The following is a 111,276-nucleotide window of genomic DNA, read 5'->3' on the forward strand; positions in this document are numbered from 1 at the left end:
AGTTTGTGGGTGAGGCTTATGTCCTGACCAAAGACGAAGGCGGCCGTCATACGCCGTTCTTCAACAATTACCGTCCGCAGTTTTACTTCCGTACGACTGATGTGACCGGTGTTGTGACATTGAACGAAGGCACGGAAATGGTTATGCCGGGCGACAACGTCAATATTAATGTCGAACTGATCGTCCCGATCGCGATGGAAGAGAAGCTGCGCTTCGCTATCCGTGAAGGCGGACGCACCGTCGGCGCCGGCGTCGTGTCAAAAATTATTGAGTAATAAGCCGGGCCGCACAGGCTGATCTGTGCGGCTCTTTTAATGCCCGCGAAACATTCGGACTGAAGTTATGGAACGTCAAAATATCCGCATCCGGCTAAAAGCCTTTGATCACCGCATTCTGGATCACTCCACTGCGGAAATCGTCAATACGGCTAAGCGTACTGGTGCAAATGTGCGCGGGCCAATCCCGCTGCCGACACGCATCGAGAAGTTCACTGTGAACCGCTCGCCGCATGTGAACAAAAAATCGCGCGAGCAATTCGAGATTCGTACGCATAAGCGTATGCTCGATATCGTTGATCCAACACCCCAGACCGTGGACGCGCTGATGAAGCTCGACCTCGCTGCCGGTGTTGATGTTGAAATTAAGCTGGGAGCCTAAGATGCGCACCGGATTAATCGCTAAAAAACTCGGCATGACCCGCGTGTTTGATGACACCGGTTCCCATGTCCCGGTTACGGTTCTGTCACTCGAAGAGTGCCAGGTCGTGGCTCATAAAACACAAGAGCGTGACGGCTACAGCGCTGTCCAGCTCGGCGCGGGTAATGCCAAGCCCAAAAATGTGGCCAAGGCTGAGCGTGAGCGCTTTGCTAAAGCGTCAGTTGTGCCGAAGAAGAAAATCAAAGAGTTTCGCGTTGACGCAGACAATATGATTGAGGTCGGCGCGACAATGTCTGCGGAGCATTTTGTTCCCGGGCAAAAAATTGACGCGGCTGCGACATCTAACGGTAAAGGTTTTGCCGGTGCGATGAAGCGTTGGAACTTTGGCGGCCTACGCGCCACCCATGGTGTATCCATCTCTCATCGTAGCCACGGCTCTACCGGTCAGTGTCAGGATCCGGGCAAGGTTTTTAAAGGTAAGAAAATGGCCGGCCATATGGGCGCGCGCCGTATTACAACGCAAAATCTTGAAATTGTTCGCGTTGATGCGGATGGCGGTCTGGTTCTGGTCAAGGGCGCTGTTCCTGGATCAAAAGGATCTTGGGTAGAGCTTCGTGACGCCGTAAAGGGTACGAAAGCCACCGATTTGCCGACGCCGGGCGCGTTTAAAGCTGCCGGTTCTAAAGCCGAAGCGAAAGCCGCTCCTGCTAAATCAGGCGAGGAAGAATAGTCATGAAATGTGATATCACAAAACTTGATGGCAAAACGTCCGGGTCTGTTGACCTAGATGATGCTATCTTCGGCTTGGAGCCGCGCAAGGATATCCTGCACCGTATGGTCCGCTATCAATTGGCGAAACGTCAGCAGGGAACGCATCAAGTGCAAGAGCGCGGTGATGTATCCAAAACAACCAAGCGTATTGGTAAACAAAAAGGCGGCGGTACGGCCCGTCACGGTAACGGATCTGTGTCGCAGTTCCGCGGGGGGGGTAAAGCCCACGGACCGCGCGTTCGCGATCATTCTTTTGATCTGCCGAAAAAAGTCCGCGCCCTGGCTATGAAGCATGCTCTGTCTGCCAAAGCCGGCGCAGGCGAGCTGATCATTGTTGATGACGTAACGCTTAAAGCGGCCAAAACATCTGACCTTGTTAAAGTGCTTGAAAAAATGGGCGTCTCTAACGGTCTAATCGTTGGCGGCCGTGAGCTGGATAGTAACCTATCTAAAGCCGCGCAAAACGTGAAAAATCTTGACGTTCTGCCAAGCCAAGGCGCGAATGTTTATGACATTCTTCGCCGTCACACACTGGTTCTTTCCAAAGAGGCCGTTGCTGATCTGGAGGCTCGACTAAAATGAGTATTGCCGCCCGCCATTATGACACCATCGTAGCTCCGGTTATTACCGAGAAAAGCTCGATCCTGTCTGAAAATAATCAAGTCGTTTTCGAGGTTGCCCGCAGCGCCACGAAAGCAGAGATCAAGGACGCTGTTGAGCAGTTGTTCAAAGTTAAAGTCACAGCCGTCAATACGCTCGTGACCAAAGGAAAGACCAAGCGATTCCGCGGCATTGCCGGGCGTCGCCGTGATGTCAAAAAAGCTGTTGTCACGCTTAAAGACGGCGACAGCATTGATATTGCGACCGGTCTGTAAGGAATTTAGTTATGGCCTTAAAGACATTTAATCCGACCTCGCCAAGCCGGCGCAACCTTGTTCAGGTTGACCGTAGCGGCTTGCATAAAGGTCGTCCTGAAAAGAGCCTGACTGAAGGCATTAGTAAAAACGGTGGCCGTAATAATATGGGCCGCATCACGGCCCGTCGCCAAGGCGGCGGTCATAAGCGTCTGTACCGGATCATCGACTTTAAACGGAACAGATTTGATATGCCGGCAACGGTTGAGCGTTTGGAATATGATCCAAACCGCACAGCCTTTATCGCGCTGATCAAATATGAAGACGGTCAAAAAGCTTATATTCTTGCTCCTCAGCGTCTGGATGTTGGCGATACTGTTATCAGTTCTAAATCAGCAGATGTGAAGCCGGGCAATACTATGCCGCTTCGCGCTATGCCGGTCGGTACGATTATCCATAATGTGGAAATGAAGCCGGGCAAAGGCGGGCAAATTGCACGCTCCGCCGGTGGATATGCACAGCTTGTAGGACGGGATTCTGGATATGCTCAGGTTCGCCTGAAGTCCGGAGAGCTTCGCGCCATTAATCAAGAATGTCTTGCAACTGTAGGTGCGGTCTCAAACCCGGATCACATGAACATCAATCTTGGTAAAGCCGGCCGCAAACGCTGGCTTGGTGTTCGCCCGTCAGTTCGCGGCGTTGCCATGAACCCGGTTGATCACCCGCATGGTGGTGGTGAAGGCCGGACATCCGGTGGCCGTCACCCTGTGACGCCATGGGGTAAGCCAACAAAGGGTAAGAAAACCCGCTCAAACAAGGCAACGGATAAATTTATCATCCGCTCACGCCACAAGAAGAAGAAACGGTAGGATTTAGTATGCCACGCAGTGTCTGGAAAGGTCCGTTTGTTGACGGGTACCTCCTTAAAAAAGCCGCCGCTTCGCGCGATTCAGGTCGCAAGCAGGCGATTAAAACTTGGTCTCGCCGTAGCACGATCATGCCGAATTTTGTCGGTTTGACGTTTCAGGTTCATAATGGACAAAAATTCATACCCGTTCTCGTGACCGAGGACATGGTGGGGCATAAATTCGGTGAGTTTTCACCGACCCGCACCTATTACGGTCACACTTCGGATAGAAAAACGAAGCGGAAGTAGACGATGTCAAAGACTAAAAATCCACGCCGCGTCGGTGAAAACGAAGCCATGGCAAAAACGCGCATGATTCGGATTAGCCCTCAAAAGCTGAATCTTGTTGCCCAAATGATCCGTGGCAAGAAAGCCGAGACTGCACTGAACGATCTGGCCTTTTCGCGTAAGCGGATTGCTGGCGACGTGCGCAATACTTTGCAAAGCGCGATCGCTAATGCTGAGAATAATCACGGCCTTGATATCGACAGCCTGATTGTTTCAGAAGCTTTTGTCGGCAAGAATTTGGTTATGAAGCGTTTCCGGGCACGTGCCCGTGGCCGCGGCGCCAAAATTCTTAAACCGTTTTCCGAGCTGACGATTATCGTCCGCGAAGTCGAGGAGGCCGCATAATGGGTCAGAAGATTAATCCAATCGGCCTGCGCCTTGGTATTAACCGCACTTGGGAATCCAAGTGGTATGCCAATACGTCAGAATATGGCGAACTGCTGCACCAAGACCTGAAAATCCGGGACTTTCTGCAAACAGAGCTGAAGCAAGCCAGCGTCTCATCTATCATTATTGAGCGCCCACATAAAAAATGCCGCGTCACAATTTACACGGCGCGTCCGGGTGTTGTGATCGGTAAAAAAGGCGGAGACATTGAAAAGCTTCGTAAAAAGCTGATGACGATGGTTGATGGTGAAGTATTCCTCAATCTTGTTGAAGTGCGTAAGCCTGAGGTTGACGCCACTTTGGTCGCTGACGGAATAGCGCAGCAGCTTGAGCGCCGCGTCTCTTTCCGCCGCGCCATGAAGCGCGCGCTGCAAAGCGCGATGCGCATGGGTGCCAAAGGCTGTAAAATTAAACTGGGCGGCCGTCTCGGCGGCGCTGAAATTGCCCGCGTAGAACAGTATCAGGAAGGCTCCGTGCCTCTACATACACTGCGCGCTAACATTGATTATGGCGTTGCACGCGCTATGACCACCATGGGAATTATCGGTATTAAAGTCTGGATCAATAAAGGCGAGATCATGGAACATGATCCGTCTGCACGCGAACGTCTGATGAATAGTCAAAATGACGAGCGCGGCGGACGGGGCGACCGTGACCGTCGTCCGGCCCGCGCGAGCTAGAAGGTATTTAAGTCATGATGCAACCGAAACGGACGAAGTTCCGCAAAGCACATAAAGGCCGGATCAAAGGCGTCGCTAAAGGCGGCACTGATCTGAACTTTGGATCTTTTGGCCTCAAGGCTTTGGAGCCTGAGCGTGTGACTGCGCGTCAAATCGAGGCCACGCGCCGTGCGATTACGCGTCACATGAAAAGGGCCGGTCGTGTCTGGATCCGCATCTTCCCTGATGTGCCCGTCACAAAAAAGCCAACCGAAGTCCGGATGGGTAAAGGTAAGGGTTCTGTCGAGTTTTGGGCCTGTAAGGTCAAGCCCGGCCGGATCATGTTTGAAATTGACGGCGTAACTGAAGCAGTTGCCCGCGAGGCGCTTCGCCTCGGCGCAGCTAAACTGCCCGTTAAATGTAAAGTCGTCACCCGTCCGGGTGAATAGGAGAGGCGGTCATGAGTAAAGAAATGAAAGCCGTTGATGTACGCGCTATGAGCGAAGATCAGTTGAATGACGAGCTGTTAAAGCTGAAAAAAGAGCAGTTTAATCTGCGTTTTCAGCAAGCAACCGGTCAGCTGGAAAAAACATCACGCGTGAAAACTGTTCGCCGCGATATTGCGCGGGTCAAAACAATTATGCGCGAGAGCGCTAAAGCCAAAGCGTAAGAGGGCGATATGCCAAGACGAATTCTACAGGGCACCGTGGTGTCAGACAAAGGCGACAAGACAGTTGTCGTGCGCGTGGAGCGGACTTATCTGCATCCACTGCTCAAGAAAACTGTGCGCCGGTCAAAGAAATACCATGCCCATGACGAGGGCAATGTTGTGAAAATGGGTGAGCAGGTTTCCATTCAGGAATGCCCGCCTCGCTCTAAGTTGAAACGCTGGGAAGTTGTTGCCGGGTAATCCGCAGCTGACTTTTCCGCCTATTTTTTAAGAGGTCTGATATGATTCAGATGCAATCCAATCTTGATGTCGCCGATAATTCCGGCGCGCGCCGCGTGCAGTGCATTAAAGTGCTGGGCGGCGCCAAGCGTCGCTACGCCCATGTCGGTGATTTGATCGTGGTTTCGATCAAAGAAGCGATCCCGCGCGGCCGTGTCAAAAAAGGCGAAGTGCGTAAAGCTGTTGTCGTTCGCGTCCGTAAGGACATTCAGCGTCGCGACGGTTCCGTCATTCGCTTTGACAGCAATGCAGCCGTTATCGTGAATGATAAAGGCGAGCCGCTTGGAACGCGTATCTTTGGCCCCGTGCCGCGCGAGCTTCGCGCGAAATCAACGCCGAAGAAAAATCTGATGAAAATCGTTTCTCTGGCTCCGGAGGTTCTGTAGTCATGGCTGCTAAGATTAAAAAAGGCGACCACGTCATCGTGATTGCCGGTAAAGACAAGGGTAAAAAAGGCGAAGTTTCTCGCGTTATCCCGTCTGCCGATAAAATTATTGTTTCCGGCGTTAATGTCGTCACACGTCATGTGAAGCCGACACAAGCAGATCCGGATGGCGGCATTCGCCGCTTCGAAGGCGCGATCCACGTTTCTAACGTGGCCGCCATCGACCCGAAAGACAGCACACCGACTCGCGTGGGTTTCAAAACCCTCAAAGACGGCAAAAAAGTCCGTGTTGCTAAGAAATCAGGAGAGGTCCTCGATGTCTAAGCCTTATGAGCCCCGCCTAGCGGCCAAATATCGTGAGTCCATCCGTAAAACGATGCAGGATAAATTTGGCTACACGAACGAGATGCAAATTCCGGCGATTGAGAAAGTCGTATTGAATATGGGTGTCGGCGAAGCTGTTGGTGACAGTAAAAAGATCAAATCTGCTATCGCGGATATGGAAGCAATCGCCGGTCAGAAACCTATTCCGACAATTGCCAAGAAATCCATTGCGGGCTTTAAGCTGCGCGAAGGCATGACGGTTGGCTGTAAAGTTACGCTTCGCGGCGACCGCATGTACGAATTCCTGGACCGTTTGGTCAATATCGCGCTGCCGCGCGTACGTGACTTTCGCGGATTGAATGTTAAGAGCTTTGACGGCAATGGTAATTATGCCATGGGTATCAAAGACCAAACTATCTTCCCGGAAATTAATTACGATCAGATCGAAGCGATCTGGGGTATGGATGTTGTAGTTGCGACTACAGCGAAAACTGATGACGAAGCAAAGGCACTGTTGGCCGAGTTTGACTTCCCCTTCCCGAAGTAACGGAAAGCGAAGCAAATTTACGCAGCAGGTCAAGCAGACCCCGCAATGATGCGCGGTCTCGCAATTGGAGAAAGAAATGGCAAAAGTCAGTGCAGTTGAGCGCAATAAGAAGCGCCAACGTCTTGTTAAAAAATATGCAGCCAAGCGCGCAGAGCTGAAAGCAACAGCGCGCAATACTGAGCTGCCGGTCGAGGAGCGCTTTGCAGCCCAGCTTAAGCTGGCCGAGCTTCCCCGCAACAGCGCGCCGATCCGCGTTCGCAATCGCTGCGAAGTGTCAGGACGTCCGCGCGGTTATTACCGTAAAATGAAAATGTCCCGGATCGCTCTTCGTGAGCTTGGCTCTTCTGGCCTGATTCCGGGTCTTGTGAAATCTAGCTGGTAAGGAGGCTCTAATGTCATTTTCAGATCCCCTTGGTGATATGCTAACACGCATCCGGAACTCCTTGTTGCGCGGCAAATCCAAATGTATCACGCCGGCGTCTAAATTGCGCGGCCGTGTATTGAATGTTCTAGCCGACGAAGGCTATATTCGCGGCTATAGCGAAGTTGAGAAAGATGGTTTTGCCTCTTTTGAGATTGACCTTAAATATTTCGAAGGCAGCCCCGTCATTCGCGAAATTACGCGCGTCTCGAAACCGGGCCGCCGTGTCTATTCATCCGTAAAAAGCCTTCCGCAGATCCGCAACGGTCTCGGCATCGCGATCCTCTCTACGCCATCCGGCGTAATGAGCGACCACGCGGCGCGCGAGAACAATGTGGGCGGCGAAGTCCTTTGCAAAGTTTCATAGGGAGGTTTTATGTCACGTATTGGTAAAAAGCCTGTCGAAATTCCATCCGGCGTTACGTTGACCCAAAAGGGTCAACTTGTATCCGTTAAAGGCACAAAGGGCGAGCTGTCCTTTAAATTGCCTGATTCGGTTTCCGGTAAATTGGACGGCAATGAGTTCACTGTTACGCCGATTGTTGCCGATAATACCGGCCGGTCAATGTGGGGCATGTGTCGCACAATGATCGCTAACATGATCCAAGGTGTTACGAACGGTTATAAGAAAGAACTTGAGCTGCAGGGCGTGGGTTACCGCGCGCAAATGAAGGGCAATACGCTCTCCATGCAATTAGGTTTTTCGCATGATATTAATTTCGATGCGCCTGAAGGCATCACAATCGAGGCTCCAAAGCCTACTCAAGTGATTGTTTCAGGCATCGATAAACAGGCCGTAGGTCAAACTGCTGCGAAAATTCGCGAGTTCCGCAAACCCGAGCCCTATAAAGGCAAAGGCGTGCGTTATCTCGGTGAATATGTTCGCCGCAAAGAAGGTAAGAAGAAGTAGAGCGATGAGTACTGCAAGCACAAAACGCCGCGCCCAGCGCGTCCGCCGCCGTTTGAAAAAGAACGCGCAGGGACGCCCGCGCCTATCTGTTTACCGTAGCCACAAAAACATCTCCGCACAGATTATTGACGATCTGAACGGCGTGACTTTGGCCTCGGCTTCCACACTGGAAGGCAAGGACAAAGGGTCCGACAAAGATGCCGCAATCAAAATCGGCAAGTTAATTGCCGAGCGTGCTCTTAAAGCTGATGTCAAAGACGTTATCTTTGACCGCGGCGGTTATTTGTTCCACGGCCGGGTGAAAGCTCTGGCAGATGCGGCTCGCGAAGCCGGTCTTAAGTTCTAGGAGAGCTGTTATGGCAAGAGACGATAATAGAGGCCGTGGTCGCAAACGCGAAGACGAAACTCCTGAATTTATTGACCGTTTGGTTCACATTAACCGCGTCGCTAAAACCGTAAAAGGTGGACGCCGTATGGGTTTTGCCGCTTTGGTCGTTGTCGGTGATGAAAAAGGCCGCGTCGGCTTCGGTAAGGGTAAAGCCCGCGAAGTTCCCGAGGCGATCCGCAAGGCGACTGAAGAAGCTAAGAAGACCATGATTCGCGTCCCATTGCGTGAAGGCCGTACATTGCATCATGATACACGGGGCCGTCACGGCGCCGGTAAAGTGATCATGCGCGCTGCGCCTCCCGGTACCGGTGTTATCTCCGGTGGCCCAATGCGCGCTGTCATGGAATGCCTCGGCGTTCAGGACGTCGTTGCCAAATCATTGGGGACATCCAACCCGTATAACATGATCCGCGCGACCTTTGACGGTCTAAAGCGCATGGAAAGCCCCCGCACGATTGCCGCCAAACGCGGCAAGAAAGTCGGCGAGCTTGTTACACGCCGCGACGACGGAGCCTCTGCTCCTGAAGCGCTCGAAGCCTAGAAAGAATTATCATGGCCGCGAAAAAGAAAACATTGAAAGTCAAGCAGACCGGTTCGCCGATCCGCCGCCCTGCCGATCAACTGGCAACCCTTAAAGGTCTTGGTCTGAATAAAGTCGGCCGGGTCCGCGAGCTTGAGGACACGCCGTCAGTGCGCGGCATGGTCTCCAAGGTCAGCCATATGGTGCAGATCGTTAGTGAATAACGGTCGCCCCTTTTATTTATACTGCGCCGTCCCATATCAAGGTGACGCGGCGCTACGGAGATAAAGATGCGTTTGAATGAATTAGCCGATAATGCCGGCGCGACACAAAAGCCTACCCGCGTTGGACGCGGTATCGGTTCAGGTAAGGGCAAAACAGGCGGCCGTGGTGTCAAAGGTCAAAAGTCACGTTCCGGCGTGGCCATTAAAGGCTTTGAAGGCGGACAAATGCCGATCCATATGCGCCTTCCAAAGCGCGGCTTTAACAAGCCAAACCGTTTGAAGCTCACTGAGCTGACGATCCGTCGTCTGCAGCAAGCTATCGATGCAGGCGTATTGCCTAAGGGTGAGCTTGACGCGGCTGCATTGGTTTCCGCTGGCGTTATCCGCCGCGGTCTTCACGGCGTACGCGTTATTGGTGGCGGCGAACTGTCTTCAGCGTTAAAACTGAAAGTGCGCGGCATTACTAAGGGCGCGCAAGCGATCATCGAAAAAGCCGGTGGTAGCGTACAGGTTATCGAAGAAGTTCCTGCGAAGCCTGAGAAAACTGCGAAGCCAGCGAAAAAAGCGGCTAAGGCAGAGCCTGCCGCCAAAAAGCCTGCCGCCAAAAAAGCACCGGCTAAGAAAGCTGAAGCTAAGCCTGCTGCTGATAAGAAAACACCTGCCAAAAAAGCACCGGCCAAAAAAGCCGCTGCTAAAGATGGTAAAGGCGACGATCTGACGAAAATCAGTGGCGTTGGCCCCGTCTTTGCTAAGCGCCTTAACGGCGAAGGCGTTATGACATATGCAGATATTGCCGGATTGACTAAAGCCCGCATTGCCGAGCTGGACGAAAAACTCGATCTCAAGAATAATATCGAAAATGATGATTGGCCCGCTCAAGCGAAAGCTTTGATGGGCAAGTAAAATAATCGCCCCGTAGGCCACCTACGGGGCAATTTATTAAGGTATACTTATGGCATCGGCATCAGAACAGCTGGCATCGAATATGAATCTGGGGGCCTTTGGTAAAGCCAAAGACCTGCAGCAGCGTATCTTGTTCACTCTGTTCGTGTTGATCATTTACCGCCTCGGTACATTTGTTCCTGTTCCCGGTATCAACCTTGCCGCTTACGCCGATACTTTTGCCTCCGCATCGGGTGGTCTTTTAGACCGTGCTAATATGTTCTCCGGCGGCGCAGTTGAGCGTATGGCGGTTTTTGCGCTCAATGTTATGCCGTATATTACGGCATCGATTGTGATGCAGATGATGAAAAAGACTGTACCGTCACTGGTCGCGCTTGATAAAGATGGCGGGCAGCAAGGCCGTCAGCAAATCAATCAATATACACGCTATCTAACCGTTTTCCTGGCGCTTTTTCAGGCTTACGGCATTGCCCGCTTGCTTGAAGCGCAAGACGTTGTCATCAATCCCGGCCTGTTCTTCCAAGTCACCTGTGTCGTGACGCTTGTTGGCGGGACCATGTTCCTGATGTGGCTGGGCGAGCAGATCACGGCGCGCGGCGTTGGTAACGGCGTCTCGCTAATCATTTTCGCCGGTATTGTGGCCGAGCTTCCTCGTGCGATTTACCAGACGATTGGTCTGGGCAGTAGCGGACAAATCCCGACCTCTTTGGTTGTTGTTGTGCTGGGCATGGCCATTGCCCTGACATTGCTGATTGTATTTGTCGAGCGCGCACAGCGCCGCCTCCTTGTGCAGTACCCCAAGCGACAAATGGCGGGTGGTAAACAGTTTGGCGGTCAAAACAGCTTCCTGCCGCTCAAGATCAATACCGCCGGTGTTATCCCGCCCATTTTCGCAAGTTCGCTCTTGCTCCTCCCTGCGACGGCCGGGCAGATGTTGTCGGGCGGCGGAGCCGATGGCGGGGATCCCGGCATGCTTCAAACCGCTATGGCCTTTATCGGTTACGGTTCGCCGCTCTATTTGACACTTTACGGCGTTCTCGTGATTTTCTTCTGCTTCTTCTATACAAGCTTCGTCTTTGACAGTGAGCAGGTTGCCGACAATCTTCGCAAACAGGGCGGCTTTCTGCCCGGCATCCGTCCCGGCGTACGGACGCAGCAATATCTGGATTATGTGTTAAACCGCCTGACGCTGATTGGCGCGCTCTATGTGGCTTTCGTTTGTGTCCTTCCCGAATATCTCATTTCCCAGAATCAAGAAATTCCCCCGAGTGTCGGCATGTTGATTGGCGGGATGAGTCTGTTGATTATCGTGTCCGTGACAATTGATACGGTCACGCAAATACAAAGCCATCTGATCGCCCATCAATATGAAGGCCTGATCAAGAAAAGCAAAATGCGCCGGAGACAGCGCTAAGATGGTCTTTAATCTTATTCTTTTTGGCCCGCCTGCTGCAGGAAAGGGCACGCAGGCCAAACGGCTTGTTACGGATTGCGGCTTTGTGCAGCTCTCCACCGGAGATATGCTACGCGCGGCCCGCAAATCCGGATCAGAACTTGGCAAGCGCGTCGCTGGCATTATGGATAGCGGCGCATTGGTCAGTGACGAGGTTGTCATTGCCCTGATTGAAGAGCAGCTGGCTGAGCATAAAAGTGCTGCGGGCTTTATCTTTGACGGATTTCCACGCACAGTGGCTCAGGCCGTTGCGCTCGATTCCATGCTCGCTAAACGCGGGCAAGCTGTAGACAGTGTCATTCGACTGGTCGTCGAAGATGAAGCCATATTGACACGTATCGGAAAGCGTTTCGAGCAAGAAGGGCGCAAGGATGATAATCCGGCGACTTTCGCCAAGCGCCTCGCCGCTTATAATGAACAAACTGCGCCGCTGCTGCCCTTCTATACGGCGCAGGGCAAATTAAACGAAGTCAATGGCATGGTCTCTATCGAAACCGTGTCGAAGCAGATTGACCGGGTCCTCGGGGCCCACAAAACCGGACGGGCTTAGGCTCGTCTTAAATGTGCGTTTGATAACGTGAAGGACAGCTTATCTGCCTTCACGCTGTTGACGTTAGTGAAGTTGAGTATATAAGACGCGTTCGCGAAAATGGTCATTTTCGCCCTTTTTATTTGGGCGGACCCCAAATGGGATAGGCCAAGAATTGCGTCATTGTGCAAGGAGATTATTGTGGCACGCATTGCGGGTGTTAACATACCAACCAATAAACGCGTATTGATTGCGCTGACTTATATCCACGGCATCGGTTCGGCCAAAGCGCGCGAGATCGTTGACGCTGTGAACATTTCGGACGACCGCCGGGTTCAAGATCTGTCGGATGCAGAGATTCTGCAAATCCGTGAGCAGATCGACGGCAACCATATGGTTGAGGGTGATTTGCGCCGCGAAGTTGGCGGCAATATCAAACGCCTGATGGATATGGGTAATTACCGGGGTTTGCGTCACCGCCGCGGCCTGCCTGTGCGCGGTCAGCGTACGCATACCAATGCGCGTACGCGTAAAGGTCCGGCCAAAGCAATCGCCGGCAAGAAGAAATAGGATAGTCCGTTATGGCTAAAGAACCAGGTCGCGTCCGCCGCGCCAATCGCAAGAACATCAGCTCCGGTATTGCGCATATCAATGCCACTTTTAACAATACCATTATTACGGTTACTGATGCACAGGGTAACACTATTGCTTGGTGTTCAGCCGGCGCGATGGGTTTCAAAGGTAGCCGTAAGTCTACACCATATGCGGCGCAGGTTGCGGCCGAAGAAGCGGCGCGTAAAGCGGCGGAACACGGCATGCAAACCATAGAAGTGAATGTGACCGGTCCCGGTTCAGGCCGTGAGAGCGCCGTGCGCGCCCTTGGCGCTGCGGGTTTTACTGTCACAACAATTCGCGACGTTACGCCTATTCCGCATAATGGCTGCCGTCCACCCAAACGCCGCCGCGTATAATTTACGCATGGCGTAATCGGCGCGTTTATCGCGGCGATATTTAAGATTATTTTCGCGCCCGCATGACGGGCGCATCGCTATAAGAGGCACAACCGTGATTGAAAAAAACTGGCAAGAACTTATTCGCCCCATGAATCCGGAAATTACGCCCGGTCGTGATCCGATCCGCTTGGCGACTGTAACAGCTGAGCCGCTGGAACGCGGTTTTGGTATGACGCTTGGTAATGCGCTTCGTCGTGTTCTACTGTCATCTCTCCAAGGCGCTGCAGTCACCGCCGTCCAAATCGACGGTATTGTTCACGAATTTACGTCCATTCCTGGCGTTCTTGAAGATGTCACAAACATCATCCTGAACTTCAAAGGTCTGGCTGTGCGTTTGCATACTGAAGGTCCGGTCAAGCTGCTGTTGAAAAAAGACACAGCGGGCCCCGTCACAGGCGCCGATATTGAAGAAACGGCTGATGTCGAGGTTCTAAACCCCGAGCACGTCCTATGTACTTTGGACGAGGGCGCGAACGTCCGTATGGAACTGACCGTTTCAACCGGGAAAGGTTATGTCTCCGCGGCGGATAACCGTCCTGAAGACGCGCCGATCGGCCTGATTTCTATTGATGCGCTATACAGCCCGGTTAAACGGGTCGCGTATCGAGTCGAAAACACACGTGAAGGCCAGGTTCTGGACTATGACAAATTGATCATGGACATCGAAACCAATGGCGCGGTTACGCCTGAAGATGCGATCGCAGTTGCGGCGCGTATTTTGCAAGACCAGTTCCAGGTTTTCGTCAACTTCGACGATCCACAGGACAGCAAACGCGAAGATGACAAGCCCGAGCTTGATTTCAACCCTGCACTTCTGCGTAAGGTCGACGAGCTTGAACTGTCCGTCCGTTCAGCGAACTGCCTGAAAAACGACAATATCGTTTATATTGGCGACCTGATCCAAAAATCAGAAGCCGAAATGCTGCGCACGCCGAACTTTGGCCGCAAATCATTGAACGAGATTAAAGAAGTGCTCGCCGCTATGGGTCTGCATCTGGGCATGGACGCCCCGAACTGGCCACCGGAAAATATCGAAGAGCTTGCCAAGAAATATGACGACCGCATTTAGGTTGCCCGAATAATTTAAGAGGATACAGCTATGCGCCATCGCATTGCCCACCGCAAACTTAACAAAACAGCCAGCCACCGTAAGGCTATGTTTGCTAATATGAGCTCCAGCCTGATTGAGCACGAACAAATCGTGACGACCCTGCCTAAAGCTAAAGAACTGCGCCCCTTCGTTGAGAAGCTGGTAACGCTTGCTAAAAAAGGCGATCTGAACAGCCGCCGCATCGCGATTGCCCGCACCCGCAATGTCGAGATGAGTAAGAAATTATTCGACGTTATCGGCCCGCGTTACAAAGAACGTAATGGCGGTTACATTCGCGTGCTTAAAGCCGGCTACCGCTTTGGTGATAACGCGCCAATGGCTGTTATCGAATTTGTTGACCGTGATGTTGACGCCAAAGGCGCCATTGATCACGCCCGTACAGCAGAAAATGAAACTGCTGAAGCGTAGTCTTTTTCAAAATATTGAATAAAAAGCCCCGGCCGGATATTCTCTGGCCGGGTTTTTTATGTGTCGTATGACGTGTCCAGAGGATATGGACTATTGGGCCTATGGCAACCGGCTCCCGACCCATAAGCAAGAACGTAAGGCGCTATCTCGTTTCAGCAAACAGCTCCCGGCCAATAAGCCAGCGGCGGATCTCGGATGTCCCCGCGCCGATTTCCATCAGTTTGGCATCCCGCCATAACCGTCCAGTCGGATAATCATTGATATAGCCATTACCGCCTAACATTTGGATCGCATCGCTGGCCATTTGGGTGGCTTTTTCGGCGGCATAGAGTATGCATCCCGCGGCGTCTTTACGCGTCGTCTCGCCGCGATCACAAGCCGCCGCGACGGCGTATGTGTAGGACCGCGCCGTCGATAGTGACACATACATATCGGCCAGCTTGCCCTGCATAAGCTGGAACTCACCAATGGCTTTGCCAAATTGTTTGCGCTCGTGAATATAGGGCAGCACAACGTCAAGGCAGGCCTGCATTATCCCGAGCGAAACACCGGAGAGCACAACGCGCTCATAGTCCAAACCGCTCATCAATATTTCGACGCCTTGGCCGGGCTTGCCGACCATGTTCTCTTCGGGGACTTCGCAGTCCTCAAACACCAATTCGCAAGTGTCAGAACCGCGCATGCCTAATTTATCGAGCTTTTGCGCAGTCGAATAACCTTTCATATCCGGCGTGATCAAAAACGCACTTATGCCGCGGCTACCCGCTTCCATATCGGTTTTGGCATAGACCAGCAGCACATCCGCCGTCGGGGCATTAGTGATCCACATCTTATTGCCATTGAGGACATAACCGCCCTGAACGCCTTCGGCGCGCAGCCGCATCGAGACGACGTCAGATCCTGCGCCCGGCTCGCTCATAGCAAGACTGCCTAAATGCTCGCCGCTCACGAGGCCCGGGAGATGTTTTGCTTTTTGCTCGGCAGTGCCCCAACGGCGGAGCTGATTGATGCATAGATTGCTGTGTGCGCCGTAAGACAGGCCCAGGGAGGCACTGGCCCGGCTCACTTCTTCAATGGCAATCGTATGCGCCAAATAGCCGAGGCCCGATCCTCCGTCTTCCTCGTCAACGGTAAGGCCATGCAAGCCCAGCTCGCCCATCATCGGCCATAAATAGCGCGGAAATTCATTGTCTTTATCCATCTGCGCGGCGATAGGCGCAATGTGATCGCGCGCAAAGGCGGCCACGGTTTCGCGGATCATACCGATCTCTTCGCTATGGCCGTATTTCAGTGTGGGATAAGTGGTCGTCATGGGATGTCCTGATAAAATGTAACTGTGTATTTCATAGATTAGCACGCAGGGCAAAATCTTGTTTTCTTTCGCTCGCTCGCACGCCGCGGTAGCGTTAGACTTAAATTTACTTGGGTCACAAGACTGTTTAGGCGCAGTATTAATAAAACATATTCTGGCAATAAATGCATTTGCGGCGTAATAATATGGCGGATTGCGATTTTAAAATTTTTAGAAATGTCTTGTTAATAAGTTTTTGACTCTATAGTTTTGCTAAATCACAATAATTTTTGGGGCCTTCATGAAAAAACTTATTTTAATCGTCATTGTCATAGCATTAGCTGTCGGCGCATATTTTTTCTTAACCGGAGATGATATGCCTAGCCTATCTAATGAAAATGGCCGGGTCGCGAAGATAGTGCCCGAGCCGGAGCCAATGCAAGAACCGTTACCGGAGCCTGCTGTGCTGCATTCTGCGGATCAAATTGTATCGTCGAAAAACCCTAAAGTTAATGATATCAAAGGACGATTCTGGAAAATGACCGGTGTGTCCACTGAAGGCTATCAGGAAAATATGACATTCCAGGATGCGGGCAATACCTTTTTTGTCGTTTACGTGAGTAGGAATGGAGAAAATTCATACATTTTAAACAGCCCGGCGAACGTGCAGGCTCGCGGTGTAATAAATACTGTAACGTCTTGCGCTGATAAAGAAGAGAATGAAAATGGTAACGCAATTGCTGATACGGTTGGCCCCTGCATTCAAATTCAATCTGTTGCCAATGACACTCTTGTTTTAGAATTTACTGACCAAAGTGGTCTTGTCGGGCAATATAAACGTGTTACGGGCGAAGAGGCCAAAGGATATCAGGCCGTTGTTGACGCATATGAAGCGAAGCAAAGTGTACCGAATTAAAACGCACAGACGATAACGCATAGGATCACCTTGTTTTTATAAGACTGCGCCTTTAAATGCGCAGTCTAAATAAGGACAGTTTAATGCCGACAAAAGCCAAAGGGCCATCGCAGCGTCAACTTCGCGCCGGAGAACTCGTGCGCCGCGTGCTGGTTGAAATTCTCGCCGGAGCTTCATTACGCGATCCTGCGCTGCAGGGCGTGTCTATCACAATTACCGAAGTGCGCACCTCTCCGGATTTAAAACACGCCACCGTATATTGCGCACCTCTTATGGGCACGTCGGGTGTGGATATGGAGGACGTTATTGCAGGGCTCAAACGCAGTTCCTCATTTTTGCGTGGACGTCTGGGCCGTGAAATGGAAACCAAATTTACCCCGCGCCTGCATTTTCTCGCTGATACGACATTTGACACGGCTAGCGAAATGAACGCTCTGCTGTCACAACCTGCTGTGAAGCGGGATTTAAGGCGAGGTGAAGAAGAGTGAGACTTTTCCGTCTAACAGCTCTCACGCTCATGATTTCAGCCTGCGCGAGCGCTCAAACGGTTGATAAAACGGATATGTTTTCGGGCGCGTGGAAAAATGATCGGGGCTCGCATGTTGTTATTAAGAATAATGACGGGCTGCTCAGCGGATATTATCAGACCAATTTGGGAGAGCCGGATAAGTCCGCGATGTTTCCGCTTACCGGATTTGCGCAAGGTGACCAGATTGCCTTTACAGTCAATTTCAAAGGCTATGGCTCTATGACGAGCTGGACCGGACAGCTAACCGAAGACGAAAACGGGCCTTATATCCGCACGCTTTGGAATTTGACGCGCGACATTGCCGACGAAGAAGAGCCGGATGACATGTGGAACTCCATAACCGCCGGGGCGAGTGATTTTCGGCCCTCTGGCGAGTAGCTGCGAGTTACTCCGTCAATTCATCCCAAAAGCGTTTGGCTTTATCGAGGAAGCTGGAATGCTCGGGGCTGATACTGTCGCCACCTTCACGGGCAAATTCTTCTAAGATTTCGCGCTGTTTGGTCGACATATTAGACGGAGTCTCCACGCCCAATTCGACATACATATCACCGCGGCTCTGACTGCGCAGAACGCTCATGCCTTTACCGCGCAGACGCATACGGCGGCCTGATTGACTGCCCGCCGGGATTTTAACCTTGGTGCGGCCGCCATCGATAAGCGGGATTTCAACATCCCCGCCCAGCGCGGCTGATGTCATGGGAACCGGCGCGTGGCAGAACAGGTTCGGCCCTTCGCGCTCGAATATTTCATGGGGCTGCACAGAGACAAAGAGGTAAAGATCGCCGCGTGCGCCCTCGCCTTTAGCGGGGGCATCGCCTTCACCGGTCAGACGGATGCGTGTGCCGTCTTCGACGCCGGCGGGAACGGATACTGTCAGATCGCGATTAATGCGTTCCTGCCCTGTGCCGTCACATGTGCGGCAGGGATCAGTAACATATTCGCCTTGGCCACCACATTTAGGGCAGGGGCGCTCCATCTGGAAAAACCCCTGCTGCATCCGCACGCGTCCAATACCTCCGCATGTGCCGCAGCTCTCGACTTGCGCGCCTTCGGCAGCGCCGGTGCCTTCGCAGCTATGGCAGGCCTCTTTAACAGGAACAGATATTTCCAGTTCTTTGCCGGAAAAGGCCTCGGAGAGCGAGATTTCAACTTCGTAGCGTAGATCTGCGCCACGGGCTTGGCGCTGACCGCCGCGTCCGCCGCCAAACATATCGGAAAATCCGCCACTACCACCGCCTGCGCCGCCGAAAATCTGGCTGAAAATGTCGCCGAAGTCTTGGAAACCGCCTGCGCCGCCGCCCCGCCCGCCTTCAAATGCGGCATGGCCCATACGGTCATAGGCCGCGCGCTTTTGGTCATCTGAGAGGATGCCGTAAGCTTCATTGAGGTCTTTGAATCGCGTTTCCGCGCCGGGATCATCGGGGTGCCGGTCCGGGTGGCATTCCATCGCCTTGCGGCGGAATGCACTTTTTAATGTCTTGGAATCGGCGTCTTTGGATACGCCCAGAATTTCATAATAATCGCGCTTGGCCATAGTCGCCTCTTAAAAAACACCCGGCACAAGGCCGGGTGTTTGAATTTTAAAATAGACGGGCGTTTACGACTTTTTGTCGTCAACATCCTCGAATTCGGCATCGACAACATCTTCGTCGTCATCATCTTCGGATTCGGTGGCCGGACGCTCTTCGTCGCCGCCGCCCGCATAGATCGCTTCGCCCATTTTCATGACCGCAGCTGTCAGAGCCTGTATTTTGCCTGTTATCTCTTCCGTGTCCTCGCCTGTGGCGGCTTCGCGGACTTCAGCGATTAAGGTTTTAATGTCCTCGCGATCCTCTTCGGAGATTTTGTCACCATGCTCTTCAAGGTCTTTTTCAGCCTTATGAGACAGACCCTCAGCCTGGTTCTTAGCTTCGACCAGATCACGGCGCTTTTTATCATCCTCAGCATTCGCTTCAGCGTCTTTAATCATTGCGTCGATATCGTTATCAGACAGACCGCCGGACGCTTGAATGCGAATGGCTTGCTCTTTGCCTGTCGCCTTATCTTTGGCGGAGACGTTCACAATACCATTGGCATCAATGTCGAAGGTCACTTCGATTTGCGGCAGGCCGCGCGGCGCCGGAGGAATACCGACCAGATCAAATTGACCCAGCAGCTTATTATCCGCTGCCATTTCACGTTCACCCTGAGACACACGAATGGTCACAGCCGCCTGATTATCAGCAGCCGTCGAATAGACCTGTGACTTCTTGGTCGGGATGGTCGTATTGCGGTCAATCATGCGGGTAAAGATGCCGCCCTCGGTCTCGATACCCAGAGACAATGGCGTTACGTCCAGCAAAAGAACGTCTTTGACGTCGCCTTGCAACACGCCGGCCTGAATAGCCGCGCCCATCGCAACAACTTCGTCCGGATTAACGCCCTTATGGGGCTCTTTACCGAAGAATTTCGTCACCGCTTCCTGAACCTTTGGCATACGGGTCATACCGCCGACCAAAACAACTTCGTCAATGTCGGAGGCTTTAAGTCCCGCATCGGCCAGCGCTTTTTTACAGGGCGCGATAGTGCGTTTGATCAAATCTTCTACCAATGTTTCCATCTTGGCGCGGGTCAACTTCATGTTCAAATGCTTCGGTCCCGAGGCATCCATGGAGATAAACGGCAGATTGATTTCATATGAGTTGGCAGAGGACAACTCTTTTTTGGCTTTCTCGGCTTCTTCACGCAGGCGCTGCAAGGCCAGCTTGTCAGCTTTCAGATCAATACCGGTGTCTTTTTTAAACTCGGCTGCCAAATATTCGACAATGTGCATATCAAAATCTTCACCGCCGAGGAAGGTGTCACCATTTGTGGCCTTCACTTCAAACACGCCGTCGCCGATCTCAAGGATGGACACATCAAATGTCCCGCCGCCAAGGTCGTAAACCGCAATAGTCTTACCGTCATTTTTATCCATGCCGTAAGCCAGAGCCGCAGCGGTTGGCTCATTGATGATCCGCAGAACTTCAAGTCCGGCAATCTTGCCGGCATCTTTTGTGGCCTGACGCTGGGCGTCATTAAAGTAAGCCGGAACCGTAATCACGGCTTGGGTCACTGTTTCTCCCAAATAGGCTTCGGCCGTTTCTTTCATTTTCTGCAATGTAATCGCAGAAATTTCAGCCGGGCTCATGATTTTGTCACGGCCTTGGACATAGGCGTCGCCGCCTTTGCCTTTGACAATTTTATAAGGCACTAATTTGGCGTCTTTCTTCACGGCCGGGTCTGTGAACGGACGACCGATAAGGCGCTTAACGGCGAAATATGTATGCTCGGGGTTGGTGACGGCCTGGCGGCGGGCGGGTTGCCCGACCAGACGCTCGCCATCATCCGTGATTGCGATAACGGACGGCGTGGTGCGCTGCCCTTCTGAGTTTTCGATTACGCGGGGTTTGTCACCATCCATGACGGCAACACAGGAATTGGTCGTTCCTAAATCAATACCAATGACTTTAGCCATTTGACTGCTCCTTTTACGGGCCTTGTGCTCAAGCGCCCGAACTGTTCAAATTCTATAAATGTGTAGGGTTTTCGCCCTGTCTGAACCGGATATGGGGGCGTAAACCGCCCCTTCAAGGCTGCAGGCCAAGAATCTTCACATTTATGTGTAGGTGATACGGGTATGTGTAGGTGATAAGGGCATAATAATGCGCAGGACTCATCATCCGCATCCTGAAAGAGAGTTAGTCACCCCAAAAAGCGCTCAATTTATCCACAAAATACATTAAGGTGTGGATAGCTTGTTAAGATACCTTGTTATAGTCGGGCCCATCATTGAACAGGGTCATAAAATTGTCACAAATGGGAATGGGCAGATGAAAGACCGCATAATCAATTTCGGACTAAAAGACGTGGCGCGACTTTCCGGCGCGATCGTTTTTCTCGTGATAATTTATGTGTTTGTACGCGGTCAAATTTCGGGTGGAGCCGGAGATCCAACATTCCTAATCCTTGCGGCGGTTATTGGCGGCTATATGGCCATGAATATCGGCGCTAATGATGTGGCGAATAATGTTGGGCCCGCTGTGGGGTCCAAAGCGCTGACCATGACAGGCGCGATTTTGATTGCCGTTGTGATGGAGGCGTCCGGCGCGCTCATCGCCGGTGGAGATGTCGTGTCCACCATAAAAAAAGGCATTATTGACCCCGCCTATTTCGGTGATGACGTGCAAAGCTTTATCTGGGCGATGACAGCCGCCTTGCTTGCTGCGGCTATTTGGCTGAATGTGGCCACCGCGATTGGCGCGCCTGTTTCGACGACGCATTCGATTGTCGGCGGCGTTTTGGGCGCGGGCATCGCGGCCGGCGGCTGGGGCATTGCCAATTGGGACACAGTTCAGCAAATCGTAGCCAGCTGGGTCATATCGCCTGTCATGGGCGGCGTTATCGCGGCCACGTTCCTGTATATTATTAAACGCACCGTGCTGGATCAACGCGATTTGCTGACGGCGGCGCGCAAAACCGTTCCGTTTCTGGTCGCTATTATGGGCTGGGCGTTCACGACCTATCTGATTTTGAAAGGCGTTAAGAAGCTTGTCAAAGTTGATTTTTTGACCGCGCTGGGACTGGGTTTTGTGATGGCCGTCGCAGTCTTTTTCATTGTCCGTATTTTGGTTAAAAACGCCGCAGTGAAAATGCAGCAAAGTCACGCCTCTGTTGACCGACTGTTTCTTATTCCCCTTATTGTCTCTGCGGCCCTGCTCTCATTTGCGCACGGGGCGAATGATGTGGCAAATGCCATCGGGCCGCTTGCCGCGATTAATGAGGCCGTGTTCTCCGGCGCAATTGCTTCCGAAGCTTCCATTCCGCTATGGGTCATGCTGGTCGGCGCGCTGGGTATTGCGGTCGGGCTGGCGCTATACGGGCCGAAGCTGATTAAGACGGTCGGCTCTGAAATTACAGAACTGGATATGTCGCGCGCCTTTTGCGTAGCGCTCGCCGCAGCGATAACTGTTATCATCGCCAGTCAGTTGGGTCTGCCGGTCTCGTCCACACATATTGCGGTCGGCGGCATCTTCGGAGTTGGTTTCCTGCGCGAAGTCTTAAACTCCAGCTATAATGAAGCGGTGGCCAAAATTAAGCGCCGGCTGGCTGATGCCGAAGATCCTCATGTCGACGAAGCATTCGTCGAACGTTTCGACGCGGCTCCGATGACGGAGAAACGCAATATGCTGCGTGAGCTAAAACGCAAGGCGGTGGCTGAGCAGCTTACATGGAGCGAACGCCGCGATTTCAAAAAGGCCTATAAAGCCAAACTTGTTGAGCGCTCTATGCTCTATAAAATCGTTGCCGCGTGGATCATCACAGTGCCGTTAACAGGACTGTTCGCGGCAGGACTATACTTCATGCTGCGCGGCATCATGGTGGTTTAACCGATAAAATATCGTGCATATAGCGTCGTGACTTTGTAATAGCTCAATGTGTCTCGACTAAACTTAAATAATCCATCCGAATATCCCGAGGGTTTTGCCCATTACCCCCTCTACTTCACCCCTGCGCAGCAAGCGGCTCTGATTGGCGCCGTTAAAGCTGGGGTTGACACCGCGCCGTTTTATCAACCGACTATGCCGCGCACCGGTAATCCGCTTTCTGTGGTGATGAGTAATTTCGGGCCGCTGGGCTGGGTCACGGATAAAGAGGGCGGCTACCGCTATGTATCCCTGCATCCGAAAACCGGTGCGCCGTGGCCGGCTCTGCCTGATATGCTGCAAAGTCTCTGGGATGATGTGTCTGGCTGCGCCGCGCCGCCGGAAGCCTGCCTGATCAACTGGTACCGCGAGGGATCTAAAATGGGGCTGCATGTTGATAATGACGAACGCGATACGCGCGCGCCTGTTGTCTCAGTCAGTCTCGGTGATCCGGCGATATTTCGTTTAGGCGGAACGAAGCGCGGCGGGCCGACACAGTGTATTAAATTATTTTCAGGCGATGTCGTTGTGCTCGGCGGGGAGGCGCGCAGCTGCTATCACGGGGTGAGCAAAGTTGATTATGGACAAAGCGCGCTCGTGCCTAAAGGCGGGCGCATTAACCTGACCATGCGCCGCGTTAATCCGGCGGCACACTAACCGCCGGGAATATCCAGCTCTCCGGCAGGATCATATGGAGTCAGGCCCTCTTCATAGGTAATTTCGATCTCGGGAAAAAGCAGGCGGGAGTCAATTTCGAACGGCGAATAATTTAGCTCACCGCGCGGCTCCGTACGCAGATTTAGATTAAAATACCCGAATAATTGCTCGGTAATCACAAATGGTGCAGAGGGCGGCGCTTCGCGATTGGTAATCAGCGTCGCCGATCCGCTTTCGGTCAGGGTCACCGTTTCGCCAGCCGAGGTAACTTCCAGACGTCCCAGACGGTCGTTTGTATTGGCGTCGCCGCCGGGCCCGCGCAATACAATCAATGTCGAGTTATTGTGGTCGATGGCATAGCTCTTATTGATCGCGCCTACCTTTTCCGCACAGAGCAGGGCTTCGGGCCCGACAATGGCTTCGAACATTGTTCCGCGTATACCCAGCGACGCTGTCGGCGTATTCAGGGTTATATTATCGGGACTGCGTTTGGACGTGCGGCCCGAGACAAAGCGGAAAACGCCGCGATTAACGCGCGCCGTAAGCCGGTTATTATCTTTTTTGGGATCATAAACAAATTCGTCGATTTGCATTTGGCATTTTGCCCCCACTGTAAATGTCGTCTCGTCTTTGAGCAGGATCTGAAGTGTGCTGTGTTCGGCTGTTTCAATTTGGTCGCGTAGAAAGATCGGTTTGTTGACCAAAGCCTGCTCTGCGGCGCGCTCCTCGCTGGAAATCAGGACATTGCCTTTGACCGCGGCGTTAATGCCGATTTGCTCCTGCGCGCTGGCAGGCAGAGATAAAGACGCAATGCATAATAGGAAGATGAATAGGGGGCTGAAGATTTTAAAATTATTCATAGCTAAAATTCCCACTTTAATCTGACGTCGGCCCCGACATTATTGAAATCGGTCCTCGCGTCACTGTAAACTCTACGGTCGTAATTTAGGCCGGCTTCCACATAGAGATTTGAATTTATGTCTCGATTTGGCAAAAACCGTGACAGGGGCGCAGCGATAGCAAAGCGCGAATTTAACCGGTCTTCGTTATCGCGGTTAAATATAGGCGTTGCTGCAGCGGCGTCATAATCCAGAGAGCGGATAGTTATGCGCCCGTCGGTCGTCCATCCATTATCGAATGCCTTATCAAAGCCGGCATTGTAACGCAGGCCGCGATATTGGAGTTCTGCAATTTTGGCGTCCTTAAACTCAATGCCGACGCCGCCATGGAGCTTAAGTCCGCTTGATAATTTTTTGGATAAGCTGGCCGTAAAGATTTGTTTCTTGCCTGTGCGCAGGGTTTCCAGCGGCGCAAAACTTAAACCGTTAAAGCGCTGGTCGTAAAATTCTGCCGTTCCGGTTAAGTCAACAGATGGGCTTAAAGGCGCGATCACCGAAACATTAGGGCCCGTCTGTGTGAAATACTTTTCACCGGATATATAAACGCGGTCCGCAGTATAAGATGCGGCCAAGCGGTGCTCGTTAATGAGCGTGTATAGTCCGGTTTGAAACCCTATCGTCGAAAAATCAGCACGGGGTGTATCGGAATATCTGCGTAATTGTCCATTTGCGCTGGCAAAACCATAAATGCTTTTATCCTTTGATAGTGTTCCGGTCGCGCGTACTGCGCCTGTCAGAAATGCCGATGTGTCCGCGCGCTCTGGTAATCCGGTCACAATATCGGCAAGAAGTTGTCCGGGATTTGTATCTGCGCGTGCACCCAAAGAGAAACGTCCGTTTAATCCATTAAATTGTGACTTGCCGGTTTTTTTGACAGATATTGGCATATCAGCTTCAGAGCGGTTAATTTCAATTTCTGCAATATTTTGTCCTGTCGCTGCGGCCGCCGTAACGGGCGGAATATAGGAAAAGGCAGATTTATAATTGGCGAGTTGAGTGATCTGATTAGGCGTTAGGTCCTCATTATCCAAAAGCATTATTTCGCGCGTCGCGGCTTCTTTATCATCAAGGCGGTACAGAACACCTGCGTAAAATAACCGGACAGAATGCCAATTAGGCTCTGCATATAATAACCGTTCCAAGGCCGACGCTGCGCCTATGAGATCACCGCTTGCTGCTTGTTGGCGCGCATAATTTAAATTTAAATCACGGTCAGTCGGGTTGGCATAAATGTCTTCAAACTTTACGCGCGGGCCTTCATAAGCATAACTCATATTCGGGCCGGAGTAATTTCTTGCGGTCTGGGCGGCAACAGGCAAAACAAGCAAAGCCGAAAACACCATAATGAGCAAGGCGCGCAAGACCCGGCGACTTGCAAGAATAGCGCCGAGAATTCGTATGAAAGGATTCATAATCAAGTCCACATGATCAAACCATTCCCACGATGCTTTGATCTTAAGCCGTGACTAGCATGAAAGTGTTACCAAAGCCTAGTAAAACCCGCCTCGCGCGAAAGCGTGTATCAAAAGCCCCTCTTGCCGCGAATCATGGGATAAGAGGATAGTTCTGCTGACTATAGCTTTTATTTATATACCCGAACCATGATAGACTCATTTAATGGATATTCTGACAAATTATAACTGGACCGATTTTATCGGTAACATTGGTATAGTTTTTATTATTTCGGCTTATATCGGATTAACAACACAAAGATTGAGCTCCACATCGAAATTATATTTAATTTTAAATGCCGGTGGTGCGGCGCTTATCCTGTTTTCACTGTTTTTTGCATTTAATTTAAGCGCTTTTTTAATAGAAGCGATATGGCTTATTGTCAGCCTCTATGGGCTATTGCGACTGGTTACAAAGACATAATACCTATAAATTTTAATAAAAAGAATTATTTAGTAAATAAAATGAAGATAATGCATAAATTGCGGTTATATTTAAATTCGATACCTTCAAAAACTATATATGAGCCTATATTAAATGCTAAGTTCAAATAAATTTGATGTGATTTAAAGATTATGATGTAGCAATATATAATTTTTTTTAATTGACTCCGCAATCTATAAATATTCGATTCGGGTTTGTGCGAACAGGCCGTAATGCGGCAAACACTATGACGCATAAGTCTCTTGACTTTTATTGTGATTTTGGAGCTCCCAATGCCTATTTCGCTTGGAAGGTTCTAAATCGCCTTTCCGGTCAATACGCTTTTATCCATGCGCGGTAGTCGCGGCGCAGCGCGGCGGCGCACATAATAAATTTATTTCCGCCATCTTTGCAGCGATCTGGGAAGACGATCAAGATATCAGTAAGCCCGAGATTTTAATTTTCGTATTAAATGAGGCAGGACTTAATGGCGCGGCGCTTGTGGCTCCAACGCAGGAGCCGAAGATTAAACTGGGATTAAGAGATTCGATGCAAGCCTGTCTGGACCGGGGCGTCTTTGGTCTTCTGAGTTTGTTTCCGGGTGAAGACTTGTATTTTGGCGAAGACTGAATTTGGCAGACCAAACAATCGACGTATAAGTAACTGCAATTCATTCGCAAGTTAGTTGACACTCATTCTTAAGTGCATTATCTGCATATTATGATCCATTGTGTCTGTAACAATATTAATACGGCTAAAGTTGACGAAGCGGCTCATGCGGGAGCTTGCCGCCCCAAAGACGTGCTGGCTCATCACGGCAAGGCGTTTAATTGCGGGCAGTGTAAGGGCAGTATCGCCGAGCGTCTGTCTTGCCACGCCAATAGAGGTCTGATTCTAGCGGTCAGCTCTCGGCAAGACATAGCCCTCATCGCGGCAGAATAGGCCCTGTCAATCTGCGCTTCATTCGCAGTCTTAATTCAGGGCTGCGACTGACATACATATGCAGATATTTGCGTTGAATTTTCATCAAATACGCCATTTTTCCGTCCTAACGCATTGACGAAGCGCGCCTGTTGCGAGCAGATTAGGGTTCAGCCTTAAGGAGACTCTCATGCGTGATAATCCTAAAACGATAGAATTTTTAAATACGGCTTTGAAAAATGAGCTGACGGCGATCAACCAATATTTCCTCCACTCGCGTATTCTCAAGGATTGGGGCGTCAGCAAGCTGGCTAAAAAAGAGTATGAAGAATCCATTGACGAGATGAACCATGCCGACTGGATCATTGAACGCATATTGTTTCTTAACGGCCTTCCGAACCTTCAAGATCTCGGCAAGCTATATATCGGGGAAACCGTTGAAGAGATCATTGCGTGTGATTTGAAAATCGAAAATATCGCTATTCCGCTTTTGCGTGACGCGGTCGAGCATTGTGAAACCGCGCGCGATTATGTCACCCGTGATTTGTTTGCTAAAATCCTGACCAGCGAGGAGGGTCACCTTGACTGGCTTGAAACGCAGCAGGATCAGATTCGGCTCGTGGGCATACAGAATTATATCCAGTCTCAATCTGAACCCAACGCAGAATAGGCCCGCCTAGCTCTGCCAGTTAAACAGCCAAATCCCTGCGCCTAGCGCAACAGCGCCAAGGCATAAAACGGACGTAATGAGCGCAATATTGGTTGTCGGTATGGCTTCGGTTTCATGAGCGGACAAGCGCTTGAGCACGGTTCTGGCGCGACGATAGGCGCTAATAAAAATAAGTATTGCGATGATTACAAATGATGTCGCGATGGATTTTGGCATCCATGCCGGATCAAACCGCCCAAACAAAGCTTCAAAGCCAAGCGCAATGCCGAGACAGGCCAGACCCGTCCGCATCCACCCGCCCAGTGTTCGCTCATTGGCCATCAATGTTCGGTCTTCTGCGTAATCCGTCCGTTCCTTAGCCAGATCAGTGCGGTCTTTGGCGAGATCATTACTGGATGTTTTGGATGTCGTCATAGTTTCGTCTCTCTGCGCCGTGGAAGACAATGCCAATTAAAGCGTAACACAACATCTTATTATTATAAAATTTAAACACCCTGCACGGCGCGCTTACCGTCTCCGCCAACTACGCTTGCGGGCGCCGCCATGACGCAGGCGTCCCAGAATTCCGGCCGGGTTAGGGACGGCTCCGGTGAATTTGCGGGCGCGGGCTTTGACCTTTTCAAACTGCATTACATTTTCAATACGGTTATCGAGAAAGGCGCGGGCATCTGCCTTGTCATCAGACAGATCAGATAACCAGACCGGGTTGGTCGAGGCGATGACGGCAGATAATACGGCGCGTTTTGAATAATAATTTGCATCTGTCGATGTGTCGCCGATGGCGCGCCAGATTGTGTCTGCCGCAGCCCATAGGCTGCGCGGTCCCGCGGTTCCTGCACTGGGTAGGGAGAGGCGGGCCAGAGCGCGCCGCGCCGCGTCGCGATGCGGCGTCGTCGTAGACAGCCGCGCAATAACGCCCTGGGTCACGCGTTCGCGGATTTTCATAGAAGCTAAGTCCATATCTGATAAAGCTTCAGCCGTTTTGGAGTCACATTGCGCCGTCCAGAAAGTAATCAGCTCGACCGGCCCGCTGGGAAAATAAAGCTTCTCCGCGCCCTTGGGCAGGCCAGCGGCGGCCACCGCCTCGCGCAAAGTTTTGCTCGTCCAGCCGTCAAAAGCGGCAATGGGCAGGGCGGCGTCCAAAATAGATTGGCGCGCAGTTTTAGATGGGTCTGGTTTGGTCTGTGTCTTGCTCATACCGCTCTATACGCATGGGCGGCGCAAAAGTCTCTATGACGATTTGATGCGGCCAAAGGAGAGGATGGTTTTCAGACCTTTTAGCCCGCCGGACAAAATGCCGTGGCGGAACAGCTTTGACGCGCCCCAGATCACCAGCGCTGTTGACGCCGCTAAAATTGCCGCGGAAAGCCAGATTTCCCACATGGGCGGGTCATTGGGCAGGCGCATTAAAATAGCAAAGGGGGCGCTGACGGGGATAAAGCTGGCGGTTGTGATCAGCGCGCTGTCAGGGTTATTAATCCCCGTGCTGACCACAAATAGACACATGGTCAGCATAAGCAGCACGGGCGTCACTAAAGTCTGCGCGTCCTGCATCGACTCGGCCAGACTGCCCAGCGCCATAAACAGCGCCCCGTAAAACAGATAACCCAGAATAAAGAAGCTGATGAAAGTTATAATCATGCCTGTCGTGACGCTATCGGCGAGCGCGCCGCCCAGCGCCGGATCGCCGAGTTTAATGGCGGCGAACAGTCCAATCGCGCCCATAATAATCCACGGCAGCATAGAGGCCACGGTCAGGGCCGCAACACCGAGGAGCTTGCCAAACAAGATTTCGGTAAAGCGCGTGCTGGCGAGCATCATCTCGAGCGCCTTATTGACCTTTTCTTCGACCATACTCATCAGCAGCATATAGGCGCCGGAAAATACGGTCAGCCAAAGGAAGAAGGATAATCCCGCCGCGAGCAAATAGGGTATTTTATCTGCGGTGGTGACGGTCTGTCCGCCTCCGCTATCATCGGCTTTTTTAAAGGGATTAATCGCTGTAACTTTAGGCGCGTCGTCGCGCGCAGCCCAATAGCCGTCGCGGGTAATTCCGGTTTGCCCAAAATAGCGGTCTTCGGCATCGCGCCGTAAAATATCATTGGCGTAATCTGTTAGTCCGTCAAAATTGGGGCGATCGGAATAAAAGCGCGCGACAGGCGCGTCTTCGCCGTCAATAATTTCCAATATGCCGGAGAGGGGCACGTCCTGTCCATTATAGCGCGCGCTCTTCTCGCCGGATAAATAGGCGTTAATGGTCTCGGGGCGAAGCTCAGGCGCATGTGCGATAAAGAGACTGCGTGCCGGCGGAGGCAGACGCTGCGCCATATCGGGGCTGACCTCGGTCAGATAATCGCGTCCGGCCTCTACGCCATCCGTATCAATTTTTGTCTCTAGCGTTTCGTATTGCGCGGCGGATAGAAAGAATTTCGACGCCAATTTTAGCTTTTCGGCGTCAATACGGTCTTCGCGTGCATTTACATCATCAATGATGAGCTGCTCATAACGGCCTGTCTGGTCTATGATCGAGACATAGCGCGTTGGCTCGGCAGAATTCGCAATGCTAATCCCGAAAACACCCAGAAAAATCCCGATGACCGGGCCAAGCACGGTAATCCAGAAACCGAGTGTGCGGACATAGCCGAGAAAATCCCGGCGCGCGATCAGGGCAATGCGTCTCAGGCTAGGGGGAAAAAGGCTCATGCCGCGGCCTCCTTTTTACGGGAGGAGTCCGGGCCGACCATAGCTACAAAGGCGTCATGCAAGCTGGGCTGCTCCGGTTCAAAACGCAGCAGAGCAGCGCCGCTGTCAATACAGGCTTTCAGAACGGCCTGGCTGTCGACCCCGTCTTTTAAGGTCAGATGATAGACGCCGCTGCCTTCATCATAAATATGGCTAGCCATCGGAGCCAGCCAGTCGCGGGCATTGTCCGCCTCAGTCTGCAATCGGATGCGTGTGCCGGCATGGGTCAAAGCGTCTTCAACGCTGCCATCAAAGATTTTCGCGCCATAATTCATACAGATAATGCGGTCACACAGCCGCTCGGCATGTTCCATCACATGGGTAGAGAAAATAATAGTGCGTCCGCGCGCGGCTATGCCGCGAATAATATCTTCCAGAACCTTTTGATTGACCGGATCAAGGCCGGAAAACGGCTCGTCGAGGATCAAGAGCTCGGGGTCATGGGCGATGGCCGCAATGAGCTGGACTTTTTGCGCCATGCCTTTGGACAGGGCTTTGACTTTGGAGTTTTTTGCCTCCCCAATACCGTATTGTTCCATCATGGCGTCGGCCCGCTTAAACGCCTCGCGTCCGCGCATGCCGTTCAGCCGCGCCATGTGGGCGATGGCCCCTCGCGCTGTGCTCTTTCGGTATAATCCGCGCTCTTCAGGTAAAAATCCGACGCGTCCGAACGCCGCCGGGCCGGGGGCGCGGCCAAATAATTTCGCGCTTCCACTATCGGGCGGAAGAATGCCCAGCGCCATACGAAGCGTGCTGGTCTTGCCTGCACCATTAGGGCCAAGAAAGCCGACAATCTCGCCCTCGGACACGCTGAAAGACACATTATCGACAGCAATTTTGCTGCCGAATTTTTTAGTAAGGCCGGAGATATCTAAGGGGGGAATGTTCATGATTTTCGGCTATCACGGCAACTGTAATGATACAATTAATCCTTTAAATATTTAAGGGCGACCCCGCATATGCAGAGCCGCCCTTAATGTCGCCAAAAGCGATTTGAAACTAGTTCAGATTACGCTGTGTCGGATTGGCGATCGCCTTAACTGTGCTGCCGCGCCGGCGTGAAGGCTGGTACGCAGAGTTACAGTGGGTTTGGCAATAGGGATTGGAGGCGAGCGTATTACGACCGCAAAAGCGAAATTCGTCATCACCCGGATCGCCAATGGGCCATTTACAGGTATTTTCATCAATCGTCAGAATGGTGGCGTATTCCCCATTATCCAGCTTTTTCGCCTTAAGCGGCTGCGCCGTGATAATATGGCGCGTGGGCACACTTGGCGTCGTTGGTCTCGAAACGCGCGGCGTAGACGGCCTCGGCGCAGCAGCCGTAGCGCGCGGGGCGCTCGGTTTCTTACGCGACGGACGCGACGGTGTAGCCCGCCCTGACAGGCCCAAGCGATGAACCTTACCGATCACGGCATTGCGGGTGACCCCGCCTAATTGTTTCGCGATCTGGCTGGCGGATAAGCCTTCCGCCCATAATTTTGATAAAACGGCAACCCGGTCTTCAGTCCATGCCATATCTATAACCCCTATCAATTTGCCTAGTTTTTCAGGCTGTTAAACTGCCCGAACACCATATATTGTGCCAAAGGCACCAAAAACGGCGTCGAGCCTCATAATTTACACTACATATCGTATATGGCGCATCGAATTCCACAAGATGAGGTTTCAGCCTATCCACAGCTTTCAATATGTAGTGGGTCGGTCGCGTTTCGCGTAGAGGTCGCGTTTCACTATTTCGATCCTATGAGGTGGTGAAGTCGGGGCGTGTTCATTGTTAAATGTGATGGTACCCTGTTCAGGACTTTGCCCGCCGCTCTGGGTGTGATACCCCGCGTTCTTCCAATGCGAGAGAGATGATGTCCCAGCCCCATTCCTTATTTGACGCCCCCGCGCAGCCCGCGCCGCAGCGCCGCGAATTTGGCGCGGTCAATTGGATGGGCCTCTGGACACTTTATAAAAAAGAAGTCCGCCGCTTCATGAAGATTATCCCGCAGACCTTGCTTGCGCCGATGATTTCCAATCTGCTCTATATGATCGTCTTTGTTCTGGCCTTTAGCGAGCGCCGCGCCGGCGCGGGCGCCGAAGACTTTGTTGTCTTTCTCGCGCCCGGTCTAATTATGCTGGGCATTTTAAATAATGCAGCGGCCAATAGCAGCTCGTCTATTATGACGGGCAAGCTGATGGGCTCCATCAATGATGTGCTGATGCCGCCGCTGGCCTCGTTCGAAATTGCGCTGGGCTATATTGGCGGCGCGTGTACGCGCGGCGTGATGGTGGCGCTGTCGACCGGCATTGGCCTTGCGGTGATGATCCCGCTACTCAATCTGTCACCAAACCTGCCGCTCGTGCCGCAACATTTCTGGGCGATATTATATTTCGGTATTTCGGCGTCACTTATGATGGCGATGGTCGGCGTGATAAGCGGATTATGGGCCGAGAAATTTGATCAACTTTCTGTGGTCAATAATTTCATTATTATGCCGATGAGCTTTCTGTCCGGCACATTTTATCACATCGATATTTTGCCGCCTGTGTTCAAAGCGATCAGCCTAGCCAATCCGATGTTCTATATGATTGACGGGTTCCGGTATGGATTTACCGGACAGGCGGACGGTAATGTTATGATCGGCGTCGCGTTGATGGCGGTAATGAACTTGATCCTGTTTCTCATCTGTTTGAGAATTTTGAAATCCGGCTGGCGTCTTAAAGCCTAAATTAAAGAGAATTACTATGTCTACGCCCCGTCACTTCCTCGGCCTTGATGATATCCCCGCCTCCGAATTGCGCGTCATTTTGGATGAAGCGCATAGGCGCAAAGCTGCGCGCAAGGGTATGAGCAAAGGCGCGATTGATGCCGACGCGCCCTGCGCCGGGAAAACGCTGGCGCTGATCTTTGAAAAATCATCGACCCGCACGCGCTTCTCATTTGATATGGGCATGCGCCAGCTGGGGGGCAGCTCCATCACCGCGACCTCTAATGATTTACAGCTGGGCCGCGGCGAGGCTGTGGACGATACCGCCAAAGTGCTATCGCGGTTTGTCGACGGCATGATGCTACGCGCTAATCGTCACGCGACGCTGATGGAGCTGGCGCGCAATGCGTCCGTGCCTGTTATTAACGGCCTGACCGACCGTTCTCATCCGTGCCAGATCATGGCCGATCTCCAGACGCTCGAAGAACAGGGACGGACGCTCAAGGGTTTGCGCCTGACATGGGTCGGCGACGGGAATAATGTAGCCGTATCGTTTTGTCATGCCGCGGCCAAATTCGGCTTTGACCTGACGCTCTCAACTCCCGCAGGTTACGGCATCGCGGAGACGGAGCTGTCAATCGCGAACGGAGCCGGGGCGAATATTATCCTCACCGCAGACCCGATGGCCGCCGCCTCTGCCGCCGATGTTGTTATCGCGGATACTTTCGTTTCTATGGGCGATGATGACGCCGATAAACGGCTTTCCGATCTCTCACCCTATCAAGTCACAGATGCTGTGATGAGAGCCGCCGATAAAGACGCATTATTTTTGCATTGCCTCCCCGCCCATCGCGGCGAAGAGGTCACGGCCTCTGTCATTGACGGCCCGCATAGCGTTATTTTCGACGAGGCCGAAAATCGCCTCCATGCGCAAAAGGCGATTATAAAGTGGTGTTTTGATTGACTTTATTGAGACCGTCAATCCCGATTTGCCGTGTAGTGGCAAATCGGGAAGAGGGTGGTAGCGCTTGATCGCGCTTATCTATTTTGCCCGGGCCCAGAACCTTAACGCTGATAGATTATCACTAAAATCGTTGACCGAGGCTTTTGTGTCGACTTCAGTATAGCCTGCATCCATCATGCCGCTTAAGCCTGCGGCTTTAAATAGCGCTTTCGCGCCCGCGTCATAGGCTATGAATTTCTTATGGGCATGGGCGTCTGAAACAAAGTCTTTGGCGGGCGGCATATCCGCAAGTGTATTACCGCCTTTATCTGACGCAATAACGGCGATGGCATCATAAAGAACAGACGGGCCGCCGCCGACCTGTTCATCGGCGTCAAGATGTGTCCCGTCACTAAGTTCCACGCCGCCCACAGTGGGGGCAATGATAGCGACATTGGCTTTCATCTTTTTCATCTGCGATTTAAGGGCATTTATGCGTTTAGCGTCAGACCCTTCGGCGACCATAATCCCCAGCGTTCGGCTGGCAAAACTCTCAGGCGGGTTTTTATGCATGCTGAGCGCGTCGGATTTTTTAATATCCATATTGGTCTTTACAGCCGCCTTGGCCGCTTTGGGCAAGCTCATGCCCAGACCTTTGGCCACAGCTTTTGCGAGGCTGTCTTCTATGTTGCGCAAGTGACTGACCATGAGTTCGCGAATGGCGGCTTTTTTGACTTTACTGAGCTCAAAACACAGCGCGTCTTGGATATGAGTCTGCTCAACTTTAGTCTGGCTGATATAAAATTGCCGCGCTTGGCTATAATGATCAGCGAAGCTCTCGGGCCGTATTTTTTGCGCCGTACCGTCTGTGCTTTGTTCAAAGAACTTGTATCCGGATTTAGGATTTTCGCGCGGGCCACCATCTTCGGTCCCCCAACTATTGGGCTCGTAATTGGCGCGGCCTTTTGGGTTTTCCATTGCCATATGACCATCCTGTTGGAAATTATGCATTGGACAGCGCGGACGGTTTACAGGAATATGCTGGAAATTCGGTCCGCCAAGACGCTTTAGCTGTGTGTCGAGATATGAAAAGTTACGGCCTTGCAAAAGCGGGTCATTAGAAAACCCAATGCCGGGCGGCACATTGGCGGTGCAGAAAGCAACCTGTTCTGTTTCGGCAAAGAAATTATCGACATTTTTATTCATCACCAAGCGGCCGATAATGCGCACAGGAATATCTTCTTCGGGAATGAGTTTCGTAGGGTCGAGGACATCAAATTCAAAATTATCTGCAAAGTCCTGGTCAAAAATTTGAACGCCTAATTCCCATTCCGGATAGGCACCGTCATTAATTGAATTGAAAATATCACGGCGGTGATAGTCCGGATCCGCACCATTAATCTTAACGGCTTCGTTCCAGGCCACCGATTGCATACCGTATTTCGGCTTCCAGTGGAATTTCACAAATTTAGACTTTCCGCCTTTGAGCAAACGGAAGGTATGAACGCCGAAGCCTTCCATAAACCGAAGCGAGCGCGGAATTGTCCGGTCGGACATGATCCACATGACCATATGCATAGTTTCCGGCGAGAGGGAGATGAAATCCCAGAAATTGTCATGGGCCGTCTGCGCCTGCGGGAAACCTCTATCCGGCTCAGGCTTGGCGGCGTGGATTAGATCAGGAAATTTAATCGCGTCTTGGATAAAGAAGACCGGAATATTATTCCCGACAATATCCCAATTGCCTTCGTCGGTGTAAATTTTGACGGCAAATCCGCGAACGTCACGCGCAAGATCGGGCGAGCCTTTATTGCCTGCAACGGTAGAAATGCGCATAAAGGCTTCGGTCTTTTTCCCTGTCTCGGTCAGGATTTTAGCGTCTGTTACATCGGACAAATCATCAGTGAGCTCGAAATAGCCTTTCATGCCATATCCACGGGCGTGGACGACACGCTCAGGAATGCGCTCGTGATCAAAATGAAACATCTTCTCGCGAAAGGCAAAGTCTTCCGTCAGCATTGGCCCGCGCGAACCCGCTTTAAGGTGGTTCTGATTGTCCGAAACAGGCGTGCCATTTTTCGTCGTCAGCGTTTTATAACCGTCTTCCGTCGTCTGATGCGGCGCGCCGCCTTTGCTGAGTTTGGGTAGTTTTGTAGAATCGGTCATATGATTGTCTTTCGTTTTGAAGGTCATTTAACAATACGGAGTATTACACGGTAGGTTCCCCAAAAAACCGCAACACAAAGCGCTCATAGGGTTCATTGTAATATTTTTTAGCTGTCTTTGATAGGCTCTAAAAATCCCTTAGCATTAAACTAAGTTAAACGACCTTATGGGGCGTGTGGGTTTGGGATTACGTTTGGAATGAACACTCTGCGCTCTATAATCATGATAGGAGGAAAACTACATTTGATCCATTGCATATGCAGGGACTTGCGTAATCGCCCGCCCGACCCCAAATGGCGGTCATGACCAATACACACAGCACTCCGTTGCGAGCTGATGACAATATTGTCAGCGCGTTTCAAATTGACGGACAGCCTATCCGCGGGCGTATATTGCGCGCGGGCGGGGCGATTGACGCTGCGCTGGCGGGGCATAACTATCCGGAATCTGTGGCGCGCCTGCTTGGCGAAGCCATGTGTCTTGGCGCTGTGGTCGCCAGCGCGCTGAAATTTGACGGGCGGTTGCTTGTGCAATGTCACGGCACTAATAAAGGCGCGGTGTCTATGCTGATCGCCGATTGCGGAACCAATGGTGATTTGCGCGCCTATGCGCGCTTTGACGATGACGCTCTGGCGCGGATTTTGGCTGAGCATTCCCATCCCACCGCGCATCAATTGCTGGGCGGCGGGACCTTTGCCATGACCATTGATCAGGGGCCGGATATGGACCGCTATCAGGGTCTGGCTGCCATTGAAGGTGATAATCTATCGGCCTGTGCGGAGCATTATTTCGCCCAGTCTGAGCAGGTCCCGACCCGGATCAAGCTCTCTGTCGGCCAGGTTGTCACGCCTGAAGAGGGCGCAAAATGGCGCGGCGCCGCGCTGATGATCCAGCAGGTTGCAGGCGATGCGGCGCGCGGCGAAACCGGCGAAGCGTGGGAAACTGCCCAAGCCCTGTTCGGCACTGTCGGCGACGCGGAAATGCTTGATCCTGATGTGGACGTGCAGACGTTGCTCTATCGCCTCTTCCATGAAGACGGCGTGCGCGTAACAGAGCCGACGACCATCCGAGCCCATTGCAGTTGCTCGCGCAAGCGCTTGATCACAACGCTGACAAGTTTTGGCGAGGCGGAACGCAAGACAATGTATGAGGACGGCGTCATTTCCGCCAATTGTGATTTTTGCGGCAGTCAATATGCCTTTACGCCGGACGATTTCTAGGGTTGAACGCCGCCCCACATAGACCTGTGTTATTCTCCTTTAAAAAGGAGGTAATCGTTATGAAATTGAATTTAACAAATATAGCTGAAAGTGTGCTGGGCGGCTTAGTTATAATGGTTATCATTTGGATATTTTCTGCGTTTTAACTTCTCCAGAATGACGGCGTCAGCAAGACCAATGCGGTAACGATCTCCAGCCGGCCCAGAAGCATATTAAACATCAATATCCATTTGGAACTGGCGGGTAGGGATTGGAAATTACCGACCGGGCCGATGATATCGCCAAGGCCCGGGCCGACATTAGCAATCGAGGTTCCGGCGGCGCTCCAGGCTGTAACCGGGTCCAGCCCTGTCATTGATAGGGCAACCGCGCTAATGGCAAAACAGGTGAGAAACAAAAATAGAAACCCCATCACGGAATAGACAACGGATTCCGGCAAGGGCGCATTATTATAGCGCATGGGCGAGACAGCGTGGCGGCGCGGCATTTTGAACAGATAGGCGCGCAAGCCTTCAAAGGCGACCTGATAGCGGAAGATTTTCACGCTACAGGCCGTGCTCCCCGCGCAGCCGCCGATAAACATAAAAGCAAAGAACATGGCCACAGCAAATGGACCCCAGCTATTATAGTCCGCTGTGGCGTATCCCGTCCCGGTGATGATGGAGATGGTGTTAAATGCGGCGAGACGCAGGCCTTCAATGCGCCCGATCTCGCTGCTTATCCAAAGAAATAGAGTCAGCGTTGCGATTAATAATGACACGACGGCGAAAAAAGCGCGCATTTGCGGATCGGTCAGCGCGCCGCGAAAATTGCCGCGGCTGGCCATCAGATACATGCCAAAGGGAAGGGCGCCCGCCAGCATAAATGTGATACCGACCAGATCCGCGCCATTATCCATAAATCCGCCCATAGAGGCGTCTGAGGTTGAATAGCCGCCTGTCGCAATTGTGGTCATGGCGTGCGCGACGGCGTCGAAACCGTTCATACCTGTCCATAAATACCCCAGTGCACAGAGAAAGGTCAGGAATACATAGATATAGCCAATGCCCGCAGCGATGCTGGCCGCTTTGGGGAGGATTTTCTCGCCCATATCCGAGCTTTCCAGCCGGAAGAGCTGCATCCCGCCGACTTTGAGCATCGGCAGAATGGCCATGGCGGTTACAATAATCCCGACGCCGCCAATCCATTGCAATATAGCGCGCCATAGCAGCACGCCTTTTGGCATATCATCAAGGCCGGTAAAGACCGTGCTGCCTGTTGTCGTAATGCCGCTGACCGACTCAAACATGGCGTCGATTGCGGGCACGCCGATCGGCGAGAGCCAGAGCGGCAGCGCTGCAAATGCGGAGAGCGCAACCCAGCTCAATGTCGTCAGGATAAATGCGCCGCGCGCGCGCAAATTACGCTGCGGACTATACGCGGCCAGCGCCATAACGCCGCCGAAAAGCATGGTAAAAATGCCCGATATGGCGAAAGCCTGCCAACTGCGGTCACCATAGGCCAGATCGACAATCATGGGCACAAACATAGCCGCGCCAAGACTTGCAACCAGCAGGCCGATAACAAAAAAGACGGGGCGTAAATCAGGCATATTGCGCGCGACTTTGGCTTAATTTAGCGGAGCCGACAAGCGGCCATTCGCGGCGGCATGCCGAGTTAATTGCGGGCGCAGAGCTTTCAGCGCCGCGTACTCCGTCTGCGGCAAGGCGCTCGCCGGTACAATGGATGTGTGGATACCGAATGCGGCCGCTCCGGTTATGGGTAGAGCGCGCAAGGTTTGCCGCTCAACGCGCACCCAATGCGGGCCTTGAGCATCAACAGGACGGTGCTCGCCTTCTCTTAAAGGATGGAAAAGCTCCGGCGTATCATAGATTAGAAAATTGGCGCGCATAATCGGGCGGTCCGGTTTCAGGCCGTTAATCATGCGCGCAACCCGGGTGGAAATTTGAGCCTCATAACCCGGGACAGGGGCGTGAATGCGTGTCAGGGGCTGACCGATTTTCTGCGCTAATGTCCAGCTCGCGGGAAAACACAATAGCGCTGCCGTCATTACGGGGTCACTGCCGGCGTCAGGACTTTGCAAAATGACCCAGTCTTCTTGCGTCAGGCCTGCGAGCTCCTCCAGCGGATCTTCGCCCTGCGGCGTAATCTTTAATACTGCGTTGACCATATCTAAAAGCTCGCGCGCCGCCGCTGCGCTCCTCGGCAACAACGCGATAACGTCAGCTCGCCGCGATGCGATGAGCTGCGTCTTATAAGCTGTTTGAACGGCAAAACATTCATCACGCCACAGCCACTGTTTAGGTGTTATCGCCGATGTTCCCGGCAAAGCGCGACGGCGCTCGTTCATCCATGGATAAGATGATAGTCGGGCTTGGCAGATTTCATGCATAGGTCACTTTAAACGGGAAAAACGTTGTGCGGGATGTAATTAATATAAAAAATGAGCAATTTCTCACTTAAGTTCTGCATGTAAATCGTAGATAGTTATAATGATGCGCTTCCTCTTCATATTCTTCCTGTCCTATCTGCTCATGGCTCAGCCCGTCATGGCGCGCGATATTGACACCAACCGCCTTGACGCACGCATTAATCAAATGATGCAGGAACGCGGCATGGTCGGTCTGGCTATCGTTGTCATTCAAGACGGCGAGGTTGTGCACCGCCGCGGATATGGATTTACGCGCGACGGATCCAGCGAGCGTGTGACAGAAGATACCGTCTTTCGCTGGGCCTCTTTGTCCAAAGGGGTCGGTGCAGCGATGGCCGTTAAGCTTGACGAGACGGGGGACATCAATCTCGCCGCGCCTATCAGCAGCTATAAGACCACCTTGCGCCTGCCAAAGCGCGGCGAGAACAAAGCTGATCTTTTCGATCTGCTGTCCCACCAACTGGGCATTGTGCGCAATGCATATGATCACCGCCTTGAAGCCGGAACGATGCCCGCTGTTATCCGCGGACAACTTGCCGGCCTGCCCATCGAATGTCCTGTCGGAACATGTCATGGTTATCAAAATGTGGCTTTTGATACGATCAGCGAAATCGTGCAAGGCGCTACAGGCGAGCCTTACCAGCTTGCGGCCAAGCGCCTGATATTTGAACCTCTGGATATGAACACGGCAACGATGACCAAAAATGGATTGATGAGCAGCACGCGATGGGCGCGGCCGCATACTCGCAATGGCCGTATCTCGAAACGCACAATGCGCGAGAGTTATTACCGCGTGCCGGCGGCAGGCGGCGTAAACGGATCTATCACGGATTTGGGCAAATGGATGATGGCCAATATGGGTATGAATTCCGAGGTGTTGTCAGCTCAGGCGCTAACAACATTGCAGACGCCTCGGGTTATCACCCCGCGTCAGAGACGCCGTATAAGACAGTTTTTCCCGCGTATGACGCGGGCTGATTACGGGCTGGGATGGCGTATATATGATTATGCAGGCAATAAAACCGTTGGTCACCGCGGCGCGGTGAACGGCTTTCGCTCCATGATTATGTTTGACCCTTCGCGCCGCTCCGGTGTGGCGGTTCTGTGGAATAGCGGGTCAAACCAACCGGTAGGTATACAGCTCGAGGTTATGGACGAGGTGTATGATCTGCCGAGAGAAGACTGGATGTATCTGGCCAACGGGCCGGATTTGCGGGCCATACGGCGCGCACATCCTGAAACGATTATGCCGGAATTTATTCCGGTTCCGAATATTTCACCGCAAAAGAAAGACCGTAGGTTTCCTGTCGACCATGGCGCCCCGATATATCTTGTCAGCAATTGTTTCGGCTTTAGCTCGCCGCATAGTGGCGACCAGCCTTTTGAAGGACAAAATCAACAACCGCTTTTTTAACGTCACCCGCGTGAATATCGTGATGAATCTCATGCTGGCCGTCATCATAGGCGATAAATTCACTGTCGGGAACGCTGTCACAAAATGTCTCTGAAGCTGTAAAGCCAGTGAGTTGGTCGCCTCGGGAATGGGCTATCAAAAGCGGATACTTTATAAGATCCGCATTTTCAATTAGCCATTCCCCGTTTTCAATCATAACAATAGCCAAATCCGCGCCCAACTTACTGTGCACAAGCGGATCGGACAGATAACGCCGGGCCTCCGTCTCTATCGACGAAATCTTGGAGCCGTCCAGTCCCGGGTCAAGCGTCAGCCCGGGCTTTATTTTCATGATAAGTTTTGTCAGAATTCTTTGAATGCCGCTAACCTTATCGACCGGCCGGATCATGGGCGCGCTGGCAATGATACCGGAAAACCCGGCATCAGGATGCGTCGCGGCATAGCGCAAAGCCAGCCCGCCGCCCATGCTATGGCCCATTAGAAAATGCGGAATATTTGGATAGAGCGCGCGCGATTTTGCGCACATCGTATCAATGTCGCTCATCAGAGATGACAAATCTTTGGCCCGCCCGCGCGATCCTGCGGATTGTCCATGTCCGCGCAAGTCCACGGCAATGACGGCAATTTGCTCTGCTGTCATGGCGAGCGCATAGCCCTCATAACGCCCGCTATGTTCGCCAAGACCGTGAACGATCGTGACGATGGCGCGCGGCGTGTCGACGGGCCAATGATAACCTTTGAGCGACAGGCCGTCGGCACGGCTTTGCAGGCTGATATTATCCATAGACCGGACTCCTAATCCTGAGTGTGTCCCATAAAGACGACTTTAGCTTTGCCCCAATTGCGGACATCAAAGATTTCAAACCCGGCAATGACTGGATCCGGTTCATCATTGCCCATTTCATACATGACCGCCGCACCGGGGGCGAGTAGCTTCTGCTCAATGAGTTTTTGCAAAACGGGCTGTCCGAGATTTTTGCCATAAGGCGGATCGATGAAAACATGTGTAAATGACCCGCGTAAATTATTGGGCTCAATCCGCAATTTTGTGGCGTCGCGGCGGTGCAGGCGCGTGACTCCGCCCAGACCCATTGTATCGACATTTTCGCGAATAGCCGCGCGGGCCTCGGGCGCTGTTTCGACAAACAGGCAAAAGGCCGCGCCGCGCGAGATCGCTTCCAGTCCCAAAGCGCCCGATCCGGCAAATATGTCGGCGACAATGGCTCCGTCCAGAGCCGGGGCGTAATCGGCATGGGCCAAAATGTTGAATACGGACTCGCGCGCTTGGTCGGATGTCGGGCGCGTATTGCGTCCCCGCGGCGCAGTGATGTTTCGTCCGCGCATATTACCGCCAACAATTCTCATTATTCGCGCCTCAAAATTTTGTCGGTCAGCGTATTGCCGATCCAGCCGGACATAAAACGCGCTTTGACATCCGCCGGATCATAGATATCGTCCACCCAATCGATAAAAGATAGCGCGCCGCCGCCGTCCTGATAGCGGATATAGTCTTCGAAAAAATAATCAATCATGCCGGTCTTGCCGTGGCGGACATGCAGATATTTAAATCGAAGCTGCTCCATGGACTCCTTAATCGACTTGCCGAGCTGAAAATGCGCAAATAATACGCCCGCAAGCCCCGTGCGGTCTGCGCCGGATTTGCAGTGCATAAGCGTCGGATATTCCATTTCAGCGTAGATTTTCTTCAGGTCGTGAATGGCCGCTTTTTTGGGTGTGTCGCGGGAATAGACGCGGTAATCGATCAGCGTCAGTCCTAATTTCGCGCACGCTTCTTTTTCAAGATGATAATAGCCTTTCTCGCTCGGCCCGCGCAGGTTCAATATCGTCTTAAATCCGCGCGCGGCGTAGCTTTCCAATTGCTCAGGCGAAGGCTGATTGGCCCGCCACATGCCACCGCCAATTTCGTGCAAATTGGAGAAGCGGTAGCGCAAAAAACCGTGATCGCCCCAGATCAGCTCCTTGCGGGCTTTTTTGCGGTCTTCGGGCTGAGTCAAATCTAACGGCATAAGTGTTGCTCTTGTTATTTATCTGCGTCGCGCCACATGGCCCCTATTGGCGTTTAGGGCGGGCTCGGCTATGCCGCCTGTAGCAGGGAGGCCCGAGGTGTTCAAATCCATCCTACGTCATAATCTGACACAAAACATACTCGCCACTGTGCTGGCCGGATATATGGCTATAGTCAAACGCACGACGCGCTGGACTGTAGAGGGGCGCGATAACGTCACGCCGATTTGGGAAAGCGGTCTGGGCTTTGTCGGCTGCGTCTGGCACGGGCGGTTTTTGCTGTCTAACTCCGGTTGGTCAAAACACTATCAGGATCCTGCCATATTAATCAGCCAGTCTAATGACGGTAATTTTATTTCCATGACGGCGCAGCGCTTGGGCCTATCCGTTATTCGAGGCAGTTCACACCGCGAGGGCAGCGACAAAACCCGCAGCGGAACCAGTGCTATGATGCAAATGGTTGACCATATTCAAAATGGCGGCGTTATTGTGATTACGCCGGACGGTCCGCGCGGTCCGCGCATGCGTTGCGGCCCCGGTCCGGCGCGATTGGCGCGGATGACAGGCAGTTTTATGCTGCCTTATGCCTTGTCCACGCGAAACCGCATCCTGTTCAAAAGCTGGGACCGGTTTATGTTTCCGCTACCGTTCGGGCGCGGCGCTATCGTTTGGGGCGAGCCTGTCACTGTTGCAGAGGATGCGGATAAAGCGGCGCTTAAAAACGCAACAGCAACATTAGAAGCGCGTATGATCGCGGCGAACCAACGCGCTGACGTGATAGCCGGCAAAGAAATCGTGCAGCCCGCGGACAGCCGCAAAACAGCGCGCATCAATGATGCCGAGACCCAGCGCAAAATCTCTGAGAAAGAGGCGCGGGAGATTTCATGAGCGCGCCGGTCAGCTATGTAGTCTACCGCGCCGCGGCGCAGGCCTTATCATTATTTGCAAAGCCCTATCTTCAGGGCCGCGCCAAAAAAGACAAAGAAGATATTGCGCGCTTGCCGGAACGGTTCGGCGCGGCCTCTCGCCTTCGTCCTGACGGTCCGCTTATCTGGGTGCACGGGGCCAGCGTCGGCGAGTCTGTCATGATGCTGCCGCTGATAAACCGTTTGGTCGAAGGTGGTGCAAATGTCCTGATCACGACAGGAACCGTAACCAGTGCGATGATGATGCAGGCGCGCCTCCCAAAAGGTGCAATTCATCAATATGTGCCTCTCGACGCACCCAAATTTGCAAAGAAGTTTCTGGATTACTGGCGACCTGACCTGGCGCTATGGGCCGAAAGCGAAATCTGGCCAAACCTTTTGTCCGAGACTTCGTCCTGCGAGATTCCGGCTCTCCTGGTTAATGCCCGCATGAGCGAAAAATCACTCAGCGGCTGGGCTAAACGTCGGTCACTGGCCAAATTCGTATTCGGACATTTTCGCGCTGTCTTAGCGGCTGATCATAAAACCGCTGCAGGACTATCCGGTATTTTCGGTAGGGCCGTGCCCGTCTTCGGCAATCTGAAACATGCTGGCGCGCCGCTGCCTGTCGACACTGCAAGTCTTGCCGCTCATCGCGCTCAGCTTACGGGGCGCCCCGTTTGGTGTGCGGCCAGCACCCATGAGGGCGAAGAGGACATTATTCTGGCGGCGCACCGGGCTATATTAGCCGAACAGCCGGACGCATTGCTAATCCTTGCGCCGCGCCATCCGGGACGCGGGCGCGCTATCGAGGCGCTGATTGACAGCGCAGGATTGAAGTACAATCAGACGGGTTATGCCGAAGATATTTTGCCGGACACACAAATTATGTTGGTTGCGAAAATGGGGCAATTGGGGCTGGCTTACCGCCTTGCAAATATTGCCTGTGTTTGCGGCTCGCTCCTGCCGGACTTATCCGGTCATAATCCGCTAGAGCCAGCGCGGCTGGATTGCGCTGTCTTAACAGGGCCATATGTCGACAGTTTTGACGAGGTCTATCACGAGCTCTCCGCTGCAGGCGCAATGCAAACCGTGCGCAGCGCTGAAGGTCTGGCCGAAAGGGTGATTGAGCTGTGGGAAGACGAAACCCGCCGTGAGGCGCAGATACTGGCCGCGACGACATTTACCGCCGCTCAGGACGACATTTTGGACACAGTCTGGACAGCGATTGCTCCATTTTTTCCGCAAGGTGTAAAGTTATGAGGTTTCAAGCCCCGGAGTTCTGGACGCGCACGGAGGGCCGCGATGCCGCGCCCGGCCTGAGAGCTCTGCTGACGCCCATATCTTGGCTCTATGCCTATCTGACGCAGCGCCGTATCGACAAGACGGTCGCTTATAATCCGGGAATTCCCGTTGTCTGTATCGGCAATGTTACGGCGGGCGGCACGGGCAAAACACCTGTCACGGCGGAAATTCTGTCCATGTTACGCGCACAGAAAATCCGCGCCGAAGGGCTGTCGCGTGGCTATGGCGGGACGGAGCGCGGCCCTGTTAAAGTCAGCTCTGATCATGACGCGGCCACAGTTGGAGACGAGCCGCTCCTGCTCTCTGCGCGCGCCCCCGTCTGGGTCGCGGTGTCGCGCGATGACGGCGCGCGGGCTATGGCCGCCTCCGGCGCGCAGGTCATCGTCATGGATGACGGGCATCAAAACCCTGCACTGGAAAAGACGTTATCCATCGTCGTAGTTGACGCGCAGACCGGCTTTGGTAATGGCCGCGTTATGCCCGCCGGGCCTCTACGCGAGCCTGTCACGCGTAGTCTTGCCCGCGCGGACGCCGTGATATTAATGAAGCCGGACCGTGATTTCGCGGCCTCATCTGCACTGCTCAAGCAGCTCTCCGGCTTACCTGTTATTGAGGCTTATCTCACGCCAACAGCGCCGCTGCCCCCCGGGCCGCTCTTTGCCTTTGCGGGCATTGGCCGCCCGAACAAGTTTTTTGATGCCCTGCGCGCGGCCGGCGCAAATGTGGTTGAGGCAATGGGATTTGCCGATCACTTTGCCTACAGCCCCGCCGACATGGCGCATTTGCAGGCCATGGCCCGTGAATACAAGGCGCAGCTGATCACGACGGAAAAAGACTTTGTCCGCATTCCGCCGTCAATCCGGCAATATGTGGCGGTGTGGCCTGTGCGGTGCGTGTTCCAAGACGAGCTCGCGATAGAACGTCTGCTCAGCCCCATTATCGACAGCGTCAAAAAAGGGCGCTAAGTCATCTTTATGTCCGGCTCTGCTTCGCTTTCACAAAAAATAAAATGGCAGGCCGAAGTGCTGGCTTATGATGCGCTGCGCCTCCTGCTGTGCTGGCTGCCAATTGACGCCATAAGCTGGCTGGGCGGCGCGCTGTTCCGGCTGATCGGCCCGATGACCAGCAAGCAGCATATAGTAACGACAGGGCTGCGCACCGCTTTCCCGGATCGCAATGCGCGGCAGATTAGGCGCATGGCTGCGGCGCAGTGGGATAATACCGGACGCACATTTGCCGAATTTATGTTTATCGGGCGGCTGCGCATGGGCGACCGCGTGACGTTATCAGGACAGGAGCATTTCGAGGCGATCAAAAAGAGCGGCAAAGCGGCTGTTCTGGTTGGCGGTCATTTTGCCAATTGGGAGATGCTCAATGTCGCCCTGTCTCACTCCGGATTAAAGATGCGTATAACTTACCGCCCGCTCAATAACCCTTATTTTGATGCCAAAATCCGTAAGCAACGCGCTGATTTTGGCGTTGATTTGATGACCGCCAAGTCCGGCCCGCGCGGGGCTAAAGAACTGATGGTTGCGCTTAAAGAAGGCTGGTCGGTCGGCATTATGAATGATCAAAAATTTAATGAGGGTATTGAGGTGGATTTCTTCGGTGTTCCCGCTATGACTGCGCCGGGGCCGACACGCTTGGCGCTCAACACGGGGTCATTATTTGTACCTATGAATGTCGTGAGAACACGCGGTGCGCATTTCCACGCCACAGTATATCCGGCTATCAAACTGCCCCGGACAGGCGACCGCCACGCTAAAATCCGCGCCGGAACCGAAGCCATTACGGCGTGGGTCGAAGACCGCATTCGCGAACATCCCGACCAATGGTTTTGGAGCCACCGCCGCTGGGATAAAAACCATTATCACAAAACTAAGGACCGTTAAATGTTAGCAGGATTCAATATATTTTTAGCGCTTCACATATTAATCGCGTTCGGCGTCGTATTGCGGCTGTTATCACGTGAACATTTATCACCGATTAAGCGGCTCGCCTGGCTTTTGGTGATATTCGTTTTCCCGATGGGCGGGCTGATGTTATACGTCTTTTTCGGCGAAGCGCGGCTCTTAAATATTAGAGAAAAGCACGACAAAATTTTTGAGCAGGTCAATAAACTTAGCAAAGATGTCATTGGGGATATGGCGCCTCTTGCTGATATTGTCGACGCCTCGCACCGTCCGCCTTTTCAATATGCCCAGTCGATCAATGGCTTCGGCCTGACATTAGGCAACCGCGCCGAATTAATGGAGGATGCGCAAAGCGCGAGGGCGCGAATAATCAAGGATATAGACGCAGCGAAAAAAACAGTCGATATTATTTATTATATTTGGCTGGGCGATGAGACAGGGACGCAAACAGCGGACGCGCTCATTCGCGCCGCAGAGCGGGGCGTCACCTGCCGGGTTATGGCGGACGGGTTGGGGTCGCGCAAAATGGCCGCGTCAAAGCTTTGGAAGAAAATGGAAGCGGCAGGCGTAAATGTCTCTGTCGCCCTGCCGTTAACGCAAGTTATCCGGACATTATTTTTATCGCGTATTGATTTGCGTAACCATCGTAAAATCACAGTGATAGACGGGACAATCACCTATTGCGGCAGCCAAAATTGCGCCGATAAGGAATTCCGGCCCAAGAAAAAATTTGCGCCATGGGTCGATATTATGTTGCGTCTTGAAGGACCCGTCGCCGCGCAAAACCGACTTTTATTCGCCAGTGACTGGATGCTTAATGAGGATACACCGCTCAAAGACTTCACATCTAAAGTTAAACCCCTAAAGGGCGGGATTGCCGCGCAAGTCTGGGGGGACGGTCCGGTTGACCGTCTCGGCGCGACGCCGCAACTGTTCACGACATTGATTAATTCAACGTTGGAGCGGATCATTATTTCAACGCCCTATTTCGTACCGGAAGAAACCGTGCTCGGCGCGCTATACTCTGCCGCCCATCGCGGTCTGGATGTGACAATTATATTCCCCAATAGAAATGATAGCTGGATCGTGCGCGCGGCCAGCCAGAGTTATTATCTGGAGCTTTTAGAGGCTGGCGTTAAAGTCTTCGAATATGAAGGCGGACTGCTTCATGCTAAAACCGTGACCGTGGATGACAGCCTTACGATGATCGGCTCCTCCAATATTGATATGCGCAGTTTTGATCTGAACTATGAGAATAATATGCTGCTCTATGATAAAAAACTGACCAAGGCCGTCATAGCGCGGCAGCAAAGTTATATTAACAGCTCCCGTGCTGTATCGCTCGACGAGGTCAGCGAATGGAGCCTGCCAAAACGTATATGGATGAACCTTGTTGCCGCGCTCGGGCCCGTACTTTAGGATACGTAAACGCCGGCGCGGTTACCGCAGAGCATAAATTTACGGTTAGCTGCATTAAGCGCCTTGGCACAGGCTCGTTTTTTGCCTATATGGCCGCTTCCTTGGGCGTGCCCAAGACGCCTTGGTAAGGTGGGGTAGCTCAGCTGGTTAGAGCGCAGGACTCATAATCCTGAGGTCGTGAGTTCAAGTCTCACTCTCACTACCATTTCCTGATCATCATAGATGAAAATTTGCTTCCCGATAATCGGCACAGGCGGATCAAATTCAGGGGTGGTCCGAGGGTTAGGCCAGAAGCTTGTCAATTTTCCGGAGTGGTTATTTAATATTCAGAGGCGGCGAAGCCGACCCTATTATTCAGATAAAATTGAGTTTGAACCCAAATGATTCATTATCCCGCTTTTAATAAAAAATAATTCATCAATTTCAACTCTTTAGCTATTAAATAAAGAAATACATCCCCGCGCCCAAAACCCGACCTAAGTTCAAACTGTTCTTTGGCTCACGGGACACGGCGCGCGTTATCGTCCGGGCTAAGACAGTGTGATGGAGTATTCGGTTATGACACGCCGGGTATGAGGTCTTCAGGTAAGCTGTGGAGACGGCGTAAGTCTGAAAACGCATTGCCGCGTGGTTATCATCGCGAGAAACAAAACTATAATTTCGGTATCCGTCGCGGTGCCGGCCACGCGGGCAGTCCCGCCTTTCCTATTTATATGCCGTCACTCTGTGCGGTCGCAAAATTCGCTTGTTTAAATATTAATCGGCCCTCTTCGCCTCATGCTTGCTTGCCCGCCCGTTTACCCGTTTGCGCCACATCCGAAAGCTGGATGGTTTCATATGGTTTTGCATAATTTTGATGACGTTTGATTCAGACAAGCCGGATTGCAGCTTGATGTTATCAAATGAGGTGTCATCGTCCCACGCCATTGCGATGATTTCTGACGGGGTTATCGTGCCTGTGTCGGCGCGGGGTATGGCGGGAATAAAATCATCGGGAAATTTACGTTCTGTCATATCGTGTCCTGCCGGTTTGTCTTGAATGGGTGCTCACTCTACGCGCGGCTCTAGACATTCCTACGGCCTGCCCCCACATAACGTGCATGTCTCCACCCGATAATATCACCTTGCCCGCTACGGCCCAATCTCAAGCCAGGCCCCCCGAACAAAAGCTCTCTTATCAGCTCAAAAGCTTCGGGCGCCTGTGGCCCTATATGTGGAGCGGAGGCGGGTTCGTCGATCGCGTGCGAATTATTGCCGCGCTCTTCCTGACTATAACGTCACAGATTATACTCGTGATCGCGCCCTTTGGCGTGGGCTATAGTGTGGACGCGGTGCAGGCAGCGCTTGATGCCGGCTCGGTCTGGGCCAATAGCGCGCTGGTGATTACCGCGCTTATTTTTGGCTATGGCGGTCTGAAATTGCTCTCAACCGTACTGAACGAGGCGCGCGAATATATTTTCGCCCCCGTTGGCCAGCGCGCGCAGCGTGAAGTCGCAACGGCGACATTTGCGCATTTGCACCGCCTGTCCCTGCGCTTTCATCTTGAGAAACGCACGGGCGGTCTGTCGCGCGTCATTGAACGCGGCATACGCTCAATTGATTTTCTATTCCGGTTTTTGCTGTTTAATATCGGGCCGACATTCCTGCTGCTCGGCTTTAGCTGCGCGGCGTTGATGCTGGCCTATAGCTGGGAATATGCGGCCATCGCTCTGATGGTCGTCGTCGCCTATATCTGGTTTACCTTTGCGACAACGGAATGGCGGCTTAAATTTCGCCGCGACATGAACCGTCAGGATACGGAGGCTAATGCCAAGGCGGTTGACAGTCTGCTCAATTACGAAACCGTAAAATATTTTGGCGCCGAAGGGTTTGAAACTTCGCGATATGACGCCGCGATGGAAGGCTATCAACGTGCGGCAATAAAATCGCGCACCTCATTGGCAACGGTGAATATCGGCCAATCTTTCCTAATGAATGCCGGCGTCGTGGCGCTGCTTATTTTGGCGGCTTATCAGATTTTAGGCGGCGCGCTTACCGTCGGGGCGATGGTGACCATCCCGCTTGTGATGCAGCAGGTTTACCGCCCGCTCAATATTCTCGGTTTTGCTTACCGCGAAATTAAACAGTCTCTGACCGACATGGAAAAGATGTTCGCGCTGCTCGATCTAAAGCCCGAAGTCAGCGACCGCGATGGTGCGTCGCCCTTAGGCAAAGCCCAAGGCCGCATCGTTTTTGAGGATGTGCGGTTTCGCTATGATCCGGATCGGGAAATTTTACGCGGGATAAGCTTTACCGCAGAGCCCGGGCAAACCATTGCCATTGTCGGCCCAACGGGCGCCGGTAAATCGACCCTGTCGCGGATACTCTACCGCTTTTATGATATTGAAGGCGGCACAGTCAGTATTGATGGACGCGATCTTCGCGATGTGACGCAGGATAGCCTGCGCGGCGCTATCGGAATTGTGCCGCAAGATACCGTGCTGTTTAACGCTGGGATTGGCTATAATATTGGCTATGCGCGGCCCGGCGCATCACAGGACGAAATCATCGAGGCCGCCCGCGCGGCACAAATTCATGATTTCATCGCGTCTCTTCCCAAGGGCTATGAGACGCAGGTTGGCGAGCGCGGGCTAAAGCTCTCCGGCGGAGAGAAACAGCGCGTCGCTATTGCGCGGACACTTTTGAAAAACCCGCCCATATTGATACTGGACGAAGCCACCAGCGCGCTGGACAGCGCGACTGAGCGCGACATTCAAGGCGCGCTGGATGCGGCGCGGGGGGGCCGCACAACATTGGTTATCGCCCATCGCCTGTCGACCATAACGGGCGCAGATAAGATATTGGTTATGGATAATGGCCGGATTGTGCAGCGCGGCACACACGAAAAATTGTTGGCGGATGGCGGGCTTTACGCCGATCTCTGGGCACGACAGGGCGAGAGCGGCAGTTTGCTAACGTCCAATTAAGGGCAAAGGTTATAAGATAGGTATCACAGGGGAAAGATATGATCGTAAAATTGGCCGCACAGCTTAGCAATGCGTCGCGTTACAGCTTTGACGGATGCATGTTTTTACTGCGCAGTGAATTTGCCGCCCGCGTGGAGGTTTACGCTTTTTTCTGGATGGTAGTGACGCTGTTATTACTCAAAGTGTCGTTGATGACCCTGACCGTGGCGACGATATTATTTCTGATCATGATTGCGACAGAAGCCCTGAATACCGCCATTGAAGTGATCATTGATCGGGTTAGCCCGGAAATTTCTCCGGCGGGTAAAAAGGCTAAGGATCTGGGGAGTTTCGCGGTCACATGTATGATTGCCGTGAACGCGATATTTTTTGTCTCCACCGTCATTCGGAGCGGCCCGGCGCAGCACTTCGGAGACTATTTACACTCACTTCTTGTGTAGGCGCTTCACCTTTTCGTCGCGGAAAATATCCGCCAAACCGTCCAGCATTTTTTCACACCACAGGGCATTGGTCTGCTCTTGCTCAATCCCGATATTGAGCGCCACGAGCTTGCCTTTTTCAGTCACAGACAGCTCTTTATTTTCAAAAAACCGGGACTTAATTTTTTGATACTGCTTGGCGAGACCGTTATGTTCGTCCATGCGCAGCGTGATCTGTTCACGGAGGGCATCAATATCCACGGCTTCGAGCGCATAGAGTTTGACCAGCATTTCGTCTTTGACGCTGGGCTTGCGTGACGGGCGCTGTGACCAGTGATAGAGATAGTCGCGGCCGTCTTTGGTAATGCGGTGGACAATGCGGTTAGGCTTGCCGGATTGCGCCATTTCCGTACTGGCGACATGGCCTTTGTCACGCAGACGGCCAAGTTCACGGTAGATTTGTTGGTGACTGGCCCTCCAGAAAAACCCGATAGAGGCATCGAAGTTCTTCGCCAGATCATAACCGCTCATCGGGCGGTCAGTCAGGCAGACTAAAATCGCTTCGGCTAAAGCCATGGCACTCCCCTTATCTCAAATGGCGGATGTACGCCGCTCGTGTTTGACAATATGCAACTTTATGCATATCCGTAAAGCCACAGTAAAGGAGAGTTTATGTCGCTTAAAGGGAAAACCATATTCATGTCGGGCGGATCGCGCGGCATCGGACTGGCGATTGCGCTGCGCGCTGCGCGTGACGGGGCCAATGTCGCCATTGCCGCTAAGACCGTAGAACCGCACCCCAAACTGCCCGGCACGATCTATACCGCCGCCGAGGAGATAGAGGCTGCAGGCGGCAAAGCGCTTCCTGTTGTTTGCGATATTCGCGACGAAGATAATGTCCAGCGGGCCGTGGATGCCACGGTCGAAAAATTCGGCGGCATTGATATGTGTATAAATAATGCCAGCGCGATCTCGCTGACGCCCACGGCGCTGACGCCGATGAAGCGTTATGACCTCATGAACCAGGTCAATGCGCGCGGGACATTTTTGCTCTCCAAACTTTGCCAGCCGCATCTCAAAAAATCCGATAATCCGCATATTTTAAATCTATCGCCGCCGCTGGAGATGGATTCGAAATGGTTCAAAAACCATGTTGCTTATACTATGGCCAAATACGGCATGAGCATGTGCGTCCTCGGCATGGCTGAGGAGTTCAAACCGATGGGCATCGCCGTGAATGCACTATGGCCAATGACATCAATTGATACGGCGGCCGTGCGCAATGTTCTGGGCGGCGATTCAATGGCCAAGATGAGCCGCATACCAGACATTCTCGCCGATGCCGCGCATCTCATTCTGACGTCCGATGCCAAAGCGAATACCGGTAATTTCTACATTGATGAAATGATTCTGCGTGATCACGGCGTCAGCGATATGGCGCAGTATAATCAGCCGGGATATGACGGCCCGCTTATGGCGGATTTCTTTGTCTCTGATGACGTGATAAAATCCAGCCTGTCGGATATTCTGGCCGCGCCCGGATACTAATGGTGAATGTTTTGAATGCCACCGATCCCACGCCCGCGCAGATAGAAGCGTTCCTCGATCTGCCTGACGGGCAGCCTGTCTTCATGGTCAATCTTTTGAAATTCAAAGACAAAGCAGAGTATAAAGACGGTGAAGCCGTCTCCGGCAAGACCGCTTATGGCCGCTATGCCAAAGGCTTTGGCGATATGCTGGCTGAGATGAGTATTGAAGGCGTGGAGACCGTCTATGGCGGCGCAGCAAATGTTTATTTAATTGGTAATGGAGATTGGGATGCCGTCGCCATCGTACGTTATCCTGATGCCAAAACGATGTTTGATACGGTGTCCAGCGCGGCCTATCGCAAAATCCATCACCACCGCCGCGCAGGCCTTGAAGGCCAGCTTTTAATCAGTTGTAACAATGAAGGCGTTTTCTAATGGGCCAAACCCTCCTTGTTAAAAAAGACGATTTTTCAGATGTTTCTATCGTCAATTATGATGAAGGCGATCTGGTGGCGGGTCATATCCGTGTTGATATCGGGCCGTTTGCGCTGACGGCAAATAATGTCACCTATATGGTGACAGGAGATCAGATCGGATATTGGTCTGTGTTTGATCCGGCGGCTTATAATCTTGGAGGCGCCGGCCAAGGCCGTATGCCCGTTTGGGGTTATGGAGTCGTGCGCGAAAGCAAATATGAAGGCATTAAGACGGGCACACATATTTACGGTTTTTTTCCCATCGCGAAGTCCATGGATATGGAGCCGGGGCGTCTATCCGCCCATGGCTTTACCGATATGGCCGCCCATCGTAGCGGACTGCATGGTCTTTACAGCAGCTATAGTTTCACCGACGCGGATCCCAGCTATGGCGTGCACGAAAATTTGCAGCCTGTATTACGTCCGCTTTTTACCACCAGTTTCCTAATTGATGATTTTCTCGCGGATGAGAATTTTTTTAATGCCGATCAGGTTTTGCTACTCTCCGCTTCGTCGAAAACGGCGCTCGGTACAGCTTATTGCCTCAAAGCGCGCGGCGAAAAACCCGTCATCGGACTAACCTCTTCTGGCAATAAAGACTTTGTCGATAATACCGGATTTTATGACTGCGGTTTTACCTATGACAACATTCAGTCAATCGACAAAAATGTGAAAACCGTTGTTGTCGATATGAGCGGAAATATGGGCGTGATCCGTAATCTTGAAGCGCATTTCGGGAATAATCTAACCTATATTTGCCGCGTTGGCATTTCGCATTGGCAGGAAGCGGCCAAAGCACCGCCAAAGCGAACCGATACTCCGACAGCGTTTTTCTTCGCCCCTGACCGCGCCAAGCAGCGTATTGGCGATTGGGGGCAGGCGGGTTTTGCCAAAAATCTCGGCGCGCGCTGGATGCCGTTCCTAAACAGCGCCAGCGCATGGCTAACAGTAGAAAAACAGGTCGGCATAGAGGCGGTTTTAGAAAATTACAAAGATCTTTTGAACGGCCGGAGCGGCCCCGATAAAGGCTATCTATTTACATTATAGGAGCGTGCCATGACTGATTATAGCTGTTTCACGGTCGATATTGCCGATAATATTGCGCATATTATTCTCTCGCGGCCTGAAAAACGCAATGCGATGAACCGCGCTTTTTGGGACGAGCTGCCGAAAATCATTACCGATATTGATGATAATTCACGCGCCCGCGTTATTGTGATCAGTGCGCAGGGCCCTGTGTTTAGCGCGGGTATTGATCTGGCGATGTTCACCAATGATGTCGCCGGCCCGAAAGATAAAAATCATCCGCAATATGGCGCGCATTTTTACGAGACGGCGCGCAAGCTACAGCATAGCTTCACGACGATAGAAAATTGCCGCATTCCTGTGCTCGCGGCCATTCAAGGCGGCTGTTATGGGGGCGGCGTAGACCTGATCACGGCCTGCGATATGCGTTACGGCACCGAAGATAGCTTTATTACAATTTATGAAATCATTGTCGGCATGACCGCTGATGTCGGGACATTTCCGAGAATTCTTAACCACATGCCTGAAGGCGTGGTGCGCGAACTGGCCTATACGGGCCGCAAAATGATGGCGCAGGAATGCAAATCACGCGGGCTGTATAATGAAGTGTTTGCCGATCATGCCGCCATGATGGACGGCGTTATGATGCTCGCCAAAACGATTGCGAAAAACCCGCCACTCGCCGTTTATGGCTGCAAGCGCGCGATCACCTATGGCCGTGATCACTCAACGGCGGACGCGCTGGATCATATCGCCATGTGGAATATGTCCATGCTCAACCCTATTGAGATGATGGAAGCAATGCAGGCCAAAGGTCAGAAACGCGCCGGAAAATTTGCGGATTTGCCCAAGCGGTCAGTATAAGGCCTAGACAATTTAATATTTAAAGCCGCATACTTAATTTCTGGGCAAGCATTTTTGCTGCCGTATTATCCCCGCCATCGCCATCTGCGAAATTCATATATAAATAGGGCTCGACCATTTCGAGCTCAATCAGTTTCAGCGTTCCGTCTTCCCCGCGCAGTAAATCGACCCGGGCATAAAGCGGCATGTTGTCTATATATCCTAAAATCTCTTCAGCGACGGCGCGCTCAGTCTGGGTCGGAGAATAAGGCATTTCGCGTCCGCCATATATCGATTGAATACGGTAATCTCCGTCTTTGGGGCGCTTATTGACGGCATGGGAAAACTGTCCGTCGAAATAAAGAAAAGAATATTCACCTTCGGTCAGAACGCTGGGCACAAAGGGCTGTAATATGGCTTCTCCGGGTGGAAGCTTATCCGGCTCCGGCATGATTGTGCCGCGTGTGTAGAGCGCTTGTCGCCACGCGCCGCCGCCGACGAGAGGCTTAATCACAAGCTTGTCGCACGCGAACTCATCACAGGCTGCGATGATAATTTCCGGCGTGGCATGGTTCACGATTTTAGCCGGGATCACAGGCGCGCCGCGTGTGCCCAGTTCATCCAGGTAACGCTTATCTGTATTCCAGCGCAGCAGACGCGGGGGATTAAAGACTTTGGTCTTCTGGGCTGCGGCGTCGATTTGCGCCAAGAATAATTTTAGATTTCCGGTCTCGAAATAATCCCAAATAAACAGCGGCAATATCGCGTCATAATCTGCGGCGGACTCCGCGCAATCATTCCACAGTAAGGTTGTGGCCGTCATGCCGAATGCAGCAAAAGCGGGCACAATTTTGCTCATTTGTTCTTCAAGTTCAAATTGATCTTCACGGGCCTCCGCCGTTCCGGGGAGCATGTTACGAGAGACGAGTATCGCTATTGTTTTCATCGGCGTTGATTAGAGCACGCCGTGCCGCACCGCAATCGATAACACGCCTTGAAAATCTACAGCTTATGCCCATTTTAGCCCCAACAAGGAGTTTAAGATGAACCAGCCCTATGATTATGCCGATGCCAGCCAGTGGCGCGGTACGACAATCCTGACGATCCGCAATAAAGATAAGGTTGTTGTTGTGGGCGACGGGCAGGTTAGCGCCGGTAATACGGTGATGAAAGGCAATGCCCGCAAAGTGCGCCGCATAGCAGGGGGCAAAGTGATTTGCGGATTTGCAGGCGCGACAGCCGATGCCTTTGCGCTTCTGGAGCGTTTAGAGGCCAAGCTGGAAGCGCATCCAACGCAGCTGGCCCGCGCCTGCGTCGAGCTGGCCAAAGACTGGCGGACGGACAAATATTTGCGGCAGCTGCAAGCCATGATGATCGTGGCGGATAAAAAAGAGACTTACGTTCTGACCGGTAATGGTGATGTGGTCGAGCCCGAAGAGGGCATTACGGCCATTGGTTCGGGCGGCAATTTTGCCTATGCCGCCGCGCTGGCCCTGAAGGAATATGAAAAAGATCCGGAAGTTCTGGCCCGCAAAGCCATGGCCATTGCGGACAAGATTTGTGTGTTCACCAATTCGAACCTGACGGTTGAGGTTTTAGAGATTAAATAAGCCTAGAGCTTGCGTCAAAATCACTTGCGCTGTGACGCTCTTCAAGACCTTTATCATCCCATGTGCGGTTGACGAGTTGTCCACGTTTGACCGCCGGCCGCTGCGATAACTGTTTGGCCCAGCGTCCGACATGTTTATAGCTTTCAACGTCTAAAAAATCTTTAGCCTCATATAGAAGGCCGCGCGCCATCGCGCCATACCACGGATAAATCGCAAAATCGGCGATAGATAAGTCTGCGCCGCCGATAAATTCATGTTCGGCCAGACGCTTGTCGAGCACGTCCATCTGGCGCTTTGTCTCCATGGCAAAGCGGTTAATGGCATATTCGATTTTAAACGGTGCATAAGCATAGAAGTGCCCAAACCCGCCGCCCAGATAAGGGCCGGCCCCCATTTGCCACATCAGCCAAGACATGACTTCGGTGCGCGCCGCTAACTCTGTCGGCAGAAATGCGCCGAATTTCTCGGCCAGATAGAACAGGATGGAGCCGGACTCGAAGACGCGCTGTCCGTTGGTCATATCCCGCAGGGCCGGAATTTTACTATTTGGATTAATGTCGACAAAGCCGCTGCCAAATTGCTCGCCTTCATTAATATCAATGAGCCATGCGTCATATTCGGCGCTCTCGTGACCCGCCGCCAATAGCTCTTCGAGCATGATCGTCACCTTCACGCCATTAGGCGTACCGAGGGAATAAAGCTGCAGCGGGTGTTTTCCAACCGGCAGTTCTTTTTCCTGCGTCGGTCCGGAGACGGGACGGTTAATATTGGCAAATTTACTGTCGTCACCCTTATTCCATCTCCAGACTTTGGGCGGGACATATTCGGAAAAACTTTGTTTTTTGGTATCGGGCATAAGGTCTCTTTTTAATGTGGCGTTATACGAATGAGTTTGCCGTCATCGGGCGCGTCAGTCAGAACATATATGGCCCCATCCGGCCCTAAGCGCACATCACGAATTCGCGCGCTCATATCGCCCAGTAATATGGTTTCGGAGACCGGTTTGCCGCTGTCCATATGGACGCGCCGCAAGTCTTTGGACGCCAGTCCACCCACCAGAAGGTCACCGCTCCAGTCTGCGAACATGTCGCCGCGAATGAGCGCAAATCCTGATGGCGCAATAGACGGCTTCCAGTAATACAGGCTGTCCGTCATGCCCTCATAGGTCTGATACGGGCTGATTTGCGCGCCGGAATAATCAATGCCGAATGTCGCGACCGGCCAGCCGTAATTTTTCGCGGCCTCAATACGGTTAATCTCGTCTCCGCCTTTGGGTCCATGCTCGTGAAGCCAGACCGTGTCGCTTGCAGCGTCATATAGCAGGCCTTGTGAGTTGCGGTGTCCGTAAGAGTAAATCTCTGCGCGCTTGCCTTCCTGACCCGTAAAGGGGTTGCCGGCGGCGGCTTTACCGTCCGGCGTTAGCCGCAATAGCTTGCCCAGATGGCTGGACAGATCCTGCGCTTTTTCGCGGTAGGCATAGCCTTCGCCGACTGTCAGCAGGAAATTGCCGTCGGGCAGAAACGCCATACGCGCGCCGTAATGATTGGGCGTATCCTTCGGGGGGTGGGATTCAAATATGGTCTCTCCGGTAAGCGTGTCACCGCTTAGAACGCCTTTGAATACGGCTGTGCCGTTCGCCGCCGCATCGCCATAGGCATAGGTGATATAGACGGTATTGTCGGTGTTGAAATTCGGCGAGAGCGCAATGTCGTGAAGTCCGCCTTGACCTGCGACATAAGCCTTGGGCCCGCCGCTGACCGGCGTCTTAACGCCTGACGCGTCAATGCGAATAACGCCGCCCGTTTTTTCTGTGACCAGATAATCGCCGCTAGGCAAAAAGGCGAGGCCCCAAGGCGCGGACAGGCCATCAGCAATGACATCGGTCTTCACGGACAGAGTTTCAGGGGTTGCAGCGGATTTAACGGAGGCGCTTGCGGGTTGCGCGTTCTCCGGCGCGCCGCAGGCGCCCAGTGATAAGGCCATCGCGGCGGCGGTCATATAAAAAATCGTTTTACTCATAAATCCTCGAAATTAGTGCCATTGCGGCGCGGCAGTGATTGCGTCATAACTGAGCTATGACAGAGACAAATGCAATTCACATTGGTGACACCCCCAAAGGCGTTTCAATATTGCGCTGGGTTATAAGCTATTTTATTTGCGTCGTGGTCATCACGATTCTGTCCGTCGTGATCTCATCCATCTTTGTAGGCTTAAACCTCCCTGTGCCGGTTAGCGCTGCCGGATATATTGATCTTATTGGCAAAGATCTGATTGGACTGGGTCCGGTTTTCGCTGTCGTAACTGCCATTGGCGCGATCATAGCTTTTTTGTGCGCCGAATGGGTGGCGCGCAAAACAGGCTGGGCGCGGCCCTTTGTTTTTGCTGTGGCGGGACTGGTTCTCATGATCGTCCTGCTCTACGCGCTAAAACTGCGCGGGTCGGGCGTTCAGCCGATTGGCCGGGCAGAGTTTTGGCCCAATTATCTGTCTTTACTGGGAATTGGTGTGCTTGGCGGCGCGCTTTTCGGGACGATGACACGCAAGCATTAAGCCTGCCCGGGTATGATTTTTGAGCTTTTGTAAATGCGGTCTCAATGACGATAACTTTACCTCCGCCTTGAACGCTGGGTGGTAGACCCCATCTTCAAATCACATATTGATAAAAGATGTCCTCGCAGGATGCTTTTTGAGGGAGGGCATATGCGCAATTTATTCCTTATAATTTTCACGGTCATGTTTGGTCTTTTGGCGGGGTGCTCACCGCAGGCCGAGAACCAGTCCGCGCCGCCTACTGCGCAGGTTCAAGTTGACAGCCCGCGCGTTATCGCGGTTCTCTCATATGCAGAGTGGTGCGCCAGCTGTAAAATTCTGTCACCGAAAGTCAATAAAATGCGCGCCGAATATGAAGCGCGCGGAATCGAATTTGTCCGGCTCGATTACACTGACCGTGACAATTCGAACTTTTATGCCCAAGCGGCGGCTCGCGGATTCGAAACGCCTGTTCGCGATTATTTTGGCGATAACATCATAACGGGGCGAATGATGTTAATGACGCCTGAGGGCAAAATGCTGACCCGACCGCTCAATATGACTCACTCGCGAATGGAAATCCGCAATCGATTGGATAAAGCGCTCAGCGTCGCCGATTAGCCCATATCGCGTCCAGTCCCGATTTATAATCCGGATATTTGGGTTTAAATTTCAGTCCTTTGACCGCGCGATTAATCGAAACGCGTTTATTCTCACGGTAAAAACTGCGCGCCATATCCGACAGTCCCGCGTCTTCCAACGCAAAGCGCGGCGGCGGCGGGTAGCCGCATAATGTTGCGGCATAGTCTAAAACATCGCCGGGCGGGGCGGGGTGACCGTCTGCAATATTATAAACGGTGCAGGGGAATGGCGCGGATAAGCTCGCCATGACGGCGGTCACAATATCGTCGACATGGATACGGTTGACCACATGTCCTTCTTTGAGAATGACTTTGGCTTCGCCGTTCATAATTTTATCAAACGGCGCGCGGCCGGGGCCGTAAATCCCCGCTAGACGAAAAATATGAACGGGCAATCCGCTCTCCATCCAGTCCAATTCAGCTAATACGCGGCGCCGTCCGCGCGCTGTAACGGGAAGTAAAAGCTCGTCTTCAAACGCCCACTGCCCCGCCCGGTCTCCATAGACACTGGTTGCGGAGAGATAGCCCGCCCAGTGCAGATCGGGGAGCGTCTCAGCGCCTAAATCATGGATGTCCAAATCGAGAATAAAGGGATCATAATTGCCGCGCGGCGCAATAGAAGAGAGGACCGCCGTGCAGCCGCGCAGGGCCGCGCGCAATTCTACGCTTAGGCCCTTATCGCTATCATATATATGCCGCTCTATATCGCCGCCATCTTGCACGTCAGATAGATTCCGATGCGTCGTCAGCACGGCCCAGCCTGCAGCTTGCAGGGCCGGAATCATAGCCCGCGCGACATAGCCCGCACCGATAAGCGCGATCTTGCCTTGCTGATGTTTAATGCTGCTCTGCATTGCCGCTGCCCGCCGAATTTGCCATCAGGCGCAAATGAAAACCTTACGCGCCAAATCAATTCTCGCTCTAGCGGCTCCGGCCCTCTTTGTCATGGGGATACCTAGCTATGCGCAGGTCGCCCCGCCGCTGGAGTTTGATGAGATTGCGGTTGTAACTCCGCATGTCGATCCGCTGGACTTCAATGTGCGCCACACGGCCTGTGTGGACAGCATTAGCAAGGATCCCGAAATAGCGTTCGAAGATGCCATGGTCTGGAAAGCCCAAGGCGGCGGCTTTCGCGCGCGTCACTGCGCGGCGCTGGCTTTATTTGCCACCGGGCAAAGCAAAATGGCCGCCGCGCAGCTTGAGCAAATGGGCAGCGAAGTCGGCATCGGCACGGCGGAGGCCCGCGCGCAATATTACGCGCAGGCTGCTGATTTCTGGCTTGTGGGCTATGACCCGCAGGCGTCTCACCGCGCGGCCAGCAGCGGGCTTGATCTGTCCAAATCCAATACTCAGCTGCGTATCATCCGCGCGCGCGCCTACGCGCAAATGGACCGCTGGGACTACGCCGAAACCGACCTGACGAGCGCCTTGGCCTTTGACCCTCAAAACATCTCCGCCCTGGTGTATCGCGCCGATGCCCGCCGCCGTTTGGGTCGTTTTGAAGAAGCTTTATCTGACGCCGAGCGCGCTCTTGATCTGGATATCGAGTCCGTCGAAGCCGCTGTCGTGCGCGGCGATATCCGCGAAGAGATTCGGCTGGCGGCGTTGGAAGATCAGGCTGTAGCGGAGTAGGGAATTAATATTTAATTCCGCAACTCAAAAATTCCTCTCCCGTTCATCACGAAAATTCATTTTCGATAGGCGCTGTTTTTATCGGCCAATTGACCCAGATTGGAATTATTAGAGGAATAGAGAACCACAGTGTCGAAATAATATTATTGATGTAAAGTTCAGGATTTTGCACCGGATGATTTGCATCAATTGGTTGTTCATTCATCAAAAACAAAGGCATTAATACACCCCCAAACAAAACCGCTTTTGAGGCCAGGACCATAAAGGCTGTAAAAATTGCCAGTTTTATATGAGGCGACTTAAACTGAACGACAAAAAGTCCAATACAGCAAATAACTGTCACGAGGAGTGTTAACGCGATTAGGAAAGACGCGAAGAATCCAATCTCGTAATTTAGTTCCCCAAAAACAATATAGAGCATCATCGCAAAGTCTAAAACGTATAAAATAGTCAATAAAAATAATATTAACCCACTGATAATAAGGCAAATGGGATGGCGCCGAATGGGTTTTTTAATCACCCTTAAGCCAGCCCCGCGCGCAAACAATCATGTAGATGCAGGATCCCGACAGCCCGCGCGCCATCCAGCACAAAGAGCTGCATCACTTTGGGCGGCTCAGCGGTCATACGGCGAAGCGCATCACCGGCAAGGTCGCCCGCTTGGGCGGTTTTCGGTGAGGCCGTCATGATCGTGCGGGCGGTTTTCGTCGTCAGATTACCGTCCATATGGCGGCGTAAATCACCGTCGGTGATAATCCCGCAAAATTCGTCGCCGTTTAATACACCGACACAGCCAAAGCCTTTTTCGCTCATGGTAATCAGAGCTTCGGACATGGGCGTCGCTGCATCCACCAAGGGCACCGCGTCGCCCGTATGCATCAGATCTGCGACAGTAGCGAGCGATGCGCCAAGCGCGCCGCCGGGATGGAAAGCCTTGAAATCTTTGGCCGTGAAGCCCTTGGCCTCAAGCAGCGCAACGGACAGCGCGTCGCCCATGGCGATTTGCAATGTTGTGCTGGTCGTAGGCGCGCGTGTCTCGGCGCAGGCCTCGGGCGCATCCGGAATGATCAGCGGGAATTTTGCGGCTTTGGCGAGCGTGCTGTGCGGCTGTGCGGTGATCGCCATCAACGGCACATTAAACCGCGCGCAATAGCCGATCATATCAGCGAGCTCTTGGGTCTCGCCGCTGCGCGACAGCGCGATGACGGTGTCGTCGGGCGTGATCATGCCCATATCGCCGTGGCTGGCCTCAGTAGGATGCACGTAAAGAGACGGCGTTCCTGTGCTGGCGAGGGTCGCTGAGATTTTGCGCGCAACATGGCCGGATTTCCCCACGCCCGCGAGAATAACGCGGCCCTTGGAGGCTTTTAAATGCGCCACAGCTTTGGCAAAGTCCTCACCCAGGGCGTCACGCAGCTGCGCCATAGCCTCTATTTCGATATCCAGGACGCGGCGCCCCGCAGCAATTATTGTATCAGTGCTCATTCGCGTTCCTTATCACTCAGCGGGCGAATATGCACCCCGCGCCGCACCACTTTTAGCGGACTGAAGGTCAGCGCCGAAAGCAGCTCGGTTGAGCTAATGGTTTTATGCGCCATAATGTCTTTGCGGGTCGCTAAAATCCCCGGCAAGCCTATTAGGGCATACCATAATCCCCGCGCGGTGGGTTTAAGCCGCCCCGGACGAAACGTCGCCCAGAGCAGGTAGGCCAGATTGGCAAAAATATGGAGCGGCGATAATAAAATCAGGAGTGGTAGCGGCATGGATTTAAAGAACGTCCAGACGCGATTGCGCGTGCCGTGGAAAACAGCAAATCCGCTGATGTTATTACTAATCGCGCTACTGACATGGTCAACAATAGCGTCTGCGCTTTGCACGCATTCTCCGCCCGCTAGGCGCATACGCAGCGCCAGATCAACATCTTCGTGATAACAGAAAAACCGCTTGTCAAATCCGCCAAGGCGCAGGAATGTCTCGCGGTGATAAAGCGCCGCCGCGGCGCAGGGGCCAAAAACAAAACCCGTCTCAGGCTTTAGGTTTACGTTGTGACCATAACCTGCGCGGTACGCAATTCCAAAGGCCGAGTAGCAATCGCCCAATCCATCCAGAACGGTGCTGTCCAGCGCCATAATCTGCCGCGATCCCACCATCGTAATGTCATCGCGCCGTGTGGTCTCAAGCAGGAGCCTGTCCAGCCAATCGGGACGGGCAAAGGCATCAGGATTTAAGAGTGCAATCCAGTCAGAATTGGCTTTGTGCGCGCCGATATTATTGGCCCGCGCAAATCCGGTATTCTCGCCTAGCTCTATAATTTTAAAACGATTATCCAGATCAGGCAGGGACGTCATGGAATTGTCGACACTGCCATTATCAATTATGAAACATTCAAAATCGGCCATCGTCTGCGCGGCCACGCTGGCGACGCTGCGGGTCAGCCAGTCGCCCGCGTTAAAATTGACTATGATGACGCTGACGCGGGGCATGGCTAAAACGCGGCAGCGATCTTGGCAGCCAAGGCTTTGAGCACGTCCGTATCCGCCATCTCACCGCTGGCATGAGGGGTCTGCGCTTTGTCGTCATAGCGCGGAATAATATGGACATGAGTATGGAAAACGGTTTGTCCGGCTGCGCTGCCGTTAAACTGTGTTATGACAATACCGTCAGGCGACAGCGCCGTATCGACGGCTTTGGCGATGCGCTGCACTGCGCCGAATAGGCGGCCAATATCCTTAGCGTCTGTTTCCAATAGGTTTCGCGATGGCGTGCGCGGAATGACTAAAATATGGCCTTCGCTTTGCGGAAAGACGTCCATAATCGCGATGACATTAGCGTCTTCATAGACTTTTATGTAAGGCATGTCCCCGCGCAGAATTTTAGCGAAAACATTCTCGTCGTCATAACTACCGGTCAGGGACATTAACTTAGTTCCCGCCGCGCTGCATCAGCGAGAAACGCACTTCGCGACAAGCCGCGTTTTTGCGCCGTATCGTCAATTGCGTTTAATAGCCCTGCATCGATTGTAATATTAGCCCGCACAGTACGCCCTTCGTAACTAACAAGTGGAACAAGCAAAAATGTGCCGTCCGAACCCAACATATCTTTTGCTAAGTTATCGTTTTGTATGGCGTCCAGTGTACGGGGTTGCACGATATCTTCCTCTTCGAAATATAAAGACAAAGCTTCTTGGGCGTGGGTCAGCAAATCGTCCATAGTTTCACCGGATGAGAAACATCCGGTCGCGTCAGGAAAAGCAATGCCGAAGACGCTGTCTTCGTCTTTATGAACAATACCGACAAAATATTTCATCTTATTCGCCTTTCAAAGCCAGCCCGCCATTTTATAAATACTCCGAACGGTTCCCAGTGGCAGGTCTTTTTTCGGGTGTGGAATGACAACAATCATGCCGTTTTTTTTGAACTTATGGTGCGAGCCCGTAACCTTAACCAAGTCAAATCCATCTGCTTTCAAACGTTTGATGATTGCACGGCTATTTCGTTCCATAAAAAGCCTCTTTGATACGCATCATAATGCGTATTATTAACTCATTGTCAAGTCATATCTGCCTTGAAAGGCGTGTGGTTGGCAAGCACGGCAGCATCATATTCCACGGCCCGGCGTTCGCGTTTCAGATAATTATCAACCGCGTCGCGCAGTCCTGGATGGGCCAGATAATGCGCGCTATGGGTCACGACCGGTTCGTATCCACGCGCTAATTTATGCTCGCCTTGGGCGCCTGCTTCGACCCGTGATAAACCCAGTTCCAGCGCGGCGTCTATAGCTTGGTAATAGCACAGCTCGAAATGCAAAAACGGCTTGTGCACGAGCGCCCCCCAATGCCGGCCATACAGCGTGTCACCGCCGATAAAGTTTAGCGCACCCGCAATCGGCGTCCCGCCTTCATAAGCCAAAACCAGCAAAGTTTGCGTGGCGAAAGTTTGATTAATCAGATCAAAAAAAGCGCGGTTTAAATAGGGCCGCCCCCATTTTCGCTGGCTGGTGTCCAGATAAAATTGATAAAATGCGTCCCAATGCTCCGGTTTTAAATCGTCACCACGAAGACGTTTTATCGTCACGCCATCTTGAGCTTTGGCGCGTTCCTTGCGCAGGTTTTTACGTTTGCGACTGGTCAGCGCGGCCAGAAAATCATCGAAGTTTTCAAAGCCTTGGTTGATGAAATGAAACTGCCTGTCTTGGCGCATTAAAAACCCGGCCTCGTCAAATAGGGCGCGGTCATCGTCATTTAAAAAAGTGGCATGAACGCCGGAGGCCTCTTGCGCGCCGCAAAGTTGCACCGTGGCAGAGATCAGCGCGCGGCGGGCGTTGATGTCATTTCCAATGAGGCGCGGGCCATTCGCAGGCGTGAACGGAACGGCGCATTGAAATTTCGGATAATAAGGCAGACCCGCCCGCTCTAAGGCATCGGCCCATCCGTGGTCGAAGACATATTCGCCTTGGCTGTGAGATTTGGCGTAGAGCGGCGCGGCCGCCAGTAATATACCGCCCGCATCCTCTATCGCAATATGGCAAGGCGACCATCCGGTTTCCGGCTGCGCGCAGCCGCTTTGTTCCAGCGCGTGCAGGAACTGGTAATCTGTAAACGGGTGATAGTCGCGTGAGCTAGGCGCGGGCTGCAGCCCGTTCCATGCGGTCTGTCCGACCTGCGCAATATCCGTGATAATTCGGGCGTTATAAGTCACATCGTTCATGATGTAACTACGCCTCAATCTCCACGATGGCGTCAATTTCAACTGCGACATCGAGCGGCAGGCTTGGCGCAGAGACGGCGAAGCGGGCGTGACGACCGCCGTCGCCGAAAACGGCGACCATTAAATCGCTGCATCCGTTGATGATTTTGGGAATATCCGCGGCCGTATGGTTGAATGTTGATTGAACAAAGCCGCCGAGTTTAACCACGCGCTTGACCCTGGTCAGATCCCCGCCGCACGCCGCTTTCATTTGCGCAATCAAGTTTAGACCTGACATGCGCGCGGCGCGCTGTCCGTGCTCCACGGTTAAGTCTTCGCCAAGCCGCCCGCCCATCAAGTCATCACCGATTTTGGAAATTTGACCCGATATAAATACCAGATTACCGCTGATGACATAAGGCACGTAATTGGCGACCGGCGCGCTCGCCTCGGGCAATGTCAAACCAAGCTCGGCAATTTTTTCTTCGGGGGTCATAATTATCTCACAAAAGACTTGAATTTGACTGTCCATAACGCAGATTAGGCCAAGATAAAACGGCGCATAAGATTTTAATGAAGAGGCTATATGATCTATTCTCCTACAGATAGAAGCGACGGTGTTTTAGCCTTTTTAGAAGATCGCCGCTCTCCGTTGGCCAAATTAATGACAGGGCCGGGGCCTACCGCCGCGCAGGTCAACGACATCATTGCCCGTGCCGCCCGCGTGCCGGATCACCGCAAGCTTGGCCCGTGGCGTTTCATCGTTATTCGCGGGAAAATGCGCGAAACTTTGGGCCAATATATTGGCGCGCGGTTTACGGCGCTAAATCCTGATAAGCCGCTGGATAAAGCGGTTACGGAAAGCCAGCGTTTCATACGCGCGCCAACTGTCGTGGCTGTGGTCAGCGCCCCTGTCGATGATCCCAAAGGCACGCCGGACTGGGAGCAGGTCTTGTCTGCGGGCGCGGTATGTTTTCAGATGCTCCTTGTCGCCCGCGCCATGGGATTTGCGGCGCAATGGCTGACAGAGTGGATTGCTTACGATGAAGTGGTTTTGGCGAAATTAGGCCTGTCGGGCCGCGAAAAAATTGCCGGATTTATCTATCTGGGCGACAGTGAACAAGAGCTGCCTGCGCGCTCGCGCCCCGATATAGATAGCCGCATTACGCGGCTAGGAGAGTAAGCGCTTTGCAAATAAGGTCTGATAGGCGGGCAGAACCTCATCCAAAATATGCTGATATTGGGGCTTAACCGTATCTAGTGCGTTGCGCGGCGGCCCAAATCCTGTGGAGCGCTCAACTGATCCGTACCAATAGGGCGCCCAGGCCCCATCCGTCTCGCGCGGGCCTGCGGGCCAGGATAACATCTGCGGCGTAAACGGTATATCCAGCGCGTTGCACAAAGCGCGTAAATGCGTCTCTGGATTGCCGAGGAAAATCGCGCTATCAATGACGGGAACAGTGTCTTGGCGCTGTGATATGAGATTATAAAATTCCGCCTGTTGCAGCAAGCCGATATCCGAGGCCTCAAAGGCCGCCCGTCCTTTGGCGTAGGAATTTATCACGGCGGCGGGGTGCCGGATTAAAAAGAAATGCTTCGCCCCGTCCATCCATGTGCGGTCAAACCCGTCAATCATCTGGTGCGGCATATGTTTTTGAAAATAATAGTCAGAATGGCCTGCCGGAGTTTTTAGGCAATTCTGAGCGACGAGACGGGCGTCTGTCTCATGAGCGGCTAAAGTCTCTTCCCGTCCCGGATGGTCTTTGCCTGTCGCGGCCAGATACGGTGCAAAAAATGGCTCGTCCAACACGGCGGTATCCGCGCGGTTTTCGAAGCTGCGCATAAAAGCCGTGGACAGGTTGCGCGGTCCCGACCACATGCAAATGACCTGAGTCATTAGCTACATGTCCGTTTCAGCAGCTCCAGATATAATCCCTGCAAGCGTTCGACAACGGGGCCGCGTTTGCCATCTCCGATTATGCGCCCGTCAATTTCGCCGACAGGCGCAAGGCCTGCAAACGTGCCTGTGGTGAAAGCTTCATCCGCGCTGTAGCAATCCATCAGGCGAAAGTTTTTTTGAAATACCGGAATGTCATTGGCCTCGCACAATTCAATTACCTTCATCCGCGTTATCCCGCCCAGACAGTAATCGCCCGTCGACGTCCACACCTGCCCGTCGCGTACAATAAAGAAATGCGTGCTGTTGCACGTCGCCACAAAGCCTTGCGGGTCGAGCATTAAGCCTTCATCCGCGCCGGCTTTTATCGCCTGAATACAGGCCGTAATGCAGTTGATCTTGGAATGGCTGTTAAGACCGGGGTCTTGCACATCGGGCCGTCCGCGCCGCACGGCAACGGTATAGAGACGCGATGTATTAATCGCCGTGTCAGGATTGGCCGTCTTATATTCCGGCGCAATGACGATAGTGGGCGGGCCAATGGCAACGCGGGGGTCTTGATAGGGTGTCGCTTTAAGGCCCCGGGTAATCATCAGGCGGATATGTACGCCGTCATACATGTCATTGGCTGCCAGCGTGTCGTCAATCCGCACTTTTAACGTCTCCATCGAAATGTCGAGCGTAATATCCAGCGCTTTAAGCCCCGTCTCCAAACGTTTACGGTGCTCGGGCCAGAAGGCTATTTTGCCGTGATGAACACGTAGGCCTTCCCACACGCCGTCACCCATCATAAAGCCCGCGTCAAAGACCGAGACCATGGCCTTGTCACGGTGGACGATCTTGCCGCTGACATTGAATTTAACGGTGTCGTTTCTTGGATCAGGCAAATAGGCGTGGGTACCGTAAGACATAAGCGCTCCTGTGCTTCTTCGCGGATAGGCAAAAACGTCCGCGGCTGCAATGTAAATTGCAATGCACAAGACCGGATAGGGTGTGACTGTGCGCCATACGCAGGCGGTACTTTCTATTAAGCTGTAATGCTATAAACAGATGGTATGAACGCGATAACCCAGACAGCTAAAAAAGCGGCCAAAGATGAGAGCCTGATAAGCGGCGACACATCCTCGCCATTGCTCAAGTTTTTCTGTGACGAGAATCCGGAAACAGGGACTGTGACGCAATTGGCCGACGGGGTTTTGTGGCTACGCATGCCGCTGCCTATGGCCGGTCTGGATCACATCAATTTATATATAATCCGTGACGGGGACGGCTGGGCCGTGGTGGATACCGGTATCGGCAGCCGTGAGAGCAAAGGCATTTGGAAAAGCGCCTTTGAAGGCGCCATGGGCGGTCTGCCTGTGACCAAAGTTATCTGCACCCATTTGCATCCTGATCATACGGGACTGGCGGGCTGGATTTGTGATAAGTTCGGCGCGCCGCTGATTATGACGCGCGGCGAATATTTTCTCTGCCGCCTTATGGCTGCAGATACGGGACAGCCCGCGCCGGAACATGCGCTGGAATTTTACCGCATGGCAGGTCTAACGGAGACACAGATTGAGCTCTACAAAGCGCGCTTTGGCGGTTTTGGTAAAGCGATTACGCCTATGCCCGTGGGTTATCAGCGTATTATGGACGGGCAGAGCCTTACACTTGGCGGGCGGCAATGGGAGATTATTGTTGGCTCAGGCCATTCGCCGGAACATGCCTGTCTTTTTTCTCCTGAGCTTAATCTGTGCCTGACCGGTGACCAGCTCTTGCCTAATATCAGCTCTAATGTCTCCGTCTGGCCGACAGAATTTGAGGGCAATCCCCTTCAAGACTGGATCGATAGCTGTCAAAAATTAAAAGCTGCGCTGCCAGCCGGCGTTCTTGTTGGTCCCGCCCACGGCATTCCCTTTACCGGGGCGCATAGGCGGCTTGATAAGTTAGTGCTTCATCACGAAAAAGCGCTGGAGCGCCTGCTGGACTATTGCGATACGCCTAAACGCGCAGTTGATGTTTATCCCGTATTATTCCGGCGCAAAATTAATGACGGCAATCGCATTATGGCCGTTGGGGAATCATTAGCGCATCTAAATTGCCTTTTGGCGCGCGGACTCATTCGCCGGCGGTTTAATGATGCGGGGCAATATACCTATCAGCGCAGAAGCGCGTAATCTTCTAACGTCTAAGCAAAAATTTGCACGAAAAGCTTTTCTCCCGTAATGTGTAACAACACTCTGAGGAGGTTATCATGAAATATACCGTATTTATAAGCATTGCCGCTACGGCTATACTGACGGCCTGCGCGTCCGGACTTGACTCCGATCCACGCGGCGTCGCCGCCTATGACGGCGATCCCCGTTTGGGTGAAAAAACGGACAAGATCTGCTTTTCCGGAAATATTGACGGATTTTCTAATAATGGCCGGGACAGCGTTGTTCTCTCCGCAGGTAATAAAGACTATTTGGTCACGACCTCAGGCACGTGCCCATCATTACGCTACGCACAGCGTATAGGTCTTGATGATGGCGGCGGAAGCTGCCTGTCCAGTAATGATATTCTCATCATATCTGAAAACACATTTGCGGGCGGCAATACGGGTATTGGCCCGGACCGCTGTTTCATTGACGAGATCTACGAATGGGATAAGCGCGCCAAGACGAAAAGCGACATGTCGACAAACGAATAAACTGTTTAGCGCGGGCGCAGATTGAAATGTCCGTATTCTCCGTCGGCATATAATAAGGCATGGGCCTCGCTGACTGTGATATCGGTAATCAGCCCGACAAACACGCCGTGCGAAAATCCCGGCAGCACATCCATGACTTTGCATTCAAAGCTCGCTGCCGCGCCCATAAGATAGGGCATGCCGCCGGGACTGCGTGACCACGCGCCGGATTTAAACCGGTCTTCGGGCTCATTTTGCGCAAAGGCTGTGGAGACATCCGTTTGCTTGCGAGAGAGAATATTGACGCAAAATTTGCCGGCGCGCTCAATTGGGTCAAAGGCCGAACCTTCCCGGTGGATACAGGCCAGCAGGCTGGGCGGATCGGCCGATAGCGACGTCACCGCGCTTGCGGTCAAGCCGTAATCCACACCGTTATAGCGGGTCGTAATCACAGTCACGGACGCTGCTAATTTGCGCATACCGCCGGAAAATTCTTCAAGTGAAACAGTCATAGAGCGTGCAATCTAGCCTAAGTTTTGGCCCCAAGGCTATGCTCTATTTACGCTAATCGAATGTGTACGGTTTGGATTAATGCTCTCTTTTTTGACGCTCACTTAGCACGCGGGAAATGCGGGTCAATCCGGTGAAAATCCGCAGCGCTAAATTACGGCGCTATAGAGGGTAACAGGCCTACGCCCGCAAAAACATTTTAAACGCGGCGTTATCGCTCTCATTGGTCATGGGATAGCCCGTGCTTTGTAGCGCAGTTTCCAGCGCCTCTATGTCAGCATTGGGAATTTGAAAGCCGCATAAGACCTGCCCTTCAGCGCTGCCGTGATTGCGGTAATGAAACAGCGAGATATTCCATTTGCCGCCAATTGCGGTTAAGAAATCCATCAGCGCGCCGGGGCGTTCGGGAAACTCAAAGCGATAGAGCGCTTCATCCACATCGCGGCTGGCGCGACCGCCGACCATGTGCCGAAGATGGCGCTTCGCCAGACGGTCACGCGATAAATCTACCGTATCATAGCCCCCTGCATCCAGCTCCTGCGTCAGCGCTTTGGCCTCAGCTTCTCCGCCTGAGAGTTTCAGACCCACTAATATGCGCGCCTCGTCCTGCCCGTCGGCGAAACGGTAATTAAACTCGCTCACCGCGCGGCCATGCAAGAAGGCGACAAAGCGCTCAAATGCGCCGCGCTCTTCGGGCAATGTGGCGGCGAACAGCATTTCACGGTCTGCGCCCAGCTCGGCGCGCTCGACAATATGGCCGATGCGGTCAAAATTGACGTTCGCGCCGGAGACTGTGACGACGATGTCCCCCTGCGGGGCTGCGCCTGCGCGTATATCTTTTATCAGACACGCCAGGGCGAGCGCGCCCGCCGGTTCAACCACGGTGCGGGTCGTTTCAAATATTGCTTTAACCGCCGCGCTAATCTCGTCATTTGTGACAGTGACGCAGCGGTCAACAACCTGCTCACATATCTTATAGGTCAGCGCGCCAATTTGCTTAACGGCTACGCCATCGGCAAAGCCGTCAATCTTATCCAGCGGCGTGACACACCCATTGGCAAGCGACGTTTGCAATGTTGCGGCGCCGACCGGTTCGCAAGACACAATCTGCGTATCAGGCGATTTAGTTTTGGCCCATGCGCCAATGCCCGAGATGAGTCCGCCGCCGCCAACGCAAACATAAATCGCTGATGGCGTTCGCGGGATTTGCTCGAAGATTTCCTTGGCCACTGTGCCTTGTCCGGCAATGACCTCAATTTCGTCGAAAGGATGGATAAACACTGCGCCGGACTGTTTGGCGTATTCAATCGCGGCCATGCAGGCTTCGTCATAACTGTCGCCGACCAAGCGCGTTTTTGCGCCGCCCGTCTCGACCGCTTTGACTTTAATATCGGGCGTCGTCACCGGCATAAAAATTAGCGCGTCGGTCTTGTAATAGGCCGCCGCTGCCGCCACGCCCTGGGCGTGGTTTCCGGCGCTGGCGGCGCAGACGCCGCGCGCGCGCTCAGCGTCACTCATGGCCGATATGCGGTTCGTCGCCCCGCGGATTTTAAATGAAAACACGTCCTGAAGGTCTTCACGTTTCAGCCAGATATTGCGGCCATATTGCGCTGATAACGCCGCCGCAAATTCCAGCGGTGTGCGGCGCGCCAGCGCGTAGACATTGGCGCTGTCAATACGCGCGCAAAGTGCGTCTAAATCAATATTATTATTGTTTTGAGATGACATGATCCGCTATCCAATCGCCAACGTCCTGCGTTGATAATGATCCACCCAAATCGCCTGTCACATGCCCGCCCTCCAGCGCCGCTTCGACGGCGCGCTCTATCGCTTCGCTCTCAGCGCTCAATCCAAAGGACAGGCGCAGCATCCACGCGGCGGATAAGATCATGGCTATTGGGTTAGCTTTACCCTGATCTGCAATATCGGGCGCGCTGCCGTGAATAGGCTCATACATGCCCACCACGCCTTTTGAAGGGCGACCGTAAGACAGGGAGGCCGAAGGAATAACGCCCATAGAGCCGCATAAAACGCTGGCCTCGTCGGTCAGAATATCACCGAACATATTCTCCGTAAGGATAACGTCAAAATCCTGCGCGCGGGTGAGCATATGCATGGTCATGGCGTCGACCAAAAGATGCTCAAGCTCGACATCAGGATAGTTTTTCGCGACTTTAATAACTGTTTCTCGCCACAGGCGGGAGGTCTCAAGCACATTGGATTTATCAACGCTGGTGACTTTTTTGCGGCGCGTTGTGGCAAGGTCAAACGCTTTTACCGCAATGCGCTCTACTTCCGCTTCGGTATAGCGGCACTCGTCAAAAGCCCCCCTTTCGTCACGGCCTTTTTTACCAAAATATATTCCGCCCGTCAGCTCCCGTATGACGACAAAGTCCGTACCCTCAAGGCGCTCGCGTTTGAGCGGCGCGCGCTCAATCAGCGCCGGATAAGGCTTACAGGGGCGGATATTGGCATAGAGATTAAGGCGTTTGCGAAGCGGCAATAACGAGCCCAGCTCCGGCCGCTCTTCACCTTTCAGATGATCCCACTTTGGCCCTCCCACCGCGCCAAGCAGGATCGCGCCCGTGCGTTTTGCGCTCTGATAACTCTCATCAGGCAGGGGCTTTAATCCTGCGTCAATCGCCGCGCCGCCCACAAGGTGCTGCTCGGCTTTGAGTGTGTGACCGAATTTATCGGCAACAGCATGCAGCACAGCTATTGCGGCCGCGCCCACTTCGGGGCCAATCCCATCACCGGGTAAATATGTGAAATTTATAGTGCTCATCTTGTTTCCTGCTCGAGCTAAAGCTCGCGGCGTGCCTTTTGTTTTTTCTCATATGTTGCAATCGCGTCGTTCTGCGCCGTGAGATATCCCATCTCGTCCACGCCTTCCATCAGGCAGTGACGGGAGAACGCATCAATATTAAAACCAAATGTGCCGCCATTTTTTGGTAGGCGGACTTCGCATGTTTTAAGATCTACCGTGATTTCTTCGCCCGGGTGATCGAGCAGCCATTGATGCGCGTTTTTTTCAATGATGATGGGCAGAAGTCCGTTCTTCATTGAATTGCTAAGAAAAATATCGGCAATTTCACTGCTAATCACAACGCGAATACCATAATCCGTCAGCGACCATGGCGCATGTTCGCGCGAACTGCCACAGCCGAAATTATGCCCGCCGACCAGTATTTCACAGGCTTTCGCGGCGTCGCTATTGAGGATGTGGTCCGTCTCGCGGCCATCTTCATGATAGCGCCAATCGTTAAAGGCATGTTTGCCGAGCCCATCTCGTGAGGTCACCGTTAGGAAGCGCGCCGGAATAATTTGGTCCGTGTCAATGTTGGCGGCTGGCAAGACGAGGGTTTTCGACGTGACGGTTTTTAAAGGAGCGAAGGTCATGAGCTTCCCCCCATCCCCTTCGCTACGCTCAGGGACTTCCCCCGCAAGCGGGAGAAGGTTTGCGCATCCAGAAAGGTAAATCTTCCCCTGTTTACGGGGGAAGTGGGCCGCGCAACGTGCGGGTCGATGGGGGTGGCATGAGCGAAGCGAATAAACATTAAACTAAACTTCCTGCATCCATAATGACGCCGGCAATGGCGCTGGCCGCTGCGGTTTGCGGAGAGGCGAGCACAGTGCGTGCGCCCGGGCCTTGGCGACCCGCGAAATTGCGGTTGGAAGTTGAGACGACTAATTCGCCCGGCGCGGCTTTGTCGCCATTCATCGCGATGCACATAGAGCATCCCGGTTCTCGCCACTGCGCGCCGGCGGCGGTGAACACATCATGCAATCCTTCGGCCTCGGCTTCGCGCTTGACCAGCTCGCTGCCCGGCACAACGATAGTGGTAAGGCCCGCCGCGACTGTGCGTCCGCGAAAAATATCCGCGGCGGCGCGCAGGTCTTCCATGCGCGAATTGGTGCAGGATCCGATAAAGACGCGGTCAACTTTCACGCCTGCAATCTTGGCCCCGCCCGTCATGCCCATATAGATGAGGGCTTTTTCCTCAGCCTCATCGGCGGCAATCGGAATGTTGGCGGCAATCGGCATGGCCATGCCGGGATGCGTTCCGTACGTCACCATCGTCATTATATCTTCGGCTTTTATATAAACCTCTTTGTCATAGGCCGCGCCCTTATCGGTGGCGAGCGAGGCCCAATCCACACATGCGGCATCGTAATCTTCAGGTGTAAATTTACGGTCTTTTAAATAATCAAATGTCGTCTGATCCGGCGCAATCATGCCGCAGCGCGCGCCGGCTTCGATGGACATATTACAGACCGTCATACGGCCATCCATGCTCATCTGCTCAAAAATATTGCCGCAATATTCCAGCGCATAACCCGTGCCGCCGCCCACGCCAATTTTGGCAATAATATGCAAGATCACGTCTTTGGGAGTCACGCCATCTACCAGCGTTCCATTGACATGGATCGCCATGGTTTTGGGCTTTCGCATAAGAATGCATTGCGTGGCCAGAACATGACCGACCTGGGTCGTGCCGATGCCAAAAGCGATTGCGCCGAATGCACCGTGAGTAGAGGTGTGACTGTCGCCGCACACAATGGTCATCCCCGGCTGCGTCGCGCCCAGCTCCGGCCCCATCACATGGACAATTCCGCGATTCTCGCTCTCCCATCCATGAGTTTCGATGCCGTATTCTTCGGTGTTGGCTAATAATGTTTCGACCTGTTTGCCGGCTTGCTCCGTTACAAAAGGGCGGCTGCCATCTTTGTTAATCAGCGTCGGGGTTGAGTGATCAATCGTGGCCAATGTCAAGTCGGGACGGCGCACGGACAGACCGCGCTCACGCAGAACGGTAAAGGCTTGCGGGCTGGTCACTTCGTGGATCAGATGCAGGTCGATATAAAGCGTTGCAGGATGCGCTGCCGTCTCGGCCACGACGACATGCCGCGCCCAGACTTTATCGAAGAGCGTTTGGGGCATAACCATTCCTAATGCTGCGCAGAGATGGATTGGCCGCGCACGGCGCGGCGTTGCATGCGGTTTATGACGTCGAGATAAGCTTTTGCGCCCGCCAGCACCGTGTCGGTGGACGCGCCGCGGCCATGATAGCTCTCAAACGCGGTGGAAACGCGCACGGTCGCTTCGGCCATGGCGTCTTCTCCGCCGGAGACAGAGCTGACCGCGAAGTGCTCCAGCGTCATGGGCGTGTCTGTGATCTGGCTAATGGCGTGAAAGACCGCGTTCATCGGGCCGGAAGCGATTGAGACATGCTCGGCCTCGCGTCCGTCTTCGTGAGAAAGGCGCACTGTCGCTTTGGGCTGACGGTTTTCGTCACTCCCCGCAGAGACATAAAGCGATTTAATCGTCCACGGTCCGCTAGCGCCAACCGCTTCGCCCAGGATCAGCGCTTCGATATCGCTGTCAAAGACTTCTTTTTTAGCGTCGGCTAGCTCTTTGAACGCCACGAAAACGCTCTGCAATTGATTGTCGGATAATTCGAACCCCAATTTACCGGCACGGTTTTTCAATGCCGCGCGGCCGCTATGTTTGCCCAACACAAGGTTGTCCGTTGAGACGCCAACATGTTCGGGTTTCATAATCTCGTAAGTTTCGCGGTTCGCTAACACGCCGTGCTGATGAATGCCGGACTCATGCGCGAAGGCGTTTTTCCCGACAATGGCTTTATTGCGCGGCACGGGATTACCCGTCAGAGTGGCGAGTAATTTCGACGCGCCGTAAAAGCCTTCGGTTTTAATTCGGGTATCTAGGCCGAAAAAATCTGCGCGCGTGCGAAGCGCCATAACGACTTCTTCTGTGGCGCAATTTCCGGCGCGTTCGCCAATACCGTTCATGGCGCATTCGACTTGCCGCGCCCCGCCGCGAATGGCGGCCAGCGAATTAGCGACAGCAAGGCCAAGATCGTCATGGCAATGGGCCGATAATATAATGCTGTCTGCACCGTCAATTTCGCGGGTTAGGAACTCAAACAGGTTTTGAATTTCTTCGGGCGTCGTATAGCCAACCGTATCAGGAATATTAATCGTTGTCGCGCCCGCGCGAATGGCCGCTTCAACTACGGTTTTAAGGTAGTCGCGCTCCGTGCGGATCGCGTCTTCACATGAGAATTCGACGTCATCGGTATATGAGCGGGCCAGCTCAACGCCCGCTACGGCGCGGCGGATAATCTCGTCCTTTGACATTTTTAATTTAAATTCGCGGTGCAGCGGGCTGGTCGCGATAAAGGTATGGATGCGGCCCGACGCGGCAGAGCTGATCGCTTCGCCGCTGGCGCGGATATCGCTGTCATTACACCGCGCAAGGCTGCAGACCGTGCTGTCTTTAATCTCGCGCGCAATCGTCTGGATCGCCTCGAAATCACCCGGAGAGGCTGCGGCAAACCCGGCCTCGATGACATCGACGCGCAAAGCTTCGAGCGCTTTGGCCATTTTAAGCTTCTGTCCGCCGGACATGGAAAATCCCGGCGCCTGCTCGCCGTCGCGCAGTGTGGTGTCGAAGATTTTGACACTTTTGTTTCCCGGATCGGCTGCGCCGACACTCGCCTCTTGTTTGCGTGTCACTGCCAATGCTCCGCATGTTTGCGGCGGCCCACACGCTCGGCGGAAACCACATTATAAAGCCGCTCTAATTGCTTACACAAAATATCCAGATCGCTCGGCCCGCCTGTATCTTCAACATGGACAAGCAGATCGAAATCTCCATCCACGCGCTGGGTGCAATGCACGTCGCGGTAATCATAACCACGGCGCTCTATCGTGCCGAGCGCGCGGATAAGTGTCCCGCTGACATCGTGTAGAACGACTTTTAATTTGCCGGAAACGCCTGAGGGCTCAAAGGTTTTATCACGTTGAAGTTCAGTCATTTTTTTTTCGCCGAATAAATTGGATGAAAGCCCAGTCGATAATAAACGTAAGGAGAACTCCGACCACACAGTACGCAAAAAACCAATGCAAAAGCCAGTTTTCACTTTTGGCTGCCCATCTTAAATCGCCCAAAATTTGACGTCCGTATGGCGTCAGAAAAAGAAAAAGAGCAAAGGCCGCTAACAACGAAGGCACTGCTATCCTTTGAAAGCGCTTCTCCCGAACTTTTCGGCTATTTTCTAATTTGTCCCGCAGTCTTGCCTTGTAGGCAGCTTTGTCAAAATGTTTCGTCATCCTAACGCTCCATCATATCGGCATTGCTGCGGCCTGGCGGGACGAGAGGCCAGACGTTTTCATTCGGATCGATTTTCACATGCATCAAGACAGGGCCTTCGGTTGACAACAGGCGGTCTATGCCGGCGTCGACTTCATCTCTGGTATTGACGGTAAAGGCATCAATTTGAAAGGCGCGGGCGAGTACGGCAAAATCGGGGTTGTCATCCAAAATTGTCTCTGAATAATTTTTATCAAAAAAGACTTCCTGCCACTGGCGCACCATGCCGAGCACGGAATTATCGAGCAGGACGATTTTAAGCGGAATATTATAACGGTTCAGCGTGGCGAGTTCCTGAATATTCATCATGATCGAGCCGTCACCGGATACGGTAATCACCGTGCGCTCCGGCGCGCCAAGTTTCGCGCCAAGGCCGGCAGGCAGGCCAAAGCCCATCGTGCCAAGTCCGCCGGATGTAATGTGATCTTTAGGATCGTCAAAATAGCAATGCTGCGCTACCCACATTTGATGCTGCCCGACATCGCACGTGAAAATTGCGCTATCAGGCGCGCGCCGTGATAAATCATGAAGCAGCTTTGGCGCATAAACAAACTGCCCCGGCGCGTTATAATCCCATTCATATTCCGTGCGGCGGCCATAACATAGCGTGCGCCATTCATCGATATTGGGCGCTTTACCATCTCCTCCAAAAGGGTTTAACGCGGCGAGGTTTTTCTTCAAACTCCCGTCCAAACCGACATTGACGCGGCGCAGCTTACCCAGCTCGGCAATATCAATATCCATATGGATGACTTTGGCGTGGGGTGCGAAGGTGTCGAGCTTGCCTGTGGCGCGGTCATCAAACCGCGCGCCGGCCACGATCAAAAGGTCACATTCCTGCACGGCGTAATTGGCCGCTTTGAGGCCATGCATCCCCAGCATTCCCAAATATTGCGGGTGGTCAGAGGGAAGAGAACCCAAACCTTTCAATGTCGAGACAACGGGAATATCTGTGCGTTCGACCAGTTCGCGTAGCTCGGCGACGCCGTCGCCTTGGGCAATGCCGCCGCCTATATAAAAGAGCGGTTTTTTGGCGTCGCGCATGAGTTGCTCGGCCGCTTTTATGTCTTTGCTTGTCCCCATGTCCGGTTTGACCTTGGGATAGGGCCTCCATCTATGCCTTTCGGTCGTAAGCGCGTTGGCCACGTCCTTAGGCAGGTCAATCAGAACCGGGCCGGGGCGGCCTTCTGCGGCAATGAAATAGGCCTCGGCCACCATGCCCGGAATATCGGCGGGGTCGCGGGCGATATAGCTATGTTTGACGATTGGCATGGTGATGCCAATAATATCGACTTCTTGAAAGGCGTCGGTTCCCATTAAATTTGACGGGACTTGCCCCGTGATAAAGACAACCGGAACGCTGTCCAGATAGGCGTCCGCAATGGCAGTAACGAGGTTCGTCGCGCCCGGGCCGGATGTGGCCAGCGCTGTGCCAACACGGCCCGTGGCGCGGGCATAACCAATTGCCGCCATGCCGCAGCCTTGTTCGTGACGACATAAAATATGACGCAGCGAGGTGCGCGGCAACACGTCATAAACGGGCATGATCGCGCCGCCGGGATAGCCGAAAATCGTATCCACGCCTTGCGCCTCAATGGATTCGAGCAGTAATAGCGCGCCGGATTTGGCCGGACGGTCTGTCGCAACTTCGGTGTCTTGCCGCTCAAATTGTGTGGCTGTAGTCATTATATTTCCTGGCTCGGACTATGTCCGAGACTCGCCTCTTGTGTTTGTGTTCCCGGCTCGACCTGCGGTCGAGACTCGCCTCTTGTGAATGTCACCCCCTCAGTCGCGTGCCGCGACAGCTCCCCCCTCAAGGGGGAGCGGGAGTTGAGTGCTAGCTTCCCACAACTTGCCCCGCCCCCCCTTGAGGGGGGAGTTCCGCGCAGCGGTGAGGGGGTGGCGTGAGCGAAGCGAACCACTACAATCTAATTCTTATCTTTATCAATGATTTTGCCGGCTGCGATCCATGGCATCATTTCGCGTAATTTGCCGCCGACTTGCTCAATTTGGTGAGCTTCCATATTCCGGCGGCGTGCGGTCATAGACGGATAACCCATGGCCCCTTCCATGATGAAGTTTTTGGCGTATGTGCCGTCTTGAATATCTTTTAAGGCCTTGCGCATGGCGGCGCGGCTACTGTCATTCACGACGGCTTCGCCTGTTACATATTCACCAAATTCGGCATTATTGCTGATCGAATAATTCATATTGGCGATGCCGCCTTCATAGATCAGATCGACGATCAATTTTGTCTCATGCAGACATTCAAAATAGGCCAGCTCCGGCGGGTAACCCGCCTCAGTCAGCGTCTCGAACCCCATTTTAATGAGCTCGACAATACCGCCGCACAATACAGCTTGTTCCCCGAACAGATCGGTTTCGGTCTCGTCTTTAAATGTCGTGTGAATAATTGCGGTGCGTCCGCCGCCAATCGCACTGGCATAGGATTTCGCGAGTTCCACCGCGTGGCCGCCATTGGCGTCTTGGGAAACAGCGATGAGATCGGGAATGCCGCGACCTTGGACGAATTCATTGCGGACCGTATGACCCGGCGCTTTGGGCGCGATCATGATGACGTCCAGATCGCGGCGCGGCGCGATTTGGCCGTAGTGAATGGCAAAGCCGTGACCGAAGGCCAGCGCGGCGCCATCTTTGATATTGGGCTCAATATCTTCGCGGTAAATTTTGGCTTGATATTCGTCCGGCGTCAAAACCATCACGACATCCGCGCCTTTAACCGCGTCGGCTGTGGCCATAGATTTCAGGCCAGCGGCTTTGACTTTTTTATTGGTCGCGCTCTCAGGGCGAAGACCGACAACCACATCGACGCCGCTATCATTGAGGTTCAGTGCGTGAGCGTGGCCTTGCGAGCCAAAACCCAGAACGGCAACTTTTTTGCCCTTGATGATCGAGAGATCACAGTCTTTATCATAGAAAATTTCGAGGCTCATAAGAGTAGTCCTTAATCAAACGGGAATGAAGTGACCGCGCCTTTAGACGCGGATTGAACGAGGCGGGCATATTTGGCGTAGGCGCCGCGGGGATATTTGGGTTTGGGCGGGATCCAGCCCTTTGCGCGCGCGGCCAGATCGGCGTCGACATTAATCGTGCGCGCTTCAACATCAATTGTGATCGTATCGCCGTCGCGGACAAAGGCGATCGGCCCGCCATGGGCGCTCTCCGGCGCAACGTGGCCGATAACAAAACCGTAGCTTGCGCCGCTAAATCGTCCATCGGTGATCAGGGCAACGTGGTCAGCCAAATCCTGCCCGACCAAAGCCGCTGTCACGCCCAGCATTTCGCGCATGCCCGGGCCGCCTGCGGGGCCTTCGCCGCGAATGATGATGACGTCGCCTTTATGAATGCCGTTTTTCTTGACAACGGCGAAGCACTCTTCTTCGCTCTCAAACACGCGGGCCGTGCCTTCAAAGTACAATGCACCATGACCGGCCAGTTTGACAACGCAGCCTTCGGGCGCGAGGTCACCATAAAGTATGCCGTAACCGCCGCGTGATTTTACCGGGTCAGCAAAATGGCGCACAACGTCCTGGCCGGTTTTTTCTTTAGCCTTAGAAATCTCTCCAAATATAGATTGGCCTGTCACGGTGGGGCTGTCTTTAATGCGGCCATCGTCGACAAGGCGTTTGCCGATCAAGGCGCTGCCGCCGGCCTCGTGTAGATCAAAGGCCATATATTTGCCGCCGGGTTTTAAATCGCCAATCACGGGGGTGCTGCGCGAAATCTCATCGAAAATATCAATATCAAACGGGACGCCCGCCTCTGTGGCAATGGCGAGTAAATGCAAGATCGCATTAGTCGAGGCGGCCGTGGCGGACAGCGCGATTGCGGCGTTGCGTAGTGAGGCGGAAGTTACAATATCGCGCGGCAAGCGCTGATGTTTCACGCAATCGACAACCAATTCCCCTGCGGCAAAGGCGGCGTCATTTTTGGACGCGTCAATCGAAGGAATATCGTTCAGGCCCATAGGGGACAGGCCGAGAAAGGTCATCGCCATCGCCATGGAATTGGCGGTAAATTGACCCCCGCAGGCCCCCGCGCCGGGGCAGGCCGCTTTTTCAATGTCTTTTAGCTCCGCCTCGTCAATGATCCCCGCTGCGCAGGCGCCGACGGCTTCGAACACGTCTTGGACGGACAAATCGCGACCTTTATGTTTGCCGGGCATGATCGACCCGCCATAAACAACAACACCCGGCACATTCATCCGCGCCAGCGCCATAGCGGCGGCAGGAATTGTCTTGTCGCAAGCGACTAAAATAATGACGCCATCAAGGCTGTGGCCTTGTACGGCCAGCTCTATCGAGTCGGCAATAATCTCGCGGCTCATCAGGGACGCGCGCATCCCTTCGCTGCCCATAGTAATGCCGTCAGATATGGCGATGGAATTGAAATCAACGGGGGTGCCACCTGCAGCGCGAATGCCCGCGCGGACAGGAACGGCCAGCTTGTCGAGGTCCATATTGCACGGGCCCATATTGGTCCATGTATTGAACACGGCAATCATCGGGCCAGCAAAATTATCGTCATCCATTCCGGTTGCGCGCAGCATAGCGCGCGCGGCGGCGCGCGACTGGCCTTTGACAATAGCGTCACTTCTTTTAGAACTCACTTTCATCACCTTTCATGCCAGCCCAAACTTGGAAGTAATGAATGTTCACGTCTTTACCCGCATCATCAAGAATAGTTTGAAATTTAGAATTTAAAGTATCGTAGAACATCGCCCAGGTTTGATTTTCAGGACACTTTTGCTCCCAAAAGAAATCTAGATAGGACTGCAGCCATGTTCCATCAGGCGATACCGCCGTATGCTCAGCTGTTGTGACTGCTGATTTTTTTGATTTTAAAAAGATGATAAATTTTTGACATGTTTTAATATCTAAAAACTTCGCGCCCTTGCCAGAGCGCGCGCGCGCATAGATGTCGCCTAACGGACGAAACATATCAGTATTCTCTTTGATGTAATTATCCATAATGCCTCCCCCTTAAAAACCCTCAAAAAAAAACCCGCTCGTTTCAGAGCGGGTGAACCTAGACATTTGTCTTCGTTACATCCCGCTACCCATGCGAATGAGCAATACCACCAAAAGCAGTACGACAACGCCGGACAGAATGATAACGCCATTATCGCGCGCCGGGGCGGCGGTCTTGACTTTGATCTCGTCTTTACGGTGTGGATAGGTCACAAATAATCTCCTAAGAGGCTTAAAGCGTAAAAACGCGCGACCCGCAAGGCATAATTTGCCGCATAATGCAGCCCAGATGGACGTGAAAGCAAGCTTAAGCCGAAATTTACTTATAGCGCAGAAAATCCTTGCTCTAAATCAGCGATTTGATCATCTTTATGCTCTATACCGACTGAAATTCGCATCAGGCCCGCGCCAATGCCGGCCACCTTCATGGCCGCTTCGCCCATGCCGCGATGGGTCATGGTGGCGGGGTGACAGATGAGCGATTCCGTTCCACCAAGGCTTGCGGCGAGACGAAATAGGCTGAGCGGGGCGACGAATTTAGCCACGGCGTCCGTCCCGCCCTTTAGATCAAAGCTGATCATAAAACCTGGCCCGCTTTGCTGCGTGGCGGCGAGCGCGTAACCGGGATCGGATTTGAGGCCGGGAAAATAGACGCGCTCAACCTGCTTATGGGCATATAGCCATGTGGCCAGCGTCAGGGCATTGCGCTCCATCGCGTCCATACGGACATGCAGCGTGCGAAGTCCGCGCAAGGTCTGCGCGGCGTCAAACGGACTGCCCGTGACGCCTGTGCAATTGGCCCACCAGGCCAGCTCTTCTGCCGTGTCTGCGGTTTTGGCAATTACCGCCCCGCCGACAACATCGCTATGCCCGTTCAGAGACTTGGTGGTGCTGTGCCAGACAATGTCGCAGCCCAGCGCAAGTGGAGTCATGCGCGCAGGTGATAGAAATGTATTATCAGCGACGAGGATTGCGCCCGCCACTTTGCCCGCTTTGGCTATTTTGGCGACATCGACCACGCGCATTAACGGATTAGACGGCGTCTCAATCAGCACCATATCCGCGCCCTTTTTGAGCAGTGCTGCAAGCGCCCCCTCATCCGTTTGATCAACAAAGTCACAAACAATACGCCCTTGTTTGGCGCGTGCTTCAAGCAGGCGATAACTTCCGCCATAACAATCATGACTGGCGATGACTTTGCCGTTAGGCGGGAGAAGATTGAGAATTAAATCCAGCGCCGCCATGCCGCTGCTGGTAATCACCGCCCCCGCGCCGCCCTCAAGTTCGGCCAGCGCGACGGCTAAAATATTGCGGTTCGGATTAACTGTGCGGCCATAATCATACGGCCCTTTTTGCTCAAACCCGTCCCATAGATAGGTTGAGCTGGTATAAAGCGGAGGCACAACCGCGGCGTAAGCGGGATCGTCGCCAAGCCCGGCTTGGACGGTTTGCGTAATGGGGTGTTTTGGGATTTTGGTCATTAGCTAAAATTTCGATTTTGAAAACGGAAAATACCGACGATTTCCATGTTATCCTTCTTGTGAACATATGTAATATTAAAACGGTATTTCTGTGTCGGAAACAGTCGACTGCCATCGTAAAGCGGCCGTCCTGAATCAGGAAAAGCTTTTAAAACATCAATCGTTTCATAAATATCTATTCGGATATTGTCCGCAGTTTTAAGCGATATCGCTGCATAATAGTTTCGAATATTCTGGAGGTCACGGAGTGCGCTACGACGGTAAACGATTTTCATACAAATCTAATTTGTTAGTGCGGAAGTGGCTTGCCGAATACTGCGTCAATCTCTGCAACGCTCGCATATTGCGGATTCGTATCAGCCATACGGCGTGCATTTTCAACGGCTTGTTCAGGCGTTAAAGCGGCATCAGTTCCAAATGAGGCCATAGCACTTTCTAGAAGTATTTCTACAAAATTGCGATCTTCTCCCTCAAGCTTTTCAGCAAATTCTACGAATTTTTGTAACGTACCCATGGTGCATTCTTATCCGATTTAGTAGGTTACGCCAACCCCTCACAAAATGAGGCCAGTCTTGGCCCCATGGCATCATATTCTTTTAAAAATGCATCATGACCGAAAAGTGAGGTGAAGGTAAAAAGTTCGGACGGGCCGGCGAGACGGTCCCGCAATTCGCGCATATCGGGTAGGGGGGCGAGTTGGTCGCTGATCGCGCTCATTAGGAGTGTCGGTGTCGAGATGCGCTCCGGCTCGACGCGGTGAAGGTCAATGCTCTCGCTCATCGCCAGAAAGCGCTGCGCGTCCATTGAGGCGGCGAAGTCGTCGCCGCGGCTGCCTAGATAGCTGCAAATATCAAAGGCGGACGGAGAGTGCTGCGTCTCTTGAAGGTTAAACCGATCCGCAAATTCTTCGGGTGTGCGATAGGTTGTCATGGCTAGCTCGCGCGCGAGTTTTAGCCCCTCCTTGGGACGCCCCGCTGCCATACCGAGACGCACAATGCGCCGCTGTATGCCGCGCCAGCCCACGCCGATGGGATAAGGACGATGGCCCGCGCCAATGACGCATAAATTTTTAAGTGTTTCCGGATGGTTTTGCGCTAAGGCCAGCGCACCCATCCCGCCATAAGAGCTGCCGATAACCGCGTCAGCGGGGCGACCTAAATGCTCAATCAAAGCGGCAATTCTGCGTGCCTGATCGCTTGTTGTGATGGTGACGGCTTGGTCTTCAGCGTCTGAATTGGGCGCGAAGTCATATCCAACAACGCAGAGCTGATTGAGGTCAATTGGCCCGGCTGCGCGTACCAAAGGCGACCACCATCCCGCACCGACAAAGCCATTATCAGCGACAAAGCGCGTGGCTGATATTCCGCCCAGCACAATGACTAATGGCCCGCCTTCCTGCCCGTAACGGCGTGCTCGCACGACATCGTCTTTGAGGATGTTACCGCGCTCCAGCGTAAAGTCGCCGAGATTTATCTCAATGTCGCGCGCCATACCGGCTCCATAAATATCTTCGAAAGGCCGAGGAGGGAGCCGCGCGGGTTTTGCGCTCGCTCTCATCGCTCAGGCCTTGCCCGAAGGATTTAGCACCGTCCGATAGCATATCGGGGTTGCTCTAGCATCATCGGGCCTTATCCCTCCGCTAGTCTTGATGAGTAAGCCGCGTATGGCGAATTGTGAATTGACCGTCAAGATATAAGTAATCTATCCCAGCGCTGTTAAACCCAATCCACGATATTATGCTTAAACTTATCTATAAAACCGTACATTTCAAAAGAATAATCCCCACCCCTGAATCCTGCCCTATCTTCAAACTGTTCTTATCTCATTGGGCAGGCAAGCGTACGTTGGCTGGCTGGCAGGTAAGACGGTGTTGGGTGTAGGTTCCGATGGTAACGCAAAGGAGGCCGGCCCGCTAAGCGTGAGCTGTCTAGCGCCTCGACTGGCTAATTCGGCCGCTTAGCAAAGACATTGCTGTGCTGATGTTCAAACAGAGTTTGGGCGCCATGTCGGGTATGCGGCGCGATCCGTACTTCCGGCAGGGACTTTAAGAAACGAAATTACATTTACGCGTACCCAAACAGGTAGCCCTGTTTTTTAAAGTCCCGCACAGACGCCCTTTTTTAAACACAAAACTGCAACAGAGAAGAGACTGAAAACGACACCACATTTAAACCCCTTCATAACCAAATCGGCATAGTTGCTTCATATGGACTTTTGGCACCTCGTTTTACTTGCGCTTATTCAGGGGCTGACGGAATTTCTTCCCGTAAGCTCAAGCGCGCATCTTATCTTGCCGGCCAAGGTGATGGGGTGGCCCGACCAGGGGCCGCTAATTGACCTTATGGCGCATCTGGGATCATTGGGTGCGGTCATGCTTTATTTTCGGCGGGACGTTGGCGATATTGTGGTCGGCGCGTTGGGACGGATCAATTTAGCCAAGCCGGACGCAGCGCAGCGCCAATTGGCGCTTAATATCGCTGTCGCGACGCCGCCCGTATTAATCGCGGGATTTGCTATGAACGCTGTAGGGTTGGATGAGGCCGTGCGCAGCCCCCTGATTATTGCTTTGACTATGGCCGGGTTCGGGATCGTGTTGTGGCTGGCTGATATTTGGGGGAAATCCGAAAAGACGGCTGATCAGATGACCATCAAAACTGCCGCATTTTTGGGGCTGTCACAGGTTTTAGCGCTAATTCCTGGGACGTCGCGCAGCGGTATTACGATGACGGCAGCGCGGGCGCTGGGCTTTACCCGCCCCGAAGCCGCGCGGTTTTCTATGCTGATGGCGATACCCGTTATTTTAGCGGGAGGGCTTTATGCGCTGTTCAGACTTGTCACAAATGGCGAAAATGCGGCCAGCCTGTCTGACGGGCTGTGGGTTGTCGGGCTGTCATTTATCGCGGCCTATGCTGCGATTGCCGTCTTTATGAAGCTAATCGCGAAAATTAGCTTTTTGCCCTTTATGATATACCGCGTCGCGCTGGGCGCTATCCTGCTGTTTTGGATTGTCTCGGGCGGCGCGGCTTAACTTAATCCTTGCGGAAACGAAGCGTCATCCGGTCAGACTCGCCAACCGCGATCATCTTAGCGCGCATCTCAATTTTTTGTGCGGCCATTTCAGGCGTATCCGTTTCGGCAGGATTTGTGGTGCCGAATGTGGGCGGAAGACGCCAGACAATATCGTCTTCTGTCGGGCGGTCATTAGAATTGGCGTTCATCTCGCTGCGTGCCACGAGAGTAAATCCGGCATCTTTAAAAGTTTTAATGACGAAGCTTTCTTTGAGGTAGCCATTATTGCCATTAGCCCATTCATCCGATGCGCTCTCAGGCGCGCGGTGCTGCACGACGCCGACAATCCCGCCGGGTTTCAGCATGGCATAAGACTGCGCCGCGGCATTGCTCAGATATTGGCCCTGCTCTTCGAACCGCGCCATATTGTGCAGGGCGCGAATAAACAAAACCGCATCGACAGTGCCCAAGCGCGATTGTGGGACCGTAGAAAATGTGGCGGCAGAGACGGCAGCGCCATTGGCACCGCGCCAAGGCTGTGCGTCGTCTGTCCAGGTTTTCGCCCAAGTTTTTTTGGCTTTCATAGCTTCTTCGGTCATGAAGCCGAAATTGGACCACATATCATAATCATAATCCAGACCGATAACTTCGCCGTCCGGCCCCAGATAATTGAGCAGGATTTTGGTATACCACCCGCCGCCGGGCAGAGCTTCGGCGACAGTCATGCCGGGCTCTATGCCGAAAAAGGCCAGTGTATTGCCCGGATGGCGGGCCTGATAACGTGTCTTAACATTTTCGTCCTGGGCGGAGAGAGCCGCGAGGAGTTCCGGCCGCACCTCTACTGACCCGGCGGTCACGGTCGGCACTTGCGGCTGGTCGCCTAAATCAAATTCGGGCGCGGGCTCAGCCGTCTCAGCTTCGGGCGCTTCAACCTGCGTCTCAACAGGTTTCGCCTCGTCAGTCTTGGGCCCGCACGCGCTAAGCAATGCGGCTAAGCTTAATGTCAGTAATAATTTCGATGTCATAATATGTCCCCTAATTTTCTTTTATGTCTTCGAGCCTTTCATGGAACTGGCCGTATTTACGGTAGCGTTCCAGATAGGTCGGCACGATGGCCTCCAGCGCTTCGGGCTGGATGCCCAGCGCGTCAAAGCCTTGGGCCTGCTCGCCGACAATATTGTCAGTCTTCAGATTGGTCACTTGGTCGCGTGTCAAAAACGGCGTGATCACAGGCAGCGCGCCGGACAGTTCTCCGGCAAAGCCCATCGCCATAGCGACCGGCCACGGCAGAGGCACTAAGATACGCTTTTTATCAATCACGTTCAAGACATAAGCCAGCAGCTCTTTAAACGTATAGGTCCCCGGCCCGCCCAGCTCATAAGTCTGCCCGGCAGAACCGGCGGTAATAATCCGCGTGACCGCTTTGGCGACATCTTCGGCATAGACGGGCTGGAACAGCGTCCTGCCGCCGCCGATCAGCGGCAGCGCCGGAGACATTTGCGCCATTTTGGCAAATTTATTAAAAAACTCGTCTTCCGGGCCGAAAATGATGGAGGGGCGAAGAATGGCTGCGCCGGGCAGGGCGCCGCGCACCGCCGCCTCGCCCAGAGCTTTGGTGCGGGCATAGTCGCTGCCGCTGTCCTCATCTGCGCCAATAGCGGAGATGTGCACGGCGTTGGTAATGCCGGCGGCTTTGGCGGCCTCGGCGATGCTGCGCGCGCCCTGGACATGCAGGGATTTGAAATTCTGCGCGCCGGATTCAAATAGCAGCCCGACGCAGTTCACCACCGCGTCCGCGCCGTCTACGGCCTGTTCAATCGAGGCTTTAAACCGCAAATTGGCCTGCATAAGCTGGATTTGACCGACACGGCCCATGACTTTAAGGTCGGGCGCGGTGTGGGGGCGGCGCAGCGCCACCCGCACGCGATACCCGCGCGCTGCCAGAGCGCGCACAATGTAGCGCCCGACAAATCCCGATCCGCCAAAGACGGTGACCAAACGTGTTTCTATTGCCATTTTAATGCCTCTTAACCGCGCGCGCGTCGCGCCGGAATCTCTCTGCGCCATAGCTCTAATCCCGGCCTCTGACAAGATGGCAGGCGGGCGCAGCCCCGTCTTGTTTTTGCCAGATTTCTTCGGTTTACCCCGCCGCAATAACGCGTTGACGCGCCGCGGGCCTTTGGCTAAACGGCGCGCCTACTGCTCACCTGATATGTGCCCTGGTGGCGGAATTGGTAGACGCGCTAGCTTCAGGTGCTAGTTTCCGAATGGAAGTGGAAGTTCGAGTCTTCTCCAGGGCACCATATCTTAATCGCTCCGGGGGAGCGATTAAGATATGGTGTTCATCAATGGAGCGGTGTTTCGAAATATCCTCATGCAGATTTAAGACGCTAGCGTCCCCCAAACGCCATTCTGCGATGGCCCATTGGGTGACCACATGCGCGCCGGGTTGGTCGGCGGCGGCGCGCCGCAAAAGAAAGAGGCGAGTCTCGGCGAAGCCGAGCCGGGAAATAATATAGTATGCCCAAGCCTACACGCTCGCTGAACGCTCGCGCATGCGCCCTTTCGGGCGGCTTGGGCAATGCGGACTCATCCGCGAAGCCAGCCTCCTTGCCGGAGACCGTAAGTGTAAGTGTTTCGCAAAGAGATGACTTCGCGGCGATATCTCACGGCCGATACGCGGCTCTCGCTAAGGTCACACTCCGCAGCGCAGAATGCTCCCAAACCCGTTTGATGTGAGCCGTAACCTCACCTCGCCCGAATCCAATACCGATCTCTCATAAGTTCCGAACGTCGACACCCGGCCCGCCACAAGAGACAGTTTAAACATAGGGGAGAATGAGAGGGCGGGGATTAGGTTTTATATATCCACGGTTTGAAACTTCGGAGCCCCACCCACCATACCCGCTCATCCCTGCGTAGGCAGGGACCTTTTGCGATAGCTGTCAACTAAAATCTGTAAACCTAACTAACTGTTTTATAATAAATTATTGTCAACAACAGCATCTAATGCATCACAGAATAGATCCCTGCCTACGCAGGGATGAGCGGGGTGGGAATTTTGTGTGGAAGGAGTATTCATCCCCACTCCAAAACAGGGATAGCTGTCCCGCCAAGCCCCGAATTATCCCCGCGCAGGGATTGCCGCGCGGTGCGGTTATGGATAGCTATGGGTAAGGCGTGAGGGGATGATACAGAAAGGATCACTTGCGTTAAGTCCTCTCAGAACTTAAGATTTGCTTGTAAAAAAGGAGAATTTGTCAGTGGACACAAATATACTGATTTGCGGAGAGTCCGCGAAGGCTCTCAAACAACTTGCTGACAGTTCGGTTGATTTGGTGGTGACTTCCCCTCCATATTGGACGGCCGTTGAATATGATGTTGAGTCGGCAGAAAGCTCTGGTACGTATGAAAATTATTTAGATAGTCTATGTGATGTCTGGTCAGAATGTGTTCGTGTGCTTCGTCCCAATGGGAAACTAGTTATTAATTCTCCGATTATGCCTATTCCGAAATCAATCATATCGGATCAACACACTCGTCATTTAAAAAATATCAATAATGATATTGAACGCACTATTCTCGAAAATACTCCTGCAGAAAGATACAGTACTTATATATGGCAAAAGCAAACTTCTAAATTGATGTTCGGTAGTTACCCGTACCCTGGAAATATTTTAGAAGCGAATACAGTTGAATTTATAAATGTGTTTGTGAAACCTGGAAAACCACCAGTATTTGAACATGACATAAAAGAAGCGAACAAGTTAACGCAATCAGAGTGGGTAGACCTGTCTCAACAGGTTTGGTTCATGTACCCAGAAGATATATTTAGAACTAATGATCACCCCGCTCCTTTTCCTATGAAGCTACCTTCCCGATTTATAAAGATGTATACTATGGGAAAAGCATCGAATTTTGAAGGCGAAGTAATTTTGGACCCTTTTTGTGGGACTGGAACAACATGCGTTGCTGCAAAAATGCTAGGCCGACGATTTATTGGTATAGATATTTCCGAAAATTATTTGAAGCTAGCAGCCGAAAGACTCAATGATGTTAGAGATGATGAAGAAATGAATGTTTTTGTTGGTAGGGCAAAATACCCTAGCAAAGCAGAGCTTTCATTAATGCTGGCGGAAGATAATCAGCAAGAAAACAAAAAGAGTGTACAAAACAAAGAGTATGGTCATCATAAGCGTCGATATGGGAGAAAAGCAGATTCGGCAAATTCTCAACTAAACTTTTCATTAATGAGTGATGAAGAAATCATTAAACATGTGGGCTAAATATGTCTAACCTCAAACACTTGCAAAAAAGAATCACGGAGTCTGCAAAAGATCCCACTTTCATTTATGTGCCAAAAGGTAAGACTATAAACCCAGAGAATTTTAATGTAATATCTCAACAACTTCGTATATTAGATGAATTTTGGAAAACACCGTGGGACTTAGCTCAAGAGCTGTTTGTTGACAGGCTAATTGAAGAGAAGCTGATCGATCCATACAAAGATAATAGTGAAAGTTTTTCTGCCGTTGCGCGTATGCAAATTCCGGTTTGGAAGCTGTTAGGATTTGCTTGGGTAAATAAAGAAAATATACCTGAAGTCACTCCAGTAGGACGCGCTTTTTTTAAAGCAAGTTTGAAAAAGCAAAAAGAAATCGTAAAAGTTCAAACTTTAAGATATCAAGACGGAAATCCATCTCTGGACAGAAAGTTTCACAGCAACCGTGGATTTCCAGTAAATGAAATTTTAAAGCTTTTAGTCTTAGCAGACTGGAAACTCTCGAGAGAGGAATTTATATACTTTGGAAGCAAAGTATCCTCTCATAACGATATATATCAAACATTTTATGATTTATCTCTTTGGAGAGAGTTGACTAAAGAAGACAAAGATTTCCTTTCTAAAGTTGCAGAAAATGCTGTCAGCGATAAAGGAAGGAATATATTTGCAACAATCGAAAACGTATATTCTTATATTATATGGTTTTTGACGGCCTCTGAATTAATTAGTCGAGATGAAAGTGGTATATGCGTGATGCCAAAAAACCAAAAGAAAGTCATAGATTTACTTACTCGATATAGGTCAGCGGTTCAAATAGATTATGCCTCTGAAGGTGATTGGTTGGCACAATACGGCACAATAATTCCTAAAAGTAGAAAAAATGAACCTTGGTCAATAATCGAAGATGCCCAAGATTATTATGAAAATATTGGTTCGGTAGATAAAGCAACTGATGCTTATGCTAAGTCAAAAAATGTGTCGGTTAATGAATTGCAAGATTACCGCTCTATGATTGTCCAAGAGCAGGTAATTGAAGATATTTTAGAATACAATGTTAATTCCTTGAGAAGCGATTTGTCATTAGTACGCAGGCAATATAGCACTGGAGTTGGTCCAATTGACTTATTGTGCCGTGACAAAGATTTAAATTTTGTAGTGGTAGAACTGAAAAAGGGTCGAGCTTCGGACAAAGTTCTGGGCCAAGTCTTGAGATACATGGGATGGGTTAAAGATAGATTAGCAGTAAAAGAAGACGTTAAAGTATTCGGTATTATAGTTGGAAAAGATTTCGATAGCAAAAACACGGCGGCATTAAGCGCGACAGAAGGAATCACAACTTTCTGTTATGATGTTAAAGCTAGTTTTTCTAGTTTTGACCAAACTTTGCATTAAACACCGTGAATTCCGAACTCTTTCCCGAATATGCCCCTGCCGAGCAGGAAGAGCTTGGGCTTGATCCGGCTAATTTCTTGTGGGTACGTAAGCGGTTGGATGAGTGGATGGCGCGGGCGGCGCGCTCTGATATGAATCCGTGGAATCCGGTTCAGGCCCGCGATATCCGTAATAATTTTCGTGAACTGTCCGAATTGCTTCCAGCGGATGAAGGCCGTGACCGTCTGGCCGCCTTTCTGGTTGAAATGGATCGGCTCGCTTTGGCCGGCTGAACTTGCGATTTTACGCGCTTGATCTGACCCCGCCCTCAAACTTAATCCTACAAAATCCCCGGCAGGTTCAAGCCTTTTTCCCGCGCGCAGTCCAGGGCGATGTCATAGCCGGCATCGGCGTGGCGCATGACGCCTGTGGCCGGGTCATTCCACAGCACGCGGGCGAGCCTGCGCGCGGCGTCATCTGTGCCGTCGGCGAGGGCGACCATGCCGGAATGCTGTGAAAACCCCATGCCGACCCCGCCGCCATGATGCAGGCTGACCCATGTTGCGCCCGACGCGGTGCTGAGCAGGGCGTTGAGCAGCGGCCAGTCGGAGACCGCGTCAGAGCCGTCTTTCATGGCTTCGGTCTCGCGGTTCGGGCTGGCGACAGAGCCGCTATCGAGGTGATCGCGGCCAATGACGATGGGCGCGGACAGCTCGCCGGATTTGACCATGTCGTTAAAGGCGAGGCCGAGGCGGTGACGGTCGCCCAGCCCGACCCAGCAGATGCGCGCGGGAAGGCCTTGAAAATCAATGCGCTCGCGCGCCATATCCAGCCAGTTATGAAGATGGCCGTCATCGGGCAAAAGTTCTTTGACTTTGGCGTCGGTTTTATAAATATCTTCGGGATCACCGGACAGCGCGACCCAGCGAAACGGCCCTATGCCGCGGCAAAACATCGGGCGGATATAGGCGGGGACGAAGCCCGGAAAATCAAAGGCGTTTTTCAGGCCTTCATCATAGGCGACCTGCCGGATATTATTGCCGTAATCAAATGTCGGCACGCCTAATTTTGCAAAGTCGAGCATGGCCTGCACTTGTATTTTCATGGACGCACGCGCGGGTTTATCTACCGCCTTCGGGTCGCTGGCGCGCATGTCTTTCCACTGCGCCAGGCTCCAGCCTATCGGAAGATAGCCATTGATCGGATCATGGGCCGAGGTCTGGTCAGTGACCATATCCGGACGGACGCCGCGCCGCACAAGTTCGGGGAAAATATCGCCCGCATTGCCGAGCAGGCCGACGGATTTGGCCTCGCCTGCTGCCGTCCATTTTTCAATCAGCGCGAGGGCCTCGTCCAGCGTATCGGCGCGCTCATCAACATAGCGCGTGCGCAGGCGAAAATCGATGCTTTCGGGATTACATTCCACGGCGAGGCAGCACGCTCCGGCCATAACTGCGGCCAGGGGCTGCGCGCCGCCCATGCCGCCCAGCCCGCCGGTCAGGATCCATTTCCCGGTCAGATCGCCGCCATAATGGGTGCGCCCCGCTTCGACAAAAGTCTCATATGTGCCCTGAACGATGCCTTGCGTGCCGATGTAAATCCACGATCCGGCGGTCATCTGGCCATACATCATCAAGCCCTTTTTATCGAGCGCGTTGAAATGCTCCCAATTGGCCCAATGCGGCACGAGATTGGAATTGGCGATCAGGACGCGCGGCGCATTTTCGTGGGTTTGGAACACGCCGACAGGCTTGCCGCTTTGAACGAGCAGGGTCTGGTCGTCTTCAAGCGCTTTCAGCGCGGCGCAGATCAGATCAAAATCTTTCCAGGTCCGCGCGGCTTTTCCGATGCCGCCATAAACAACAAGCTCGTCGGGGTTTTCCGCCACATCGCGGTCCAGATTATTATGCAGCATGCGGTAAGGCGCTTCTGCCGCCCAGCTTTTACAGTTCAGCGTCGTGCCTGTCGGGCTTTTCACATCACGGGCATTTCCAAGGTGTGTCGTCATTACGCTCTCCGGTATTCTAGCTGTCTAATGTGATGGCAGTAATGCCGGGCAGGTCGCACAGCGCGCCGTGGCGGGCCACAAAATCGGCGAGGTTTTCAATATCCGCGGACACCATGCGGTCCTCCGTCAGAGCGGGGCAATGCGCGCGTATATCAGAGATCACCGCGCGCAGAGGGGCGCTGGTGCGTAGCGGCGCGCGCAGCTCTATGCCCTGCGCCCCCGCCATGGCTTCAATGCCGATTATGCCCGCCAGATTTTCATTCATTTCTAAGAGCCGTCTTGCGCCGTGACAGGCCATAGAGACATGGTCTTCCTGGTTGGCGGATGTCGGCGTGCTGTCCACGCTGCGCGGATTGGACAGGGCTTTGTTTTCGCTCATCAGCGCGGCGGAGGTAACTTCCGCAATCATCAGCCCGGATTTGAGACCCGGCTGCGGCGTCAGGAATGCGGGCAGACCGAAGCTGAGCGCGGGGTCAACCAGAAGCGCGACGCGCCGCTGCGAAATACATCCGATTTCGGATATGGCAATGGCGGCATTATCGGCGGCGAGCGCCACAGGCTCGGCATGGAAATTGCCGCCCGAGACGATATTACCGTCTGACAACACAAGCGGGTTATCGGTGGCGGCATTGGCTTCGACTTTTAGCACCGTCCCGACATAGCGCAGCTGATCCAGACAGGCGCCAATGACTTGCGGGGCGCAGCGCAAACAATAAGGGTCCTGCACGCGCTCATCGCCCTCGGCGTGGCTTTCGCGAATGACAGAGCCGTCCAGCAAGTTGCGAAGCCGCGCGGCGCTGTCAATCTGTCCGCGATGGCCGCGCAGCTGATGAATCTCATCATGAAACGGCGCGGATGATCCCATGGCCGCATCAATGGACAGCGCGGTCGTGGTCAGTGAGGCCACGCCCAAACGCCATGCGCCGAACAGTCCGGCCAGCGCCAGCGCGGTCGAAACCTGCGTGCCATTGAGAAGCGCGAGGCCTTCCTTGGCTTGCAATTCCAGTGGCGTCAGGCCTGCCGATTGAAGCGCCTTGCCCGCGGCCATGCGCGCGCCTTTATAAAATACATCGCCCTCGCCAATCATGGCCGCCGACATATGCGCCAGCGGCGCCAGATCGCCGGACGCGCCGACCGAGCCTTTTTCGGGGATGACGGGAATGATATCCGCCGCCGCCATATTTTGAATATGCTCGATCACGTCGGGCCGCACGCCCGACGCGCCGCGTCCCAAAGACAGGCATTTTAGCGCCATAATTAGCCGCACAATATTGGCGGGTAAGGGCGCGCCAAATCCGGCCGCGTGGGAGCGCACAAGATTGCGCTGCAAGGCTTTTAGCTTGCTGGCATCGATCCGCACGGAGGCGAGTTTACCAAAGCCGGTATTGACGCCGTAAATCGCTTCGCCGCTCTCTATGCGCCGCGCCAGAATATCGGCCCCGCGATTGACGTCGTCAAAGGATGCTGCGCTCAGCGCGAAGCTGCCGCCGTCGCGGTACAGCGCCTTAAGCTGCGAAAGTCCGGTCTGCCCGGGGATCAAATTATGCGTCATAAAGCTGCCTTGTGAGTGATGCGGTGATGAAGCGGCGCGCCGCCCATCCAATATGAAAGCTCAGCCGGATAGTCCACGTTCCACACGGCTAATTCTGCGCGCGCGCCGGGGGCGATAACGCCGTACTCACCCAAGAGGCCCAGCACTTTGGCCGCGTTTCGGGTCGTTCCGGCCAGCGCTTCTTCGGGCGTCATGGCAAACTGCGTGCAGGCCATATTCATCGCGGTGAGGATGGAGCTGATCGGTGACGTGCCCGGATTGCAATCCGTGGCGATGGCCATTACTACGCCGTGCTGACGCAGTGCGTCCACAGGCGGCAATTGCGTTTCGTTTAAAGTATAATAAGCGCCGGGGAGCAGGACGGCGACAACGCCGGATGTCGCGAAGGCGGGAACATCTTCGGGGGCAAGATATTCGAGATGATCAGCGGATAATCCTTGATATTTGCCCGTCAGAATGGCGCCTTTTTGATCGGATAGCTGCTCAGCATGGAGTTTGACGGGCAGGCCGAGGTCGCGCGCGGCGATGAACACACGCTCGATCTGCGCGGCGGAAAATCCGATTTGTTCGCAAAACCCATCCACAGCATCGACCAAGCCTTCGCCATGCGCTTGCTTTAATCCCGCAATCACGACCTCATCCAGATAGGCATCCGCGCGGCCTTTATATTCGGGCGGAACGGCGTGGGCCGCGAGCCATGTCGTAACGATTTTAACGGGGCGGAGCGTTTCCAAATGACGGGCGACGCGCAGCATACGCATTTCATCCTCTATGGTCAGGCCGTAACCTGATTTAATCTCGACAACCGCGACGCCCTCGCCGATTAGCGCGTCAAGGCGGCGTAGAGATTGCGTGACAAGATCGTCAAAGCTGGCACCGCGCGTCGCTTTAACGGTAGATATTATGCCCCCGCCGGCCCGCGCGATCTCTTCATAGCTGGCCCCGCCGAGACGCATTTCAAATTCGCGTGCGCGATTGCCGCTGAAAATGAGGTGTGTGTGGCAATCAATCAATGCAGGCGTGACGAGGCGGCCGCCTAAGTCTTCTTGTGTAAATTGCGCATACTCTGCGGGCAGGCTTTCCTGCGCGCCGGTCCAGACTACGCGGCCTTCGCTGACGGCAATCGCGCAGTCCTCAATCAGGCCATAGGCCTTTGCGCCGGATTGCATGGTCGCGGCGCGGCATTGGACATAGAGGCGGCGGTTTTCCATGGACGCTTTCAGTGGTGACATTGGAGGCGCAATGCATCACACTTCATATTCCGGTTCAAGTTATTATGGACGTGCGCCTTATGCCTGTATTTCATTCCAGCTCTGAGCCCTGGACGGGACGGAGCGATCCCGAAGACGGGCCGCTGGCCAAACGGGTTTTCGAATTTGTCTCAAAAAGCGGGTCGCGCGCGGTAATCGGCTTTGCCAGCGAGGCGGGCGTGGCGCGCAATAAAGGCCGCACCGGCGCTAAAGAAGGGCCGGCGGCTCTTCGCAAATCACTTGGCGGTCTGGCCGCGCCGCACGGGTTCGCCTCCTTTGTCGATCTTGGCGATGTTGTGGTTGACGGAGATGATCTGGAGGCCGGACAAAAACAGTTAGGGGAGCACATAGACCGCGCCCTCGAGACATATGATCGGGTCATGGTTTTTGGCGGCGGACATGATACCGCCTATGGCAGTTATTTAGGACTATCGACCCATTTCCCGGATAAGAAAATCGGCATAATTAATCTCGACGCGCATTTAGACCTTCGTAATATTGGCGCGGCGGGGCCATCGTCGGGTACGCCGTTTAACCAAATCCGCCAGAGCGCGCCGGAGGCTTTTGATTATTTATGCATCGGTGTGGCGCGTGAGTCCAATACCCAAGCCTTACTGGCGCGGGCAAAAGAGTGGGGCGTGGAAATCGTCTTCGATGATGCGCTTTTGCGTGATGCAGATGGCGGGCGCGAGCCGATTATAAGCATGGCGCAGCGCTGCGATATTATTTACCTGACGATTGATATTGATCTGATGCCGCATTTCCAAGCGCCCGGTGTCAGCGCCCCTGCTGCGCGCGGCGTGCCTTTTGCGACTGTCGAGCATTTGGTTGACACCGTGCAGCAGGCCTGCACCGAAAATGATTGCGCCCTCCCGCTCGTCGATCTGGTCGAACTATCACCAATTCATGATATTAATGGCATGACGGCCAAAACTGCGGCTGTGCTGGCGCTCTCATTAATGACGTAAAAAATCGCGGATTAACGGCTGTTTTAATATCATTGTCTACCTGAAAACCGGATCGTCCAGACTGCGTAATTTGCGCGAATGTAAGGTTCCGCTCTGGGCCGCATTTTTTAATATCGACATTGTTTTCAAGCCGATATTAAGATGCTGCGCAATACGGCTGCGGTAGAACACTTCGGCGCTGCCCGGCAATTTAATTTCGCCATGTAGCGGACGGTCAGAGACGCAGAGCAGCGTCCCGTAAGGTACGCGGTAACGGTATCCATTAGCGGCTATTGTCGCGCTTTCCATATCAATAGCAATGGCGCGCGACTGGTTGAGCCGCGTGCGCAGCTGCGCGTATCGCATCTCCCAATTGCGATCATCCGTGGTCACGACCGTGCCTGTGCGCACATGCTGCTTCATCTCTTGGCCGCTCAGCTGCATAACCTCGGATATAGCTTCGGTTAGGGCGATTTGAACCTCGGCAATCGTGGGCAGCGGAATACTGGGCGGAAGCACATCGTCAAGGATCTGGTCATCGCGCAAATAGGCGTGGGCCAAGACGAAATCTCCCAGAACTTGCGTATTACGCAGACCGCCACAATGGCCCAGCATCAACCAGCAATGCGAGCGCAGCACAGCCAAATGGTCGGTAATGGTTTTGGCATTAGACGGCCCGACGCCGATATTGATGATGGTAATGCCTTCATTATTTTCACCCATCAGATGATAGGCGGGCATTTGCGGCAGCTTCATCTTTGGGTCGGGATTGTAATCCACCGAGGTTTCGACCTTGCCGGACCCGGGCGCGGAGAAGCTGTAACTATCATTATTATCGATAATGGTTTTCGCGTGATCGATGAACTCGTCAACATAGCGCTGATAATTGGTGAAAATCACAAATTTCTGGAAATGTGAGGGCGGCGTCGCGGTATAATGTTTGAGACGTTGCAGTGAATAATCTGTGCGCAGGGCCGGAAATAGCGACAGGGGCAGCGGCTCGTCCTCGGGCGGCTCGAAGGCGCCGTCGGCCAAATCATCATGAATTTTCTTGAGATTAGGCAGGACAAAATAATGCCCGATTTGACGCGATGCACCGTCCTTCATATCATAGGTCGACGGGTCGATCGCGAAGGCGACGGGTATCTGCTCGTCGCAATATCCGACATAATAGTCGATCTCATAAGCGGCATCGATATAGCCGAGCTGCTCTTTGAGATAGTTTTCAAAAATTTCCGGATGGGTGATCGAGCTGCCATACCATCCTGTGCCGCGAATACTGACAAAGCCGTATGGCTTGACGCCATCGGCTTTGCGCGCGCGCAGGTTCAGCAGCAAATAAGGGTAATGGGCGGATTTTCCGCCGTGATGTTCGCCGGTTTTCGCAAAGGCGTCAAAAGCGGTGTTTAATTGCTCTACAGCATCGTCATACAGCGCGCCTAACTTATCAACGGCCTCGGCAATCGTTTCGCATTCTGTAAGGTGTTCAAAAAATTCGGGCTTATCGCCAATTTGATTAAAAATCGTCTTATCCTCTCATTCAACATTTTACGCGTCCGGATGACGCATAAAATTTTCGGCTAATAGCGTCATTCGATAGGCGGCGTCAAGAATTTCAAGCCGCTGCTCACGCGCGGATTGTGATGCTAAACGTCGTTAGCCACAGCCACGCCGCTTTCGACGACATATGTTTTGACGGTCGCTGCGGAGGCATTGGGATCATAGACGGAGCTAACCTCTTTCATTTGCACCGTAAAATCACGCGGCGTAACATCAATGAGAGAATAGCCGCGCTTGCGGTCATCAACAAAATGAATATGCGGATTATCGTCAAGCATGCGCTGGAACCGGGAATAATTATAGCTATGCGCGGTGATCGACGTTGTCACGAATTCTGTGCCCAGAGTGGCTGAGGAGGGATCGCCATAATCCGCCTTCAAATCGGCCTGCCACCAGCTATGCATGTCGCCGCCCAGCGAAACAAAATTCTTCGGTTTGCGCTGCTCAACCGCGCCAAGGATCATATCGCGCGTGGCGGTATAGCCGTCCCAGCCATCGCTCCACGCGGCGGCATTGCCGTCGCGATCCGTCTGGAACAGGCGGGAGAACAGTGTCGGCTGCGCGAGGACTTCCCACTCCGCGCGGCTGCGCGCAAAGCTTGGCATCAGCCAGCGTTCCTGCGCTTTGCCGAACATAGAGCGCGACGGATCATTGAGCTGCGGACAGCTGTCAATCGCCACCGCGCGCGCGCCGCCATCGTCCGCGGTCTGGCAGACTTGATCGTCGCGATATTGCCGCCCGTCGGTCAACGCCATGGTCATCAAATTTCCGTAGTGGAAATAATCATAAAGGCGCATATGTTCGCCGGCCGGTTTGGAGCGCAGGCGCACGGGCATATGTTCGTAATAAGCTTTATAGGCTGCGGCGCGGCGCGCGCGCATTTCCTCTAGCGGCATGTAATTCTCGTCGGCCAGATTGGCGTAATCATTGACGACTTCATGGTCATCCCAAATCATCAGCCACGGCGCGGCGGCATGGGCCGCTTGCAGGGCCGGATCAGTTTTATACTGGGCGTGCAGGCGGCGGTAATCGGTCAGCGTGATGGCCTCGGTTGTGGCTTGGCGGCGCACTTGCGGGCCCCAGCTTGCCTCATAAATATAATCGCCCAGATGCAGAATAATGTCGGGGTCTTGCGCGACCATATCATTATAGGCGTTGAAAAATCCCTGTTCATAATGTTGGCAAGACGCGACGCCCATGCGAAGGCTCTCAACGCTTGCGCCAAACAGCGGTGTTGTTTTGGCGCGTCCAACCGGGCTGGTCTGGCCATTGGCGATAAAGCGGTAATAATAAGGACGCAGCGGTTGCAGCCCTTCAACTTCGACATGAACGCTATGCGCCCATTGTGATGTCGCGACCGTTTCTCCGGCGCGGATGATGCGGGCAAAACTCTCATCTTCAGCGATTTGCCACGTTACGGTCATGTTATCCTTCATGCCGCCATCGGGCGCCATCGGCATGGGTGCAAGCCGCGTCCAGATGACAAATCCGTCGGACATTGGATCGCCCGATGCCACGCCTAATGGAAAGAGATAGCTCAATCCCTTGGCTGTCGCCGCGGCGAGTTTCATCGTCGCCGGAGCGCTCGCGCAAGCTGTCAGTCCAAAGGCGGAAAGCCCGGTGAGGATAGTGCGGCGCGTAGTAATCATGGGCTGTCCTGACGGTTTTAAGGCAGAGGGTTTTTATAGTGTAGATACGAAAAAGGGGAAGGCCAAGACCTTCCCCTTAATCTTTAAATTCAAATCATGGTGGTGATTAGAATTCGTATTTAACACCGAATTGAGCGCGCCATAGCGATTGGCTTAGGATTTCTTGGTTCAGGGTTGTGTCCAGATCGCCATAAACATATTGACCGTTATCAATAGTGGCACTCGCGGTTTGCTGTTCGTACTCGTATCTTACGCGCTCAATCACGCCCCAATCGCTATTCAGCAAATTGCCGAGGTTTTGGATGGAGAAGAAGACGGATGTCTTATGATCTTCAAATGCGCCCGGCAGTTCCTGTTCCAGCTTCAGGTCTACAATTGATGACCAGCGGGAGTTAAAGGCATTGCGCGGGGCGATGCCGCCGCGATATTCAGCCAGTTCAGAGCCGTTAATGTAGTCAATAAAGGCCTGTTGATCAACTGCATTTCCGCCAAAAGATAGCGGGGAGAACAGAGGATCAGTAATGCCGTTTGGAACGTAGAGCAATGCACCGGCATCATCCGCGCGGTTTTCACGAATGCCAAATACATCTGCGCGGCCGGTAGTATTGAAGGTGTAGCTGTAAGGCTGACCTGTACGGCGCGTTCCGAATAGAGAGACCCGTGATTTATAATCACCAAAGAACGCTTTTTCCCACTTCAGACGCATTTTAAATGAATGCTCTGTCTCGAAATTGGATGTTCCGGTTTGCGCGACCTGATAAGAGAAACGCGGCGTATCGGAGTAATTCGATGTCGCTGTTGACGATGTCCCTTGGCCGATATCATTGATGTCGGAATAGGTATAGCTCGTGAACAAGCCGAAATCGCCGTAATTTGTTTCCCAGTCTTTGTCGGCTGAAACAGCCAGCAAAAGACCGTTTCCTTTGTCGACGCTTTCAACAACAATGGCTTCAGGGCCGTTTTGTGTACAGTCATAGACCGGACGCCCGTCAGGCGATGCTGAAACTTCGAGACAAGACTGGTCAAACCAATGCGGAGCGTTGTCGTAGCGGTTATACAAAACGTCCGCGCTCAACAGCCAAGCGTCACCTAAATAAGGAATGTCGACATCGTATGCGACGCCCAGATTGGCTTTAAATGTTGTCGGGATTTCAAAGTTCGGCGCTAATGCGGCAACACTGCCATCCGGCGTTGTGTTGGCTAATTGAGCCAGAACGTCAGCAGGAATATAATTACCTGTTGTCGCGTCAGGCGTCGTTGGAACGTTAATGCCGCCGCCTCCGCGGAAGACGTCGTCATTTGTTACGCCGTCATTGGAGTAAGAGTTAGACAGCCAAACGGATGGTGATCCGCCGGAGAACTTGCCGATACCGCCGCGGACACGGACGTTATCCGTTGCGTCCCAGTTAAATGAGAAGCGCGGCATGATGACGTCCACCCCTTCAAGGTCAATCGTGTTTAAATAACCATAACGCTGTTGGAAATTAGCATTCCGACGTATTGTACCCTCTGAACCATAACGGTCATACCGCACGCCAAGCTGCATGGTTAGTGTGTCTGTTGCGTCCCAAGTATCTTGGAAATATAGCGATGTCAGATTGTAGCCCCAAATCGCGCGGCGGTCATTTTCATTATTCGTGATCGCGTTTTCATAGATCAGCGTTTCAGCAACGGCATTTTCCAGATTGTCGATTGAGCTAAAGAAATACTGACCTTCAGCGTTGAGTGCGAATAAGTTGTCAACGTCGACATCTTCGCGCTCTAATCCAAGCTTGAATGTGTGATCACCGGCGACATATTCAGCCTTGGCTTTGATCTGGAAAAACTCTTGATCCAACTCATTACCGTGACGGAACGTATCCGGGCCCAATGTCACATTGGCACCTGTGCCTGTACGAACGGTGAAGAGCGGGAACTCGTTGCCACCGAGCGAATCCTGGCCGGTGGACTGTTCTGTGAACGCAATTTTCACTTCTGTTGACAGGTTTGGTGTCCAATCGGAATATAGGTGACCGATATAGCTGTCGACTGTTTCAGAGCGGTTGTAAAACGTTGAGGACGTGCCCAATACATCGACTCTACGATCAGTCAAAAATGAGTTGCCATTAGTTTGAACAATCGTTGAGCCTTCATTGTGCAAATATGTAAATTTTGCGCGGTGTTGGTTTGTGATATTAGCATCAACTGAGATGAGATATTTCTCTTCTTCAACAGGTTCAATACCAAATGCGCCAATATCAAAGCCGTATACATTTTGCATGACGTCACCAATGCGGGTGATGTCAGCTTGGGTAACATTGCGTTCGTTCAGTGCGCCCGATCCGATAGGGCCGTCGCGAAGCGCTGCGGCTTCTTCGTATTTTTCATAGGCCGCAAAAGCGAACAGGCGGTCTTTTATGATCGGGCCGCCAAGTGTGAAGCTATAGCTTTTCTCTTCAAAACTTTGATCAATGTCACGGTCACGGACTTTATCACCCGCCATGCCGTCATCTGAGTAGTAATAACCCGCAGAGCCGTGAATATCATTTTCACCGGATTTGGTTACGGCATTTATTGTGCCGCCGGTAAAGCCGTTAAATTCGATATCATACGGCGCAGTCTCTATAGAAAGAGACTCGATGCCGTCATAAGGAATGGGTGAACGCTGCGTTGGATAACCGTTAGCGTTCAAACCGAAACGGTCATTAAGCGCAACGCCGTCAATTGTTAGAGAGTTGTAACGATTATTAGCGCCGCCAATGATCAGCTCTTTCGGGCCGCCTGATTGAACATTTACGGTTGCAAATGGGTCAAGCTGGGCCACGTCTGTGATATCACGGTCAATGCTGGGCACTTCAGCCAGTTCGGCAGCATTGAAATTTGTTGAGAGGCCAGTGTCCAAATAAGACTGCTGTGACAGCGTGCCGGTTGCAATGATCTCGTCGCCGCCGCCGCCAACGGCAATGTTTAGCGGATATGTGTTATCAAGGCTCGTGTAGATATTGCTGCGCGTCACAGTGTCAAAACCATTGCCACTCAATGTTACGGAGTAGGGGCCGCCAACGCGGAGGCCGCGGGCGGAGAACACGCCGGACGTATTAGACACGGCTGTTGATGTTGTACCGGACGGCGTATGAACGATGACTGCAGTCGCGCCGGAAACAGGCGCGCCGTCTTGTCCGAAGACCTGACCGCGAATAGACGATGTCGTGACCTGAGCGGAAGCCGGCGTAGCCAAGCTTAAGGATAGGGCGAGGGCGGATGTGCTGAGAAGTGCACAAAAGCCTAAGGATGAGAATGCGTTTTTCATGATAAGAATTAGCCTTAAGGATTAATACTGATATGTGCCGTGCGAATACGGCCAGAGTTTAAAAGTTTTATGACAGTTTTGTAATAGTGGCCGAGTCGGCATTGGGAAATAGCCATAAAAGTGAAATTACAGTTAAAACCGTGGATAAGCTGTATACATTTGTGCACAAAATCGCTGTTTTGCACAGAATGGAATAAAGACTCGCATCCCAAATGTTTTCCCTTTAGGCAAAGTCGTCCCGAGGCGGGACGTTTTGGAATCACTAAAATCGGTCTCTATGTCCTATATTATTGCCATTGCCGGAGGAAGTTGTTCAGGAAAAACGACCCTTGCGCGCCATTTGCAGCGCCGATTAGGGCCGAAGCAGTGCCTGCTTGTGCGTCAGGACGATTATTATCACGACATAAGCGAGCGCGATTCTTCGCAGGGCCTTCCTAATTTTGACATTCCTGAGGCGCTGGACTTTAATTTGCTCGCTGATGACCTTAGCCGGTTGAAGCGCGGCGAGGCTGTGGCTTTGCCCAATTATGATTTTACCACCCATCAGCGCCGCCGCCCGGCAGAGCCTGCTGAGCCGCGCCCCTTTATCATTGTTGAGGGCATGTTGATCCTCCATGCACCGCAATTGCAAAGCGTGCTGGACCGGACATTATATTTACGCTGCGAAAGCACACGCCGTCTGGAGCGCCGTTTGGCGCGTGATGTGGCCGAGCGCGGCCGCACGCAATCTTGCGTTATTAAGCAATTTTCTCAAGATGTAGAGCCGGCCCACGAACATTACGTTGCCCCTTCGGCGGATAATGCGGATGATATCATCGAACAGGACGAGTATATGTCGGATCTGTCCGGCCTTGTTGAGCGGATATCAGGCGGTCTTCCTCCTATATCCTCGAAGGCCTCAAGCCTGCTCGTGATGAGCGCTGCCCATTAATTCCCCCAAGCGAGCCCCTTCATGAACCACCCTTTATTTGGTCTTCTCGGCGTTGCGCTCATATTGTTTGTGGCTTTTATGGCCTCCAATAATAAGCGCGCGATTAGTCCGCGTATCGTGCTGTCCTGCTTTGCGCTGCAGGTATTGATTGCCATTCTGGTTTTGTATGTGCCGCTGGGTAAAGATGTGCTGCAGGTCATATCAGCCAAAGTGATTACCCTGCTGAGCTACGCCACGGCGGGGATTGAAATGATCTTTGGCGGGCTGGCGGATGAGAGTCTTGGCTTTAGCTTTCTGGTCCGCGTCTTGCCGGTTGTGATTTTCTTTTCAGCGCTAATGGAAGTGCTGTATCATATGAGAGTTATGCAGTTGATTGTGCGCTTTGGCGGCAAAGCCATGCATGTTCTCACAGGCACAAAGCCGATTGAATCGCTGAATGTCGTCGCTAATATTTTCGTCGGTCAAACCGAGGCGCCGTTGACACTTAAGCCCTATCTGCCGGGTATTTCGCGGCACGAACTGTTCACCATTATGGTCTCCGGCCTGGCCTCGATCGCGGGCACGGTCATGGCCGGGTATATTCAGCTGGGCATTAGCCCCGAATATCTGATCGCGGCCAGTTTCATGTCAGCGCCCGCAGGATTGTTGATGGCAAAAATAATCATGCCGGACCCTAAGGTCGAGGCGGGTGATGAAGAAGAGTTCAAGGATATTTTCACGCTTGGCAAAACTACCAGTCACCCCAATGTCATTATGGCCGCCGCTGTCGGCGCGCAAAACGGCGTGGCACTCGCTGTCGGCATCGGGGCTATGCTGCTCGCTTTCGTCTCGCTGATTGCAATGTGTAACGGACTGTTGGGGTATTTTGGAAGTTTTGCCGGATTTGAAGATTTGACGATACAAAGCATTCTCGGGCTGATTTTCGCGCCCGTCATGTATGTCATTAATGTGCCCTGGGCCGAGGCGCAGCAGGCCGGAGCCATCTTTGGCGAAAAGGTCGTTCTGAACGAATTTATAGCTTATATCAGCCTGACCAATGTGCAGGGGGATTTGTCGCCGCGCACAGTTGTCATCCTGACCTTTGCCTTGTGCGGCTTTGCCAATTTCAGCTCCATTGCCATCCTGCTTGGAGGGCTGGGTGCTCTTATTCCCGACCGTATGGCGGACATTGCTAAAATGGGCCTCAAGGCCGTTTTTGCGGCGTCGCTGGCCAATCTCATGAGCGCCGCTTTAGCGGGAATATTGGTTGGGTTTTAAGCCTTAAGGCCAATATCACGCAGACGTTCGTCCAAATAATCCTTAGCCGTAATATCCGGCTCGGCCGTCCCGCCTTGGGCAATACAGCCGGGCAGGGCGCTAATCACAAAATCTCCATTTGGATGTAAAAAGAACGGCTTTGAATATCGCGAATGTCGCGCGCGCTCCGGCGCGGGGTTTAGGACGCGGTGTGTTGTGGACGGCAAAATCCCCGCCGTCAGCCGCTGCAGCATATCTCCGCAATTGACCACAATGGAGCCTTTGGGCGCATTGACGTCCAGCCAGATTCCACTGCGGTGTAGCGCTTGAAGTCCTGCTTCTTCGGCCCCGAGTAACAACGTGATGAGATTGATATCTTCATGCGCGCCGGCGCGCACGCCACCTTCGGGAATATCGCCCGTTTGCGGGGGATAATGCAAAAGCCGCAAAATGGAATTGCCGGCATCCACTTTGTCGTCAAACCAATGCTCGTCCAGATTCAGATAGAGCGCGACGGCACGCAGAAGAACTTCCCCGAAACTGTCCAGCGCCTCGAATAATGCCAAAGTTGCGGGATCAAATTGCGGAAGCTCCGCAATTTGGGGCGTACCTTTCATAAAGGAGCGGTAGGGCGAGTGCGCAGGAAGCAGACGGCCGCGGTGCCAAAATTCTTTGAGGTCAGCTTGTGATCTCCCCTTGGCATTTTCCGTCATAAAGGGAGAGTAGCCGCGCTGATAGCCATCCTGCGCGTCGACATATTGGCGCTTAATAGGGTCATCCAGTTCGAAAAACGCTTCCGCCGCCGCGTCGGCTTTCGCAATGACCACGTCATCAATCGTATGGCCGCAGACAATCGCAAAGCCGGTTTCGCGAAAGGACCTGCCGAGCTTTTGCGCGAAGGCCGCTTTGTCGGTGTGCCAGAGCTCAAAGCTAATCGGGTCGATGGTTATCATGGCCAAAGTTTTCTGTAGGTCTGTGATACAAGACGCGCTCATACCGCAATATTAGTCACGGATAAATGCCTGCCCTGTATATGAGGCGGGCTGTTATTGTGCGGCGTCGGCGGCGTTAATATGCTTTTCGCGCCAGTGCTTGCGGCACAAGGTTATGTAACGCTCATTGCCGCCAACTTCAATTTGCTCGCCTTCAGTCACGGCCCTGCCGCGATCATCGACGCGCATATTCATCGTTGCTTTTTTACCGCACCAGCACAATGTGCGTATTTCGCGGATGTCATCGGCTAGTGCGAGAAGCGCCGCGCTTCCGGGGAACAGTTCGCCGCGAAAATCCGTGCGCAAGCCGTAGCACATGATTGGGATATGATGATCATCAGTGACCCGTGAGAGCTGCCAGACCTGGTCTTGTGTTAGGAACTGCGCCTCGTCCAACAAAACGCAATTGATAGGCTTTTCGGCATGGGCGGCCAATATATGGGCTTCTAAATCATCGGTATCAGAAAATGTGTCGGCCTTCGCCTCCAGCCCGATGCGCGATGTAATCAGCTCGCTCTTGCTGTCGCGGTCATCGATCACGGGTTTAAGCAGCAAAGTGTGCATGCCGCGTTCAAAATAATTATGGGACGACTGTAATAGTATGGTCGACTTACCTGCATTCATGGCAGAAAAATTAAAGTAGAGTTTGGCCATGAGTTGCATTCCGATCAATCAGTCTCAAGCTGTAAGGAGAGTCGCTTTGCCGCCGCAAGGGGTTGAGTGCCTAATTCACACCTTTTAAAATCCGGTCTTCAAAAAGCTCTCTGTCGTCACTGGAATGCAGAACGCTGATATCACCTGTTGTCTCCAGGACGACCGCCCGTACTTGCGCAAAGTTAAATACATTCGCCTCGCGGAGTTTAGCGATCAGATCGTTTTCCGTCACTTTGGTCTCAGCCAGTGCTTTATAGTCAATCTCACCATCACACATCAAAATGCGCGGCTGATTGTTAATCAGACTTGCAAAGCCCGCATTCGATTTACGCAAATAAGCGACAAGATACTGCAGAGCGAACATAACTGTCAGCGCTATCGCTCCATCGACAAGGGCGGGTTTTTTGAAGACAGCCGTACTGGCCAAAACGGACCCGATAGCAATGGTCATGGCAAAGTCGAAGGGGCTCATTTTCGAAAAACTGCGCAGGCC

General features: G+C 53.0%; 125 protein-coding genes, 2 tRNA genes, 1 pseudogene and 1 riboswitch (1 of these 129 only partly in view). Of the genes and pseudogenes, 68 read left to right on the top strand and 60 right to left on the bottom strand.

Features of this window, described 5'->3' with window-relative positions; all coding sequences use genetic code 11:
- From H142_RS14730 to rplQ, 28 genes and pseudogenes are all read left to right on the top strand, one after another.
- Window positions 1–275, top strand: a 275-nt coding sequence (locus tag H142_RS14730; protein WP_017931335.1) for an EF-Tu C-terminal domain-related protein, incomplete at its 5' end; no start/stop codon positions are given.
- 67 nt (window positions 276–342) lie between these two features.
- Window positions 343–657, top strand: coding sequence for a 30S ribosomal protein S10 (gene rpsJ, locus H142_RS0106665; RefSeq protein WP_017931336.1), 315 nt, complete (start codon window positions 343–345; stop codon window positions 655–657).
- Between the two features lies 1 nt (window position 658).
- Entirely contained in the window at window positions 659–1,387 is a 729-nt protein-coding gene (gene rplC / locus H142_RS0106670) for a 50S ribosomal protein L3 (RefSeq protein ID WP_026147850.1), read from the top strand.
- Between the two features lie 2 nt (window positions 1,388–1,389).
- A complete protein-coding gene (gene rplD, locus H142_RS0106675) occupies window positions 1,390–2,010 on the top strand; it encodes a 50S ribosomal protein L4 (RefSeq protein WP_017931338.1) in 621 nt (206 codons plus the stop codon).
- The gene (locus H142_RS0106680; RefSeq protein ID WP_017931339.1) at window positions 2,007–2,303 is read left to right on the top strand and encodes a 50S ribosomal protein L23; all 297 of its coding nucleotides are present in this window, start codon (window positions 2,007–2,009) and stop codon (window positions 2,301–2,303) included. Before rplD ends, H142_RS0106680 begins: the two co-directional genes overlap by 4 nt.
- A gap of 11 nt (window positions 2,304–2,314) precedes the next feature.
- Entirely contained in the window at window positions 2,315–3,151 is an 837-nt protein-coding gene (gene rplB / locus H142_RS0106685) for a 50S ribosomal protein L2 (protein WP_017931340.1), read from the top strand.
- Between the two features lie 8 nt (window positions 3,152–3,159).
- Window positions 3,160–3,438: a 30S ribosomal protein S19 gene (rpsS, locus tag H142_RS0106690; RefSeq protein WP_017931341.1), complete on the top strand. Its 279-nt coding sequence runs from the start codon at window positions 3,160–3,162 to the stop codon at window positions 3,436–3,438.
- A 3-nt stretch (window positions 3,439–3,441) separates the two neighbouring features.
- Window positions 3,442–3,822 (top strand): 50S ribosomal protein L22, encoded by a 381-nt coding sequence (rplV, locus tag H142_RS0106695; protein WP_017931342.1) that lies wholly within the window; start codon window positions 3,442–3,444, stop codon window positions 3,820–3,822.
- The gene (gene rpsC / locus H142_RS0106700; RefSeq protein WP_017931343.1) at window positions 3,822–4,544 is read left to right on the top strand and encodes a 30S ribosomal protein S3; all 723 of its coding nucleotides are present in this window, start codon (window positions 3,822–3,824) and stop codon (window positions 4,542–4,544) included. The genes rplV and rpsC overlap by 1 nt, the downstream gene beginning before the upstream one ends.
- Window positions 4,545–4,558: 14 nt before the next feature.
- A complete protein-coding gene (rplP, locus tag H142_RS0106705) occupies window positions 4,559–4,972 on the top strand; it encodes a 50S ribosomal protein L16 (protein WP_017931344.1) in 414 nt (137 codons plus the stop codon).
- Window positions 4,973–4,995: 23 nt separating this feature from the next.
- Window positions 4,996–5,193, top strand: a complete 198-nt coding sequence (gene rpmC / locus H142_RS0106710; protein ID WP_026147851.1) for a 50S ribosomal protein L29 — start codon at window positions 4,996–4,998, stop codon at window positions 5,191–5,193.
- A gap of 9 nt (window positions 5,194–5,202) precedes the next feature.
- Window positions 5,203–5,433 carry a 30S ribosomal protein S17 gene (rpsQ, locus tag H142_RS0106715; protein WP_017931346.1) on the top strand — a complete coding sequence of 77 codons (231 nt, stop codon included), beginning with the start codon at window positions 5,203–5,205 and terminating at the stop codon, window positions 5,431–5,433.
- A gap of 41 nt (window positions 5,434–5,474) precedes the next feature.
- Window positions 5,475–5,858 (top strand): 50S ribosomal protein L14, encoded by a 384-nt coding sequence (gene rplN, locus H142_RS0106720; protein WP_017931347.1) that lies wholly within the window; start codon window positions 5,475–5,477, stop codon window positions 5,856–5,858.
- A 2-nt stretch (window positions 5,859–5,860) separates the two neighbouring features.
- Entirely contained in the window at window positions 5,861–6,181 is a 321-nt protein-coding gene (gene rplX, locus H142_RS0106725; protein WP_017931348.1) for a 50S ribosomal protein L24, read from the top strand.
- Window positions 6,174–6,728: a 50S ribosomal protein L5 gene (gene rplE / locus H142_RS0106730; protein WP_017931349.1), complete on the top strand. Its 555-nt coding sequence runs from the start codon at window positions 6,174–6,176 to the stop codon at window positions 6,726–6,728. Before rplX ends, rplE begins: the two co-directional genes overlap by 8 nt.
- Before the next feature lie 76 nt (window positions 6,729–6,804).
- On the top strand, window positions 6,805–7,110 hold the full coding sequence (rpsN, locus tag H142_RS0106735; RefSeq protein WP_017931350.1) for a 30S ribosomal protein S14: 306 nt from the start codon (window positions 6,805–6,807) through the stop codon (window positions 7,108–7,110).
- Between the two features lie 10 nt (window positions 7,111–7,120).
- On the top strand, window positions 7,121–7,516 hold the full coding sequence (gene rpsH, locus H142_RS0106740) for a 30S ribosomal protein S8 (RefSeq protein WP_017931351.1): 396 nt from the start codon (window positions 7,121–7,123) through the stop codon (window positions 7,514–7,516).
- A gap of 9 nt (window positions 7,517–7,525) precedes the next feature.
- Window positions 7,526–8,059 (top strand): 50S ribosomal protein L6, encoded by a 534-nt coding sequence (gene rplF / locus H142_RS0106745; protein WP_017931352.1) that lies wholly within the window; start codon window positions 7,526–7,528, stop codon window positions 8,057–8,059.
- A gap of 4 nt (window positions 8,060–8,063) precedes the next feature.
- Window positions 8,064–8,405 (top strand): 50S ribosomal protein L18, encoded by a 342-nt coding sequence (gene rplR / locus H142_RS0106750; RefSeq protein ID WP_017931353.1) that lies wholly within the window; start codon window positions 8,064–8,066, stop codon window positions 8,403–8,405.
- Between the two features lie 10 nt (window positions 8,406–8,415).
- Window positions 8,416–8,988 (top strand): 30S ribosomal protein S5, encoded by a 573-nt coding sequence (gene rpsE, locus H142_RS0106755; protein ID WP_017931354.1) that lies wholly within the window; start codon window positions 8,416–8,418, stop codon window positions 8,986–8,988.
- Between the two features lie 11 nt (window positions 8,989–8,999).
- On the top strand, window positions 9,000–9,191 hold the full coding sequence (rpmD, locus tag H142_RS0106760; RefSeq protein WP_017931355.1) for a 50S ribosomal protein L30: 192 nt from the start codon (window positions 9,000–9,002) through the stop codon (window positions 9,189–9,191).
- A 66-nt stretch (window positions 9,192–9,257) separates the two neighbouring features.
- Window positions 9,258–9,758 (top strand): annotated as a pseudogene (gene rplO / locus H142_RS17245) (50S ribosomal protein L15); the annotation flags it as partial.
- A 385-nt stretch (window positions 9,759–10,143) separates the two neighbouring features.
- Window positions 10,144–11,508, top strand: coding sequence for a preprotein translocase subunit SecY (gene secY / locus H142_RS0106770; RefSeq protein WP_017931357.1), 1,365 nt, complete (start codon window positions 10,144–10,146; stop codon window positions 11,506–11,508).
- Window position 11,509: 1 nt separating this feature from the next.
- A complete protein-coding gene (locus tag H142_RS0106775; protein WP_017931358.1) occupies window positions 11,510–12,097 on the top strand; it encodes an adenylate kinase in 588 nt (195 codons plus the stop codon).
- Between the two features lie 180 nt (window positions 12,098–12,277).
- Window positions 12,278–12,646, top strand: a complete 369-nt coding sequence (gene rpsM, locus H142_RS0106780) for a 30S ribosomal protein S13 (protein WP_026147852.1) — start codon at window positions 12,278–12,280, stop codon at window positions 12,644–12,646.
- A gap of 11 nt (window positions 12,647–12,657) precedes the next feature.
- Window positions 12,658–13,047 (top strand): 30S ribosomal protein S11, encoded by a 390-nt coding sequence (rpsK, locus tag H142_RS0106785; RefSeq protein WP_017931360.1) that lies wholly within the window; start codon window positions 12,658–12,660, stop codon window positions 13,045–13,047.
- A gap of 94 nt (window positions 13,048–13,141) precedes the next feature.
- Window positions 13,142–14,158, top strand: coding sequence for a DNA-directed RNA polymerase subunit alpha (locus H142_RS0106790; RefSeq protein ID WP_017931361.1), 1,017 nt, complete (start codon window positions 13,142–13,144; stop codon window positions 14,156–14,158).
- 30 nt (window positions 14,159–14,188) lie between these two features.
- Complete coding sequence (rplQ, locus tag H142_RS0106795; RefSeq protein ID WP_017931362.1) at window positions 14,189–14,608, top strand: 50S ribosomal protein L17; 420 nt, start codon at window positions 14,189–14,191, stop codon at window positions 14,606–14,608.
- 142 nt (window positions 14,609–14,750) lie between these two features.
- Here rplQ and H142_RS0106800 read toward each other — a convergent pair whose 3' ends face one another.
- Window positions 14,751–15,920: an isovaleryl-CoA dehydrogenase gene (locus tag H142_RS0106800; protein ID WP_017931363.1), complete on the bottom strand. Its 1,170-nt coding sequence runs from the start codon at window positions 15,918–15,920 to the stop codon at window positions 14,751–14,753.
- Window positions 15,921–16,200: 280 nt separating this feature from the next.
- On the opposite strand from H142_RS0106800, the gene H142_RS0106805 reads away from it, so the two are divergent.
- The 3 genes from H142_RS0106805 to H142_RS16235 all read left to right on the top strand — a co-directional run bounded on the left by H142_RS0106805 (window position 16,201) and on the right by H142_RS16235 (window position 17,722).
- Window positions 16,201–16,815 (top strand): hypothetical protein, encoded by a 615-nt coding sequence (locus tag H142_RS0106805; RefSeq protein ID WP_017931364.1) that lies wholly within the window; start codon window positions 16,201–16,203, stop codon window positions 16,813–16,815.
- Between the two features lie 83 nt (window positions 16,816–16,898).
- Entirely contained in the window at window positions 16,899–17,303 is a 405-nt protein-coding gene (gene rbfA / locus H142_RS0106810; protein ID WP_026147854.1) for a 30S ribosome-binding factor RbfA, read from the top strand.
- A 29-nt stretch (window positions 17,304–17,332) separates the two neighbouring features.
- Complete coding sequence (locus tag H142_RS16235) at window positions 17,333–17,722, top strand: avidin/streptavidin family protein (protein WP_026147855.1); 390 nt, start codon at window positions 17,333–17,335, stop codon at window positions 17,720–17,722.
- Between the two features lie 7 nt (window positions 17,723–17,729).
- Here the strand turns inward: H142_RS16235 and dnaJ are convergent, their stop codons facing one another.
- Both dnaJ and dnaK read right to left on the bottom strand, forming a co-directional pair.
- Window positions 17,730–18,878 carry a molecular chaperone DnaJ gene (gene dnaJ, locus H142_RS0106820; protein WP_017931367.1) on the bottom strand — a complete coding sequence of 383 codons (1,149 nt, stop codon included), beginning with the start codon at window positions 18,876–18,878 and terminating at the stop codon, window positions 17,730–17,732.
- Between the two features lie 63 nt (window positions 18,879–18,941).
- A complete protein-coding gene (gene dnaK, locus H142_RS0106825) occupies window positions 18,942–20,840 on the bottom strand; it encodes a molecular chaperone DnaK (RefSeq protein ID WP_017931368.1) in 1,899 nt (632 codons plus the stop codon).
- Between the two features lie 355 nt (window positions 20,841–21,195).
- Here dnaK and H142_RS0106830 point away from each other — a divergent pair, with 355 nt between their 5' ends.
- Together H142_RS0106830 and H142_RS14745 are read left to right on the top strand one after the other, a co-directional pair.
- Window positions 21,196–22,752, top strand: a complete 1,557-nt coding sequence (locus H142_RS0106830) for an inorganic phosphate transporter (protein WP_026147856.1) — start codon at window positions 21,196–21,198, stop codon at window positions 22,750–22,752.
- Between the two features lie 48 nt (window positions 22,753–22,800).
- A complete protein-coding gene (locus H142_RS14745) occupies window positions 22,801–23,445 on the top strand; it encodes an alpha-ketoglutarate-dependent dioxygenase AlkB family protein (protein WP_051048577.1) in 645 nt (214 codons plus the stop codon).
- On the opposite strand, the gene H142_RS0106840 is transcribed toward H142_RS14745, so the two are convergent.
- Together H142_RS0106840 and H142_RS0106845 are read right to left on the bottom strand one after the other, a co-directional pair.
- Window positions 23,442–24,305 carry a FecR family protein gene (locus H142_RS0106840; protein ID WP_017931371.1) on the bottom strand — a complete coding sequence of 288 codons (864 nt, stop codon included), beginning with the start codon at window positions 24,303–24,305 and terminating at the stop codon, window positions 23,442–23,444. The genes H142_RS14745 and H142_RS0106840 overlap by 4 nt on opposite strands.
- A gap of 2 nt (window positions 24,306–24,307) precedes the next feature.
- Window positions 24,308–25,756: a surface lipoprotein assembly modifier gene (locus tag H142_RS0106845; RefSeq protein ID WP_017931372.1), complete on the bottom strand. Its 1,449-nt coding sequence runs from the start codon at window positions 25,754–25,756 to the stop codon at window positions 24,308–24,310.
- A 205-nt stretch (window positions 25,757–25,961) separates the two neighbouring features.
- Here H142_RS0106845 and H142_RS0106850 point away from each other — a divergent pair, with 205 nt between their 5' ends.
- From H142_RS0106850 to bfr, 4 genes are all read left to right on the top strand, one after another.
- A complete protein-coding gene (locus tag H142_RS0106850; RefSeq protein WP_017931373.1) occupies window positions 25,962–26,219 on the top strand; it encodes a CBU_0592 family membrane protein in 258 nt (85 codons plus the stop codon).
- A gap of 306 nt (window positions 26,220–26,525) precedes the next feature.
- A complete protein-coding gene (locus tag H142_RS0106860; protein ID WP_026147859.1) occupies window positions 26,526–26,849 on the top strand; it encodes a DsbA family protein in 324 nt (107 codons plus the stop codon).
- 90 nt (window positions 26,850–26,939) lie between these two features.
- Window positions 26,940–27,161 (top strand): (2Fe-2S)-binding protein, encoded by a 222-nt coding sequence (locus H142_RS16815; protein WP_199351244.1) that lies wholly within the window; start codon window positions 26,940–26,942, stop codon window positions 27,159–27,161.
- Window positions 27,162–27,330: 169 nt separating this feature from the next.
- Window positions 27,331–27,810: a bacterioferritin gene (gene bfr, locus H142_RS0106865; RefSeq protein WP_017931375.1), complete on the top strand. Its 480-nt coding sequence runs from the start codon at window positions 27,331–27,333 to the stop codon at window positions 27,808–27,810.
- Window positions 27,811–27,816: 6 nt separating this feature from the next.
- Here bfr and H142_RS0106870 read toward each other — a convergent pair whose 3' ends face one another.
- The 5 genes from H142_RS0106870 to H142_RS0106890 form a co-directional block, all read right to left on the bottom strand.
- Window positions 27,817–28,224: a YidH family protein gene (locus H142_RS0106870; RefSeq protein WP_017931376.1), complete on the bottom strand. Its 408-nt coding sequence runs from the start codon at window positions 28,222–28,224 to the stop codon at window positions 27,817–27,819.
- Between the two features lie 93 nt (window positions 28,225–28,317).
- Window positions 28,318–29,007 (bottom strand): COQ9 family protein, encoded by a 690-nt coding sequence (locus H142_RS0106875; RefSeq protein ID WP_017931377.1) that lies wholly within the window; start codon window positions 29,005–29,007, stop codon window positions 28,318–28,320.
- A 33-nt stretch (window positions 29,008–29,040) separates the two neighbouring features.
- The gene (locus H142_RS0106880; protein ID WP_017931378.1) at window positions 29,041–30,513 is read right to left on the bottom strand and encodes an ABC transporter permease; all 1,473 of its coding nucleotides are present in this window, start codon (window positions 30,511–30,513) and stop codon (window positions 29,041–29,043) included.
- Entirely contained in the window at window positions 30,510–31,442 is a 933-nt protein-coding gene (locus H142_RS0106885; RefSeq protein ID WP_017931379.1) for an ABC transporter ATP-binding protein, read from the bottom strand. The genes H142_RS0106880 and H142_RS0106885 overlap by 4 nt, the downstream gene beginning before the upstream one ends.
- Before the next feature lie 109 nt (window positions 31,443–31,551).
- Entirely contained in the window at window positions 31,552–32,070 is a 519-nt protein-coding gene (locus tag H142_RS0106890; RefSeq protein ID WP_017931380.1) for a GcrA family cell cycle regulator, read from the bottom strand.
- Between the two features lie 338 nt (window positions 32,071–32,408).
- On the opposite strand from H142_RS0106890, the gene H142_RS0106895 reads away from it, so the two are divergent.
- Window positions 32,409–33,269: an ABC transporter permease gene (locus H142_RS0106895; protein ID WP_017931381.1), complete on the top strand. Its 861-nt coding sequence runs from the start codon at window positions 32,409–32,411 to the stop codon at window positions 33,267–33,269.
- Between the two features lie 16 nt (window positions 33,270–33,285).
- Window positions 33,286–34,212, top strand: a complete 927-nt coding sequence (gene argF / locus H142_RS0106900; protein ID WP_017931382.1) for an ornithine carbamoyltransferase — start codon at window positions 33,286–33,288, stop codon at window positions 34,210–34,212.
- Window positions 34,213–34,290: 78 nt separating this feature from the next.
- Here argF and H142_RS0106905 read toward each other — a convergent pair whose 3' ends face one another.
- On the bottom strand, window positions 34,291–36,357 hold the full coding sequence (locus H142_RS0106905; RefSeq protein WP_156811946.1) for a catalase: 2,067 nt from the start codon (window positions 36,355–36,357) through the stop codon (window positions 34,291–34,293).
- A gap of 293 nt (window positions 36,358–36,650) precedes the next feature.
- On the opposite strand from H142_RS0106905, the gene H142_RS0106910 reads away from it, so the two are divergent.
- Window positions 36,651–37,577 carry an Hsp33 family molecular chaperone gene (locus tag H142_RS0106910; protein WP_017931384.1) on the top strand — a complete coding sequence of 309 codons (927 nt, stop codon included), beginning with the start codon at window positions 36,651–36,653 and terminating at the stop codon, window positions 37,575–37,577.
- 142 nt (window positions 37,578–37,719) lie between these two features.
- Here the strand turns inward: H142_RS0106910 and H142_RS0106920 are convergent, their stop codons facing one another.
- On the bottom strand, window positions 37,720–39,168 hold the full coding sequence (locus tag H142_RS0106920; protein WP_017931385.1) for a TrkH family potassium uptake protein: 1,449 nt from the start codon (window positions 39,166–39,168) through the stop codon (window positions 37,720–37,722).
- Window positions 39,169–39,186: 18 nt separating this feature from the next.
- Entirely contained in the window at window positions 39,187–39,969 is a 783-nt protein-coding gene (locus H142_RS14750) for a heme-dependent oxidative N-demethylase family protein (protein ID WP_083898966.1), read from the bottom strand.
- Window positions 39,970–40,069: 100 nt separating this feature from the next.
- On the opposite strand from H142_RS14750, the gene H142_RS14755 reads away from it, so the two are divergent.
- Window positions 40,070–41,422: a serine hydrolase domain-containing protein gene (locus H142_RS14755; protein WP_083898967.1), complete on the top strand. Its 1,353-nt coding sequence runs from the start codon at window positions 40,070–40,072 to the stop codon at window positions 41,420–41,422.
- On the opposite strand, the gene H142_RS0106935 is transcribed toward H142_RS14755, so the two are convergent.
- Genes H142_RS0106935 through H142_RS0106945 form a run of 3 tightly spaced genes read right to left on the bottom strand, consistent with a single transcriptional unit; the run spans window position 41,361 to window position 43,449 of the window.
- On the bottom strand, window positions 41,361–42,206 hold the full coding sequence (locus H142_RS0106935; protein WP_017931388.1) for an alpha/beta hydrolase: 846 nt from the start codon (window positions 42,204–42,206) through the stop codon (window positions 41,361–41,363). The genes H142_RS14755 and H142_RS0106935 overlap by 62 nt on opposite strands.
- 11 nt (window positions 42,207–42,217) lie before the next feature.
- The gene (gene rsmD / locus H142_RS0106940) at window positions 42,218–42,787 is read right to left on the bottom strand and encodes a 16S rRNA (guanine(966)-N(2))-methyltransferase RsmD (protein ID WP_017931389.1); all 570 of its coding nucleotides are present in this window, start codon (window positions 42,785–42,787) and stop codon (window positions 42,218–42,220) included.
- Window positions 42,787–43,449 carry a fused DSP-PTPase phosphatase/NAD kinase-like protein gene (locus tag H142_RS0106945; RefSeq protein ID WP_017931390.1) on the bottom strand — a complete coding sequence of 221 codons (663 nt, stop codon included), beginning with the start codon at window positions 43,447–43,449 and terminating at the stop codon, window positions 42,787–42,789. The genes rsmD and H142_RS0106945 overlap by 1 nt, the downstream gene beginning before the upstream one ends.
- Window positions 43,450–43,546: 97 nt before the next feature.
- Here H142_RS0106945 and H142_RS14760 point away from each other — a divergent pair, with 97 nt between their 5' ends.
- The 6 genes from H142_RS14760 to H142_RS0106975 all read left to right on the top strand — a co-directional run bounded on the left by H142_RS14760 (window position 43,547) and on the right by H142_RS0106975 (window position 49,194).
- Entirely contained in the window at window positions 43,547–44,335 is a 789-nt protein-coding gene (locus H142_RS14760; RefSeq protein WP_017931391.1) for a lysophospholipid acyltransferase family protein, read from the top strand.
- Window positions 44,332–45,615, top strand: a complete 1,284-nt coding sequence (locus H142_RS14765; protein ID WP_017931392.1) for a 3-deoxy-D-manno-octulosonic acid transferase — start codon at window positions 44,332–44,334, stop codon at window positions 45,613–45,615. Before H142_RS14760 ends, H142_RS14765 begins: the two co-directional genes overlap by 4 nt.
- Window positions 45,612–46,622: a tetraacyldisaccharide 4'-kinase gene (lpxK, locus tag H142_RS0106960; protein WP_017931393.1), complete on the top strand. Its 1,011-nt coding sequence runs from the start codon at window positions 45,612–45,614 to the stop codon at window positions 46,620–46,622. The genes H142_RS14765 and lpxK overlap by 4 nt, the downstream gene beginning before the upstream one ends.
- 9 nt (window positions 46,623–46,631) lie before the next feature.
- Entirely contained in the window at window positions 46,632–47,549 is a 918-nt protein-coding gene (locus tag H142_RS14770; protein WP_017931394.1) for a lysophospholipid acyltransferase family protein, read from the top strand.
- A complete protein-coding gene (gene cls, locus H142_RS0106970) occupies window positions 47,550–48,989 on the top strand; it encodes a cardiolipin synthase (protein WP_017931395.1) in 1,440 nt (479 codons plus the stop codon). It begins immediately after the preceding gene.
- A 128-nt stretch (window positions 48,990–49,117) separates the two neighbouring features.
- Window positions 49,118–49,194: transfer RNA gene (locus tag H142_RS0106975), tRNA-Met, on the top strand.
- Window positions 49,195–49,745: 551 nt separating this feature from the next.
- Here the strand turns inward: H142_RS0106975 and H142_RS0106980 are convergent.
- A complete protein-coding gene (locus H142_RS0106980; protein WP_017931396.1) occupies window positions 49,746–50,003 on the bottom strand; it encodes a TIGR03643 family protein in 258 nt (85 codons plus the stop codon).
- Window positions 50,004–50,089: 86 nt separating this feature from the next.
- Here H142_RS0106980 and H142_RS0106985 point away from each other — a divergent pair, with 86 nt between their 5' ends.
- Together H142_RS0106985 and H142_RS14775 are read left to right on the top strand one after the other, a co-directional pair.
- Entirely contained in the window at window positions 50,090–51,955 is a 1,866-nt protein-coding gene (locus H142_RS0106985; RefSeq protein WP_017931397.1) for an ABCB family ABC transporter ATP-binding protein/permease, read from the top strand.
- A gap of 38 nt (window positions 51,956–51,993) precedes the next feature.
- The gene (locus H142_RS14775) at window positions 51,994–52,395 is read left to right on the top strand and encodes a diacylglycerol kinase (RefSeq protein WP_017931398.1); all 402 of its coding nucleotides are present in this window, start codon (window positions 51,994–51,996) and stop codon (window positions 52,393–52,395) included.
- Here H142_RS14775 and H142_RS0106995 read toward each other — a convergent pair.
- Window positions 52,381–52,950, bottom strand: a complete 570-nt coding sequence (locus tag H142_RS0106995; protein ID WP_017931399.1) for a PadR family transcriptional regulator — start codon at window positions 52,948–52,950, stop codon at window positions 52,381–52,383. The genes H142_RS14775 and H142_RS0106995 overlap by 15 nt on opposite strands.
- A gap of 96 nt (window positions 52,951–53,046) precedes the next feature.
- Between H142_RS0106995 and H142_RS0107000 the strand changes: the two genes are divergently transcribed.
- The 4 genes from H142_RS0107000 to H142_RS0107015 are packed head-to-tail and all read left to right on the top strand — an operon-like array spanning window position 53,047 to window position 56,269.
- A complete protein-coding gene (locus tag H142_RS0107000) occupies window positions 53,047–53,922 on the top strand; it encodes an SDR family oxidoreductase (RefSeq protein WP_017931400.1) in 876 nt (291 codons plus the stop codon).
- Entirely contained in the window at window positions 53,922–54,338 is a 417-nt protein-coding gene (locus tag H142_RS0107005; protein WP_017931401.1) for a DUF1330 domain-containing protein, read from the top strand. The genes H142_RS0107000 and H142_RS0107005 overlap by 1 nt, the downstream gene beginning before the upstream one ends.
- On the top strand, window positions 54,338–55,426 hold the full coding sequence (locus H142_RS0107010) for a DUF2855 family protein (RefSeq protein WP_017931402.1): 1,089 nt from the start codon (window positions 54,338–54,340) through the stop codon (window positions 55,424–55,426). The genes H142_RS0107005 and H142_RS0107010 overlap by 1 nt, the downstream gene beginning before the upstream one ends.
- Before the next feature lie 9 nt (window positions 55,427–55,435).
- Window positions 55,436–56,269, top strand: coding sequence for a crotonase/enoyl-CoA hydratase family protein (locus H142_RS0107015; RefSeq protein WP_017931403.1), 834 nt, complete (start codon window positions 55,436–55,438; stop codon window positions 56,267–56,269).
- Window positions 56,270–56,288: 19 nt separating this feature from the next.
- Here H142_RS0107015 and H142_RS0107020 read toward each other — a convergent pair whose 3' ends face one another.
- Complete coding sequence (locus H142_RS0107020) at window positions 56,289–57,194, bottom strand: ATP-grasp domain-containing protein (protein WP_026147862.1); 906 nt, start codon at window positions 57,192–57,194, stop codon at window positions 56,289–56,291.
- A 97-nt stretch (window positions 57,195–57,291) separates the two neighbouring features.
- Here H142_RS0107020 and hslV point away from each other — a divergent pair, with 97 nt between their 5' ends.
- Complete coding sequence (gene hslV, locus H142_RS0107025) at window positions 57,292–57,858, top strand: ATP-dependent protease subunit HslV (protein ID WP_017931405.1); 567 nt, start codon at window positions 57,292–57,294, stop codon at window positions 57,856–57,858.
- On the opposite strand, the gene yghU is transcribed toward hslV, so the two are convergent.
- Together yghU and H142_RS0107035 are read right to left on the bottom strand one after the other, a co-directional pair.
- Window positions 57,851–58,714, bottom strand: coding sequence for a glutathione-dependent disulfide-bond oxidoreductase (yghU, locus tag H142_RS0107030; RefSeq protein WP_017931406.1), 864 nt, complete (start codon window positions 58,712–58,714; stop codon window positions 57,851–57,853). The two genes, hslV and yghU, sit on opposite strands and share 8 nt — an antisense overlap.
- An 11-nt stretch (window positions 58,715–58,725) precedes the next feature.
- The gene (locus H142_RS0107035; protein ID WP_017931407.1) at window positions 58,726–59,877 is read right to left on the bottom strand and encodes a PQQ-dependent sugar dehydrogenase; all 1,152 of its coding nucleotides are present in this window, start codon (window positions 59,875–59,877) and stop codon (window positions 58,726–58,728) included.
- Between the two features lie 56 nt (window positions 59,878–59,933).
- Here H142_RS0107035 and H142_RS0107040 point away from each other — a divergent pair, with 56 nt between their 5' ends.
- Both H142_RS0107040 and H142_RS0107045 read left to right on the top strand, forming a co-directional pair.
- On the top strand, window positions 59,934–60,407 hold the full coding sequence (locus H142_RS0107040) for a hypothetical protein (protein ID WP_017931408.1): 474 nt from the start codon (window positions 59,934–59,936) through the stop codon (window positions 60,405–60,407).
- Between the two features lie 150 nt (window positions 60,408–60,557).
- Window positions 60,558–61,007 (top strand): thioredoxin domain-containing protein, encoded by a 450-nt coding sequence (locus H142_RS0107045; protein ID WP_033315080.1) that lies wholly within the window; start codon window positions 60,558–60,560, stop codon window positions 61,005–61,007.
- Here the strand turns inward: H142_RS0107045 and H142_RS0107050 are convergent.
- Window positions 60,991–61,881, bottom strand: coding sequence for a Rossmann-fold NAD(P)-binding domain-containing protein (locus H142_RS0107050; protein ID WP_017931410.1), 891 nt, complete (start codon window positions 61,879–61,881; stop codon window positions 60,991–60,993). The genes H142_RS0107045 and H142_RS0107050 overlap by 17 nt on opposite strands.
- Window positions 61,882–61,915: 34 nt before the next feature.
- Between H142_RS0107050 and H142_RS0107055 the strand changes: the two genes are divergently transcribed.
- Window positions 61,916–62,659 carry a tetratricopeptide repeat protein gene (locus H142_RS0107055; RefSeq protein WP_017931411.1) on the top strand — a complete coding sequence of 248 codons (744 nt, stop codon included), beginning with the start codon at window positions 61,916–61,918 and terminating at the stop codon, window positions 62,657–62,659.
- A gap of 46 nt (window positions 62,660–62,705) precedes the next feature.
- Here the strand turns inward: H142_RS0107055 and H142_RS0107060 are convergent, their stop codons facing one another.
- Genes H142_RS0107060 through H142_RS0107095 form a run of 8 tightly spaced genes read right to left on the bottom strand, consistent with a single transcriptional unit; the run spans window position 62,706 to window position 67,840 of the window.
- Window positions 62,706–63,179 (bottom strand): hypothetical protein, encoded by a 474-nt coding sequence (locus H142_RS0107060; RefSeq protein WP_017931412.1) that lies wholly within the window; start codon window positions 63,177–63,179, stop codon window positions 62,706–62,708.
- A 2-nt stretch (window positions 63,180–63,181) separates the two neighbouring features.
- A complete protein-coding gene (locus H142_RS0107065) occupies window positions 63,182–64,144 on the bottom strand; it encodes a KpsF/GutQ family sugar-phosphate isomerase (protein WP_017931413.1) in 963 nt (320 codons plus the stop codon).
- Window positions 64,141–65,142: a glycosyltransferase family 2 protein gene (locus tag H142_RS0107070; protein WP_017931414.1), complete on the bottom strand. Its 1,002-nt coding sequence runs from the start codon at window positions 65,140–65,142 to the stop codon at window positions 64,141–64,143. The genes H142_RS0107065 and H142_RS0107070 overlap by 4 nt, the downstream gene beginning before the upstream one ends.
- Window positions 65,143–65,144: 2 nt before the next feature.
- Window positions 65,145–65,576 (bottom strand): HIT family protein, encoded by a 432-nt coding sequence (locus tag H142_RS0107075; protein ID WP_017931415.1) that lies wholly within the window; start codon window positions 65,574–65,576, stop codon window positions 65,145–65,147.
- A complete protein-coding gene (locus tag H142_RS0107080; protein ID WP_017931416.1) occupies window positions 65,576–65,965 on the bottom strand; it encodes a type II toxin-antitoxin system HicB family antitoxin in 390 nt (129 codons plus the stop codon). Before H142_RS0107080 ends, H142_RS0107075 begins: the two co-directional genes overlap by 1 nt.
- 12 nt (window positions 65,966–65,977) lie before the next feature.
- Window positions 65,978–66,160, bottom strand: coding sequence for a type II toxin-antitoxin system HicA family toxin (locus tag H142_RS0107085; RefSeq protein WP_017931417.1), 183 nt, complete (start codon window positions 66,158–66,160; stop codon window positions 65,978–65,980).
- Between the two features lie 47 nt (window positions 66,161–66,207).
- The gene (locus tag H142_RS0107090; RefSeq protein ID WP_017931418.1) at window positions 66,208–67,365 is read right to left on the bottom strand and encodes a GNAT family N-acetyltransferase; all 1,158 of its coding nucleotides are present in this window, start codon (window positions 67,363–67,365) and stop codon (window positions 66,208–66,210) included.
- 7 nt (window positions 67,366–67,372) lie between these two features.
- Window positions 67,373–67,840 (bottom strand): RidA family protein, encoded by a 468-nt coding sequence (locus tag H142_RS0107095; protein ID WP_033315102.1) that lies wholly within the window; start codon window positions 67,838–67,840, stop codon window positions 67,373–67,375.
- 90 nt (window positions 67,841–67,930) lie between these two features.
- Between H142_RS0107095 and H142_RS0107100 the strand changes: the two genes are divergently transcribed.
- The gene (locus tag H142_RS0107100; RefSeq protein ID WP_017931420.1) at window positions 67,931–68,527 is read left to right on the top strand and encodes a nitroreductase family protein; all 597 of its coding nucleotides are present in this window, start codon (window positions 67,931–67,933) and stop codon (window positions 68,525–68,527) included.
- On the opposite strand, the gene H142_RS0107105 is transcribed toward H142_RS0107100, so the two are convergent.
- Both H142_RS0107105 and H142_RS0107110 read right to left on the bottom strand, forming a co-directional pair.
- Window positions 68,516–69,223, bottom strand: a complete 708-nt coding sequence (locus H142_RS0107105; RefSeq protein ID WP_017931421.1) for a sulfotransferase-like domain-containing protein — start codon at window positions 69,221–69,223, stop codon at window positions 68,516–68,518. The genes H142_RS0107100 and H142_RS0107105 overlap by 12 nt on opposite strands.
- Window positions 69,224–69,240: 17 nt before the next feature.
- Entirely contained in the window at window positions 69,241–70,152 is a 912-nt protein-coding gene (locus tag H142_RS0107110) for an aminotransferase class IV (RefSeq protein ID WP_017931422.1), read from the bottom strand.
- A gap of 144 nt (window positions 70,153–70,296) precedes the next feature.
- Between H142_RS0107110 and H142_RS0107115 the strand changes: the two genes are divergently transcribed.
- Together H142_RS0107115 and H142_RS0107120 are read left to right on the top strand one after the other, a co-directional pair.
- Window positions 70,297–71,400: an MBL fold metallo-hydrolase gene (locus H142_RS0107115; protein WP_017931423.1), complete on the top strand. Its 1,104-nt coding sequence runs from the start codon at window positions 70,297–70,299 to the stop codon at window positions 71,398–71,400.
- A 77-nt stretch (window positions 71,401–71,477) separates the two neighbouring features.
- On the top strand, window positions 71,478–71,915 hold the full coding sequence (locus tag H142_RS0107120) for a DUF6491 family protein (protein WP_017931424.1): 438 nt from the start codon (window positions 71,478–71,480) through the stop codon (window positions 71,913–71,915).
- A 5-nt stretch (window positions 71,916–71,920) separates the two neighbouring features.
- Here the strand turns inward: H142_RS0107120 and H142_RS0107125 are convergent, their stop codons facing one another.
- From H142_RS0107125 to metX, 17 genes are all read right to left on the bottom strand, one after another.
- Window positions 71,921–72,406, bottom strand: a complete 486-nt coding sequence (locus tag H142_RS0107125; RefSeq protein WP_017931425.1) for a flavin reductase family protein — start codon at window positions 72,404–72,406, stop codon at window positions 71,921–71,923.
- A 178-nt stretch (window positions 72,407–72,584) separates the two neighbouring features.
- Window positions 72,585–74,132: a threonine ammonia-lyase, biosynthetic gene (gene ilvA, locus H142_RS0107130; RefSeq protein WP_017931426.1), complete on the bottom strand. Its 1,548-nt coding sequence runs from the start codon at window positions 74,130–74,132 to the stop codon at window positions 72,585–72,587.
- On the bottom strand, window positions 74,113–75,189 hold the full coding sequence (gene leuB, locus H142_RS0107135) for a 3-isopropylmalate dehydrogenase (RefSeq protein WP_017931427.1): 1,077 nt from the start codon (window positions 75,187–75,189) through the stop codon (window positions 74,113–74,115). The genes ilvA and leuB overlap by 20 nt, the downstream gene beginning before the upstream one ends.
- A 17-nt stretch (window positions 75,190–75,206) precedes the next feature.
- Window positions 75,207–75,803 (bottom strand): 3-isopropylmalate dehydratase small subunit, encoded by a 597-nt coding sequence (gene leuD / locus H142_RS0107140; protein WP_017931428.1) that lies wholly within the window; start codon window positions 75,801–75,803, stop codon window positions 75,207–75,209.
- 157 nt (window positions 75,804–75,960) lie between these two features.
- The gene (leuC, locus tag H142_RS0107145) at window positions 75,961–77,352 is read right to left on the bottom strand and encodes a 3-isopropylmalate dehydratase large subunit (RefSeq protein WP_017931429.1); all 1,392 of its coding nucleotides are present in this window, start codon (window positions 77,350–77,352) and stop codon (window positions 75,961–75,963) included.
- Window positions 77,353–77,354: 2 nt separating this feature from the next.
- On the bottom strand, window positions 77,355–78,944 hold the full coding sequence (locus H142_RS0107150) for a 2-isopropylmalate synthase (protein WP_017931430.1): 1,590 nt from the start codon (window positions 78,942–78,944) through the stop codon (window positions 77,355–77,357).
- A complete protein-coding gene (locus tag H142_RS0107155) occupies window positions 78,941–79,246 on the bottom strand; it encodes an ACT domain-containing protein (protein WP_017931431.1) in 306 nt (101 codons plus the stop codon). Before H142_RS0107155 ends, H142_RS0107150 begins: the two co-directional genes overlap by 4 nt.
- Window positions 79,239–79,541: a hypothetical protein gene (locus H142_RS0107160; protein ID WP_017931432.1), complete on the bottom strand. Its 303-nt coding sequence runs from the start codon at window positions 79,539–79,541 to the stop codon at window positions 79,239–79,241. Before H142_RS0107160 ends, H142_RS0107155 begins: the two co-directional genes overlap by 8 nt.
- Window position 79,542: 1 nt before the next feature.
- Window positions 79,543–81,267, bottom strand: coding sequence for an acetolactate synthase 2 catalytic subunit (gene ilvG / locus H142_RS0107165; protein WP_017931433.1), 1,725 nt, complete (start codon window positions 81,265–81,267; stop codon window positions 79,543–79,545).
- A 242-nt stretch (window positions 81,268–81,509) separates the two neighbouring features.
- Window positions 81,510–82,535, bottom strand: a complete 1,026-nt coding sequence (ilvC, locus tag H142_RS0107170) for a ketol-acid reductoisomerase (RefSeq protein WP_017931434.1) — start codon at window positions 82,533–82,535, stop codon at window positions 81,510–81,512.
- Between the two features lie 11 nt (window positions 82,536–82,546).
- Window positions 82,547–84,217, bottom strand: a complete 1,671-nt coding sequence (gene ilvD, locus H142_RS0107175) for a dihydroxy-acid dehydratase (RefSeq protein WP_017931435.1) — start codon at window positions 84,215–84,217, stop codon at window positions 82,547–82,549.
- A complete protein-coding gene (locus H142_RS0107180) occupies window positions 84,201–84,572 on the bottom strand; it encodes a hypothetical protein (RefSeq protein ID WP_017931436.1) in 372 nt (123 codons plus the stop codon). The genes ilvD and H142_RS0107180 overlap by 17 nt, the downstream gene beginning before the upstream one ends.
- A gap of 75 nt (window positions 84,573–84,647) precedes the next feature.
- Entirely contained in the window at window positions 84,648–84,785 is a 138-nt protein-coding gene (locus tag H142_RS16820) for a hypothetical protein (RefSeq protein WP_017931437.1), read from the bottom strand.
- A gap of 110 nt (window positions 84,786–84,895) precedes the next feature.
- The gene (gene metB / locus H142_RS0107190) at window positions 84,896–86,053 is read right to left on the bottom strand and encodes a cystathionine gamma-synthase (protein ID WP_017931438.1); all 1,158 of its coding nucleotides are present in this window, start codon (window positions 86,051–86,053) and stop codon (window positions 84,896–84,898) included.
- Window positions 86,053–86,328: a type II toxin-antitoxin system RelE/ParE family toxin gene (locus H142_RS17250; RefSeq protein ID WP_017931439.1), complete on the bottom strand. Its 276-nt coding sequence runs from the start codon at window positions 86,326–86,328 to the stop codon at window positions 86,053–86,055. The genes metB and H142_RS17250 overlap by 1 nt, the downstream gene beginning before the upstream one ends.
- A gap of 14 nt (window positions 86,329–86,342) precedes the next feature.
- A complete protein-coding gene (locus tag H142_RS0107200) occupies window positions 86,343–86,567 on the bottom strand; it encodes a hypothetical protein (protein ID WP_017931440.1) in 225 nt (74 codons plus the stop codon).
- Between the two features lie 26 nt (window positions 86,568–86,593).
- Complete coding sequence (gene metX, locus H142_RS14780; protein ID WP_051048578.1) at window positions 86,594–87,544, bottom strand: homoserine O-succinyltransferase MetX; 951 nt, start codon at window positions 87,542–87,544, stop codon at window positions 86,594–86,596.
- A gap of 59 nt (window positions 87,545–87,603) precedes the next feature.
- Window positions 87,604–87,708: riboswitch (SAM riboswitch) on the bottom strand.
- Window positions 87,709–88,259: 551 nt separating this feature from the next.
- Between metX and H142_RS0107210 the strand changes: the two genes are divergently transcribed.
- The gene (locus tag H142_RS0107210; RefSeq protein ID WP_017931442.1) at window positions 88,260–89,081 is read left to right on the top strand and encodes an undecaprenyl-diphosphate phosphatase; all 822 of its coding nucleotides are present in this window, start codon (window positions 88,260–88,262) and stop codon (window positions 89,079–89,081) included.
- A 1-nt stretch (window position 89,082) separates the two neighbouring features.
- Here the strand turns inward: H142_RS0107210 and H142_RS0107215 are convergent, their stop codons facing one another.
- Both H142_RS0107215 and H142_RS0107220 read right to left on the bottom strand, forming a co-directional pair.
- Complete coding sequence (locus H142_RS0107215) at window positions 89,083–90,087, bottom strand: class I SAM-dependent methyltransferase (protein ID WP_017931443.1); 1,005 nt, start codon at window positions 90,085–90,087, stop codon at window positions 89,083–89,085.
- A gap of 10 nt (window positions 90,088–90,097) precedes the next feature.
- Window positions 90,098–91,129: a complex I NDUFA9 subunit family protein gene (locus tag H142_RS0107220; RefSeq protein ID WP_017931444.1), complete on the bottom strand. Its 1,032-nt coding sequence runs from the start codon at window positions 91,127–91,129 to the stop codon at window positions 90,098–90,100.
- A gap of 149 nt (window positions 91,130–91,278) precedes the next feature.
- On the opposite strand from H142_RS0107220, the gene H142_RS0107225 reads away from it, so the two are divergent.
- The 4 genes from H142_RS0107225 (at window position 91,279) to H142_RS16830 (ending at window position 95,008) form a co-directional block, all read left to right on the top strand.
- A tRNA-Leu gene (locus H142_RS0107225) sits at window positions 91,279–91,365 on the top strand.
- A gap of 960 nt (window positions 91,366–92,325) precedes the next feature.
- Window positions 92,326–93,348 (top strand): DNA-methyltransferase, encoded by a 1,023-nt coding sequence (locus H142_RS14785; RefSeq protein ID WP_169331822.1) that lies wholly within the window; start codon window positions 92,326–92,328, stop codon window positions 93,346–93,348.
- Window positions 93,349–93,350: 2 nt separating this feature from the next.
- On the top strand, window positions 93,351–94,736 hold the full coding sequence (locus tag H142_RS17025) for an endonuclease NucS domain-containing protein (protein ID WP_017931447.1): 1,386 nt from the start codon (window positions 93,351–93,353) through the stop codon (window positions 94,734–94,736).
- Between the two features lie 5 nt (window positions 94,737–94,741).
- Window positions 94,742–95,008 (top strand): hypothetical protein, encoded by a 267-nt coding sequence (locus tag H142_RS16830; protein WP_026147869.1) that lies wholly within the window; start codon window positions 94,742–94,744, stop codon window positions 95,006–95,008.
- Window positions 95,009–95,055: 47 nt separating this feature from the next.
- Here H142_RS16830 and hutU read toward each other — a convergent pair whose 3' ends face one another.
- Genes hutU through hutI form a run of 3 tightly spaced genes read right to left on the bottom strand, consistent with a single transcriptional unit; the run spans window position 95,056 to window position 99,486 of the window.
- On the bottom strand, window positions 95,056–96,723 hold the full coding sequence (gene hutU / locus H142_RS0107250; RefSeq protein ID WP_017931449.1) for a urocanate hydratase: 1,668 nt from the start codon (window positions 96,721–96,723) through the stop codon (window positions 95,056–95,058).
- Between the two features lie 16 nt (window positions 96,724–96,739).
- Window positions 96,740–98,275, bottom strand: coding sequence for a histidine ammonia-lyase (hutH, locus tag H142_RS0107255; protein WP_017931450.1), 1,536 nt, complete (start codon window positions 98,273–98,275; stop codon window positions 96,740–96,742).
- A complete protein-coding gene (gene hutI / locus H142_RS0107260; protein WP_017931451.1) occupies window positions 98,272–99,486 on the bottom strand; it encodes an imidazolonepropionase in 1,215 nt (404 codons plus the stop codon). Before hutI ends, hutH begins: the two co-directional genes overlap by 4 nt.
- Window positions 99,487–99,497: 11 nt before the next feature.
- On the opposite strand from hutI, the gene hutG reads away from it, so the two are divergent.
- On the top strand, window positions 99,498–100,493 hold the full coding sequence (hutG, locus tag H142_RS0107265; protein WP_017931452.1) for a formimidoylglutamase: 996 nt from the start codon (window positions 99,498–99,500) through the stop codon (window positions 100,491–100,493).
- A 36-nt stretch (window positions 100,494–100,529) separates the two neighbouring features.
- Here the strand turns inward: hutG and H142_RS0107270 are convergent, their stop codons facing one another.
- The 3 genes from H142_RS0107270 to H142_RS0107290 form a co-directional block, all read right to left on the bottom strand.
- Complete coding sequence (locus H142_RS0107270; RefSeq protein ID WP_156811947.1) at window positions 100,530–101,996, bottom strand: AMP nucleosidase; 1,467 nt, start codon at window positions 101,994–101,996, stop codon at window positions 100,530–100,532.
- 122 nt (window positions 101,997–102,118) lie between these two features.
- On the bottom strand, window positions 102,119–103,681 hold the full coding sequence (locus H142_RS0107280; protein ID WP_017931455.1) for an alkaline phosphatase D family protein: 1,563 nt from the start codon (window positions 103,679–103,681) through the stop codon (window positions 102,119–102,121).
- A gap of 106 nt (window positions 103,682–103,787) precedes the next feature.
- On the bottom strand, window positions 103,788–106,970 hold the full coding sequence (locus H142_RS0107290; RefSeq protein WP_017931457.1) for a TonB-dependent receptor: 3,183 nt from the start codon (window positions 106,968–106,970) through the stop codon (window positions 103,788–103,790).
- A gap of 253 nt (window positions 106,971–107,223) precedes the next feature.
- Between H142_RS0107290 and H142_RS14795 the strand changes: the two genes are divergently transcribed.
- Both H142_RS14795 and H142_RS0107300 read left to right on the top strand, forming a co-directional pair.
- Window positions 107,224–107,901 carry a uridine kinase family protein gene (locus H142_RS14795; RefSeq protein ID WP_156811948.1) on the top strand — a complete coding sequence of 226 codons (678 nt, stop codon included), beginning with the start codon at window positions 107,224–107,226 and terminating at the stop codon, window positions 107,899–107,901.
- Between the two features lie 21 nt (window positions 107,902–107,922).
- Complete coding sequence (locus tag H142_RS0107300; RefSeq protein WP_017931459.1) at window positions 107,923–109,158, top strand: NupC/NupG family nucleoside CNT transporter; 1,236 nt, start codon at window positions 107,923–107,925, stop codon at window positions 109,156–109,158.
- Here H142_RS0107300 and H142_RS0107305 read toward each other — a convergent pair.
- From H142_RS0107305 to H142_RS0107315, 3 genes are all read right to left on the bottom strand, one after another.
- Window positions 109,155–110,132: an isopenicillin N synthase family dioxygenase gene (locus H142_RS0107305; protein WP_017931460.1), complete on the bottom strand. Its 978-nt coding sequence runs from the start codon at window positions 110,130–110,132 to the stop codon at window positions 109,155–109,157. The genes H142_RS0107300 and H142_RS0107305 overlap by 4 nt on opposite strands.
- A 51-nt stretch (window positions 110,133–110,183) precedes the next feature.
- Window positions 110,184–110,783, bottom strand: coding sequence for a thymidine kinase (locus tag H142_RS0107310; RefSeq protein WP_033315110.1), 600 nt, complete (start codon window positions 110,781–110,783; stop codon window positions 110,184–110,186).
- A gap of 70 nt (window positions 110,784–110,853) precedes the next feature.
- Window positions 110,854–111,276: the 3' portion of a DUF421 domain-containing protein gene (locus H142_RS0107315; RefSeq protein WP_017931462.1), read on the bottom strand. Its footprint extends 99 nt past the window's final position; the window shows 423 of its 522 coding nt (coding positions 100–522); its start codon lies beyond the right edge, outside the window — the gene reads right to left on this strand; it ends in the stop codon at window positions 110,854–110,856.

The organism is Robiginitomaculum antarcticum DSM 21748 (assembly GCF_000365025.1).
In the GTDB taxonomy this organism is placed as follows: Bacteria; Pseudomonadota; Alphaproteobacteria; order Caulobacterales; family Maricaulaceae; genus Robiginitomaculum; species Robiginitomaculum antarcticum.

Coding starts and splice junctions, on each gene's coding strand:
- rpsJ (WP_017931336.1), top strand. CDS start 343: ATGGAACGTCAAAATATCCGCATCCGGCTAAAAGCCTTTGATCACCGC.
- rplC (WP_026147850.1), top strand. CDS start 659: ATGCGCACCGGATTAATCGCTAAAAAACTCGGCATGACCCGCGTGTTT.
- rplD (WP_017931338.1), top strand. CDS start 1,390: ATGAAATGTGATATCACAAAACTTGATGGCAAAACGTCCGGGTCTGTT.
- H142_RS0106680 (WP_017931339.1), top strand. CDS start 2,007: ATGAGTATTGCCGCCCGCCATTATGACACCATCGTAGCTCCGGTTATT.
- rplB (WP_017931340.1), top strand. CDS start 2,315: ATGGCCTTAAAGACATTTAATCCGACCTCGCCAAGCCGGCGCAACCTT.
- rpsS (WP_017931341.1), top strand. CDS start 3,160: ATGCCACGCAGTGTCTGGAAAGGTCCGTTTGTTGACGGGTACCTCCTT.
- rplV (WP_017931342.1), top strand. CDS start 3,442: ATGTCAAAGACTAAAAATCCACGCCGCGTCGGTGAAAACGAAGCCATG.
- rpsC (WP_017931343.1), top strand. CDS start 3,822: ATGGGTCAGAAGATTAATCCAATCGGCCTGCGCCTTGGTATTAACCGC.
- rplP (WP_017931344.1), top strand. CDS start 4,559: ATGATGCAACCGAAACGGACGAAGTTCCGCAAAGCACATAAAGGCCGG.
- rpmC (WP_026147851.1), top strand. CDS start 4,996: ATGAAAGCCGTTGATGTACGCGCTATGAGCGAAGATCAGTTGAATGAC.
- rpsQ (WP_017931346.1), top strand. CDS start 5,203: ATGCCAAGACGAATTCTACAGGGCACCGTGGTGTCAGACAAAGGCGAC.
- rplN (WP_017931347.1), top strand. CDS start 5,475: ATGATTCAGATGCAATCCAATCTTGATGTCGCCGATAATTCCGGCGCG.
- rplX (WP_017931348.1), top strand. CDS start 5,861: ATGGCTGCTAAGATTAAAAAAGGCGACCACGTCATCGTGATTGCCGGT.
- rplE (WP_017931349.1), top strand. CDS start 6,174: ATGTCTAAGCCTTATGAGCCCCGCCTAGCGGCCAAATATCGTGAGTCC.
- rpsN (WP_017931350.1), top strand. CDS start 6,805: ATGGCAAAAGTCAGTGCAGTTGAGCGCAATAAGAAGCGCCAACGTCTT.
- rpsH (WP_017931351.1), top strand. CDS start 7,121: ATGTCATTTTCAGATCCCCTTGGTGATATGCTAACACGCATCCGGAAC.
- rplF (WP_017931352.1), top strand. CDS start 7,526: ATGTCACGTATTGGTAAAAAGCCTGTCGAAATTCCATCCGGCGTTACG.
- rplR (WP_017931353.1), top strand. CDS start 8,064: ATGAGTACTGCAAGCACAAAACGCCGCGCCCAGCGCGTCCGCCGCCGT.
- rpsE (WP_017931354.1), top strand. CDS start 8,416: ATGGCAAGAGACGATAATAGAGGCCGTGGTCGCAAACGCGAAGACGAA.
- rpmD (WP_017931355.1), top strand. CDS start 9,000: ATGGCCGCGAAAAAGAAAACATTGAAAGTCAAGCAGACCGGTTCGCCG.
- secY (WP_017931357.1), top strand. CDS start 10,144: ATGGCATCGGCATCAGAACAGCTGGCATCGAATATGAATCTGGGGGCC.
- H142_RS0106775 (WP_017931358.1), top strand. CDS start 11,510: ATGGTCTTTAATCTTATTCTTTTTGGCCCGCCTGCTGCAGGAAAGGGC.
- rpsK (WP_017931360.1), top strand. CDS start 12,658: ATGGCTAAAGAACCAGGTCGCGTCCGCCGCGCCAATCGCAAGAACATC.
- rplQ (WP_017931362.1), top strand. CDS start 14,189: ATGCGCCATCGCATTGCCCACCGCAAACTTAACAAAACAGCCAGCCAC.
- H142_RS0106800 (WP_017931363.1), bottom strand. CDS start 15,920: ATGACGACCACTTATCCCACACTGAAATACGGCCATAGCGAAGAGATC.
- H142_RS0106805 (WP_017931364.1), top strand. CDS start 16,201: ATGAAAAAACTTATTTTAATCGTCATTGTCATAGCATTAGCTGTCGGC.
- rbfA (WP_026147854.1), top strand. CDS start 16,899: ATGCCGACAAAAGCCAAAGGGCCATCGCAGCGTCAACTTCGCGCCGGA.
- H142_RS16235 (WP_026147855.1), top strand. CDS start 17,333: ATGATTTCAGCCTGCGCGAGCGCTCAAACGGTTGATAAAACGGATATG.
- dnaJ (WP_017931367.1), bottom strand. CDS start 18,878: ATGGCCAAGCGCGATTATTATGAAATTCTGGGCGTATCCAAAGACGCC.
- dnaK (WP_017931368.1), bottom strand. CDS start 20,840: ATGGCTAAAGTCATTGGTATTGATTTAGGAACGACCAATTCCTGTGTT.
- H142_RS0106830 (WP_026147856.1), top strand. CDS start 21,196: ATGAAAGACCGCATAATCAATTTCGGACTAAAAGACGTGGCGCGACTT.
- H142_RS0106840 (WP_017931371.1), bottom strand. CDS start 24,305: ATGAATAATTTTAAAATCTTCAGCCCCCTATTCATCTTCCTATTATGC.
- H142_RS0106845 (WP_017931372.1), bottom strand. CDS start 25,756: ATGAATCCTTTCATACGAATTCTCGGCGCTATTCTTGCAAGTCGCCGG.
- H142_RS0106850 (WP_017931373.1), top strand. CDS start 25,962: ATGGATATTCTGACAAATTATAACTGGACCGATTTTATCGGTAACATT.
- H142_RS16815 (WP_199351244.1), top strand. CDS start 26,940: ATGATCCATTGTGTCTGTAACAATATTAATACGGCTAAAGTTGACGAA.
- bfr (WP_017931375.1), top strand. CDS start 27,331: ATGCGTGATAATCCTAAAACGATAGAATTTTTAAATACGGCTTTGAAA.
- H142_RS0106870 (WP_017931376.1), bottom strand. CDS start 28,224: ATGACGACATCCAAAACATCCAGTAATGATCTCGCCAAAGACCGCACT.
- H142_RS0106875 (WP_017931377.1), bottom strand. CDS start 29,007: ATGAGCAAGACACAGACCAAACCAGACCCATCTAAAACTGCGCGCCAA.
- H142_RS0106880 (WP_017931378.1), bottom strand. CDS start 30,513: ATGAGCCTTTTTCCCCCTAGCCTGAGACGCATTGCCCTGATCGCGCGC.
- H142_RS0106885 (WP_017931379.1), bottom strand. CDS start 31,442: ATGAACATTCCCCCCTTAGATATCTCCGGCCTTACTAAAAAATTCGGC.
- H142_RS0106890 (WP_017931380.1), bottom strand. CDS start 32,070: ATGGCATGGACTGAAGACCGGGTTGCCGTTTTATCAAAATTATGGGCG.
- H142_RS0106895 (WP_017931381.1), top strand. CDS start 32,409: ATGATGTCCCAGCCCCATTCCTTATTTGACGCCCCCGCGCAGCCCGCG.
- argF (WP_017931382.1), top strand. CDS start 33,286: ATGTCTACGCCCCGTCACTTCCTCGGCCTTGATGATATCCCCGCCTCC.
- H142_RS0106905 (WP_156811946.1), bottom strand. CDS start 36,357: ATGACCGATTCTACAAAACTACCCAAACTCAGCAAAGGCGGCGCGCCG.
- H142_RS0106910 (WP_017931384.1), top strand. CDS start 36,651: ATGGCGGTCATGACCAATACACACAGCACTCCGTTGCGAGCTGATGAC.
- H142_RS0106920 (WP_017931385.1), bottom strand. CDS start 39,168: ATGCCTGATTTACGCCCCGTCTTTTTTGTTATCGGCCTGCTGGTTGCA.
- H142_RS14750 (WP_083898966.1), bottom strand. CDS start 39,969: ATGCATGAAATCTGCCAAGCCCGACTATCATCTTATCCATGGATGAAC.
- H142_RS14755 (WP_083898967.1), top strand. CDS start 40,070: ATGATGCGCTTCCTCTTCATATTCTTCCTGTCCTATCTGCTCATGGCT.
- H142_RS0106935 (WP_017931388.1), bottom strand. CDS start 42,206: ATGGATAATATCAGCCTGCAAAGCCGTGCCGACGGCCTGTCGCTCAAA.
- rsmD (WP_017931389.1), bottom strand. CDS start 42,787: ATGAGAATTGTTGGCGGTAATATGCGCGGACGAAACATCACTGCGCCG.
- H142_RS0106945 (WP_017931390.1), bottom strand. CDS start 43,449: ATGCCGTTAGATTTGACTCAGCCCGAAGACCGCAAAAAAGCCCGCAAG.
- H142_RS14765 (WP_017931392.1), top strand. CDS start 44,332: ATGAGCGCGCCGGTCAGCTATGTAGTCTACCGCGCCGCGGCGCAGGCC.
- lpxK (WP_017931393.1), top strand. CDS start 45,612: ATGAGGTTTCAAGCCCCGGAGTTCTGGACGCGCACGGAGGGCCGCGAT.
- H142_RS14770 (WP_017931394.1), top strand. CDS start 46,632: ATGTCCGGCTCTGCTTCGCTTTCACAAAAAATAAAATGGCAGGCCGAA.
- cls (WP_017931395.1), top strand. CDS start 47,550: ATGTTAGCAGGATTCAATATATTTTTAGCGCTTCACATATTAATCGCG.
- H142_RS0106980 (WP_017931396.1), bottom strand. CDS start 50,003: ATGACAGAACGTAAATTTCCCGATGATTTTATTCCCGCCATACCCCGC.
- H142_RS0106985 (WP_017931397.1), top strand. CDS start 50,090: ATGTCTCCACCCGATAATATCACCTTGCCCGCTACGGCCCAATCTCAA.
- H142_RS14775 (WP_017931398.1), top strand. CDS start 51,994: ATGATCGTAAAATTGGCCGCACAGCTTAGCAATGCGTCGCGTTACAGC.
- H142_RS0106995 (WP_017931399.1), bottom strand. CDS start 52,950: ATGGCTTTAGCCGAAGCGATTTTAGTCTGCCTGACTGACCGCCCGATG.
- H142_RS0107000 (WP_017931400.1), top strand. CDS start 53,047: ATGTCGCTTAAAGGGAAAACCATATTCATGTCGGGCGGATCGCGCGGC.
- H142_RS0107005 (WP_017931401.1), top strand. CDS start 53,922: ATGGTGAATGTTTTGAATGCCACCGATCCCACGCCCGCGCAGATAGAA.
- H142_RS0107010 (WP_017931402.1), top strand. CDS start 54,338: ATGGGCCAAACCCTCCTTGTTAAAAAAGACGATTTTTCAGATGTTTCT.
- H142_RS0107015 (WP_017931403.1), top strand. CDS start 55,436: ATGACTGATTATAGCTGTTTCACGGTCGATATTGCCGATAATATTGCG.
- H142_RS0107020 (WP_026147862.1), bottom strand. CDS start 57,194: ATGAAAACAATAGCGATACTCGTCTCTCGTAACATGCTCCCCGGAACG.
- hslV (WP_017931405.1), top strand. CDS start 57,292: ATGAACCAGCCCTATGATTATGCCGATGCCAGCCAGTGGCGCGGTACG.
- yghU (WP_017931406.1), bottom strand. CDS start 58,714: ATGCCCGATACCAAAAAACAAAGTTTTTCCGAATATGTCCCGCCCAAA.
- H142_RS0107035 (WP_017931407.1), bottom strand. CDS start 59,877: ATGAGTAAAACGATTTTTTATATGACCGCCGCCGCGATGGCCTTATCA.
- H142_RS0107040 (WP_017931408.1), top strand. CDS start 59,934: ATGACAGAGACAAATGCAATTCACATTGGTGACACCCCCAAAGGCGTT.
- H142_RS0107045 (WP_033315080.1), top strand. CDS start 60,558: ATGCGCAATTTATTCCTTATAATTTTCACGGTCATGTTTGGTCTTTTG.
- H142_RS0107050 (WP_017931410.1), bottom strand. CDS start 61,881: ATGCAGAGCAGCATTAAACATCAGCAAGGCAAGATCGCGCTTATCGGT.
- H142_RS0107055 (WP_017931411.1), top strand. CDS start 61,916: ATGAAAACCTTACGCGCCAAATCAATTCTCGCTCTAGCGGCTCCGGCC.
- H142_RS0107065 (WP_017931413.1), bottom strand. CDS start 64,144: ATGAGCACTGATACAATAATTGCTGCGGGGCGCCGCGTCCTGGATATC.
- H142_RS0107070 (WP_017931414.1), bottom strand. CDS start 65,142: ATGCCCCGCGTCAGCGTCATCATAGTCAATTTTAACGCGGGCGACTGG.
- H142_RS0107075 (WP_017931415.1), bottom strand. CDS start 65,576: ATGTCCCTGACCGGTAGTTATGACGACGAGAATGTTTTCGCTAAAATT.
- H142_RS0107080 (WP_017931416.1), bottom strand. CDS start 65,965: ATGAAATATTTTGTCGGTATTGTTCATAAAGACGAAGACAGCGTCTTC.
- H142_RS0107085 (WP_017931417.1), bottom strand. CDS start 66,160: ATGGAACGAAATAGCCGTGCAATCATCAAACGTTTGAAAGCAGATGGA.
- H142_RS0107090 (WP_017931418.1), bottom strand. CDS start 67,365: ATGAACGATGTGACTTATAACGCCCGAATTATCACGGATATTGCGCAG.
- H142_RS0107095 (WP_033315102.1), bottom strand. CDS start 67,840: ATGACCCCCGAAGAAAAAATTGCCGAGCTTGGTTTGACATTGCCCGAG.
- H142_RS0107100 (WP_017931420.1), top strand. CDS start 67,931: ATGATCTATTCTCCTACAGATAGAAGCGACGGTGTTTTAGCCTTTTTA.
- H142_RS0107105 (WP_017931421.1), bottom strand. CDS start 69,223: ATGTGGTCGGGACCGCGCAACCTGTCCACGGCTTTTATGCGCAGCTTC.
- H142_RS0107110 (WP_017931422.1), bottom strand. CDS start 70,152: ATGTCTTACGGTACCCACGCCTATTTGCCTGATCCAAGAAACGACACC.
- H142_RS0107115 (WP_017931423.1), top strand. CDS start 70,297: ATGAACGCGATAACCCAGACAGCTAAAAAAGCGGCCAAAGATGAGAGC.
- H142_RS0107120 (WP_017931424.1), top strand. CDS start 71,478: ATGAAATATACCGTATTTATAAGCATTGCCGCTACGGCTATACTGACG.
- H142_RS0107125 (WP_017931425.1), bottom strand. CDS start 72,406: ATGACTGTTTCACTTGAAGAATTTTCCGGCGGTATGCGCAAATTAGCA.
- ilvA (WP_017931426.1), bottom strand. CDS start 74,132: ATGTCATCTCAAAACAATAATAATATTGATTTAGACGCACTTTGCGCG.
- leuB (WP_017931427.1), bottom strand. CDS start 75,189: ATGAGCACTATAAATTTCACATATTTACCCGGTGATGGGATTGGCCCC.
- leuD (WP_017931428.1), bottom strand. CDS start 75,803: ATGACCTTCGCTCCTTTAAAAACCGTCACGTCGAAAACCCTCGTCTTG.
- leuC (WP_017931429.1), bottom strand. CDS start 77,352: ATGGTTATGCCCCAAACGCTCTTCGATAAAGTCTGGGCGCGGCATGTC.
- H142_RS0107155 (WP_017931431.1), bottom strand. CDS start 79,246: ATGACTGAACTTCAACGTGATAAAACCTTTGAGCCCTCAGGCGTTTCC.
- H142_RS0107160 (WP_017931432.1), bottom strand. CDS start 79,541: ATGACGAAACATTTTGACAAAGCTGCCTACAAGGCAAGACTGCGGGAC.
- ilvG (WP_017931433.1), bottom strand. CDS start 81,267: ATGACTACAGCCACACAATTTGAGCGGCAAGACACCGAAGTTGCGACA.
- ilvC (WP_017931434.1), bottom strand. CDS start 82,535: ATGAGCCTCGAAATTTTCTATGATAAAGACTGTGATCTCTCGATCATC.
- ilvD (WP_017931435.1), bottom strand. CDS start 84,217: ATGAAAGTGAGTTCTAAAAGAAGTGACGCTATTGTCAAAGGCCAGTCG.
- H142_RS0107180 (WP_017931436.1), bottom strand. CDS start 84,572: ATGGATAATTACATCAAAGAGAATACTGATATGTTTCGTCCGTTAGGC.
- metB (WP_017931438.1), bottom strand. CDS start 86,053: ATGACCAAAATCCCAAAACACCCCATTACGCAAACCGTCCAAGCCGGG.
- H142_RS17250 (WP_017931439.1), bottom strand. CDS start 86,328: ATGAAAATCGTTTACCGTCGTAGCGCACTCCGTGACCTCCAGAATATT.
- H142_RS0107200 (WP_017931440.1), bottom strand. CDS start 86,567: ATGGGTACGTTACAAAAATTCGTAGAATTTGCTGAAAAGCTTGAGGGA.
- metX (WP_051048578.1), bottom strand. CDS start 87,544: ATGGCGCGCGACATTGAGATAAATCTCGGCGACTTTACGCTGGAGCGC.
- H142_RS0107210 (WP_017931442.1), top strand. CDS start 88,260: ATGGACTTTTGGCACCTCGTTTTACTTGCGCTTATTCAGGGGCTGACG.
- H142_RS0107215 (WP_017931443.1), bottom strand. CDS start 90,087: ATGACATCGAAATTATTACTGACATTAAGCTTAGCCGCATTGCTTAGC.
- H142_RS0107220 (WP_017931444.1), bottom strand. CDS start 91,129: ATGGCGCAGAGAGATTCCGGCGCGACGCGCGCGCGGTTAAGAGGCATT.
- H142_RS17025 (WP_017931447.1), top strand. CDS start 93,351: ATGTCTAACCTCAAACACTTGCAAAAAAGAATCACGGAGTCTGCAAAA.
- hutU (WP_017931449.1), bottom strand. CDS start 96,723: ATGACGACACACCTTGGAAATGCCCGTGATGTGAAAAGCCCGACAGGC.
- hutH (WP_017931450.1), bottom strand. CDS start 98,275: ATGACGCATAATTTGATCCCCGGGCAGACCGGACTTTCGCAGCTTAAG.
- hutI (WP_017931451.1), bottom strand. CDS start 99,486: ATGGAAAACCGCCGCCTCTATGTCCAATGCCGCGCCGCGACCATGCAA.
- H142_RS0107280 (WP_017931455.1), bottom strand. CDS start 103,681: ATGATTACTACGCGCCGCACTATCCTCACCGGGCTTTCCGCCTTTGGA.
- H142_RS0107290 (WP_017931457.1), bottom strand. CDS start 106,970: ATGAAAAACGCATTCTCATCCTTAGGCTTTTGTGCACTTCTCAGCACA.
- H142_RS0107300 (WP_017931459.1), top strand. CDS start 107,923: ATGAACCACCCTTTATTTGGTCTTCTCGGCGTTGCGCTCATATTGTTT.
- H142_RS0107305 (WP_017931460.1), bottom strand. CDS start 110,132: ATGAGCGCGTCTTGTATCACAGACCTACAGAAAACTTTGGCCATGATA.
- H142_RS0107310 (WP_033315110.1), bottom strand. CDS start 110,783: ATGGCCAAACTCTACTTTAATTTTTCTGCCATGAATGCAGGTAAGTCG.